The 108296-nt window shown below is 72.3% G+C and carries 104 protein-coding genes, 3 pseudogenes and 1 riboswitch (1 of these 108 cut by a window edge); of the genes and pseudogenes, 58 read left to right on the forward strand and 49 right to left on the reverse strand.

The genetic code is table 11. The features are described 5' to 3' along the window. The 5 genes from ACGFT2_RS31415 to ACGFT2_RS31435 all read right to left on the reverse strand — a co-directional run. A protein-coding gene (locus tag ACGFT2_RS31415; protein ID WP_393284885.1) for a carbohydrate ABC transporter permease crosses the window boundary here: on the reverse strand, positions 1-129 show its beginning. Its footprint begins 696 nt before the window's first position; the window shows 129 of its 825 coding nt (coding positions 1-129); the start codon lies at positions 127-129; its stop codon lies off the left edge, out of view. Next, complete coding sequence (locus tag ACGFT2_RS31420) at positions 126-1061, reverse strand: carbohydrate ABC transporter permease (RefSeq protein ID WP_393284887.1); 936 nt, start codon at positions 1059-1061, stop codon at positions 126-128. The genes ACGFT2_RS31415 and ACGFT2_RS31420 overlap by 4 nt, the downstream gene beginning before the upstream one ends. Further along, the gene (locus tag ACGFT2_RS31425) at positions 1058-2428 is read right to left on the reverse strand and encodes an ABC transporter substrate-binding protein (RefSeq protein WP_393284890.1); all 1371 of its coding nucleotides are present in this window, start codon (positions 2426-2428) and stop codon (positions 1058-1060) included. The genes ACGFT2_RS31420 and ACGFT2_RS31425 overlap by 4 nt, the downstream gene beginning before the upstream one ends. A gap of 75 nt (positions 2429-2503) precedes the next feature. Then, a complete protein-coding gene (locus ACGFT2_RS31430; RefSeq protein WP_393285155.1) occupies positions 2504-3274 on the reverse strand; it encodes a DeoR/GlpR family DNA-binding transcription regulator in 771 nt (256 codons plus the stop codon). A 347-nt stretch (positions 3275-3621) separates the two neighbouring features. Then, positions 3622-4431 (reverse strand): NAD-dependent epimerase/dehydratase family protein, encoded by an 810-nt coding sequence (locus ACGFT2_RS31435; RefSeq protein ID WP_393284892.1) that lies wholly within the window; start codon positions 4429-4431, stop codon positions 3622-3624. A 223-nt stretch (positions 4432-4654) separates the two neighbouring features. On the opposite strand from ACGFT2_RS31435, the gene ACGFT2_RS31440 reads away from it, so the two are divergent. Then, positions 4655-5596, forward strand: a complete 942-nt coding sequence (locus tag ACGFT2_RS31440) for a 5-dehydro-4-deoxyglucarate dehydratase (protein ID WP_393284895.1) — start codon at positions 4655-4657, stop codon at positions 5594-5596. Next, on the forward strand, positions 5593-6756 hold the full coding sequence (locus ACGFT2_RS31445) for a hypothetical protein (protein ID WP_393284898.1): 1164 nt from the start codon (positions 5593-5595) through the stop codon (positions 6754-6756). Before ACGFT2_RS31440 ends, ACGFT2_RS31445 begins: the two co-directional genes overlap by 4 nt. Here ACGFT2_RS31445 and ACGFT2_RS31450 read toward each other — a convergent pair. After that, on the reverse strand, positions 6693-7922 hold the full coding sequence (locus ACGFT2_RS31450; RefSeq protein WP_393284900.1) for an MFS transporter: 1230 nt from the start codon (positions 7920-7922) through the stop codon (positions 6693-6695). The two genes, ACGFT2_RS31445 and ACGFT2_RS31450, sit on opposite strands and share 64 nt — an antisense overlap. 377 nt (positions 7923-8299) lie before the next feature. Here ACGFT2_RS31450 and ACGFT2_RS31455 point away from each other — a divergent pair, with 377 nt between their 5' ends. The 7 genes from ACGFT2_RS31455 (at position 8300) to ACGFT2_RS31485 (ending at position 15856) form a co-directional block, all read left to right on the forward strand. Next, a complete protein-coding gene (locus ACGFT2_RS31455) occupies positions 8300-8893 on the forward strand; it encodes a TIGR03086 family metal-binding protein (protein WP_393284903.1) in 594 nt (197 codons plus the stop codon). A gap of 94 nt (positions 8894-8987) precedes the next feature. Beyond that, complete coding sequence (locus ACGFT2_RS31460) at positions 8988-9749, forward strand: MBL fold metallo-hydrolase (RefSeq protein ID WP_393284906.1); 762 nt, start codon at positions 8988-8990, stop codon at positions 9747-9749. Between the two features lie 152 nt (positions 9750-9901). After that, the gene (locus tag ACGFT2_RS31465) at positions 9902-10564 is read left to right on the forward strand and encodes a GntR family transcriptional regulator (protein WP_393284908.1); all 663 of its coding nucleotides are present in this window, start codon (positions 9902-9904) and stop codon (positions 10562-10564) included. Beyond that, complete coding sequence (locus ACGFT2_RS31470; RefSeq protein ID WP_393284911.1) at positions 10561-11484, forward strand: dihydrodipicolinate synthase family protein; 924 nt, start codon at positions 10561-10563, stop codon at positions 11482-11484. Before ACGFT2_RS31465 ends, ACGFT2_RS31470 begins: the two co-directional genes overlap by 4 nt. Beyond that, a complete protein-coding gene (gene araD / locus ACGFT2_RS31475) occupies positions 11481-13214 on the forward strand; it encodes an L-arabinonate dehydratase (protein ID WP_393284914.1) in 1734 nt (577 codons plus the stop codon). The genes ACGFT2_RS31470 and araD overlap by 4 nt, the downstream gene beginning before the upstream one ends. Before the next feature lie 236 nt (positions 13215-13450). Beyond that, entirely contained in the window at positions 13451-14248 is a 798-nt protein-coding gene (locus ACGFT2_RS31480; RefSeq protein WP_393284917.1) for an HAD family acid phosphatase, read from the forward strand. Between the two features lie 156 nt (positions 14249-14404). Continuing rightward, positions 14405-15856, forward strand: coding sequence for an NCS2 family permease (locus tag ACGFT2_RS31485; protein WP_393284919.1), 1452 nt, complete (start codon positions 14405-14407; stop codon positions 15854-15856). A 40-nt stretch (positions 15857-15896) separates the two neighbouring features. Here ACGFT2_RS31485 and ACGFT2_RS31490 read toward each other — a convergent pair whose 3' ends face one another. From ACGFT2_RS31490 to ACGFT2_RS31500, 3 genes are all read right to left on the reverse strand, one after another. Continuing rightward, positions 15897-17351, reverse strand: coding sequence for a peptidoglycan D,D-transpeptidase FtsI family protein (locus tag ACGFT2_RS31490; protein ID WP_393284922.1), 1455 nt, complete (start codon positions 17349-17351; stop codon positions 15897-15899). Between the two features lie 81 nt (positions 17352-17432). Further along, positions 17433-17954 carry a GNAT family N-acetyltransferase gene (locus tag ACGFT2_RS31495; RefSeq protein ID WP_393284924.1) on the reverse strand — a complete coding sequence of 174 codons (522 nt, stop codon included), beginning with the start codon at positions 17952-17954 and terminating at the stop codon, positions 17433-17435. 240 nt (positions 17955-18194) lie between these two features. Then, positions 18195-18968 (reverse strand): IclR family transcriptional regulator, encoded by a 774-nt coding sequence (locus ACGFT2_RS31500; protein ID WP_393284926.1) that lies wholly within the window; start codon positions 18966-18968, stop codon positions 18195-18197. Positions 18969-19124: 156 nt separating this feature from the next. On the opposite strand from ACGFT2_RS31500, the gene ACGFT2_RS31505 reads away from it, so the two are divergent. Both ACGFT2_RS31505 and ACGFT2_RS31510 read left to right on the forward strand, forming a co-directional pair. Then, a complete protein-coding gene (locus ACGFT2_RS31505) occupies positions 19125-20654 on the forward strand; it encodes an aldehyde dehydrogenase (NADP(+)) (protein WP_393284928.1) in 1530 nt (509 codons plus the stop codon). A gap of 80 nt (positions 20655-20734) precedes the next feature. Beyond that, the gene (locus ACGFT2_RS31510) at positions 20735-21343 is read left to right on the forward strand and encodes a DUF1349 domain-containing protein (RefSeq protein ID WP_393284930.1); all 609 of its coding nucleotides are present in this window, start codon (positions 20735-20737) and stop codon (positions 21341-21343) included. On the opposite strand, the gene ACGFT2_RS31515 is transcribed toward ACGFT2_RS31510, so the two are convergent. Continuing rightward, on the reverse strand, positions 21303-22691 hold the full coding sequence (locus ACGFT2_RS31515) for an MFS transporter (protein WP_393284933.1): 1389 nt from the start codon (positions 22689-22691) through the stop codon (positions 21303-21305). The genes ACGFT2_RS31510 and ACGFT2_RS31515 overlap by 41 nt on opposite strands. Positions 22692-22741: 50 nt before the next feature. Here ACGFT2_RS31515 and ACGFT2_RS31520 point away from each other — a divergent pair, with 50 nt between their 5' ends. The 3 genes from ACGFT2_RS31520 to ACGFT2_RS31530 all read left to right on the forward strand — a co-directional run bounded on the left by ACGFT2_RS31520 (position 22742) and on the right by ACGFT2_RS31530 (position 25720). After that, a complete protein-coding gene (locus ACGFT2_RS31520; RefSeq protein ID WP_393284935.1) occupies positions 22742-23746 on the forward strand; it encodes a GlxA family transcriptional regulator in 1005 nt (334 codons plus the stop codon). Positions 23747-23842: 96 nt separating this feature from the next. Next, positions 23843-24562, forward strand: coding sequence for a DsbA family oxidoreductase (locus ACGFT2_RS31525; RefSeq protein WP_393284938.1), 720 nt, complete (start codon positions 23843-23845; stop codon positions 24560-24562). Positions 24563-24658: 96 nt separating this feature from the next. After that, the gene (locus tag ACGFT2_RS31530; protein WP_393284941.1) at positions 24659-25720 is read left to right on the forward strand and encodes an aminotransferase class V-fold PLP-dependent enzyme; all 1062 of its coding nucleotides are present in this window, start codon (positions 24659-24661) and stop codon (positions 25718-25720) included. Positions 25721-25799: 79 nt separating this feature from the next. On the opposite strand, the gene thpD is transcribed toward ACGFT2_RS31530, so the two are convergent. The 5 genes from thpD to ACGFT2_RS31555 all read right to left on the reverse strand — a co-directional run bounded on the left by thpD (position 25800) and on the right by ACGFT2_RS31555 (position 30454). After that, positions 25800-26687, reverse strand: a complete 888-nt coding sequence (gene thpD / locus ACGFT2_RS31535) for an ectoine hydroxylase (protein WP_393284943.1) — start codon at positions 26685-26687, stop codon at positions 25800-25802. 15 nt (positions 26688-26702) lie between these two features. Continuing rightward, positions 26703-27107, reverse strand: a complete 405-nt coding sequence (locus tag ACGFT2_RS31540; protein WP_393284945.1) for an ectoine synthase — start codon at positions 27105-27107, stop codon at positions 26703-26705. A 32-nt stretch (positions 27108-27139) separates the two neighbouring features. After that, positions 27140-28411 (reverse strand): diaminobutyrate--2-oxoglutarate transaminase, encoded by a 1272-nt coding sequence (ectB, locus tag ACGFT2_RS31545; protein WP_393284948.1) that lies wholly within the window; start codon positions 28409-28411, stop codon positions 27140-27142. Between the two features lie 13 nt (positions 28412-28424). Further along, the gene (gene ectA / locus ACGFT2_RS31550) at positions 28425-28943 is read right to left on the reverse strand and encodes a diaminobutyrate acetyltransferase (RefSeq protein WP_393284951.1); all 519 of its coding nucleotides are present in this window, start codon (positions 28941-28943) and stop codon (positions 28425-28427) included. Between the two features lie 410 nt (positions 28944-29353). Continuing rightward, positions 29354-30454: a pyridoxal-phosphate-dependent aminotransferase family protein gene (locus tag ACGFT2_RS31555; RefSeq protein WP_393285157.1), complete on the reverse strand. Its 1101-nt coding sequence runs from the start codon at positions 30452-30454 to the stop codon at positions 29354-29356. A gap of 198 nt (positions 30455-30652) precedes the next feature. On the opposite strand from ACGFT2_RS31555, the gene ACGFT2_RS31560 reads away from it, so the two are divergent. The 5 genes from ACGFT2_RS31560 to ACGFT2_RS31580 all read left to right on the forward strand — a co-directional run bounded on the left by ACGFT2_RS31560 (position 30653) and on the right by ACGFT2_RS31580 (position 35351). Next, positions 30653-31501, forward strand: a complete 849-nt coding sequence (locus ACGFT2_RS31560; protein WP_393284953.1) for a transporter substrate-binding domain-containing protein — start codon at positions 30653-30655, stop codon at positions 31499-31501. A gap of 4 nt (positions 31502-31505) precedes the next feature. Beyond that, positions 31506-32339, forward strand: a complete 834-nt coding sequence (locus ACGFT2_RS31565) for an amino acid ABC transporter permease (protein WP_393284955.1) — start codon at positions 31506-31508, stop codon at positions 32337-32339. Beyond that, on the forward strand, positions 32336-33130 hold the full coding sequence (locus ACGFT2_RS31570) for an amino acid ABC transporter ATP-binding protein (protein WP_393284957.1): 795 nt from the start codon (positions 32336-32338) through the stop codon (positions 33128-33130). The genes ACGFT2_RS31565 and ACGFT2_RS31570 overlap by 4 nt, the downstream gene beginning before the upstream one ends. Before the next feature lie 18 nt (positions 33131-33148). Next, positions 33149-34240 carry an amidohydrolase family protein gene (locus ACGFT2_RS31575; protein ID WP_393284960.1) on the forward strand — a complete coding sequence of 364 codons (1092 nt, stop codon included), beginning with the start codon at positions 33149-33151 and terminating at the stop codon, positions 34238-34240. A 202-nt stretch (positions 34241-34442) separates the two neighbouring features. After that, positions 34443-35351 carry an SCO1860 family LAETG-anchored protein gene (locus ACGFT2_RS31580; RefSeq protein ID WP_393284963.1) on the forward strand — a complete coding sequence of 303 codons (909 nt, stop codon included), beginning with the start codon at positions 34443-34445 and terminating at the stop codon, positions 35349-35351. Between the two features lie 371 nt (positions 35352-35722). Here ACGFT2_RS31580 and cobC read toward each other — a convergent pair whose 3' ends face one another. Both cobC and ACGFT2_RS31590 read right to left on the reverse strand, forming a co-directional pair. After that, positions 35723-37054 (reverse strand): Rv2231c family pyridoxal phosphate-dependent protein CobC, encoded by a 1332-nt coding sequence (cobC, locus tag ACGFT2_RS31585; protein WP_393284964.1) that lies wholly within the window; start codon positions 37052-37054, stop codon positions 35723-35725. Positions 37055-37076: 22 nt separating this feature from the next. After that, a pseudogene (locus tag ACGFT2_RS31590) lies at positions 37077-37760 on the reverse strand (cobalamin biosynthesis protein); the annotation flags it as partial. A gap of 189 nt (positions 37761-37949) precedes the next feature. On the opposite strand from ACGFT2_RS31590, the gene ACGFT2_RS31595 reads away from it, so the two are divergent. Next, entirely contained in the window at positions 37950-38681 is a 732-nt protein-coding gene (locus tag ACGFT2_RS31595; protein ID WP_393284967.1) for a ZIP family metal transporter, read from the forward strand. 140 nt (positions 38682-38821) lie between these two features. Here the strand turns inward: ACGFT2_RS31595 and ACGFT2_RS31600 are convergent, their stop codons facing one another. From ACGFT2_RS31600 to ACGFT2_RS31630, 7 genes are all read right to left on the reverse strand, one after another. After that, on the reverse strand, positions 38822-40177 hold the full coding sequence (locus ACGFT2_RS31600; protein WP_393284970.1) for a cobyrinate a,c-diamide synthase: 1356 nt from the start codon (positions 40175-40177) through the stop codon (positions 38822-38824). Beyond that, positions 40177-40776, reverse strand: coding sequence for a cob(I)yrinic acid a,c-diamide adenosyltransferase (cobO, locus tag ACGFT2_RS31605; RefSeq protein ID WP_393284973.1), 600 nt, complete (start codon positions 40774-40776; stop codon positions 40177-40179). The genes ACGFT2_RS31600 and cobO overlap by 1 nt, the downstream gene beginning before the upstream one ends. Further along, on the reverse strand, positions 40776-42788 hold the full coding sequence (locus ACGFT2_RS31610) for a putative cobaltochelatase (protein ID WP_393284976.1): 2013 nt from the start codon (positions 42786-42788) through the stop codon (positions 40776-40778). Before ACGFT2_RS31610 ends, cobO begins: the two co-directional genes overlap by 1 nt. A 43-nt stretch (positions 42789-42831) precedes the next feature. Further along, positions 42832-44340, reverse strand: coding sequence for a cobyric acid synthase (locus ACGFT2_RS31615; RefSeq protein ID WP_393284979.1), 1509 nt, complete (start codon positions 44338-44340; stop codon positions 42832-42834). Further along, the gene (locus ACGFT2_RS31620) at positions 44337-45281 is read right to left on the reverse strand and encodes a cobalamin biosynthesis protein (protein ID WP_393284980.1); all 945 of its coding nucleotides are present in this window, start codon (positions 45279-45281) and stop codon (positions 44337-44339) included. The genes ACGFT2_RS31615 and ACGFT2_RS31620 overlap by 4 nt, the downstream gene beginning before the upstream one ends. Before the next feature lie 97 nt (positions 45282-45378). Beyond that, positions 45379-45520, reverse strand: a riboswitch (cobalamin riboswitch). A gap of 194 nt (positions 45521-45714) precedes the next feature. Next, positions 45715-45942 carry a hypothetical protein gene (locus tag ACGFT2_RS31625; RefSeq protein ID WP_393284983.1) on the reverse strand — a complete coding sequence of 76 codons (228 nt, stop codon included), beginning with the start codon at positions 45940-45942 and terminating at the stop codon, positions 45715-45717. Between the two features lie 30 nt (positions 45943-45972). Next, entirely contained in the window at positions 45973-47244 is a 1272-nt protein-coding gene (locus tag ACGFT2_RS31630) for an inorganic phosphate transporter (RefSeq protein WP_393284985.1), read from the reverse strand. 297 nt (positions 47245-47541) lie between these two features. Between ACGFT2_RS31630 and ACGFT2_RS31635 the strand changes: the two genes are divergently transcribed. The 3 genes from ACGFT2_RS31635 to ACGFT2_RS31645 all read left to right on the forward strand — a co-directional run bounded on the left by ACGFT2_RS31635 (position 47542) and on the right by ACGFT2_RS31645 (position 51608). Then, on the forward strand, positions 47542-48300 hold the full coding sequence (locus ACGFT2_RS31635; RefSeq protein ID WP_393284987.1) for a class II aldolase/adducin family protein: 759 nt from the start codon (positions 47542-47544) through the stop codon (positions 48298-48300). Between the two features lie 265 nt (positions 48301-48565). Continuing rightward, positions 48566-49693 (forward strand): alpha/beta hydrolase, encoded by a 1128-nt coding sequence (locus ACGFT2_RS31640; RefSeq protein WP_393284990.1) that lies wholly within the window; start codon positions 48566-48568, stop codon positions 49691-49693. A 496-nt stretch (positions 49694-50189) separates the two neighbouring features. Then, a complete protein-coding gene (locus ACGFT2_RS31645; protein ID WP_393284993.1) occupies positions 50190-51608 on the forward strand; it encodes a hypothetical protein in 1419 nt (472 codons plus the stop codon). Between the two features lie 39 nt (positions 51609-51647). Here the strand turns inward: ACGFT2_RS31645 and ACGFT2_RS31650 are convergent, their stop codons facing one another. After that, positions 51648-52061, reverse strand: coding sequence for a VOC family protein (locus tag ACGFT2_RS31650; RefSeq protein WP_393284996.1), 414 nt, complete (start codon positions 52059-52061; stop codon positions 51648-51650). Between the two features lie 69 nt (positions 52062-52130). Further along, positions 52131-53021, reverse strand: coding sequence for a neutral zinc metallopeptidase (locus tag ACGFT2_RS31655; protein ID WP_393284999.1), 891 nt, complete (start codon positions 53019-53021; stop codon positions 52131-52133). A gap of 491 nt (positions 53022-53512) precedes the next feature. On the opposite strand from ACGFT2_RS31655, the gene ACGFT2_RS31660 reads away from it, so the two are divergent. The 4 genes from ACGFT2_RS31660 (at position 53513) to ACGFT2_RS31675 (ending at position 57346) form a co-directional block, all read left to right on the forward strand. Next, positions 53513-54121 (forward strand): hypothetical protein, encoded by a 609-nt coding sequence (locus ACGFT2_RS31660; protein WP_393285001.1) that lies wholly within the window; start codon positions 53513-53515, stop codon positions 54119-54121. A gap of 119 nt (positions 54122-54240) precedes the next feature. Then, entirely contained in the window at positions 54241-55839 is a 1599-nt protein-coding gene (abc-f, locus tag ACGFT2_RS31665; protein WP_393285004.1) for a ribosomal protection-like ABC-F family protein, read from the forward strand. A 335-nt stretch (positions 55840-56174) separates the two neighbouring features. After that, positions 56175-56396, forward strand: coding sequence for a helix-turn-helix domain-containing protein (locus ACGFT2_RS31670; RefSeq protein WP_010355597.1), 222 nt, complete (start codon positions 56175-56177; stop codon positions 56394-56396). A 146-nt stretch (positions 56397-56542) separates the two neighbouring features. Next, a complete protein-coding gene (locus ACGFT2_RS31675) occupies positions 56543-57346 on the forward strand; it encodes an enoyl-CoA hydratase/isomerase family protein (RefSeq protein ID WP_393285007.1) in 804 nt (267 codons plus the stop codon). A 13-nt stretch (positions 57347-57359) separates the two neighbouring features. On the opposite strand, the gene ACGFT2_RS31680 is transcribed toward ACGFT2_RS31675, so the two are convergent. Beyond that, positions 57360-58157: a nucleopolyhedrovirus P10 family protein gene (locus tag ACGFT2_RS31680; protein WP_393285010.1), complete on the reverse strand. Its 798-nt coding sequence runs from the start codon at positions 58155-58157 to the stop codon at positions 57360-57362. A gap of 87 nt (positions 58158-58244) precedes the next feature. Here ACGFT2_RS31680 and ACGFT2_RS31685 point away from each other — a divergent pair, with 87 nt between their 5' ends. The 5 genes from ACGFT2_RS31685 to amaP are packed head-to-tail and all read left to right on the forward strand — an operon-like array spanning position 58245 to position 60666. Continuing rightward, positions 58245-58712: an Asp23/Gls24 family envelope stress response protein gene (locus ACGFT2_RS31685; protein WP_393285013.1), complete on the forward strand. Its 468-nt coding sequence runs from the start codon at positions 58245-58247 to the stop codon at positions 58710-58712. Positions 58713-58758: 46 nt separating this feature from the next. Continuing rightward, complete coding sequence (locus ACGFT2_RS31690; protein WP_393285016.1) at positions 58759-58953, forward strand: hypothetical protein; 195 nt, start codon at positions 58759-58761, stop codon at positions 58951-58953. Further along, complete coding sequence (locus ACGFT2_RS31695; RefSeq protein WP_393285018.1) at positions 58950-59366, forward strand: hypothetical protein; 417 nt, start codon at positions 58950-58952, stop codon at positions 59364-59366. Before ACGFT2_RS31690 ends, ACGFT2_RS31695 begins: the two co-directional genes overlap by 4 nt. Further along, positions 59363-60079, forward strand: coding sequence for a DUF6286 domain-containing protein (locus ACGFT2_RS31700; protein ID WP_393285021.1), 717 nt, complete (start codon positions 59363-59365; stop codon positions 60077-60079). The genes ACGFT2_RS31695 and ACGFT2_RS31700 overlap by 4 nt, the downstream gene beginning before the upstream one ends. A gap of 5 nt (positions 60080-60084) precedes the next feature. Further along, a complete protein-coding gene (amaP, locus tag ACGFT2_RS31705) occupies positions 60085-60666 on the forward strand; it encodes an alkaline shock response membrane anchor protein AmaP (RefSeq protein ID WP_393285023.1) in 582 nt (193 codons plus the stop codon). 21 nt (positions 60667-60687) lie between these two features. On the opposite strand, the gene ACGFT2_RS31710 is transcribed toward amaP, so the two are convergent. The 6 genes and pseudogenes from ACGFT2_RS31710 to ACGFT2_RS31735 form a co-directional block, all read right to left on the reverse strand. Continuing rightward, the gene (locus ACGFT2_RS31710) at positions 60688-61443 is read right to left on the reverse strand and encodes an SDR family oxidoreductase (protein ID WP_393285026.1); all 756 of its coding nucleotides are present in this window, start codon (positions 61441-61443) and stop codon (positions 60688-60690) included. A gap of 4 nt (positions 61444-61447) precedes the next feature. After that, positions 61448-63232, reverse strand: coding sequence for a glycoside hydrolase family 15 protein (locus ACGFT2_RS31715; RefSeq protein WP_393285029.1), 1785 nt, complete (start codon positions 63230-63232; stop codon positions 61448-61450). Positions 63233-63428: 196 nt separating this feature from the next. Beyond that, on the reverse strand, positions 63429-64226 hold the full coding sequence (locus tag ACGFT2_RS31720) for an SURF1 family protein (protein ID WP_393285032.1): 798 nt from the start codon (positions 64224-64226) through the stop codon (positions 63429-63431). Positions 64227-64275: 49 nt separating this feature from the next. After that, positions 64276-64509: a hypothetical protein gene (locus tag ACGFT2_RS31725; RefSeq protein ID WP_393285035.1), complete on the reverse strand. Its 234-nt coding sequence runs from the start codon at positions 64507-64509 to the stop codon at positions 64276-64278. A 113-nt stretch (positions 64510-64622) separates the two neighbouring features. Further along, on the reverse strand, positions 64623-65606 hold the full coding sequence (locus tag ACGFT2_RS31730) for a DEDDh family exonuclease (RefSeq protein WP_393285037.1): 984 nt from the start codon (positions 65604-65606) through the stop codon (positions 64623-64625). 273 nt (positions 65607-65879) lie between these two features. After that, positions 65880-66005: pseudogene (locus ACGFT2_RS31735) on the reverse strand (TetR/AcrR family transcriptional regulator); the annotation flags it as partial. 98 nt (positions 66006-66103) lie between these two features. On the opposite strand from ACGFT2_RS31735, the pseudogene ACGFT2_RS31740 reads away from it, so the two are divergent. The 7 genes and pseudogenes from ACGFT2_RS31740 to ACGFT2_RS31770 all read left to right on the forward strand — a co-directional run. Further along, positions 66104-66508: pseudogene (locus tag ACGFT2_RS31740) on the forward strand (hypothetical protein); the annotation flags it as partial. 80 nt (positions 66509-66588) lie between these two features. Then, positions 66589-67299, forward strand: a complete 711-nt coding sequence (locus tag ACGFT2_RS31745) for a VIT family protein (RefSeq protein ID WP_393285040.1) — start codon at positions 66589-66591, stop codon at positions 67297-67299. 625 nt (positions 67300-67924) lie between these two features. Continuing rightward, on the forward strand, positions 67925-68320 hold the full coding sequence (locus ACGFT2_RS31750; RefSeq protein ID WP_393285043.1) for a YybH family protein: 396 nt from the start codon (positions 67925-67927) through the stop codon (positions 68318-68320). 292 nt (positions 68321-68612) lie between these two features. Next, positions 68613-69146 (forward strand): hypothetical protein, encoded by a 534-nt coding sequence (locus ACGFT2_RS31755; protein WP_393285046.1) that lies wholly within the window; start codon positions 68613-68615, stop codon positions 69144-69146. 10 nt (positions 69147-69156) lie between these two features. Then, on the forward strand, positions 69157-70170 hold the full coding sequence (locus ACGFT2_RS31760) for a hypothetical protein (RefSeq protein WP_393285049.1): 1014 nt from the start codon (positions 69157-69159) through the stop codon (positions 70168-70170). 20 nt (positions 70171-70190) lie between these two features. Next, complete coding sequence (locus ACGFT2_RS31765; protein WP_393285052.1) at positions 70191-71525, forward strand: Dyp-type peroxidase; 1335 nt, start codon at positions 70191-70193, stop codon at positions 71523-71525. Between the two features lie 60 nt (positions 71526-71585). Next, positions 71586-72515: a bile acid:sodium symporter family protein gene (locus ACGFT2_RS31770; RefSeq protein ID WP_393285055.1), complete on the forward strand. Its 930-nt coding sequence runs from the start codon at positions 71586-71588 to the stop codon at positions 72513-72515. Positions 72516-72559: 44 nt separating this feature from the next. Here the strand turns inward: ACGFT2_RS31770 and ACGFT2_RS31775 are convergent, their stop codons facing one another. The 3 genes from ACGFT2_RS31775 to ACGFT2_RS31785 all read right to left on the reverse strand — a co-directional run bounded on the left by ACGFT2_RS31775 (position 72560) and on the right by ACGFT2_RS31785 (position 77175). Continuing rightward, a complete protein-coding gene (locus tag ACGFT2_RS31775; protein ID WP_393285058.1) occupies positions 72560-73960 on the reverse strand; it encodes a CoA transferase in 1401 nt (466 codons plus the stop codon). A gap of 86 nt (positions 73961-74046) precedes the next feature. Next, positions 74047-75564 carry a S8 family serine peptidase gene (locus ACGFT2_RS31780; protein WP_393285061.1) on the reverse strand — a complete coding sequence of 506 codons (1518 nt, stop codon included), beginning with the start codon at positions 75562-75564 and terminating at the stop codon, positions 74047-74049. Between the two features lie 78 nt (positions 75565-75642). Beyond that, positions 75643-77175, reverse strand: coding sequence for a S8 family serine peptidase (locus ACGFT2_RS31785; RefSeq protein ID WP_393285063.1), 1533 nt, complete (start codon positions 77173-77175; stop codon positions 75643-75645). A gap of 286 nt (positions 77176-77461) precedes the next feature. Between ACGFT2_RS31785 and ACGFT2_RS31790 the strand changes: the two genes are divergently transcribed. The 3 genes from ACGFT2_RS31790 (at position 77462) to moaA (ending at position 80603) form a co-directional block, all read left to right on the forward strand. Continuing rightward, positions 77462-77818 (forward strand): DUF485 domain-containing protein, encoded by a 357-nt coding sequence (locus tag ACGFT2_RS31790; protein ID WP_393285066.1) that lies wholly within the window; start codon positions 77462-77464, stop codon positions 77816-77818. Continuing rightward, positions 77815-79440, forward strand: coding sequence for a cation acetate symporter (locus tag ACGFT2_RS31795; RefSeq protein WP_393285069.1), 1626 nt, complete (start codon positions 77815-77817; stop codon positions 79438-79440). Before ACGFT2_RS31790 ends, ACGFT2_RS31795 begins: the two co-directional genes overlap by 4 nt. A gap of 173 nt (positions 79441-79613) precedes the next feature. Beyond that, entirely contained in the window at positions 79614-80603 is a 990-nt protein-coding gene (gene moaA / locus ACGFT2_RS31800; RefSeq protein ID WP_393285160.1) for a GTP 3',8-cyclase MoaA, read from the forward strand. Here the strand turns inward: moaA and ACGFT2_RS31805 are convergent. Both ACGFT2_RS31805 and ACGFT2_RS31810 read right to left on the reverse strand, forming a co-directional pair. Next, entirely contained in the window at positions 80600-80818 is a 219-nt protein-coding gene (locus ACGFT2_RS31805) for a hypothetical protein (protein ID WP_393285071.1), read from the reverse strand. The genes moaA and ACGFT2_RS31805 overlap by 4 nt on opposite strands. Positions 80819-81102: 284 nt before the next feature. Then, on the reverse strand, positions 81103-81501 hold the full coding sequence (locus ACGFT2_RS31810) for a DUF3099 domain-containing protein (RefSeq protein ID WP_393285074.1): 399 nt from the start codon (positions 81499-81501) through the stop codon (positions 81103-81105). Positions 81502-81744: 243 nt separating this feature from the next. Between ACGFT2_RS31810 and ACGFT2_RS31815 the strand changes: the two genes are divergently transcribed. Beyond that, positions 81745-82026, forward strand: coding sequence for a GlsB/YeaQ/YmgE family stress response membrane protein (locus tag ACGFT2_RS31815; RefSeq protein ID WP_393285076.1), 282 nt, complete (start codon positions 81745-81747; stop codon positions 82024-82026). Positions 82027-82160: 134 nt separating this feature from the next. Here ACGFT2_RS31815 and tyrS read toward each other — a convergent pair whose 3' ends face one another. From tyrS to ACGFT2_RS31830, 3 genes are read right to left on the reverse strand one after another with little or no spacing between them, the layout of a single operon-like run. Beyond that, a complete protein-coding gene (tyrS, locus tag ACGFT2_RS31820; RefSeq protein ID WP_393285079.1) occupies positions 82161-83429 on the reverse strand; it encodes a tyrosine--tRNA ligase in 1269 nt (422 codons plus the stop codon). A 57-nt stretch (positions 83430-83486) separates the two neighbouring features. Next, positions 83487-84881, reverse strand: a complete 1395-nt coding sequence (locus tag ACGFT2_RS31825) for a metallopeptidase TldD-related protein (RefSeq protein ID WP_393285082.1) — start codon at positions 84879-84881, stop codon at positions 83487-83489. Continuing rightward, complete coding sequence (locus tag ACGFT2_RS31830) at positions 84878-86401, reverse strand: TldD/PmbA family protein (RefSeq protein WP_393285085.1); 1524 nt, start codon at positions 86399-86401, stop codon at positions 84878-84880. Before ACGFT2_RS31830 ends, ACGFT2_RS31825 begins: the two co-directional genes overlap by 4 nt. 250 nt (positions 86402-86651) lie before the next feature. Here ACGFT2_RS31830 and fabG point away from each other — a divergent pair, with 250 nt between their 5' ends. The 3 genes from fabG to ACGFT2_RS31845 all read left to right on the forward strand — a co-directional run bounded on the left by fabG (position 86652) and on the right by ACGFT2_RS31845 (position 88745). Then, positions 86652-87356 carry a 3-oxoacyl-[acyl-carrier-protein] reductase gene (gene fabG / locus ACGFT2_RS31835; RefSeq protein WP_393285087.1) on the forward strand — a complete coding sequence of 235 codons (705 nt, stop codon included), beginning with the start codon at positions 86652-86654 and terminating at the stop codon, positions 87354-87356. 5 nt (positions 87357-87361) lie between these two features. Further along, positions 87362-88129 carry an enoyl-ACP reductase FabI gene (gene fabI, locus ACGFT2_RS31840; RefSeq protein ID WP_393285090.1) on the forward strand — a complete coding sequence of 256 codons (768 nt, stop codon included), beginning with the start codon at positions 87362-87364 and terminating at the stop codon, positions 88127-88129. A gap of 265 nt (positions 88130-88394) precedes the next feature. Then, positions 88395-88745 (forward strand): hypothetical protein, encoded by a 351-nt coding sequence (locus ACGFT2_RS31845; RefSeq protein WP_393285092.1) that lies wholly within the window; start codon positions 88395-88397, stop codon positions 88743-88745. Here the strand turns inward: ACGFT2_RS31845 and ACGFT2_RS31850 are convergent. Further along, positions 88723-89415 (reverse strand): FadR/GntR family transcriptional regulator, encoded by a 693-nt coding sequence (locus ACGFT2_RS31850; protein ID WP_393285094.1) that lies wholly within the window; start codon positions 89413-89415, stop codon positions 88723-88725. The two genes, ACGFT2_RS31845 and ACGFT2_RS31850, sit on opposite strands and share 23 nt — an antisense overlap. An 82-nt stretch (positions 89416-89497) precedes the next feature. Here ACGFT2_RS31850 and ACGFT2_RS31855 point away from each other — a divergent pair, with 82 nt between their 5' ends. The 4 genes from ACGFT2_RS31855 (at position 89498) to ACGFT2_RS31870 (ending at position 92183) form a co-directional block, all read left to right on the forward strand. Further along, the gene (locus ACGFT2_RS31855) at positions 89498-90883 is read left to right on the forward strand and encodes a CynX/NimT family MFS transporter (RefSeq protein ID WP_393285097.1); all 1386 of its coding nucleotides are present in this window, start codon (positions 89498-89500) and stop codon (positions 90881-90883) included. Positions 90884-91089: 206 nt separating this feature from the next. Beyond that, the gene (locus ACGFT2_RS31860; RefSeq protein WP_276209447.1) at positions 91090-91209 is read left to right on the forward strand and encodes an SGM_5486 family transporter-associated protein; all 120 of its coding nucleotides are present in this window, start codon (positions 91090-91092) and stop codon (positions 91207-91209) included. A 171-nt stretch (positions 91210-91380) separates the two neighbouring features. Beyond that, entirely contained in the window at positions 91381-91587 is a 207-nt protein-coding gene (locus ACGFT2_RS31865; RefSeq protein ID WP_393285100.1) for a hypothetical protein, read from the forward strand. A 77-nt stretch (positions 91588-91664) separates the two neighbouring features. After that, positions 91665-92183 carry a SixA phosphatase family protein gene (locus ACGFT2_RS31870; RefSeq protein WP_393285103.1) on the forward strand — a complete coding sequence of 173 codons (519 nt, stop codon included), beginning with the start codon at positions 91665-91667 and terminating at the stop codon, positions 92181-92183. A 284-nt stretch (positions 92184-92467) separates the two neighbouring features. Here ACGFT2_RS31870 and serB read toward each other — a convergent pair whose 3' ends face one another. Together serB and ACGFT2_RS31880 are read right to left on the reverse strand one after the other, a co-directional pair. Next, positions 92468-93676 carry a phosphoserine phosphatase SerB gene (serB, locus tag ACGFT2_RS31875; RefSeq protein WP_393285106.1) on the reverse strand — a complete coding sequence of 403 codons (1209 nt, stop codon included), beginning with the start codon at positions 93674-93676 and terminating at the stop codon, positions 92468-92470. Positions 93677-94495: 819 nt separating this feature from the next. Next, the gene (locus ACGFT2_RS31880) at positions 94496-95116 is read right to left on the reverse strand and encodes a streptophobe family protein (RefSeq protein WP_393285109.1); all 621 of its coding nucleotides are present in this window, start codon (positions 95114-95116) and stop codon (positions 94496-94498) included. Positions 95117-95357: 241 nt separating this feature from the next. Here ACGFT2_RS31880 and ACGFT2_RS31885 point away from each other — a divergent pair, with 241 nt between their 5' ends. Beyond that, the gene (locus ACGFT2_RS31885) at positions 95358-97925 is read left to right on the forward strand and encodes an FHA domain-containing protein (RefSeq protein WP_393285112.1); all 2568 of its coding nucleotides are present in this window, start codon (positions 95358-95360) and stop codon (positions 97923-97925) included. 75 nt (positions 97926-98000) lie between these two features. Here ACGFT2_RS31885 and ACGFT2_RS31890 read toward each other — a convergent pair whose 3' ends face one another. Continuing rightward, positions 98001-98720 carry a transglycosylase SLT domain-containing protein gene (locus ACGFT2_RS31890; protein WP_393285115.1) on the reverse strand — a complete coding sequence of 240 codons (720 nt, stop codon included), beginning with the start codon at positions 98718-98720 and terminating at the stop codon, positions 98001-98003. Between the two features lie 580 nt (positions 98721-99300). Between ACGFT2_RS31890 and ACGFT2_RS31895 the strand changes: the two genes are divergently transcribed. The 3 genes from ACGFT2_RS31895 (at position 99301) to ACGFT2_RS31905 (ending at position 101518) form a co-directional block, all read left to right on the forward strand. Beyond that, entirely contained in the window at positions 99301-100470 is a 1170-nt protein-coding gene (locus ACGFT2_RS31895; protein ID WP_393285117.1) for a GAF domain-containing sensor histidine kinase, read from the forward strand. Beyond that, positions 100463-101104, forward strand: a complete 642-nt coding sequence (locus ACGFT2_RS31900) for a response regulator (protein WP_393285120.1) — start codon at positions 100463-100465, stop codon at positions 101102-101104. The genes ACGFT2_RS31895 and ACGFT2_RS31900 overlap by 8 nt, the downstream gene beginning before the upstream one ends. Positions 101105-101272: 168 nt before the next feature. Further along, positions 101273-101518, forward strand: coding sequence for a chaplin (locus ACGFT2_RS31905; RefSeq protein ID WP_353605341.1), 246 nt, complete (start codon positions 101273-101275; stop codon positions 101516-101518). A 149-nt stretch (positions 101519-101667) separates the two neighbouring features. Here the strand turns inward: ACGFT2_RS31905 and ACGFT2_RS31910 are convergent, their stop codons facing one another. Beyond that, complete coding sequence (locus ACGFT2_RS31910) at positions 101668-102456, reverse strand: hypothetical protein (RefSeq protein ID WP_393285123.1); 789 nt, start codon at positions 102454-102456, stop codon at positions 101668-101670. A 150-nt stretch (positions 102457-102606) separates the two neighbouring features. Here ACGFT2_RS31910 and ACGFT2_RS31915 point away from each other — a divergent pair, with 150 nt between their 5' ends. The 3 genes from ACGFT2_RS31915 (at position 102607) to ACGFT2_RS31925 (ending at position 104993) form a co-directional block, all read left to right on the forward strand. Next, the gene (locus tag ACGFT2_RS31915; RefSeq protein ID WP_393285126.1) at positions 102607-103404 is read left to right on the forward strand and encodes an ABC transporter ATP-binding protein; all 798 of its coding nucleotides are present in this window, start codon (positions 102607-102609) and stop codon (positions 103402-103404) included. Between the two features lie 71 nt (positions 103405-103475). Further along, on the forward strand, positions 103476-103907 hold the full coding sequence (locus ACGFT2_RS31920; protein ID WP_393285128.1) for an NfeD family protein: 432 nt from the start codon (positions 103476-103478) through the stop codon (positions 103905-103907). Between the two features lie 111 nt (positions 103908-104018). Beyond that, the gene (locus tag ACGFT2_RS31925) at positions 104019-104993 is read left to right on the forward strand and encodes an SPFH domain-containing protein (RefSeq protein ID WP_393285131.1); all 975 of its coding nucleotides are present in this window, start codon (positions 104019-104021) and stop codon (positions 104991-104993) included. Between the two features lie 163 nt (positions 104994-105156). Here the strand turns inward: ACGFT2_RS31925 and ACGFT2_RS31930 are convergent, their stop codons facing one another. The 3 genes from ACGFT2_RS31930 to ACGFT2_RS31940 form a co-directional block, all read right to left on the reverse strand. Beyond that, positions 105157-105663, reverse strand: coding sequence for an HNH endonuclease (locus ACGFT2_RS31930; protein WP_393285134.1), 507 nt, complete (start codon positions 105661-105663; stop codon positions 105157-105159). A gap of 165 nt (positions 105664-105828) precedes the next feature. After that, positions 105829-106368, reverse strand: a complete 540-nt coding sequence (locus tag ACGFT2_RS31935; RefSeq protein ID WP_393285137.1) for a YbhB/YbcL family Raf kinase inhibitor-like protein — start codon at positions 106366-106368, stop codon at positions 105829-105831. A gap of 45 nt (positions 106369-106413) precedes the next feature. Beyond that, on the reverse strand, positions 106414-107196 hold the full coding sequence (locus tag ACGFT2_RS31940; protein ID WP_393285139.1) for a sporulation protein: 783 nt from the start codon (positions 107194-107196) through the stop codon (positions 106414-106416). Positions 107197-107297: 101 nt separating this feature from the next. Here ACGFT2_RS31940 and ACGFT2_RS31945 point away from each other — a divergent pair, with 101 nt between their 5' ends. Next, a complete protein-coding gene (locus ACGFT2_RS31945; protein ID WP_393285141.1) occupies positions 107298-107948 on the forward strand; it encodes a DNA-3-methyladenine glycosylase in 651 nt (216 codons plus the stop codon). The last annotated feature ends 348 nt before the right edge of the window (positions 107949-108296 follow it).

The raw sequence follows: 108296 nt of genomic DNA on the forward strand, positions 1-108296 counted from the left end.
CGGTGGGTTGGTCGCGGCGTCCGCCTCGGAGTGGAGGGACGTCAGCGCCATCCACGCGATCGGCAGGAAGAACACGATTCCGGTCAGCCAGGCCAGCAGACCGAGACCACCCCGGCGTACGGCGTTCATGCGCGGGACACCTCCTCGCGGAACAGGGACGACACCACGCGCAGGGCGAAGGTCGCGATGACGATCGAGCCGATGACCACCAGGACGCCCGCGGCGGAGGCGAGCCCGTTCTCGTGGGCCTGGTAGAAGCTCTGGTAGACGGTGTAGGGCAGGTTGGCGGTGCCCAGGCCGCCGGAGGTGATCGTGAAGACCGCGTCGAAGTTCTGCACGATGTGGATCGACCCGAGCAGGGCGCCCAGCTCCAGGTAGCGACGCAGATGGGGCAGGGTCAGATGGCGGAAGATCTGCCAGCCGCTCGCGCCGTCGACCCGGGCCGCCTCGATCTGCTGCTGGTCCCGGCTCTGCAGTCCGGCCAGCAGGATCAGCATCATGAACGGCGTCCACTGCCACACCAGGGAGATCTCCACAGCGAGCAGCGGGGTGCGGGAGATCCAGTCCGGCTGTGGGCCCCCCACATAGTGCAACAGCCCATTGAGCAGACCGTATTCAGGGTTGTAGAGCACATGTTTCCAGAGCAGCGCCGCGGCCACGGGCACCACCAGGAAGGGGGCGATGAGCAGGGTACGGACGATGCCCCGGCCGCGGAACCGCCGGTCCAGCAGCAGGGCCAGTACCAGTCCCAGCACCAGGCTGGCCAGCACCACGGTCGCCGTGAGCAGCACGGTCGTCCACACCGAGTGGCGCAGATCGGCGTCGGTCAGCACCTGGTGGTAGTTGTCCAGCCCGGTGAAGTGGCGGGCCTTGGGATAGAGGGCGTTCCAGTCGAAGAAGGAGATCACCAGCGTGGCCACGAAGGGCAGCTGGGTCACCACGATCATGAAGACCAGGGCCGGCAGCAGCGGGGCGCGGGTGGCCCAGGCGCGCAGCCGGGCCGGGGGCTGCCGCGCCGTCCGTGCGGGGGTGGCCGTGAGCGGTGCCGTCGTCGCTGTCATCGTCCCTCGTACTCCTTGGCGATCTTCTCGGCGAGTTGCTGGGACTTCCTCAGGGCCGAGTCGACGGACGTGCGTCCGGCGATGGCCGCGCTGATCTCCTGGGAGACCTTGGTGCCGAGGTCGGTGAACTCGGGGATGCCGACGAACTGGATGCCGGGCGCGGGGCGCGGCTGCACGCCGGGGTCGTTCGGGCGGGCGCTCTCGATGGCCTGCCTGGTCATGTCCTGGAAGGCGGCGGCCTCCTTGCGGTAGGCGGCGTTCGTGTAGGTCGAAGCCCGCTTGCCGGCCGGGACGTTCGACCAGCCGCTGGTGTCGCCGACCAGCCGTTCGTAGCCCTTGCCGGACGCCCAGGAGATGAACTTCCAGGCCTTGTCGGAGTTGTGGGAGGCCTTCTGGATGCCCCAGGCCCAGGTGTAGAGCCAGCCCGAGGAGCCGGTCCTCTCCACCGGGGCGGGGGCGTACCCGAGCTTGCCCTTGACCGGCGACCCCGCCGCCTCCAGCAGTCCCGCCGCGGAGGTGGCGTCGTACCACATGGCGACCTTGCCCTGGGTCATGTTGTTCAGGCACTCGGCGAAGCCGGACTGGGCGGCGCCGGACTCGCCGTGCTCGCGGACCAGGTCGACATAGAACTTCGTCGCCTTTTCGAAGGCCGGGGAGTCGAGCCGCGCCTTCCAGTTCTTGTCGAACCAGGTGCCACCGAACGTGTTCACGACCGTCGTCAGCGGCGCCATCAGCTCGCCCCAGCCGGGCAGTCCGCGCAGGCAGACGCCCTTCATGCCGGGCCGTGCGCCGTCCACCTCGGCGGCGAGGCCGGCGACCTGCCGCCAGGTCGGGTGGGCGGGCATCGTCAGGCCCTTCGCCGCGAACACGTCCTTGCGGTACATGAGGAACGACGACTCGCCGTAGAAGGGCTGCCCGTAGAGCCTGCCGTCGTCACCGGTGAGGGACTGGCGCATCGGCTTCAGCACGTCCGGTTCGTCGTACGACGGGTCCTTCGCGACGTAGCCGTTCATCTCGTGCAGCCAGCCGTTGCGGGCGTACATCGGTATCTCGTAGTTGGACAGGGTGGCCACGTCGTACTGGCCGGACTGGTTGGCGAAGTCCTGGCTGATCTTGTCGCGGACGTCGTTCTCGGGCAGGACCGTGAAGTTGACCTTGATGCCGGTGTCCGGGGTGAAGTGCGCTGCGGTCAGCTTCTGCAACTCGGTCATCTGGGGGTTGTTGACCATCAGGACGTTGATGGAGTCGCCGCCGGAACCGCTCCCGCCCGCGCCGACCCAGCAGCCGGAGAGCAGCGGGGCGAGCAGCGTCCCTGCGGCGGCCAGGGCGAGCGTGGCTCGCGGCCTCCGTCGGCTCGGGGTACGCATGGATCGCTCCTGGAGATATGGGGACGTAAGGGGCACCTGGAGGTGTGGTGCGCCCCAGGGAGGTGAGTGGGGGATTCAGACCCTGATGACCTGCGGGCCCAGCAGGGAGTAGCGGTGGGCCTCGGCGGCCGGGAACTGGGTGCTCGTCACGATCGCCTCCAGCGTGCCGACCTCGGCGAACCGGCAGAAGCTGACCGCCCCGAACTTGGTGTGCACGCCCGCGAACACCGTGCGCCGCGCGGCCCGGACCGCCTGCGCCTTGACCTCGCCGACCGCCGGGTCGGGCGTGGTCAGGCCGTGCTCGCGGGAGATGCCGTTGGCCCCGATGTAGGCGAGGTCGACGACGAAGCCGGCCAGCATCTTCGTCGTCCAGTGGTCGACGGTGGCCAGCGTGCCCGGGCGGACCCGGCCGCCGAGCAGCAGAACCGAGATGTGCTCGGCCTCCGCGAGGGCGCCCGCGACCGGCAGGGACGCGGTGACCACGGTCAGCGGCCGGTTCCCCGGCAGTGCCTCGGCGATGAGCTGCGGGGTGAACCCCTCGTCGACGAACACCGTCTCGGCGTCGCCGAGCAGCTCGGCCGCGGCCGCCGCGATCCGGCGCTTCTCGGGCACATGGCTGGTGGCGCGGAAGGCGAGCGTCGTCTCGAAACCGGCGCTCTCCACCGGACAGGCGCCCCCGTGGGTGCGGCGGACCAGGCCGTGACCCTCCAGTGCGCGCAGATCGCGCCGGATGGTCTCCCTGGCCACACCCAGCTCGCCGGCGAGCGCGGTGACGTCCACGGAGCCGGTGGTGCGCGCGGCCCGCACGATCTCGCGCCGGCGTTCTTCCGCCGTCCTCGTGCCCATGTGGTCACCCACTTCCCCGTCGAGCTGCCCGTTCGGGCCCATGGGGGAAGTTCTACAGCCGGAGCGGGGCACTGACCAGGCCTGTTGCGGGCCCGATGCTGCCCGGGTGTGCCCGTCTGCCGCGCGGTGTGCCCGCCGCGGACCTGCGGGGCCGGGGGAGGCCGGACGGTATCGGGCGCCACGGATGCCCGAACGCGGCGGCGGGCGGGCCCGTTCGGTGCCCGCCCGCGCGCGGGCGATCGTCTCCCGCCGCCCGGGCCCCTCGAGAAGCCGGGACGGCCGGCTCGACGAGGCCCGCCGACGGCCCGGTACGGCCGCAGGCCGGTTCGGCGACGTCGCCGGGCGGCTCAGTACGGCCAGATGGGCGGGTCATTGACGAAGTGCCCGCCCAGGTGGCTCTGAGCCGGGTTCCGCGGGTCCAGCTCGCCCTGCTCGGCGATCAGCTTCCCGGCGTACGGCTCGGAATCGTCCCGCGGCTCGTAGCCGAGCGCCCGCGCGGTCTCGAGGTCCCACCACAGGCGCGTGTTGGCGGAGGAGCCGTACACCACCGTGTGGCCGACGTTCTCGGCGGTGAGCGCCGCGTGGAAGAGGCGGGCGCCGTCGGCCGGGCTCATCCACACCGAGAGCATGCGCACGCTGGTCGGCTCGGGGAAGCAGGAGCCGATGCGGACCGAGACGGTCTCCAGGCCGTGCTTGTCCCAGTAGAGCTGGGCCAGGTCCTCGCCGAAGGACTTCGACAGACCGTAGAAGGTGTCCGGGCGGTGCGGGGTGCCGACCGGGATGAGCGGATCGCCCGCGCCCGGGGCCGGGGTGAAGCCGACGGCGTGGTTGGAGGAGGCGAAGACGATCCGGGGCACGCCTTCGAGGCGGGCGGCCTCGTACAGGTTGTACGTGCCCTCGATGTTCGACCGCAGGATCGCCTCGAAGGGTGCCTCCAGCGAGATCCCGGCGAGATGGACGACCGCGTCCACGCCCCGGACCGCCTCGCGCAGGGCCTCCCTGTCGGAGAGGTCCGCGGTGATCGCGGCGGGCTCGCCCTCGACGGGGCGCATGTCGAACAGGCGCAGTGCGTAGCCGTACTCCGGCAGCAGGGACCGCATCAGGGTGCCGAGCCCGCCGGCGGCGCCGGTGAGCAGAACGGTGCGGGGAGCGGGCATCCTCGGTCTCCTTGACGTCAGCGGCCGTATGTGTAGACAAGATTCACATTCATGGACACGCTAGGGAGCGGCGACCTGCCGCGTCAAGTGTGCCGTGACATCGGGGAAATCCGCCGTTACCTCGGGCGCGCGTGCGCTTGACCCGCTCCGACGGGGGCCCGTAGCGTGAGATCGTTCAGAGATATAGACGACGATCAGAAGCATGCATTGACAGGGAGCGCTCGTGACGCCTGCCCCGCTCGCCGCCCGGCTCCGCGATCCGAGCGGGCCGCTCTTCTTCCCCGTCACCGCCTACGGTCCCGGCGGCTCACCCGACCTCGACGTCTACCGCACCCACGTGCGCCGGGGCGTCGCGGCCGGCGCCGCCGCGGTGTTCACCTGCTGCGGCACCGGGGAGTTCCACGCGCTGCTGCCGGAGGAGTTCGAGGCCTGTGTCCGCGCGGCCGTGGAGGCGGCGGAGGGGCGCGTGCCGGTGGTGGCGGGCGTCGGCTACGGCACCGCGCTCGCCGTGCGCTACGCGCGCCTCGCCGAGGGCGCGGGCGCCGACGGCCTTCTCGCCATGCCGCCGTATCTGGTGCTCGCCGGCCAGGAGGGCCTGCTGCGGCACTACCGGGAGGTCGCCGCGGCCACCGCCCTGCCCGTCGTCGTCTACCAGCGCGACAACGCGGTCTTCACCCCGCGGACCGTCGTCGAACTCGCCCGGACCGACCGGGTCATCGGCCTCAAGGACGGCGTCGGCGACCTCGACCTCATGCAGCGCATCGTCAGCGCCGTCCGCACCGAGGTCCACGGCGACTTCCTGTACTTCAACGGCCTGCCCACCGCCGAGCAGACCCAGCTCGCCTACCGGGCCCTCGGCATCACCCTGTACTCCTCGGCCGTCTTCTGCTTCGCCCCGGAGATCGCGCTCGCCTTCCACCGGGCCCTTCGGACGGACGACACGGCCACCGCGCACCGCCTGCTGGACGGTTTCTACCGCCCGTTCGTCGAACTGCGCGCCCAGGGCCGCGGCTACGCCGTCTCCCTGGTCAAGGCCGGCGTGCGACTGCGCGGCCTGGACGTCGGCGAGGTCCGTCCCCCGCTCGACGAGCCGGCCGAGGACCACGTCAAGCAACTCGCGCAGCTGATCGAGCGCGGATACGCGCTGCTGGGGGAGGACGCGTGAAGGCGTCGGCGTTCGTCTACCCCTGGGACGTGGCCGGGGATCCCGGGGCCGCCGCACGCACGGCCCGGCTGGGCGTCGAGCAGGTGACCCTCGCCGCCGCCTACCACTCCACGCGGGCCCTCACCCCCCGCCACCCGGACCACCGCATCGTCACCGCCGAGTACGCGGCCGTCCTCTATCCGCCCGGCGACCGCTGGGCGGGCCGCGGCCTGCGCCCGTACCCCGCCGGCCGCTGGGCCCCCGGCGACGCGTACGGCGAGGCGGCCCGGGCCCTCGCCGCGGCCGGCCTGGAGGTGCACACCTGGGTCGTCCTCGCACACAACTCCCGCCTCGGTTCCGAGCATCCGGACACCTCCGTCGTCAACGCCTACGGCGACCGCTACCCGTGGGCGCCCTGCATCGCCCAGCCCGCCACGCGCGCGTACCTGGTCGACCTGGCCGCCGAGGCGGCCGTACGCCCCGGCGCGCAGGGCACCGAGCTGGAGTCCCTCGGCTGGTACGGGCTCCAGCACCTGCACGCCCACGACAAGATCTCCGGGGTGGGCCTCGGGGACGCCGGGCAGTATCTGATGTCCCTGTGCTTCTGTCCCTCCTGCCACGTGGGTCACGGCGAGCACGGTCTCGACGCCGACGAACTGCCGGTGGCCGTGCGCACCGCCCTGGAGCCGCTGTGGCGGGGTACGGCGGCCGACGGAGGCTGGCCCACGGTCGAGAAGCTGCTCGGCGAGGAGACGGCGGCCGCCACGCGCGCGTGGCGCGAGAGGACCGCCCGCACGCTGCAGGAGGAGGCCGTCGCCGCCGTGCGAGCGGCCGCACCCGCCGGTTTCCAGGTGCTGCTGCACGCCGACCCGGTCTCCTACCACTGCGGCGCCAACGCGGGCGTGGACCCCGCCCACATCCTGTCCGTGGCCGACGGCGTGGTGGTCCCCTGCACGGGCGGTACGGACCTGCTGGCGCCCTTCGCCGAACGGGCAGGGCGGGAGACGGTGCTGGCCGCCAATCTCACCGTCGTCGCAGGGATGGGCGGCAGCCCCGGCACGCTCGCGGCGGACGCGGCACGCGCGCGTGCGCAGGGCGCGACGGAACTGCGTCTCTATCACGCCGGCTTGGCGTCGGACGACGATCTGTCGGCGGTGCGTGAGGCGCTGTCGGCACGCTGAGCGAGCCCGGCCGCCGTCAGCAGCAGTGCCAGGCCGTACAGCGGCAGCAGCAGCCCGGGACCGGCCAGTTCGACCAGGCCGGCCCCCAGGGCGAGTCCGCACACGGTCGGCGTGAAGATCAGCGTATGGGCGGTGGCCGACACCCGGCCGAGCAGCGCACCCGGCGTCTCGCGCTGGACGGCGGTGAACGCGGCGATCAGCACGCACGGCAGGCCCAGACCGGCTGCCACGCCGGTCACCAGGGCCACGGCGTCCGACGGCACGGCCCGCGCGGCCATGGCGACCCCCGTCAACGCGATGCCCGCCGCCGCGAACCGGCGGCCGCCGAAGCGGCGCAGCGCGGGCCCCGACACGAGCCCCACCGTCACCGAACCGGCGCCCTGGCAGGCGTAGAGCAGGCCGATGTAGGCGGGGGAGTGGCCGAGCCGGTCGGCCACGGCGTACACCGTGGGGCCGGTGAGCCCGGACAGCAGCATGGTCGTGCCGCCCGCCCGGACCAGCGGGCGCAGCCCCGGGTGGCCCCACAGGTACCGGACACCCGCGGTGGTCCGCCGGCGGCCGTCAGCCGGCCGGGTGGGCCGCTCCTCGCGCACCCGCAGCAGGGCGCACAGTCCGGCGGCGAGGACGAAGGTGAGGGCGTCCAGACAGGCCACGGCCGGACCGCCGTAGACCGCGTACAGCCCCGCACCGGTCAGCGGGGCGACGAGTTTCATGCCCTCGGTGACCGACATCCGCAGTCCGTTGAAGTCGCCGAGGAGGTCCGGGACGACGGCGGTGGCGACCAGGGCCGACTCGGCGGCGTCGTGGATCACGCCGGCGGTGCCGTACAGGAAAAGGACGGTGTACAGCAGCCACAGCCGGCCGGCGGAGCCGACGGTGAACAGGGTGAGGAGCAGCGCCGCGAGGCCCAGATCGAGGCCGATGAGCAGGGGCAGCCGCGGCAAGCGGTCGGCGAGCCCGCCCAGCGCCGGGCCCGCCAGGGTGGGCACCCACATGGCGAGCATGCACAGCGCGGCCAGCCCGTCGGACCCGGTGAGGTCCTTGACCCATACGCCCGACGCCAGCCACAGGGAGGAAGTGCCGAAGGCGGACACCACCAGGCCGACGAGATACAGCCCGGCGTTACGGTCCCGCAGCACACGGATCACGGTCCAGGAAGTCGTCATGCCCAGCCATCGTGGGGCTAAGGCCACGGCCCCGGGATCGGCAGGATGCCCTAGTCCGGGGGGGTGCTACGGGGTGCGGCCAGGAAGTCAGGCTGCGCTTCGCCCTGACCGGGGACGCGGTACCGGCCCAGGTGCGCCGCTGCGGTGTGCCCGGTGATCGTGGGCCGCGTGAGCGCCGTGTGGCGCCGCTGCGGCGGCTGTGCGAGCCGTCGTTCCCCAGGACCCCACGCGGAGGGCTGCGGCTGCGTGCTGTGCGCCATGTGGTGCGCCCTGTCGTGGCCCGTGCGCCGTGGGATCGGCCGCGTCCGCACCGATGAGTTCCGGGGAGCCGGGCGGTCAGCCCTTCGTACGGTGGTGCGACCCCCCAAGGAGTGGACATGACCATGTTGGATCTCGGCCCGCAGACCCGGATCGTGGCACGGCTCGCCGAGTCCGTGACCGACGATCAGCTGACGGCCGACACCCCGTGCCCGGATCTCGCGGTGCGCAACCTGCTGGGCCACATCCTGTCGCTGTCCGTGGCCTTCCGTGACGCCGCCCGCAAGGAACTCGGCGCTACGACCGACAGCGATCCGAACTCCGCCGTCCCGGACCTCGGCCCCGGCTGGCGCGCGGAGCTGCCCAAGCGGCTGGACGAGCTGGCCGACGCCTGGCGCGAACCGGCCGCCTGGACCGGTGACACACGGGCCGGCGGGGTCGACCTGCCGGGCGCCGTGGCGGGCGCCGTCGTCGCCGACGAGCTGGTGATCCACGGCTGGGACCTGGCCCGGGCCACGGGTCAGGACTACGCACCCGATCCGGCGGCCCTCGACTCGGCCTTCGGGTTCCTCCACGCCGCCGCCGGAGACCCGGACCGCGGCAACGGCCTGTTCGGACCGGTCGTCCCGGTCCCGGAGAACGCGCCGCCACTGGACCGCGCGCTCGGCCTGAGCGGCCGCGACCCGGGATGGCGACCGCAGCCCCGCGGCTGAGCGGCCGACGGAGCCCACGGGCGTGCACACCAGCGACCGTGGGTCTTGGCGAAGTGCCGTGGGAGGGGCCGCTCATCGTCGTACGCTCCCTTCCATGCCGCTCACCCTCACCGTCCTCGGCACCGCCTCCCCGCACCCGGGCCCCGACCGGCCCTGCTCCGGCTATCTGCTGTCGGGCGGGGGAGCCGAGGTCTGGGTGGACGCGGGGCCCGGCACGTTCGCCGCGTTGCAGCGGCACACGGATCCCGCCCGGCTCACCGCGGTGTGGATCTCGCATCTGCACGCCGACCACAGCGCCGACCTGCTGTCCGCCGCCTACGCGTTCGCCTTCGGCGGCATGACCCCGCCCGCGCCGGTCCCGGTGTACGCGCCGGGTGACTGCGCCCGGCGGCTGGCCGGCTTCTTCGGACGCGCGGACGTCGACTTCCTCAAGGGCGTGTTCGACTTCCGGGACCTGTACGACGGCCACGACGTGCGGCACTGGAACCTCCGTCTCACCGCCCGCGCCGTCGCCCACGACACCGAGGCCTACGGGCTGCGCGCCGAGTGCCAGGGCAGTGTGCTGGCGTACTCCGGCGACACCGGACCGTGCCCCGCCCTCACCGAACTCGCCACCCGTGCCGATCTGTTCCTGTGCGAGGCGGACGTCGACCGGCACCGCGAAGGCGAAGGACCGCGACCGGTGCACCTGACGCCGGAGGACGCCGGCCGCATCGCCCGCGAAGCCCGCGTACGGGAGTTGCTCGTCACCCACGTCGGGCCGACGCTGACCCGCGAGGCGGCCGCCGCCCGCGCCGCCGCCGTCTTCGGCCGGCCCACGCACATGGCGGTCGAGGGGGGCACGCGCACCGTCTGAGCCGCCTGCCTCGCGCCCGTCCCCTCTTTTGTCAGAGGCATTGACGAAACAGGGCCCCTCTCCCTAGCTTCGACGCGTCGCGCCTCGTACGTCATATATGAGACGCGATACGCGATACGCGATACATGACAGGTGAGATCCGAGAGGGCCGCATGACCTCTGTCCCCACCCCCGTCCCCATCCCGTCCCGCACGCAGTTCGTGCTGGACGCGATCAGACACCGCATCCTCGCCGGGCGGCTGACGCCCGGGCAGGCGCTCGTCGAAACGGAGCTGGCCACGCTGTTCGGGGTGTCCAAGACCCCGGTGCGGGAGGCGCTGAAGACCCTCGCCGGGACCGGCCTCGTCGTGCTGAGCCAGTACAAGGGCGTCACCGTGCGCACGGTGGACGCGGACATGGCGCGCGAGGTCTACGACGTACGGCTGCTGCTGGAGCCGGAGGCCCTGCGCCGGTCGGTCGGGCGCGGTGCCCCCCTGGATGCCGCGCGGTCCGCCCTGCAGCGCGCCGACGAGGCCACCGACCCCGCCGAACGCTCCCTCGCCAACCGGGAGTTCCACCGCGCCCTCTATCTCCCCTGCGGCAACCCGCTGCTCGGCCGGATGCTGGACGAGGTCCGCGACCAGGCCGCCCTCGTCTCCGCCGTCGCATGGGCGGCCGACCCGTCCTGGGAGCTGGAGGCCGCCGAACACCGCGAGATCCTGCGGCTCGCGCTCGACGGTGACGCGGACGGCGCCGCGAGCGCCCTGCACGCCCACATCGCGTCCTTCGTGCGGCGTGCCTTCCCCGAGACCCGCTCAGCGGAAGGCCGGGAATGAGCGGCGTGACGTTCGAGACCGAGCGGGCGGCCCTGGCCGGCGTGGTGGCCATCCCGGTGACCCCGTTCGCCGTGGACGGCTCCGTCGACCTGGACACCTACCGGGCCCTGCTGCGCCGGCTGCTCGACAGCGGGCTCGGCACCCTCACCCCCAACGGGAACACCGGCGAGTTCTACGCCCTCACGCCCGAGGAGCGCCGGCTGGTCACCGAGTCGGCCGTCGAGGAGGCGGGCGACCGTGCGCTGATCCTCGCCGGCGTCGGACACGACCTGCCCTCAGCGATCGCCGCCGCCCGGCACGCCCGCGAGGCCGGCGCCCGGATGGTGATGGTCCACCAGCCCGTCCACCCGTACGTCTCGGCCGCCGGCTGGGTGGACTACCACCGCGCCGTGGCCGATGCCGTGCCCGAACTGGGCGTGGTCCTCTACCTCCGCGACGCCGGGCTGCCCGGCAGCCGCCTCGCCGAACTCGCCGGACACTGCCCGAACGTCATCGGCGTGAAGTACGCCGTACCGGACGCCGTCCGGTTCGCCGCCGTCGCCCGGGACGCGGGCCTCGACCGCTTCGTCTGGGTCGCGGGACTCGCCGAACCCTATGCGCCCGCCTACTTCTCCGCGGGTGCCACCGGGTTCACCTCCGGGCTCGTCAACGTCGCCCCGGCCGTCTCGCTGGCCATGCTCGAAGCCCTCCGGTCCGGCGACCACCCGGCCGCCATGAGGGTCTGGGAGCGGATCCGCCGCTTCGAGGAACTGCGCGCCGCCCACGGCTCCGCCGACAACGTCAGCGTCGTCAAGGAGGCCCTCGCCGCGCTCGGGCTGTGCCGCCGGGACGTCCGGCCGCCGAGCCGGACGCTGCCCGAGGCAGAGCGCGGCGAGATCGCCGCCATCGCCGCCGGCTGGCCGACCGGACGGTCGAGGTGAACGCACCGCGCAGGCAGCCGGAAGAACTCCGCAGCCACCAGTGGTACGGCACCGACGGGCTGCGCTCCTTCAGCCACCGTGCCCGCACCCGCCAGCTCGGCTACCTGCCCGAGGAGCACCTCGGCAAGCCGGTCGTCGCGATCCTCAACACCTGGTCCGACATCAACCCCTGCCATGTCCATCTGCGCGAGCGCGCCCAGGCCGTCAAGCGCGGGGTGTGGCAGGCGGGCGGCTTCCCGCTGGAGTTCCCGGTGGCCACCCTCAGCGAGACCTTCCAGAAGCCGACCCCCATGCTCTACCGCAACCTGCTCGCGATGGAGACGGAGGAACTGCTGCGGTCGTACCCGGTCGACGGCGCGGTCCTCATGGGCGGGTGCGACAAATCGACGCCCGCCCTCCTCATGGGCGCGGCCTCCGTGGACCTGCCCGCCGTCTTCGTCCCGGCCGGGCCCATGCTCCCGGGGCACTGGCGGGACCAGGTCCTCGGCTCCGGCACCGACATGTGGAAGTACTGGGACGACAAGCGGGCCGGACTCATCGGCGACTGCGAGATGGCCGAACTGGAGAGCGGTCTGGCCCGGTCACCCGGACACTGCATGACCATGGGCACGGCGTCCACGCTCACGGCGGCCGCCGAGGCACTGGGCGTGACCGTGCCGGGTGCGTCGAGCATCCCGGCGGTGGACTCCGCCCACGACCGGATGGCCGCCGCAGCGGGCCTGGCGATCGTGGACCTGGTCCACCGGGACCGGAGGCTGAGCGAGATCCTCACCCGCGAGGCCTTCGAGGACGCGGTGACGGCCGTCCTGGGCCTCGGCGGCTCCACCAACGCCGTGATCCACCTGATCGCCATGGCGGGCCGGGCGGGGGTGCGGCTCACCCTGGACGACTTCGACCGCATCTCCCGCACGGTCCCCGTGCTCGCCGACGTCCGCCCCGGCGGGCAGCGCCACCTCATGGAGGACTTCCACTTCGCGGGGGGCCTGCCCGGCTTCCTCTCCCGGATCCCCGACCTGCTCCACCTGGACCGGCCGACCGTCTCGCACGACACCCTGCGCGAGCAACTGCGGGGCGCCCGCGTGCACGACGACGACGTCATCCGGCCCCGCGGCAACCCGGTCGCCCACGAGGGCGGCGTCGCCGTCCTGCGGGGCAACCTGTGCCCGGACGGCGCGGTCGTCAAGCACATCACCGCCGAGCCCCGCCTGCTGCGGCACACCGGCCCGGCCGTCGTCTTCGACGACTACCGCACGATGCAGCGCACCATCGACGACCCCTCGCTCGGCATCACCGCCGACAGCGTGCTGGTGCTGCGCAACGCCGGCCCCAAGGGAGGACCCGGCATGCCCGAGTACGGCATGCTCCCGATCCCCGGCCATCTGCTGAAGCAGGGGGTGCGGGACATGGTCCGGATCTCCGACGCCCGGATGAGCGGCACCAGTTACGGCACCTGTGTGCTGCACGTGGCCCCCGAGTCGTACGTCGGAGGGCCGCTGGCGCTGGTCCGCACCGGGGACCTCATCACCCTGGACGTCGATGCCCGCACCCTCCGTCTGGAGGTGGACGACGCGGATCTGAGGCGCCGTCGGGCCGGGTGGACGCCGCCGCCCGCCCGGTACGAACGTGGCTACGGCGCCCTCTTCCAGGACCAGATCACCCAGGCCGACACCGGCTGTGACTTCGCGTTCCTGGCCCGGCCCGGCCAGGTGCCGGACCCCTACGCCGGCTGACCCCACGCTTCGGTCGCCCTCCGGCGCGCGGATCTCCTGCCTCGTCCCGCAGGAGAGCGGGTCAAGTATGCGTCACGTCCGAGTCAGTGGCCGGTAATCCCCCGAGGTTGCGGACGAGTTGCTCGTGAACAGGGTGTGCGTATCGATCGGATAACGGGACTCGCGGTGTGCTTGTGATGCGCGTAGACAATCTCTGAGCTGGTACATCACCGTTCATCATCAGATCCGGAGAACCCATGCGGAAGTCCCTGAGAGTGGCCGCCGTCGGCGCCGCCTGCGCCGTCGCCGGTGCCGCGCTGTACGGCGCGGGCGCTGCCACCGCCGGTCAGTCCACGGCGAACTCCACCCACGAGCCCTACAACATCGGGCAGTTGGTGAAGGACATCGACACCTACTACGGCACCACGGCCGACGGCAACGGCACATATCAGGCGTCCCCGGACAGTCCGTACGCCGAGGACCTGGCGCGCATCGACCGCGACGCCAAGCGCTACATCGACAAGGCGGCCCGCACGGCGCACCGCCACCACGAGCAGCCGGCCGTCGTCTTCGACATCGACGACACGCTGCTGCTCAGCCTCGACTACGAGAAGCGCTACAACTACACGTACAACTCCACCACGTGGAACGACTACGTGAGCCGCGCCGACCGTCCCGCCGTCTTCGGCAGCCCCGCGCTGGTCCGGTACGCCGAGTCCAAGGGCGTCGAGGTCTTCTACAACTCCGGTCTGACGGAGGCGCAGCGGTCCGCCGCGGTCGCGAACCTGAAGAAGACCGGCGCCGACGTGAACCTCGACGCCGCCCACATGTTCCTCAAGGACGCGGCCAACCCACCGGCCTACCTGAAGGACTGCGCGGCGCCGGGCGCCTGGAAGTGCACGACCGTGCAGTACAAGTCGGGCACCCGCCGGCACATCGAGGACGACCTCGGGTACGAGATCATCGCCAACTTCGGCGACCAGTACTCGGACCTGGACGGCGGCTACGCGAACCGCACCTACAAGCTGCCGAACCCGACGTACTTCGTCTCCTGACGCCCAGCTGCGGGCGGCCCCGCCGGGCCGCCCGCACCCGGGACCGCGGCCGGCCGAAGCCGATTCCGTAACACGGGGAAAACCTGAAACAGGCGCTACGCGGGCACAATCCAGCCAGCATCCGCACACCGCCGTCAGACCCCGGGGAGTTGGACCATGTCCGAGACGCAGAAGGCGGACCAGCGTCCGAGCACCGCGCCACCCGCCCGCAACCGCGTCGACCGGTACTTCCGGATATCCGAGCGGGAATCCACGTTCGGCCGGGAGATACGCGGCGGTTTCGCCACGTTCTTCACCATGGCCTACATCCTCGTCCTGAACCCGATCATCCTGGGCAGCGCCAGGGACAAGTACGGCCACTCCCTCGACACCGGCCAGCTCGTCACCGCCACCGCGCTGGTGGCCTGCGTGATGACGATCGTCATGGGTGTCGGCGGCAACCTCCCGCTCGCCATCGCCGCCGGCCTCGGCCTCAACGCCGTCGTCGCCTTCCAACTCGCCCCGCTGATGAGCTGGTCCGACGCGATGGGCCTGGTCGTGCTGGAGGGCGCGATCATCTGCCTGCTGGTCCTCACCGGACTCCGGGAGGCGATCATGAACGCGATCCCGCAGCAGCTGAAGCAGGCGATCGGCGTCGGCATCGGCCTGTTCATCGCCTTCATCGGTTTCGTCGACGCCGGGTTCGTCAGCCGCATCCCGGACGCCGCCCACACCACCGTGCCCGTGCAGCTCGGCGCCGTCGGGCGCCTCACCGGCTGGCCCGTCCTCGTCTTCTGCCTCGGCGTGCTGCTCACCGTCGCGCTGCTCGCCCGCAGGGTGAAGGGCGCGATCCTCATCAGCATCGTGACGATGACCGTCGTGGCCGTCGTCATCGACACCGTCGCCGACATCAAGAGCTGGGGCCTGACCACGCCCAAGGTGCCGGACGATATCGTCGCCGCGCCGGACTTCGCCCTGGTCGGCCACTTCAGCCTGTTCGGCGGCTTCGCCGAGGCCGGCGTCCTCACCGCCGTCCTGCTCGTCTTCACCCTCATCCTGTCGGACTTCTTCGACGCGATGGGCACCATCGTCGGCATCAGCGCCGAGGCCGGTCTGCTGGACGAGAACGGGCAGGTGCCCGGCATCGGCCGCGTCCTGTTCATCGACGGCGCGGCCGCCGTCGCCGGCGGTGTCGGCTCCGCCTCCTCCAGCACCGCCTACATCGAGTCCGCGGCCGGCGTCGGCGAGGGAGCGCGCACCGGCTTCGCCAACCTGGTCACCGGCGGCCTCTTCGGCCTCGCCCTCTTCCTCACCCCGCTGCTCACCATCGTCCCGCTCCAGGCGGCCGCGCCCGCGCTGATCGCGGTCGGCTTCCTGATGATGACCCACGTCAAGCACATCGACTGGGACGACTACGAGATCGCCGTCCCGGCGTTCCTCACCATCGCCGCGATGCCGTTCACCTACTCCATCACCGACGGCATCGGCGCGGGCTTCCTCGCCTACGTCCTCGTCAAGGCTGTCCTGGGCAAGGCGAAAGAGGTCAACTGGCTGCTGTGGGGGGTCTCCCTGCTGTTCCTCGTGTACTTCGCGATCGATCCGGTGGAGCAGGTGCTGGGTGTGAAGTAGGCCGCGAGGGGGGCGCGCACGCCCCCCTCGCGGGCCCGCCTCAGCTCTTCAGCGCCGCCTCCATCATCGCCTTGGCCACGGGCGCGGCCAGACCGTTTCCGCTGACCTCCGAGCGCGCGGCGTCCGACTGCTCGACCATCACCGCGACGGCGACCTCCTTGCCGCCGCCGGACTTGCCGTACGAGGTGAACCAGGCGTACGGCGTCTTGCTGTTGTTCTCGCCGTGCTGGGCCGTACCGGTCTTGCCGCCGACGGTCACCCCGTCGATCAGCGCGTTCGTGCCCGTGCCCTCCCTGACCACCGTCTCCATGGCCGACTGGAGCTGCTCGGCGGTCGAGGAGCTGACGATCTCCCGGGTGTCCGCGTCGTCGTCGTAGTCCTGCAGCACCTCACCGCCGCCGTCGGTGATCTGCGACACCATGTGGGGCGAGACGAGCTTGCCGCCGTTGGCTATGGCCGCGGACACCATGGCCATCTGCAGCGGGGTCGCGGTGACGTCGAACTGGCCGATGCCGGACAGCGCGGTCTGCGCCTTGTCCATGTCGGAGGGGTAGACGCTCGGGTAGGCCCGCACCGGCACGTCCTGCTTCTGGTCGTTGAAGCCGAACTTCTCGGCCATCTCCCGCACCTTGTCCTGCCCGAGCTGGACGGCCATGTGCCCGAAGACGTTGTTGCAGGAGTAGCGCAGGGCGTCCCGGATCGGGGCGTTCCTGCACGGCGCCGACTTGTTCTCGTTCGGCAGCTCGTGCACCGTGCCCGGCATGATGTAGGGGTCGGGGCTGTCGGTCCGCTCGTCCACGTTCTCGTACAGCCCGTTCTCCAGCGCGGCGGCCGCCACGACCAGCTTGAACGTCGAGCCCGGCGGCAGCGGCTGGCGCAGCGCGCGGTTGGTGAGCGGCTTGTCCTCGTCCGCGTTGAGCGACTTCCAGGCCGAACCGGCCGTGTTCGCGTCGGTCAGCGTGGAGGGGTCGTACGACGGGGTCGACACCGACGCGAGGATCTTGCCGGTCCTGGGGTCGATCGCGACGGCCGCGCCCTTGTTGCCGCCCAGCGCGCGGTACGCCGCCTTCTGCACGGCCGGATCGATCGTGGTGAGGACGTCGCCGGGATCGGCACGCCGGCCCGTGACGGTGTCCATCACCGTCTTGAGCTTCGCGTCCGTGCCGTTGAGCAGGTCCGTGTAGATGCCCTCCAGCTGGGTGGGCGCGTACGCCTGCGAGGCGTACCCGGTCACCGCGGCGTAGAGCTTGCCGTCCTTGTACGTCCGCTTGTACGCGAGGTCGCCCCCCTTCGTCCGTGCGGAGCCGGTGATCGTGTCACCGGCCACGATGATGTTCCCCAGCGGCCGCGAGTACGTGTCGATCGCGTTGCGCCGGTTGTGGTTGTCGTCCGCGAGGGCCTTGCCGTCGTAGAACTGCACCCATGTCGCCCTGACCAGCAGAGCGAGCACGAGCAGCAGTGTGAAGACGGACGCCCGCCTGATCGTCTTGTTCATCCCGCTCGGAAGACGAGCGGGACGGGGGGGAACGTTCCCGTCCGCCGGCATTCTCATCGAGCGTTCAGGAAACCGGGGCGTTCAGGAGACCGGATCGCCGCCTGTACCCCGGGCGCCGCCGCCCAGGGGGCTTCGGACGTCCAGGACGAGGACGACCTCCTCGATCTCCCGGCCGCGTCCGTTCGCGTACCCGCGGGCCCGGACCGACTCGCGGAACCCGCACTTGCCCAGCACCCGCAGCGAGGCCGCGTTGTCGGCCGCCGCACGCGCGTACAGAGGCCGTTCGGGCACCTCGGCGAGCAGCGCCCGCAGGGCCGCCGTGGCCACACCCCGGCCCCAGTACGCGCGGTCGATCCAGTACGTCACCTCGCGCTCGCCGGGCTCGCCGTAGACCGCCGCGCTGCCCGCCACCCGCCCGTCCGTCACGACCGTGCGCACCACGTCGGAGGAGTTCCGCAGCCGTTCCCACTGGGCGTCGAAGGCGGCCCGGTCGCCCGGGTCCGGCGGGCCGAACGCGGCCATCCGGACCGCCTCGGGGTCGGTCATCTGCCGGAAGAACACCGGCAGATCGTCGTCCGCCACGGTCCGCAACGCGATCTCCATGGAACCGACCCTACGACCACCACAAACCCGCGCCCACGACCGCCATGGACCCCCGCCCACGTCCGCCACAAACCCGCGCCCACGACCGCCACGGACCCCCGCCCACGTCCGCCACAAACCCGCGCCCACGACCTCCACGGACCCGCGCCCACGACCGCCACGAACCCCCGCCCACGACCGTCGCGCGGCTCCGGGCCTCTCCCGTGCCTCCCGTGCGTCCCGGGTCGGCGGGCCTCGGGGTCAGAGCCTCCGGGTCGCTAGCGTCAGGCGGTCCCGGGCGTCGAACAGCGCGTCCTTGATCAGCTGCTCGTGGGCGGGGGTCAGCCGGGCCACCGGGACCGAGCAGCTGACGGCGTCCCGGGCGGGCGTGCGGTACGGGATCGCCACGCCGAAGCAGCGCAGGCCCAGCGTGTTCTCCTCGCGGTCGACCGCGAACCCCTGCTCCCGGACCTGGTGCAGCTCCTCGATGAGCTTCTCCCGGTCGGTGACGGTGTGCTCGGTGAGCGCGGGCAGCGTCTCGGGCAGCAGTTTGCGCACCTGCTCGTCGGTGTACGTGGCGAGGATCGCCTTGCCGAGCGAGGTGGAGTGGGCCGGCAGCCGGCGCCCGACCCGGGTGAACGGGCGCAGGTAGTGCTGGGACTGGCGGGTGGCCAGATAGACGACGTTGACGCCGTCCAGGCGGGCCAGGTGGATGGTCTCCGTGGTGTCGTCGGAGAGCCGGTCCAGCGTCGGGCGGGCGGCGGCCACCACCTCGTCGCCGTCGATGTACGAAGTGCCGACGAGCAGCGCCCGCACCCCGATGCCGTACCGGGTGCCCGTCGAGTCCGTCTCCACCCAGCCCAGTTCCACGAGCGTGCGCAGCAGCATGTACAGGCTGGACTTGGGGTACCCCACGGCCTCCTGGACGGCCGCGAGGGAGTGCATGCCGGGCCGGCCGGCGAAGTACTCCAGCAGCTCAACGGTCCGTACCGCGGACTTGACCTGCGCCCCGCCGCCTGTGTCGCCTGCCGTCATCGCCTCTGACCCCTTCGTTCGACGAGGACCTGGATATTTGAGGACCCAGATATGTAGTCTCCGAGCAGCGTATTCATCATCAGAGACAGTGTTCAGTATATCGAACGCGCCTGATGGGTGACCGAGACAGTGCGGCCTTATTGGGAGGGACCCGCGGTGGCAGCAGCACCAGTCTGGAGTGTCGACCCGCGCACCGGGAAGCAGCGGGAACAGGTTGCGGTGGAGGCCACAGCCCGGGAGGTGGACGCTGCGGTGCGGGCGGCCCAGGCCGCCCGCGACGGCCTCGCCGACCGCGCGGTCCGCTCCGCGTTCCTGCGCTCGGCCGCCGCGGGTCTGGAGGCGGCCGCGGACGGCCTGATCGAGACCGCCGACGCCGAGACCGCGCTCGGCCCGGTCCGGCTGACCGGCGAACTCGCCCGCACCGCCTACCAGTTGCGGGCCTTCGCCGACATCGTCGACGAGGGTGCCTTCCTCGACGTGATCATCGATCACCCCGACGCCACCGCGACCCCGCCGGTCCCGGACCTGCGCCGCCACAAGGTCCCGCTCGGCGTCGTCGCGGTCTACTCCGCCTCCAACTTCCCCTTCGCCTTCTCCGTCGCCGGCGGCGACACCGCGAGCGCGCTGGCCGCGGGCTGCCCGGTCGTCGTCAAGGCCCACCCCGACCACCCGGCACTCTCCGAGCTGGTCGCCGGGGTGCTGCGCCGGGCCGCCGCCGAGCACGGCATCGCCGAGGGCGCCGTCGGCCTCGTGCACGGCTTCGGGGCGGGCGTCGAGCTGATCGAGCACCCACTGATCGCCGCCGCCGGCTTCACCGGATCCGTGCGCGGCGGCCGTGCCCTCTTCGACGCGGCCGCCGCCCGGCCGGTGCCGATCCCGTTCCACGGCGAGCTGGGTTCGCTGAACCCGGTGCTGGTCACCGAGGACGCCGCGGCCGAGCGTGCGGAGGAGATCGGGGCCGGGCTCGCCGGGTCGATGACCCTCGGAGTCGGCCAGTTCTGCGTCAAGCCGGGTCTGGTGCTGGTGCCGTCCGGTGCGGGCGGCGACCGGCTGGTGAAGTCCCTGACCGGCGCGGTCGGGGACACCGGCGCCGGGGTGCTCCTCGACCACCGCATGCGGGACGACTTCATCGCCGGTGTGCGCGAGCGTGCCGGCCTGGCGGGCGTGGAGTCCCCGGTGCCGCCGGGCGCGGGCGGCGAGCACACGGTCAGCGCCGGGGTCCTGACGGTCGCGGCGAGCCGGCTGGCCGAGGCGGGGCCCGCCGACCTGCTGCTGGAGGAGTGCTTCGGGCCGGTCACCGTGGTGGTCCGCTACGACGACGACACCGAGGCGAGGGCGGTGCTGTCGCGGCTGCCGGGGAACCTCACGGCGACGGTCCAGCTGTCCTCGCGGGAGGCGGCCGGTGAGGGCCGTGGCAGGGAGATCCTCGCCGAGCTGACTCCGCTGGCCGGGCGCGTGCTGGTGAACGGCTGGCCGACGGGAGTGGCCGTGGCGCCGGCCCAGCACCACGGGGGGCCCTACCCGGCGACGACCTCCACCTCCACCTCCGTCGGCGGTACCGCCATCGAGCGGTGGCTGCGGCCGGTCGTCTACCAGAACGCCCCGGAGGCCCTGCTGCCGAGGGAACTCCGCGACGACAATCCGCTCGGGCTTCCCCGGCGGCTCAACGGGGTGCTGGAGCGGTAGCGCCGGGCGCGTGAGACGGGACCGGCGAGGTCTCCCCGGAACATCCGCGGCGAGGAAACATCTACTGCGACAATCGGACGATGGACGTGGAACTTCCCGAACTCCCTTTCCCGCTGCGGACGTACGGACCCGACGGTCACTGGGTCCACGAGGACGGTGTGCTGAGCGGATGGGCCGGCCCCCGGCAGGACCGGTTCGTGCCGCCCACCGGGGAGGCCGTCGACCCCGCCGCCGACGCGCCCCGGCTGCTCGGGGCGCCCGAGGGGGACTTCCAGCTGATCGCGCGCGTCACCGTGGGGTTCCGGGCCGCGTTCGACGCCGGTGTGCTGTACGTCCACGTCGGCGAGCGGGCCTGGGCCAAGCTCTGCCTGGAGTACTCCCCGGACGTCCCCACCGTCTGCACGGTGGTCACCCGGGGGCACTCCGACGACGCCAACTCCTTCACTGTGGAGGGGAGTTCGGTGTGGCTGCGGGTCAGCCGGACCGGACGGGCCTTCGCCTTCCACGCCTCCCGGGACGGGGTGCGCTGGACCTTCGTCCGGCTCTTCACCCTGGGTGAGGAGAAGGAGACGGGTGCCGCGCTGGTCGGGTTCATGACCCAGTCCCCGCTGGGGGAGGGGTGCGTGGTCACGTACGACCACATCGAGTTCAGGACCGCCTGGCCGAGCGACCTGCGAGACGGATGCTGAGGGCGGACGTCAGCGTCAGCAGGGCCGCACTGATCCCCAGGCTGAGCCGCATGCCCGTCTCGAAACCGTCGGCGACGAGCGCCCCGAACACCGCGATGCCCAGGCCGCCGGAGACCTGCCGGGCCGCGTTGAGCACGCCGGCCGCCAGGCCCGCGCGGTCGGCCGGTACGGCGTCCATCATGGCGGCGGTGAGCGGCGGCACCGTCAGCGCGCACCCCAGTGCCAGCGGGATCAGCAGCGCGGCCACCAGCGGCGGCGGCGTGTCGGCGTCGACGTAGAGCAGCGCGAGCAGGCCGAGGACGGCGACGGGCTGGCCCACGAGCATCGGCAGCCGGGGGCCGTAGCGGCTCGCGAGCTTGCCCGCGACCACGTTCGTCACCGCGATCAGGCCCGTCATCGGCAGGAACATCAGCCCCGCGTACAGCGCGGAGTGCCGCTGCACCTGCTGGAAGAAGAGGGAGAAGACGAACACCATGCTGTAGAAGGCCACGCTGACCGCCGCTCCCGCCGCGACCGCCGTCGCCACGGTCCGGTTCCGGAACAGGCCGAGGGGCACCACCGGATGGGGCCGGCGCGCCTCGACGCGCAGGAACGCGGCGCCCGCGACGAGGGCCACCACCAGCGCCGCCCAGCCCGCCGCACCGCCCTCGATCGCCGCGAACGTCAGGGCCGTCAGCGCCACCACCGCCGTCAGCTGGCCGGGCACGTCCACCGGTGCGGGGCGGGGCCGCGAGCGCGGGGCCCGGACCAGCAGCACCAGGATCACCGCGCCCACCGGCAGGTTCACGAAGAAGATGCCGCGCCAGTCCCAGACCGTGGTCAGCGCGCCGCCCGCCACCGGACCGAGCGCCACCGCCAGCGAACCGCCCGCCGCCCAGGCGGCCACCGCGCGGGCACGCCGCGCCGGGTCGGGGTAGGCCTGGCGCACCAGCGCCAGTGAGGCCGGGAGCACGACCGCCGCCGCCACGCCCTGCACGACCCGGGCGCCGATCAGCGAGGCCAGGTCCGGGGCCAGTCCGCAGGCCGCCGAGGCGAGCGTGAACACCGCGGTGCCGAGCGTGAACGCCCGGCTCGCCCCGATCCGGTCGGAGAAGGCCCCGGTGGACAGCATCAGCGCGGCGAAGGACAGGGTGTAGGCGTCCACCACCCACTGCAGGCCGGACATGCCGGCGCCGAAGCCGGAACCGATGGCGGGCAGGGCCACGTTCACCACCGACGCGTCGAGGCAGATCAGCGCGAAGCCGAGCAGGGAGGCGGTGAGGGTGAGGGCGGGCGAGGCGCTCCCGGGCGCCAACCCGCCCGTGGTCAGGCCGGCTTCCTCGGCCTTCGGCATCTGTTTCGTTGACATGCCCTTCATGCTGCGGACCGGCGACGTCGTACAGTAGTGACCTGAATGCCATGCATCCGGAGGTTCTGGCCATGCCCGAGCGGCTCGCCCCGCACCGCGTCACCGTCATCGCCCCGTCCCCCGTCTCCATGTTCAACCTCGCCATGCCGGAGATGCTGTTCGGCAAGGTCGAGACGGACGGGCGGCCGGGCTACGAGGTGGTCGTCTGCACGGCCGAGCCCGGACCCGTGCCCACCACCGGCGGCCTCGACCTGTACGTCCCGCACGGTCTGGACGCAGTGCGGCAGGCGGACACGGTGGTCGTCGCCGGTACCGGGGCGCCCTTCGAACCGGACCCCCGGATCGTGGCCGCCGTCCGCGAGGCGGCCGCCGACGGCAAGCGCATCGCCTCCATCTGCACCGGCGCCTTCCAGCTCGCCGAGGCGGGCCTGCTCCACGGCCGCCGGGCCACCACCTACTGGGCGCACGCCGACGAGATGCGCAAGCGGTACCCGCACGTCGACCTGCGCGCGGACGTGCTCTACGTACAGGACGGCCCGATCCTGACCTCCTCCGGCTACGCGGCCGGCATCGACCTGTGCCTGCACCTCATCCGCACCGACTACGGCGCCGCCGTGGCCAACGAGGTCGCCCGCCGCGCCCTGGTCGCCCCGGTCCGCCCCGGCGGCCAGACCCAGTTCACCCAGACACCGCTGCCGCCCGAGCGCGGCACCGTCTGCGCCGACACCCGCGGCTGGGCCATGCGCAACCTGGACAGACCGCTCACCCTCACCGATCTGGCCCGGCACGCCGGAGTCTCCGTCCGCACCCTCACCCGGCGCTTCCACGCCGAGAGCGGGGTCAGCCCGCTGCAGTGGCTGCTGCACCAGCGCATCGAGCGGGCCAGGGAACTGCTGGAGACCACCACCCTGTCCATGGACCAGGTGGCCACCGCCTGCGGCCTGGGCACCGCCGACTCGCTGCGCGCCCACGTGGTCCGCCGCACCGGCCTCACCCCGAGCGCCTACCGCGCCCAGTTCAGCCGGCGCGGCACCGGGCCGCGGACGGCCGCGTGAGCCGGCCGGCCGGGGAATGGAACGCGCTCATTGAACGTTCACGTACCGGCGCCGGGGAGAGTCCCCGTGCCCGTACGACCTGGAGAGAGCCGGAGAATGCGCGTCGAGATCTGGAGCGACATCGCCTGCCCGTGGTGCTACGTGGGCAAGGCCCGCTTCGAGAAGGCGCTGGCCGCCTTCCCGCACCGCGACGAGGTCGAGGTGGTGCACCGCTCCTTCGAGCTCGACCCCGGCCGCGCCAAGGGCGAGGTGCAGCCGGTGATCACCATGCTGACCCGGAAGTACGGCATGAGCGAGGCGCAGGCCCAGGCCGGCGAGGACAACCTGGGCGCCCAGGCCGCCGCCGAGGGCCTGGACTACCGCACCCGGGACCGTGACCACGGCAACACCTTCGACATGCACCGCCTGCTGCACCTCGCCAAGGAGCACGGCAGGCAGGACGAGCTGATCCAGATCCTCTACCGGGCGAACTTCGCCGAGGAGCGGTCCGTCTTCGCCGAGGGCGACGACCGCCTGGTCGAGCTGGCCGTCGAGGCCGGACTGGACGCCGCCACGGTCCGCAAGGTGCTCGCCGACCCGCTCGCGTACGCCGAGGCGGTCCGCGCCGACGAGCGCGAGGCCGCCCAGCTGGGTGCGAACGGCGTCCCCTTCTTCGTCCTCGACCGCACGTACGGCGTATCCGGCGCCCAGCCCGCAGAGGTCTTCACCCAGGCGCTGGCCCAGGCCTGGGGCGAGCGCTCACCGCTGAAGCCGGTCGCGCAGGGGGACGCGGAAGCCTGCGGTCCGGACGGGTGCGCGGTCCCGCGGCACGACTGAAAACCGCAGGTCGGCGCGGATGTATAAGGCGTGCTAAGCGGAACCACGTAAAAATCCGCAATGGACGGCGACTTCGTGGGGCCGCAAAGTTGTGCCATGGACACCACGGAGACGTTCGAGAGCCGCGTCCGCGCCGAGTTCACCCCCAAGAGCATCCACCTCAACACCGCGAGCAGCGGCCTGCTGCCCGCCCGTACCGTCGCAGCCCTGCACGAGGCGGCGTTGCTGCGGGCCGAGGGCCGGCCACTGAACCCACTGTTCGAGGACGTGGAGGCCTGCCGGGCCGCGTACGCCCGGCTCGCCGGTGTTCCCGCCACCCGGGTGGCGGCCGGCGCCTCCGTGGCCGCGCACACCGGCGTGATCGCGGCCTCGCTGCCCGCGGGTGCCGAAATCCTCACCGCCCAGGACGACTTCACCTCCGTGCTCAACCCGTTCCACGTCCGCGGCGACCTCAAGGTCCGCACGGTCCCGCTGGAGCGGATCGCGGAGTCCGTCCGCCCGGGCACCGCGCTCGTCGCGGTCAGCGCGGCCCAGTCCGCCGACGGACGCGTCGCCGACCTGCCCGCCGTCCGCGCGGCCGCCCGGGCGCACGGCGCGCGCACCTACGTCGACTTCTCCCAGGCCGCGGGCTGGCTGCCGATGGACGCGGGGGCCTACGACTTCACCGCCTCGGTCTCCTTCAAGTGGCTGCTGGGGCCGCACGGGGCCGCCTTCCTCACCGTTCCCGAGGACTTCGGCGGCCTGACACCGGTACTCGCCGGCTGGGTCGCGGGCGAGGCGCCGTGGGACAGCTGCTACGGCCCGGTCGGCGAACTCGCCCATTCTGCAAGGCGGTTCGACCTCACCTATGCGCTGTTCACCTTCGCGGGCCTGCGCCGCTCCCTCGCCCTGCTCGAGGAACTCGGCGTGGCGGCGATCCACGCGCATGACGTGGCCCTCGCCGACCGGTTCCGGGCGGGACTCGCGCGGCTCGGTCACGAGCCGGTGCCCGCACCCGGCTCGGCGATCGTCTCGGTGCCCGGTCTCGGCTTCCGGCAGGCGGGCCTGAGCCGCGCGGGCATCGAGGTCTCCGACCGCGCGGGCAATCTGCGCGCGGCCTTCCACCTCTACAACACGGCCGCCGACGTGGACCGCCTGCTGGCGGCACTGTCCGGCTGACACCACCGGGCCGGGGCCTCCCGTCCCACACGAGGAGGCCCCGGCCCGGTGCTCGGGGGGGTCACTGCACGGTCACACGTCACGTCACCGGAGTGAAGTCCGTCGCTCCGATGAACTCCGGCCGGCGCACCGGCGCCGCGAACGGCTCCACCGCCGTGTTCTCCACGCTGTTGAACACGATGAAGACGTTGCTGCGCGGATACGGCGTGATGTTGTCGCCGGAGCCGTGCATGCAGTTGCAGTCGAACCAGGTCGCCGAGCCGGCCTTGCCGGTGAACAGCCGGATGCCGTGCTCGCTCGCCAGTGCGGTCAGCGCCTCGTCGGACGGCGTGCCCGCGTCCTGCATCTGGAGCGACTTCTTGTAGTTGTCCTTGGGCGTCTCCCCGGAACAGCCGAGGAACGTCCGGTGCGAGCCCGGCATGATCATGAGCCCGCCGTTGGTGTCGAAGTTCTCGGTCAGCGCGATCGAGACGGACACCGTGCGCATGTTCGGCAGGCCGTCCTCGGCGTGCCAGGTCTCGAAGTCCGAGTGCCAGTAGAAGCCGCTCGCGCCGAAGCCCGGCTTGACATTGATCCGGGACTGGTGGACGTACACGTCCGAGCCGAGGATCTGCCGGGCCCGGCCGACCACCCGGGGATCGCGCACCAGCTTCGCGAACACCTCGCTGATCTTGTGCACCTCGAAGACCGAGCGGATCTCCTTGGACTTCGGCTCGACGATGGAGCGCTCGTCGGCACGGATCGCCGGATCGGTGACCAGCCGCTCCAGCTCACCGCGGTACACCTCGACCTCGTCCGGCGTGATCAGCTGGTCGACGGCGAGGAAGCCGTCGCGCTCGTACGCCTGCAGATCGGCGTTCGCAATCGGGCCCGGCGTGTCCGGGGAGCCCCAGAGGACCGGGTCCTTGCGGGGGACGGACACCTCGGTGATGCCGCGGGTGGGGTACAGGTCGGTGACAGTGGTCATGGTGGTCACTGGATGTCACACCTCCTCGGGCTCGGTGAGCAGCGGGTAGACGCCGTTCTCGTCGTGGTCCTCCCGTCCGGTGACGGGCGGGTTGAACACGCAGATGCAGTGGAAGTCCTCCTTGACGCGCAGCGTGTGCCGCTCGTGCCCGTCCAGGAGGTACATGGTGCCGGGGGTGATGGTGTACGTCTTCCCGGCCTCGTGGTCGGTGAGTTCGGCCTCGCCCTTGGTGCAGACGACGGCCTCGACGTGGTTGGCGTACCACATCGACGTCTCGGTCCCGGCGTAGAGGATGGTCTCGTGCAGCGAGAAGCCGACCCGTTCCTTGGCGAGGACGATCCGCTTGCTCTCCCAGGTACCGGACTCGGCCTTGACGTGGCGGTCGGTGCCTTCGACTTCCTTGAACGATCGGACGATCACGGTGGTGCTCTTCCTCCTGGTAGTCGGACGGGTCAGACGGTTTCCCGGACGGCGCGGGCGAGGATGCTCAGCCCCTCGTCCAGTTCGTCGGGTGTGATGGTGAGGGCGGGCAGCAGCTTGACCACCTCGCTCTCCGGGCCGGACGTCTCGATGAGCAGCCCGAGCTCGAAGGCGCGCTTGGCGACACGCGAGGCCCGGTCCTTGGCGTGGAACTCCAGGCCCCACACGAGCCCGCGACCGCGGTACTCCTTCACATCGGCGAGGTTCTCCTCGGTGATGGAGATCAGCGCCTGCTCGACCTGCTCGCCGCGGGTGCGGGTCTGCTTCTCCATGGCCGAGCCGTCGGTCCAGTACGTCTCCAGGGCCGCGGTGGCCGTGACGAACGCCGGGTTGTTGCCGCGGAAGGTGCCGTTGTGCTCACCCGGCTCCCAGACGTCCAGCTCGGGCTTGAACAGGCACAGCGACATGGGCAGTCCGTAGCCGCTGATCGACTTGGAGACCGTGACGATGTCGGGCGTGATCCCCGCCTCCTCGAAGGAGAAGAAGGCGCCCGTGCGGCCGCAGCCCATCTGGATGTCGTCGACGATCAGCAGCATGTCCTGCCGCTCGCACAGCTCCTTGAGCGCGCGCAGCCATTCGGGCCGGGCGGCGTTGATGCCGCCCTCGCCCTGCACGGTCTCCACGATCACGGCGGCGGGCTTGTTGAGGCCGGAACCCTGGTCCTCCAGCAGCCGCTCGAACCACAGGAAGTCCGGGACCTTGCCCTCGAAGTAGTTGTCGAACGGCATGGGCGTGCCGTGCACCAGCGGTATGCCGGCGCCGGCGCGCTTGAAGGCGTTGCCGGTGACGGCGAGCGAGCCCAGGGACATCCCGTGGAAGGCGTTCGTGAACGAGACGATCGCCTCGCGGCCCTTCACCTTCCGGGCCAGCTTCAGCGCCGACTCGACGGCGTTGGTGCCCGTCGGGCCCGGGAACATGACCTTGTACGGCAGATCGCGCGGGCGCAGCACGAGATCCTGGAACGTCTGCAAGAAGGATCGTTTCGCCGTGGTCGACATGTCCAGGCCGTGGGTGACCCCGTCCCGGGACAGATAGTCGATCAGCGCCCGTTTCAGGACCGGGTTGTTGTGGCCGTAGTTGAGTGAGCCGGCACCGGCGAAGAAGTCGAGGTACGCGTGCCCGTCCTCGTCGTACATGCGGCTGCCCACTGCACGGTCGAAGACGGTGGGCCAGCCGCGGCAGTAGCTGCGCACCTCGGACTCGACGGTCTCGAAGACACTCAGGTCGGGCTGGGTGATGGTCACGGTGAATCGCTCCTCAGTGGGCGGTGAAGTCGGTCAACGGGCCGATGCGGTACAGCACTTCGGGATCGTGCGGGCCGTCCGGGAAGAGGTCGGCGGGGAACAGCACCTCGCGGGAGACCTCTGCTTCGTGCCGGGCGGCGAACGACGTGAACAGGCGCTCGGACGCGGTGTTGCCGGGGCTGATGGTCGTCTCGACCTCGGTGATGCCGCGCTCGGCGGTGAGCCGGGCGGCCAGCCCCTCCAGCAGCGCGGCGGCGATGCCGAGGCCCCGGTGGGCGGAGTCCACGGCCACCTGCCAGACGAGCAGGGTCCCGGGGCGGTCCGGCCGGACATAGCCGGTGAGGAATCCGACCGGCTCCCCGTCCGCACCGCGCGCCACCGCCGAGGTGCCGGCGAAGTCCCGGCACCACAGCAGATAGCTGTACGAGGAGTTCACGTCGAGGGTTTTCGAGTCCTTGGCGATACGCCAGAGCGCGGCCCCGTCGGCTATCGCCGGTCGGTCGATGAGTAGGTCTGCTGGTGCGGCAGTCATGCGGCCCGAATTTAGCGAGGCGAATTCGGAAATGCACGGCAGCTCTCGCCGCGACGCGCGGCGACCTTGGCGATATGCCCGCTTTGTCACAGGGAAAATCGGGACAAAGGTATTCTGTTGTGGAGTGTGTCACAACACGGAAACCCCGGGAAACCTGCCGGAAAACTTCCCTGTTTAGCTCTGCAAAAAGCGGGCAGAAGAAGACGGGAAGCTATCGTCCGGAGAATTTACGGGGAATGTGAAATCCAATTGAATTCCGGCTGTGGTCGCCGCTCCGCCGTTTCGTTCGCACGGAATGCCGGCCCGGCCGTCGCGCCGGGCGTACTCCTCGACGAGGTGAATGGCCCCACCGCGCACCGGCACCGGCCGGCGCTCGTGTCGGCCGTCCGCCCGGTGCCGCCGGGGCCGGCTCAGTGCCAGGCCTCGTCCACGGCTCGCAGCGCCGCGACCGGATCGACGGACCTGCCCTGTTCGGCCAGCGCGGCGCCCAGTGCCGTCAAGGACGCCCGGACCGCGCCCGGTGTCGCATCGGCCCCGTAGTGATTGACCCGGATCATCTCCCCGGCCAGCGTGCCCCCGCCCGCGGCCAGCGGCAGCGCCGGATCGCTCGCCAGCGCCCGGGCCACCAGCTGCGACGCCACCACCCCCGACGGCACCCGCAGCGTCGTGGCCACCGGCGCGGCGTCCGCGGCCTTGTACACGTACGGCTCCAGCCCCCCGCCCAGCGCCACCGCACCGGCCCGGGTGGCCCGGGCGGCCCGCCGGTGCCGCGCCATCACCGCGTCCAGGCCCGCCGACTCGATGCGCTCGAGGCACGCCTGCAGCGCCAGCATCTCCAGCTGCGCGGGAGCGTGCGGCAGCGTCCTGCGGCCCGCGTCGGTCCAGCGCTCCTTCCAGTCGAGCAGGGAGAGGTAGGAGCGGCGCGGCGCGTTCGGATTCGCCGCCATCCGGGCCCACGCCCGCTCGCTCACCGAGATCGCCGACACGCCCGCCGGGCCGCCCATCGCCTTCTGCGCCCCGATCACGCACAGGTCCACGCCCCACGCGTCCGGCAGCACCGGCTCGGCGCCCACGGAGGCGACCGCGTCCAGATAGAACAGCGCACCCTGCTCCCGCACCGCCGCGCCGATCTCCGCGACCGGATTGGTGTTGCCGGTCGCCGCCTCCGCGTGCACCAGCGACACGAAGTCGATCTCCGGGTGCGCGGCGAACGCCTCCCGGACCTGTCCGGCGGTCACCGCCGTGTGGAAGGGGACCGTGAGGTCGTGCACGGTCGCGCCCGAGTCACGCAGCCAGTTGCCGAAGGTCTGCCCGTACGGGCCCGTGATCACGTTCAGGGCCACCGTGCCCGGACCGGCCGCCGCGCGGATCGCGCCCTCCAGCGGCAGCAGCGCCTCACCCTGGGTGACCAGTACGTCCTGCCGGGTGTCCAGCAACCGGGCCACCCCGTCCTCGACGGCGGCGAAGCGCTCGGCGCTCAGCGGGGGCAGATCGAGGAAGGGGTGGGTCACGGCGGTGCTCTCTTCGCTCACGAGGGTCCACGAGGCCGGCCGGAGGCCGACGGAGACGAGAGTAACCCTCGCCACTCGGCCCTCTTCCGACCGGCGACTTCTCAGGCCGGACGGCTCCAGGGCCATCGGTTTGGTTTGAGAGGCCCAAACATCTCCTTATAATCGGAACCCACAGTTCCCCCATAGGAGATTCCCCCCATGAAAACGCTCCTCGGGCGCCGGACCCGCCTTCTGGCCGCCACCACCGCGACCGCCGCACTCGTGCTCGTCGTGGCCGGCTGCTCCTCCAGCGACTCGGGGAGCGGCAAGACCACCGTCAAGGGCGTGCACCTCGCCAAGGCCGGCCGGCTGACCACCTGCACCCACCTGCCGTACCCGCCGTTCCAGTCGGTGGTCGACGGCAAGGTGCAGGGCTTCGACGTCTCCCTGATCGACCTCGTCGCCAAGAACCTGGGCGTCAAGCAGCAGGTGCTCGACACCCCGTTCGAGAACTTCAAGACGGGTGCCTTCCTCAACTCCGGCCAGTGCGACCTGGCCGCCGCGGGTATGACGATCACCGCCGAGCGCAAGAAGAACGTCGACTTCTCCGACCCGTACTTCGAGGCCACCCAGGCCGTCCTGGTCGACAGCGGGAGCGGCGTGAACTCGCTCGCGGACGTCAAGGCCAAGGGCAAGAAGCTCGGCGCCCAGGCGCAGACCACCGGCGAGGACTACGCCAAGGGCAAGGGCTACGACCCGGTCTCCTTCCACTCCTCCGACGCGGTCCTCAACGGCCTGCGCACCGGCCAGGTCCAGGCCGTCATCATCGACTACCCGGTCGTCCAGGGCTGGCTGAAGGACAAGGCCACCGCGGGCAAGTTCAAGGTCGTCGACAACCTCAAGACCGGTGAGCAGTACGGCTTCACCGTGAAGAAGGGCAACAAGGCGCTGCTCGACGCCATCAACAAGGCGCTCGGGAACGCCAAGGCCGACGGCACCTACAAGAAGCTCTACGAGCAGTGGATCGGCCCGTACGACGCCTCCGCCGCCTCGCCGGCCGCCTCCTGACCCGATGACCGACACCGACACACAGATCCAGCCGAAGAAGCGGGGCCTCACCCGCCGCCAGCGGCGCAGGCTGTCACGTGGCGCGCAGTACGCCGTGTTCGTCGCCGCCGTGGTCGCGTTCGCGGCCTCGGCGGACTGGGGCCGGCTGAAGAACCAGTTCGCGCAGGCCCACATCGCCGAGCAGATGTTCCCGGACGTCATCACGGTGGCGCTGAAGAACACCGTGCTGTACACCCTGTCCGGCTTCGTCGTCGGCCTGGCCCTCGGCATGCTCATCGCCCTCATGCGGCTGTCCTCCGTGGGGCCCTACCGCTGGGTCGCCGGCATCTACATCGAGATCTTCCGCGGGCTGCCCGCGCTGCTGATCTTCATCTTCGTCGGCGTCGGCGTACCGCTGGCCTTCCCGGACATCCAGTACCCCGGCGGCACGTACGGCAAGGTCGCCGTCGCGCTCGGCCTGGTCTCCGCCGCCTACATGGCGGAGACGATCCGCGCCGGCATCCAGGCGGTGCCCAAGGGGCAGATGGAGGCCGCCCGGTCGCTGGGCTTCTCGCCCGCCCGGGCCATGGTCTCGATCATCGTCCCGCAGGCCTTCCGCATCATCCTGCCGCCGCTGACCAACGAACTCGTCCTGCTCTTCAAGGACTCCTCGCTGGTGCTCTTCCTCGGCGTCACCCTGGAGGAGCGGGAACTGTCCAAGTTCGGCAACGACCTGGCCAGCACGACCGCCAACTCCACCCCCATCCTGGTGGCCGGACTGTGCTACCTGCTCGTCACCGTTCCGCTCGGCTTCGTCGTCCGCCGCATGGAGTCCAAGTCCCAGGAGGCGATCCGTTGAGCCGCCCGGAGATCCACGTCCAGGGCCTGCACAAGTCCTTCGGCGACAACCACGTCCTGCGCGGCATCGACCTGGAGATCGGCCAGGGCGAGGTCGTCTGTGTCATCGGCCCCTCCGGCTCCGGCAAGTCCACGCTGCTGCGCTGCGTGAACCTGCTGGAGGAGCCCACCGAGGGCCAGGTCTTCGTCGGCGGTACCGAACTCACCGACCCCGACGTGGACATCGACGCCGTGCGCCGCCACATCGGCATGGTCTTCCAGCAGTTCAACCTCTTCCCGCACCTGAGCGTCACCGAGAACCTCACGCTGCCGCAGCGCCGGGTCCTGGGGCGGGACAAGGCCACCGCCGCGCGGACCGCCGCCGAGAACCTCGCCCGGGTCGGCCTCGCGGAGAAGGCGGACGCCTACCCGTCCTCCCTCTCCGGCGGCCAGCAGCAGCGGGTGGCCATCGCCCGGGCGCTCGCCATGGGCCCCCGGGTGATGCTCTTCGACGAGCCGACCTCCGCGCTCGACCCCGAACTCGTCGGGGACGTCCTCGCCGTGATGCGCAGGCTGGCGCAGGAGGGCATGACGATGATGGTCGTCACACACGAGATGACCTTCGCCCGCGAGGTCGCCGACCGGGTGGTCTTCATGGACGGCGGCGTGATCGTCGAGGACGGCAGCCCCGACCGGGTCATCGGCGACCCGCAGCACGAGCGCACCCGGCACTTCCTCTCCCGGCTGCTCGACCCGGCGATGGCCGAGGTCGAGGAGGAGACCCCCGACCGGGTGGGCGGGGACGAGCCGTAGGTCGTTAGGGTGCGGTGCATGAGCGAAGGCGCCGTGCTGCACGTGAAGGGCCGGGTCCTGACGGGGCCCGACGACGTCCGTGACGAGCTGTGGGTGGTCGGGGGGCGGATCTCCTACGACCGCCCCGCCGGCGCCCGCGACGTCACCACCGTCGAGGGCTGGGCGCTGCCCGGCCTGGTCGACGCGCACTGCCACGTCGGCCTCGGAGCGCACGGCCCGGTCGACGCGGACACCGCCGAGAAGCAGGCGCTCACCGACCGGGAGGCGGGCACCCTGCTGCTGCGCGACGCGGGCTCGCCCTCCGACACCCGCTGGATCGACGAGCGGGCGGACCTCCCGAAGATCATCCGGGCCGGCCGGCACATCGCGCGCACCCGCCGCTACATCCGCAACTACGCCTGGGAGATCGAACCGGCGGACCTCGTCGCGTACGTCGCCCAGGAGGCGCGGCGCGGCGACGGATGGGTCAAGCTGGTCGGCGACTGGATCGATCGGGACCTCGGCGACCTGGCCCCCTGCTGGCCCCGGCCGGCGGTCGAGTCCGCCATCGCCGAGGCCCACCGGCTCGGCGCCCGCGTCACCGCGCACTGCTTCGCCGAGAACTCCCTGCGGGATCTCGTCGAGGCGGGCATCGACTGCATCGAGCACGCCACCGGCCTGACCGAGGACCTGATCCCGCTGTTCGCCGAGCGGGGCGTCGCGATCGTCCCGACGCTCGTCAACATCGCCACCTTCCCGCAGCTCGCGGCCGGCGGCGACACCCGTTTTCCCCGCTGGTCCGCCCATATGCGACGACTGCACGAACGCCGCTACGACACCGTGCGCGGCGCCTACGACGCCGGCATCCCCGTCTACGTCGGCACGGACGCCGGCGGTTCGCTGGCCCACGGCCTGGTCGCCGCGGAGGTGGCGGAACTGGTCACCGCCGGCATCCCGCCCGTCCAGGCGCTGTCGGCGACCAGCTGGGGCGCCCGCGCCTGGCTCGGGCGGCCCGGCCTGGAGGAGGGCGCACCGGCCGACCTGGTGGTCTACGAGGCGGATCCGCGGGCGGACGTACGGGTGCTGGCGGCGCCGCGACGGGTCGTGCTGAACGGGCGGGTGGTGGAGTAGCGGGCGGGCGGTGGCACGGCGGGCGAGCGGTGGAGCGCCCGGCGAGTCGTGGGGATCCGGGGAACGTCTGTGCCCGGTGATTCGAAGGGGTGTGCTGAAACGCCTCTATCGAGTGAAGTGACCCCGGACGGCTGACCGTTCACCCACAGCGCGTACAAGGTTGACGGGTCCCAAGAACGTTTCGTCTGGGGGTCCCACCGCCTTGAACAGCAACAACTTCCGTATGCCCGCACGCCGTCTCGCCGTCGTCGCGACGGCCGCCGCCCTCACCGCGGCGCCCACGGTCCTGGGCGCGAGCGCCGCGCACGCGACCGGTGGTCACGGTCGCGCCTCCGCCGTCGTCCTGCGTACCGGGCTCGACGTGTCCCTGCTCAACAAGACCGTCGAGGTCCCGCTCGCGGTCTCCCTCGACGACGTCCGGGCACCGCGCAGCGCCGACCGGACCGCACTGTCCGCCCGGCTCGACGGCGTGGCCGGCGGCAGGCCGTTCACCGTGCTCGGTGCGGACGTAGCCCGGTCCCGGGCCACCGTGACGGCCGAGCGCGCCGAGGGCTCGGTCCGGCTCGTCCACGCCAAGCTGCACGTGCCGGGACTGCCCCTGCTGTCCCTCGTCGAGGCCGACACGGTCACCGCCAGGGCGACCTGCGAGGCCGGCAGGGCTCCGGCCGCCTCGGCGAACGTCCTCGGTGCCGTCACCGTCCTCGGCAAGCGGGTCACGCTGACCGCCGGCGGCCCCGTCGAGGTGAAGGTGCCCGGCGTCGGCGAGGTCCGGCTCGACCTGGCCGAGCGGCGGACCACGAGCCGTACGGCCGCCGCGACCGCCCTCGAACTCAAGGTCTCCATCAACCCGTTGAAACTCAACGTGGCCGACGTCGAGGGCACGGTCACACTGGCCAAGGCCACCTGTGAATCCCCGGCGGCCCCGCCCGTCGGTCATTCCACGCCGAGCCACGACCCGGCCGCCGACGTCCGCCCCCAGGGCGCCCCGGCCGAGGCCGACCTGGCGGAGACCGGCGGCGGTTCGGCGACCCAGTACATCGCGGGCGGCGCGCTCGCGCTGCTGCTGGTGGGCGGCGGAGCGGTGACAGCGGCCAGGCGCCGCAAGAACTGACCCCGGCAGGGGGCGCCCCTGGCCCACCGGCGCCCCCCCCGCCCACCGGCGCCGCAGGAGCCGCCCTCGGCCCTGCTCGGGTGCCGCAGGAACCGGCCCCAGCCCCTGCCTACCCCCGGCCCCGGCCCTGCCCCACCAGGCGCCGCAGGAACCGGCCCCGGTTCCATCGGGCGCCGCAGGAACCGGCCCCGGTTCCATCGGGCGCCGCCGGCCAGGGCCCCGGCCACGCCAGGTGTCCCCGGAGCCGGCATCGGCCCCTGTAGGGGCGGTGGCCGGTGTCCGTCGGGGAGGGAATGTCCCCGCCCTCCCCGTACGGAGTCCGGTCGGTGCGCCGGACCGTGGCTCGTCGTGGCCGGCACCGGTCCGGGCTCTCAGCCGGCCGGGACGGACGGGGGCGGTCCAGGGGGAGGAGGCAGTGCCGCCGACAGCGCCCGCAGGAATCCGTCCGCCGTGGCCCGGTCCCGCACAGCGACCCGCACCCACTCCGCGCCGAGCCCGGGAAACGTGTCCCCACGGCGCACGGCGTGACCGAGGTCGCGCAACCGTCGTCGCACCGCCGCCGCGTCCGGCATGCGCACCAGCACGAAGGGCCCCTCCGCGGGCTGCACCACCCGCACACCGCGGGACGCGAACGCCGCCAGCCCGGCCACCAGATGCGCCCGGTCCCCGGCGATCCGGTGCGCCGCATGCCCGGCCTCCGCCAGCGCCCGCGGCGCCACACACGCCTCGGCCGCGGCCAGCGCCGGCGTGGACACCGGCCACAGCGGCTGCGCCCGCTCCAGCACGGCGACGATCTCGGGGGCGGCCAGCACATAGCCGATGCGCAGCCCCGCCAGCCCCCAGGTCTTCGTCAGGCTGCGCAGCACCACGAGACCGGGCACGTCGGTCCGCCCGGCCAGCGCCTCACGCTCGCCCGGCACCGCGTCCATGAACGCCTCGTCGACCACCAGGACCCGCCCGGGCCGGGCCAGCCCGGCGAGCACGCCGGCCGGGTGCAGCACCGACGTGGGATTCGTCGGATTCCCGATCACCACCAGGTCCGCGTCCTCCGGCACGGCCGCCGGATCCAGCCGGAAGCCGTCCTCCTCCCGCAGCAGCACCCGGCCCACCGGGTGCCCGGCGTCCCGCAGCGCCGCCTCGGGCTCGGTGAACTGCGGGTGGACGATCACCGGCCGGCGGACCTCCAGGGCGCGGGCGAGCAGCACGAACGCCTCCGCCGCGCCCGCCGTCAGCAGGACCCGCTCCACCGGCAGCCCGTGCCGCGCGGCCACCGCCGCCCGCGCGTCCCGCCCGTCCGGGTAGGCCGCGAGGAACGGCAGGCTGGCGGCGATCTTCTCGCGCAGCCACGGCGGAGGCGTGTCGGCACGGACGTTGACGGCGAGGTCCACCAGAGCGGCCCCGTCGTCCCGCACCTCGGCGTCCCCGTGATGACGAAGGTCGTGCCCGTCGTGACGAAGATCGTGCCCGTCGCGACGAAGGTCGTCCTCATGAGTGCGCGGGTCGTCGCCGTGAGGTGGTACGTCGTCCCCGTGATGACGCAGGTCGTGCCCGTCGTGACGAAGGTCGTCCTCGTCGTGACGCAGGTCGTCCTCGTGAGGGCGCGGGCCGTCGCCGTGAGGTGGTACGCCGTCGCCGTGAGGTGGTACGCCGTCCCCGTGGTGACGCAGGTCGTGCCCGGCCGCCCGGGCGTTTTCAGTACGCATGGCTGTGCGAGCGCTCCCTGTGTTGCCCGCGCCCCGGGCGCCGCACGACGGCACAGGTCGCCATCGCGGGCTGCCCGTCGGCACGCTCGGACCTCCGCTTGGGCACGAGGAGTTCACCGCCCCGGACCAGCGCGGCCGCCTCCGCGACCGACGGGGTGTCGACGGCCGCGAGGAGGGCGCCGGACGGGTTGGGCACCTCGACGGCCGCCAACTCCGCGGCGGAGTAGGACACCAGGGGCACCCCGAGCCGCCCGGCGGCCGCGACGAGACCGGGCTCCGCCGACTTGGCGTCCAGGGTGGCCAGTTCGGCCACGCACCGCGGCGAGAGCCGCGCCTCGCGCAGCGCCGTCCCGATCAGCCGGAGCACCTCCTCGGCCGGCACGCCCTTGGACGCGCCGACCCCGATCACCAGGGACGGCGGTCTGAGCAGCACCTCCCGCTCGCCCGGTTCGACGGCCCGGTCGGTGAGCCGGACGGTGTACGGGCCGCGCGCCGAGGTGGGCAGCGGCGGCAGCGGCCACGGCACCTCCGCGTGCAGCACGACCGCCTCACCGTCCAGCAGGGCACGGGAGATCATGGCGACGGAGCCCTCGCAGGGCCACCCGAGCGCCTCCAGGCCTGGCAGTCCTCCGGAGTCCGTCGCGGCCGGCACCACGGGCTCGGCGCCGGGCACCTCACCGACCTCACGGACGGTCGCGCGTGCGCCACGGAACGTCGGCGGGCCGGCGGCGCCGGGGCCGGCGCCGACGACCGTCGCCTTGCCGTCGGGGGCGTCGGCCATGGGGTGCCTCTCATGCGGGATGGCAACTCGGAATCGGGTGAAATGTCGGGTTGCGCCGGATTGCGGACGGCGCCGGATGTGCGCGAAGGCGCCTCCATCGGATAGCAAGTGCCTATGGCGGTCTTCGTTGCGCTCGGCGCGTTCCTGATGACGCTGGCCGGCGGCTGGACGGCACAGCGCGTGACCGACCGTCGCCATCTCGTCCTGGGACTGGCCGGCGGCCTGATGCTGGGCGTGGTCGGCCTGGACCTGCTGCCGGAGGCGCTGCACGCGGCCGACCGGGAGGTCTTCGGGGTACCCGCGGCCCTGCTGCTGTTCGTGACCGGTTTCCTGGTGGCCCATCTGGTGGAGCGCACCCTGGCCGCACGCCAGGCGGCGCACGGCGGAGCCGAGCACGACCACCGGGCGCCCGAGGTGGGCCTGACGGCGGCCGCCGCGATGGTGGGCCACAGCGCCATGGACGGCGTGGCGATCGGCGCGGCCTTCCAGGTGGGCGGCGGCATGGGCACGTCCGTCGCGCTCGCCGTGATCGCGCACGACTTCGCCGACGGCTTCAACACCTTCACCATCACGAGCCTGTACGGCAACGCACGCCGGCGCGCGATCGGCATGCTCGTGGCCGATGCCTGCGCCCCGCTGGTGGGCGCTGTGTCGACCGTCTTCTTCCACATCCCGGAGCCGGTGCTCGGCGGCTACCTCGGCCTCTTCGGCGGCGTCCTGCTCTATCTCGCCGCGGCCGAGATCCTCCCCGAGGCCCACCACGACCACCCCGCCCGCTCCACCCTGCTGTGCACGGTCGCGGGCGCGGCCTTCATCTGGCTGGTGGTCGGCATCTCCGGCGGCTGACGGCACGGCCGGCCACCCGCCCCCGGGCCCCGCGACGCCGGCCCCGGGCCGGGCCGGCGCCTCGTCCGGCACTCCGGAGCCGGCCGCGACCGGGACCCGGGCCGGCCGCTCGACGCCCTCCGCCGGCACCAGCCCGCCGCTCATGACGCCAGGCACCTCTCCACGAACCGGCGAGCGACACCGAGCTCGGACGCCCAGTGCGTGTGCAGATAGCTCGCGTGCACGTTCTGCTGCACGAAACCCTCGACCCGCCGGGTGGGCGTCAGCACCCCCCAGGCGGGAGCGGCACCGGCCCCTGGCTCGACGACCGTGCGGTGGAACTCGTGCCCCCGCATCCGCGTCCCGGCCGGCGCCAGCACGCTGTCGCCGACGGCCACGGCGTCCCGGTAGCCGAGGGTCAGCCGCTCGCTCATCCGCGCGGTGGCGTCCAGCACCCCGCACATGGGCCGCCCGTCCAACTCCCGGCACAGGTACAGCAGTCCGGCACATTCGGCTGCCACGGGGGCGCCGGAGAGAGCCAGCCCGGCGACGTCCTTGCGCAGCCGCTCGTTGGCGGACAGCTCACCGGCGTACACCTCGGGGAATCCGCCCCCGATGACCAACCCGGCCGTACCCTCCGGGAGTTGCTCGTCCCGGAGGGGGTCGAAGGGGACGACCTCGGCGCCGGCCGCCGCGAGCAGCTCGGTGTGTTCGGCGTAGGAGAAGGTGAACGCGGCGCCACCGGCGACGGCGACCCGCGGCCGCCGGCCGCGCGCCGGCGAGACCTCGGGGGTCCAGGGGAGGGAGCCCTCCGGCAGCGGACCGGCCGCACGCGCGAGTGCCTCCAGAGCGGCGAGGTCACACCCCGAGGACACCTGCGCGGCCATCTCCGCCACCGACTCCAGGGCGTCGGCGCGGCGCTCGGCGACCGGCACCAGCCCCAGGTGCCGCGACGGTGTCTCGACCCGGGCGGCCCGCCGCAGCACACCGAGGACGGGCATCCCCGCCGAGTCCAGCGCCTCCCGCAGCAGCGCCTCGTGCCGGTCCGACCCCACCTTGTTCAGGATCACGCCCGCGACCCGCACCAGAGGGTCCCAGGAGGCGAACCCGTGCACCAGCGCCGCCACCGACCGGGACTGCGAGGACGCGTCCACGACGAGCACCACCGGTGCCCGCAGCAGCTTGGCGACCTGCGCGGTGGACGCCAGTTCACCCTCCCCGGCGGCCCCGTCGTACATACCCATCACGCCCTCGACCACGGCGAGGTCGCACCCCCGCGCCCCGTGCAGGAACAGCGGAGCGACCAGCTCCGGACCGCACAGATACGCGTCGAGGTTGCGCCCCACCCGCCCGGCCGCGAGCGCGTGGTACCCGGGGTCGATGTAGTCCGGCCCGACCTTGTGCGGGGAGACGGCGAGTCCCCGCGCGGCGAACGCGGCCATCAGCCCCGTGGCGACGGTGGTCTTGCCGCTGCCCGAGGAAGGCGCGGCGATGACCAGCCGGGGCACCGACGACATCACCACTCGATGCCCTTCTGGCCCTTCTGCCCGGCGTCCATGGGGTGCTTGACCTTGGACATGTCGGTGACGAGGTCGGCGAAGTCCACCAGCTTCTCCGGCGCGTTGCGCCCGGTGATCACTACATGCTGGGTACCGGGCCGGTCGCGCAGCACCTCCACGACCTCGTCGACGTCCACCCAGCCCCAGTGCAGCGGGTAAGCGAACTCGTCGAGCACGTACAGCCGGTACGTCTGCGCGGCCAGGTCCCGCTTGACCTGCTCCCAGCCCTCCCGGGCCTTCTCCTCGTTGTCCAGCTGGTCGTCGCGCTGGACCCAGGACCAGCCCTCGCCCATCTTGTGCCAGTCGACGGTGCCGCCCTCGCCGGAGTCGCCGAGCACCCGCAGCGCGTTCTCCTCGCCGACCTTCCACTTCGCCGACTTGACGAACTGGAACACCCCGATCGGCCATCCCTGGTTCCAGGCGCGCAGCGCGAGCCCGAACGCGGCGGTCGACTTGCCCTTGCCGACGCCCGTGTGTACGAGGACCAGCGGACGGTTGCGACGCTGCCGGGTCGTCAGTCCGTCGTCCGGCACCACACTCGGCTGTCCCTGCGGCATTACGCGGCCCTCCTCGAAGTTCCCTGCACATCCCGGACCAGCCCGGCGATCGAGTCGGCCCGCAGTTCGTCCAGCGTGACGGCCGTGCCGCCCAGTTCACCCGCGAGCCGCCCGGCGAGTCCGAGCCGCACCGGCCCCGACTCGCAGTCCACGACCACCGAGGCGACCTGCCCGGCCGCGAACAGCCGTGCCGCCCGGGTCGCGAGCGCGACCGGCTCGGGGCCGCCGGTGGCCCGCCCGTCGGTCACCACCACGACCAGCGCCCGGCGCGCCGGATCCCGCAGCCGCTCCACGCGCAGCACCTCGTGCGCCTTCAGCAGCCCGGCCGCCAGCGGCGTACGGCCGCCCGTCGGCAGCGACTCCAGCCGGACCGCGGCCGCGTCCACCGAAGAGGTGGGCGGCAGCGCCACGTCGGCCGCCGAGCCCCGGAAGGTCACCAGACCGACCTTGTCCCGCCGCTGGTAGGCGTCGAGCAGCAGCGACAGCACGGCGCCCTTGACGGCACCCATCCGCTGCCGCGCCGCCATCGACCCCGAGGCGTCCACCACGAACAGCACGAGATTGCCCTCGCGCCCCTCGCGGGCCGCCTGCCGCAGGTCGTCCCGGCGGACCACCAGCCCCGGCCCGGAACGGCCGCGCGCCCGCTGGTGCGGGGCGGCGGCCTGCACCGTCGCCGCCAGGTGCAGCTTGGTCAGGGCGCCGCGGGGCCGCCGGGCCCCGGTGGTGCGTCCGTGCTCGGTCCGGGCCCGCGACCGCCGCCCGGCAGCACCCTCGCCGAGGCCGGGCACGCTCAGCACCTTGGTCCGGAAGGGCTCGGCGGACCGCGCCGGTGCCTGCTCACCCGGACCGGCGCCGGACGGCTGCGGCTCCCCGCCCTCACCGGACTCCGGCCGGGGGGCGGTGTCCCCTCCCTGCGGACCCTCGTCCGGCTCCGGCTGCCCGCCGCCCCCGCCGGGGCCGCCCGGGCCGGGATCGTCCCCGCCGTCGCCGCCCCCGTCGGTGTCGGAGAACTGCTCCAGCGTCTCGTCCAGCTTGTCCTCGTCCAGGCCAGGCGCGTCGAACGGGTTGCGCCGGCGCCGGTGCGGCAGCGCGAGCAGCGCGGCCTGCCGCACGTCCTCGGCCAGCACATCGGTCCGCCCGGCCCACGCGGCCAGCGCAGTCGCCGTACGCGCCATCACGATGTCGGCCCGCATGCCGTCCACCTCGAAGGCCGCGCAGGTCGCCGCGATCTGCCGCAGCGCCCCGTCGCCCAGCCGCACCTGCGGCAGCAACTCCCGGGCGGCGACGATGCGCTGCCGGACGTCGGCCTCCTCTTCGGCCCAGCGCGCGGCGAAGGCCGCGGGGTCGTCGTCGTACGCCAGCCGGCGGCGCACCACCTCCACCCGCTGATCCGGCTCGCGGGAGGCCGCGACCTCCACGGTCAGCCCGAACCGGTCCAGCAACTGCGGCCGCAGCTCGCCCTCTTCGGGGTTCATGGTGCCGACGAGCAGGAACCGGGCCGCGTGCCGCACCGAGACACCCTCGCGCTCCACGTACGAGGCGCCCATCGCCGCCGCGTCCAGCAGCAGGTCGACCAGGTGGTCGTGCAGGAGGTTGACCTCGTCCACGTACAGGATGCCGCGGTGCGCGTCGGCCAGCAGGCCCGGCTCGAACGCCTTCACGCCCTCCGCGAGCGCCCGTTCGATGTCGAGCGCGCCGACCAGCCGGTCCTCCGAGGCGCCGACGGGCAGCTCGACCATGCGCGCCGGGCGCGCCGAACCGCTGCCCGGCTCGTGCGGCCCGTCCGGGCAGGACGGGTCGGGGGCCGCCGGATCACACGAGAACCGGCACCCGGGGACGACCGCCACCGCGGGCAGCAGCGCCGAAAGGGCGCGTACGGCCGTCGACTTGGCGGTGCCCTTCTCGCCGCGCACCAGCACACCGCCGACCGCCGGCGAGACCGCGTTCAGCAGCAGCGCGAGCCGCAGATCGTCCTGGCCGACAACGGCCGTGAATGGGAAGGGGGTTGTCACAGATCACCCTCCAAGTCGCCTCGTGCATCAGAGTAAACGGCGTTCATGCCGGGGCTCCCGGTGGAACGAAAGGCAGCCCCTCGGGCGCGCCGGACTCGATGAGCCGCCAGAGCGCGTCCGTGTCCGCGTGCTGCTCGATCAGGTCGCCGAGCCGGTCGAGCTGCTCCTCGCGCAGCGCGGCGAAGGATGTGTCCGGGGCCGGCACGAAGCGGCGGCCCGCGGCGGCGGCGACCTCGCGCAGGAAGGCCCGCCGGAAACCGTCCGACTCCAGGGAGCCGTGCCAGTGGGTGCCCCACGTCTGGCCGACCCTGCAGCCGTCCAGGAAGGGGGTGCCGGCGGTCACCTCGGCGACCCCGTGATGGATCTCGTAGCCCTCGACGTGCTCACCGAGGGCCTCGCCGGCGGGACGGGCGAGGGTCTTCCCGCGGGCGAACCGCACCCGCACGGGAAGCAGACCGAGACCGGCGACCTCGCCGGCCCGCGACTCGACCTCGTCCTCGATGTGCTCCCCGAGCACCTGGAACCCGCCGCAGATCCCGAGGACCGGCCGCTGCTCGGCGGCCCTCCGGACGAGGGCGTCCGCCAGCCCCCGCTCCCGCAGCCACTGAAGCGCCCGTACGGTCCCGCGCGTGCCCGGGAGCACCACGAGGTCGGCGTCCGCCAGCTCCTCGGGCCGGTCCACGAACCGCACCACGACGCCCGGTTCGGCCGCCAGCGCGTCCACGTCCGTGAAGTTGGACATCAGCGGGACCGCGCACACCGCGACCCGCAGCACGTCCTCGCCCACCGGGGGCGCGACGGTGGACTCGCGTACGGTGCCCCGCAACGACACCCGCAGCCCGTCCTCCTCGTCGATGCCGAGACCGTGCCGGAACGGCAGGACGCCGTACGTGTGCCGCCCGGTGAGCCCGTGCAGCATGTCCAGGCCGGGCTCCAGCAGGGAGACGTCCCCGCGGAACTTGTTCACCAGGAAACCGGCGACCAGTTCCTGGTCCTCCGGCGAGAGCAGGGCGACGGTCCCGAAGAAGGAGGCGAAGACGCCACCGCGGTCGATGTCGCCGACGACGAGAACGGGCAGCCGCGCGTTGCGGGCGATGCCCATGTTGACGATGTCGGTCCGCCGCAGGTTGATCTCGGCCGGGCTCCCCGCACCCTCGCAGATCACCGCGTCGTACGTGCCCCGCAACTCGGCCAGGCAGTCCAGCACCGTGCCGAGCAGTTGCTGCTGCCGCCCGCCGTGGTAGCCGCGTGCGCTCATCTCGCCCACCGGCCGGCCCATCAGCACCACTTGGCTGCTCCGCTCGCCGCCGGGCTTGAGCAGCACCGGGTTCATCAGCGCGGTCGGCTCGACCCGGCACGCCTGGGCCTGCATGGCCTGCGCCCGCCCGATCTCCGCGCCCTCCCGCGTGACGAACGAGTTGAGTGACATGTTCTGCGCCTTGAACGGCGCGACCTTCACGCCCTGGCGTACCAGCCAGCGGCAGATGCCGGCCGTCACGACGCTCTTGCCGGCGTCGGAGGTGGTGCCGGCGACGAGGAGACCCCCGCTCACTTCCCACGTCCCTTCACGAGTCGGCGCGCGGCGACCGTGGCGCCGAGCGCGAGCAGGCCGACGCGGCGGGACAGCCGTACCGCCCGGTCGATGTCGGCCACCTGCACGGTGCGTCCGGTTCGTCCGTTGAGCACCGGGCGGTGCTCGACCCGGCCGCCGTAGGACAGCGTGCCGCCCAGGCGCACGCCGAGGGCGCCCGCGAACGAGGCCTCCACGGGCCCGGCGTTGGGGCTCGGGTGCCGGCGCGCGTCGGCCTTCCAGGCGCGCAGGGCGCCGCGGGGATCGGGGCCGGCCGCCGCGGTGAGCACGGCGGTCAGCCGGGCCCCCGGCCAGCCGGCGAGGTCGTCGAGCCGGGCGGACGCCCAGCCGAACCGCCGCAGCCGGGGGGACCTGTGCCCCACCATCGCGTCCAGGGTGTTGACGGCCCGGAAGCCGAGCAGGCCCGGCACGCCGCCCACGGCACCCCACACGAGCGCGCCCACGACGGCGTCGGAGGTGTTCTCGGCGACCGACTCGACCACGGCCCGGGCGATCCCGTCGGCGTCCAGCGCCTGCGGGTCCCGGCCGCACAGATGGGGCAGCCGCACACGGGCCGCCTCGACGTCCCCGGCCCGCAGGGCGCGCCCGATCGTGCGGGCCTCCCGGGCGAGCGAGGTGCCGCCGACGACGGTCCAGGTGGCGGCGGCGGTCAGCGCGACGGACGCGGCGGGGGAGGGGCGTACGACGCGTGCGGCCACGGCCCCGAGAGCGACGGCGCCACCGGCGCACACGGCGGTGTGCAGGGCGCCCCAGCCGCGGTGGTCGTGCCACAACGCGCCTTCCACGGCCGTGGCCGCCCGCCCGAACGCGGCGACCGGGTGCCCGCGGCGCGGATCGCCGAGGAGCAGGTCGCCGAGCAGGCCGGCGGCGGCGCCGTACGCGTAGCAGCGATCGGCACCCATCGGCTCAGCCGGCCATGGGCACAGGAGCGGGCCTGGTACTGGTCCTTCGGCGGCCGGGCATGGCGATATGGGTCCTCACTCAGGGTGTCCGCGCCCTGGTTCGACGAGATTCGGCGGTGAGAGTTCCTGGCTCCCGGGGATTTTCCCCGGTGACAGTGGCGGGACCGCGCCGGATTCGCACCGGCTTCCTCTCTTGCCGCCGTACATGGCCCGGGCAGTCCACCACGTGCCCGGAAGGGCAGTCAACTTGCTGTTGACCTGCGTGGGGAGAGTGTGCCGATCCCCACACCGCGGTGCGCCGCACGCCGAAGGCTCCCCTCCAGGACAGGACAACTGGAGGGGAGCCTCGGTGTGTTCGGTCGGGCCCCGGCCACGGTGGTCCGCGGCGATCAGGCCCCGGCCACGGTGGTCCGGCCGGTCCGGGCCGCGGCGGTCAGGCCTTGGCCACGATCAAGTAGATGCCGTACGCCACCGCCGCCGCGCAGGCCGCGAAGCAGACGTAGGCGCCGGTGACGGCGAGAGTGGCGGAGCCGCCCTGGGCCGCGGCCTTCTCGCGTCGCGTCAGGCCGTTGATGCCGAGGGTGAACAGGGCCACCAGGCCCACCGTGAACACCAGGCTCGTGCCGAAGACGGAGCCGAGAGCCGCCCAGTCGATCTTCATGATGCTTCCTTCGGTACCGGGTTCTCGGGGTCAGACCCTGGCGGCCGGCGGGGTCGCCGGGGCGGTGGACGTCGGAACGGCGGCCGGGGACGGCCCGGTGGCCTGCTGCGGGAAGGCGACGGGCGGCTCCTCGGGCAGCATGCCCGCCGGGGGCGGGATCACGGCGGCGATGGCGGTGGTCACCACGCCGGCCGGCTCCTCGGTCTCGGGGACGACGTCGGTGTGGTCGACCACCGAGCGGCGGGAGATCTTCCATATGGTGGCGCTCGCGGCGACCAGGAAGACGGCGACGGCGGCGGTGCCCCAGTCGCCCAGGTCGGTGACGGACTCGGCGCCCGCACCGACCAGCGCGGCGGCCGGCAGGGTCAGGACCCAGGCGACGGCCATGCGGGTGGCGGTGGACCAGCGGACCACACCGCCCTTGCGGCCCAGACCGGCGCCCATCACCGAGCCGGAGACGACGTGCGTGGTGGAGAGGGAGAAGCCGAGGTGGGAGGAGGCCAGGATGGCGGTCGCGGCGCTGGTCTGGGCCGCGAAGCCCTGGCGCGGCTCCAGATCGGTCAGGCCCCTGCCCATGGTGCGGATGATCCGCCAGCCGCCGATGTAGGTGCCGAGCGCTATCGCCAGGCCCGCGGAGAGGATCACCCAGGTGGGAGGGTTCGAGCCGGGGGCGATGGAGCCGCCCGCGATCAGCGCGAGCGTGATGATGCCCATCGTCTTCTGGGCGTCGTTGGTGCCGTGGGCGAGGGAGACCAGGCCCGCGGAGGCGATCTGGCCGGCGCGGTAGCCCTTGCGGGTGGCCTCGCCCTCGGCCTTGCCGCCGATGCCGTAGGAGAACCGGGTGGCCAGCATGGCCGCGACGCCGGCCACGATCGGCGCGGCGACCGCCGGCAGCAGCACCTTGGTGACCAGAGCGTCACCGTGCACGGCGTCGAGGCCCGCGGAGGCGACGGTGGCGCCGATCAGGCCGCCCATCAGGGCGTGGGAGGAGCTGGAGGGAAGGCCCACCAGCCAGGTCAGCAGATTCCAGAGGATCGCGCCGACCAGGGCGGCGAAGATGACCTCGGGACGGATGCCGGTCTCGTCGACGAGACCCTTGGAGATCGTGTTGGCGACCTCCACCGAGAGGAAGGCGCCCACCAGGTTGAGGGCGGCGGACATGGTCACCGCGATCTTGGGCTTCAGGGCGCCTGTGGAGATGGTGGTGGCCATCGCGTTCGCTGTGTCGTGGAAACCGTTCGTGAAATCGAACGCAAGTGCGGTTACAACCACAATCGCGAGGATCAGCGAGAAGCTTTCCATTTACCCAGGCAATCGTTCGAGGTCATTGGCTGGTCGAACGTAGGCAACCTGGGTGAACGGAAGATGAACTGGGGCGGACCTCATGGTGTCCGTGACCATGAATTGGCATTCCGTTTGCCCGCGACGGCCCAAGCGCGCCTTGGTCACCGGCCTCGAGCGAGAGCCCGTAGCCGGTTCGTCGACCCGTTGAGGAGATTCTGGTCACCCGGCAGGCCGCCGCTGGGGCCCGGACGGACGGACCGATGGCCGGATGGACGACCCGTGCCGCCGGCGCCTCGTGGCTGGCAGGATCGGCGCATGGCTGAGCAGCGACGGGACACGTCGGGGGAAGAACCGGGCGGCGAGCGCCGGGAAGCGGTGCGCGGCGCGATGGCCGGTGCGGCGCTGGAGCCGGGACCGGGCGTGGCGGCGCACGCGGACACCGCTCGGATCTGGGAGGCACTGGTCGCGACGGCACGCCGCACCGTCGCCGACGGGCTGGTCGTCGGCACCTCCGGCAACGTCTCCGCCCGCGTCGGGGACCTCGTGCTGGTCACCCCGTCGGGCGTTCCCTACGACCGGCTGACCCCGGGCGACATCACCGGCGTCGACCTCTCCGGACGCCAGGTGCTCGGCACCCTGGTCCCGACCAGCGAGCTGCCCATGCACCTCGCCGTCTACCGCACGACCGGCGCCCGCGCGGTGGTCCACACCCACGCCGTCCACGCCACCGCGGTCTCCACGCTCGTGCCCGAACTGCCCCTGGTCCACTACATGGCCGGTGCCCTCGGCGGACCCGTCCGAGTGGCCCCCTATGCCACCTACGGCAGCGACGAACTGGCCGAGAACATGCTCGGCGCCCTCGCCGGCCGCTCCGGCTGCCTGCTGCAGAACCACGGCACGATCACCTACGGCGACGGCCTCGACCAGGCCTACGACCGCACCGCCCAGCTGGAATGGATGTGCCGCCTGTGGCTGACGGCGTCCTCCGTGCCGGGCCTGGCGCCGTCCTTGCTCACGGAGGCACAACTGGCCGAAGCCGGGGCACGCTTGAGGGGGTATGGCCAACGGAGGTGACCCCTTGCTCCCCAGCCCGCTGTTCCGACGGTTTCTCGACCGGCTCTCCCCGCGCCACGGCTCCTCGCATGCTCCGGGTCCGGCGAAACGTGTGCGGGGTCCGGCGGTGCTGCGCGACGCCGTCCGGTCGCTGCGTACCGGACGGGGATCCCCTCACGCCCTGGAGGCGGTGGGCAAGGTGCCGTATCGCCCGGTGCCGGCACGGCCGTCACACCGCTCCGCCCTTCCGCTGGCCGGGGACCGGGAGCGCCGTGACACTGGACGGGTGGGCCCAGTCAAAGCGACCGCCACCGCGATCAGCGCCGTCCTCGCCGCCGGTATGGCATCCGTGGCCGCGGGGCGGCTCGCCAGCGACGCCGCGCTGAAGGCGCCCGCCGGCAGGCCGCTGCCCACGGAGCCCCGGCTCACCGTGCACGGCACCGACACCGGCCGGATCACCCTCACCCGCGATCTGGCCTCCCTGCGCCCCGGCACCTACGGCCTCGCCGGCGACGGCTCCCACGCGGTCGTCGGGCCGGTCCAGGAGGCGCTCGCGCACACGGCCGACACCGTCGTACGCCGCCTGGACCGCGTCACGCACGGCACCTTCGCCCCCGGCGACGCGGTGTGGCTCACCCCCAACCTCTACGTCGGCAACCCGGGCTCCGCGCTCGGCCTCGACCACGCCGACGTCGACGTGCCCGGTGAGCTGGGTGCCCTGCCCGCCTGGTTCCTGCCCGGCCACCGGGACACCTGGGTGATCGCCGTGCACGGCCTCGGCACCACCCGCGAGCAGGCCATGAACGTCATGCGCTTCCTGCACTCCCGCCGCCTGCCGGTCCTCGCGCTCGCCTATCGCGGCGACCTCGGCGCGCCCCGCCCGCCGGACGGCCTGAACCACCTCGGCGAGACCGAGTGGCGGGACGTCGACGCGGCGATCCGCTACGCCGTCCGCTACGGCGCCCGCCGGGTCGTCCTGCTCGGCTGGTCCACCGGCGCCACCATGGCCCTGCGCGCCGCCGAGCACTCGGCCGTGCGCGAGCGCATCTCGGGCCTGGTCCTCGATTCCCCGGTGCTGAGCTGGGAAGCCACGCTGCGCGCCCTGGCCCGGGCCCGCCGCACCCCCCAGCCGCTGCTGCCGCTCGCCGTGCGGGCCGCTCAGGGCCGGGCCGGGCTGCTCACCGACGGGACCGCCGAGATCGCGGACCCCGTCCGGCTCGCCGTGCCCACCCTGATCATCCACGGCCCGGACGACCAGGTGGCCCCGTGGGAGTACTCCCGCCGTCTCGCCCGGCGCCGCTCCGACCTGGTGGCCCTGCACACCGTCCGGCACGCCCCGCACGCGGCGATGTGGAACGCGGACCCGGAGGAGTACGAGGAGCGCCTGCGCCGCTTCCTGACCCCCCTGATGTGACCGCCGGCCCGTCCGGCCCGGCCGGCTCTTGGCCCGGCCGGCTCTTGGCCCACCGGCACGTCCTGGCCCAACGGCATGTCCTGGCCCACCGGTGCGTCCGGGCCGGGCCGGCTCCCGGCCCGAACGCCCGTCCCTCCGCGACCTCGCACGGTCCCGCCCAGCCGTCCCGCGTCCGGGACCGTCCCGCCTCCTGGAGCGTCCTGCCCCCTTGGTCGGCCTCAGGCGTCCTGCCTCACCTCCTCGGCCGTCCTGCCTCCTCGGTCACTCCACCTCCTCGGCCGTCCTGCCTCCTCGGTCACTCCACCTCCTCGGCCCTCTTGCGCCCCTCGGCCCCCTCGGCCCGCCCAAGACCCCTCGGTCCGTTCCGGTTCAAGGGTGAACGGATGGCCTGATTGCGCCTGCCCGGCCCGCTCCCGGCCCGTTGTCCCGGCTCGGCCCGTCGGCCGCCGTGACATTCCGTTTGGGTTTTCGGACCGTCAACCGGAAGACTGCACCCGTGACGTCCCGTATCCCGCGCGACTCCAGGCTTCGACTCGTCCGACCGCGACCCCTGGCCGCCACCCCCAGAGCTGTGAACCAGCGGCGCCCGCGCCGCCCCGCACCCCGGCCGCCGGAGGGCACCCCCGCCCCCGCCGAACTGGCCAGAACGGCACGCACCCGCCTGGCCGGCCCCGTCCGTGTCGCGCGCTGGGCCGACGCCGCTCTCGGCCCCGGCAGCGACGGCGCCACCACCGACGGCAAGGCCACCCTCTCCGAAGCCACCGCCGAACGGGCCGCCACCGACCTGGGGCTGAGTGCCGCTCAGGTCCGTGCCGACTGGGACACCGCCCGTCTCGCCGGGCTGGTGGAGGTGCACGGCGACAGCGCGCGCCCCGGCTGGCGGCTGCGTGCCTGGAACCGCGACGACAGCGCCGTGCTGCGCGGCTGGGTCGCCCTCTTCGACGCCTGGTCGCTCGCGCACCCCGAACCCGAGGGACAGGAGGCGGCCGCCGTCGCCGAGGTCGTCTCGGCCATGCCCCAGGTGCTCTCCTTCCTCCAGCTGTCCGCCGGGCCGGTCCCGGTCGAGCAGCTGCTGGACCTGCTCCAGCAGCGGGTCACCGAACTGCGCACCGAGCGCTGCGAGGTCCCCTACGGGCCCGCCACCGAGCGGCTCGCCGGGTCCCCGAGCCCCGCCGAGCCCGCCCCGGTCGCCGGCGCCCCGCTCGCACCCCTGCTCGACTGGGCGCTGCGAGCCCTCGCCTCGGTCGGCGCGCTGACCTACGGCGACGGCCAGGCCACGCTCACGCCGCTGGGCAGTTGGGCGGTCTGGGTCAAGCTGGAGCAGATCTGCGTGGCCGCGCAGAGTCCCGCGGGGAACATCGAGCAGGCCGCCGAGGACATGCTCCGCGGCTGCGCCCAGCTCCGCCCCAACGCCGCCCGCGCCGAGTACCGGGCCTGGCTCGCCGCCCGCCCCGTCGGCAGTGCCGTCACCGAGCTGATCGACGCCGCCCGCGGCGAGGACGCCCTGCTGCGCGGGCTGGCCTTCGAGGCGCTGCGGGTCGTCGGTGCTCCCGCCGAGCCCGACGTGCGGGCCGTCGTGGACGAACCGGCGCTCAGACCGTACGCCCTGCTGTGGCTGGCCGAGCACGACGGCGTCGACGCGGAGGACGCCCACGAGGCCCTCACCCGCGAGGAGGCCACCTGGCTGTGGGTGGACACCGCCGCGGCCGTCGCCGATCACGGCGAGGCGCCGATGCTGGTCCGGCATCTGGAGTCCGCGGTGCAGCCCACGGTCCCCCAGCTGCTCGACGAGGTCCGCGCCGTGGGACACCCACGCACCGTGCAGGTCCTGGTGGCCCTCGCCGCCGCGCACCCCGACCCGGCCCTGGCCAAGGCCGTCCGGCGGGCCGCCTTCCAGGTGCACACCGGGGGATGAGCGACGTGCACACCGGGGGATGAGCGACCGGAGCCCGGCTCAGGCCCCGATCTCGGGGGCGTAGGTGCCGAAGCTCCATATGTTGCCCTCGGCGTCCCGTGCCATGTAGTCGCGCGAGCCGTAGTCCTGGTCCGTCGGGGGCATCAGGATCTCCGCCCCGTGCCCCACGGCCCGCTCGTGGTGGGCGTCCACGTCGTCCACCACGACGTACACCGCGCAGGGACCCGCGTCCCTCATCAGGGTGTCGAAGCGGCCGCCGCGGCCCTTGGAGCCGATCATCACCGCGCCGCTGCCCTGGACCAGTTCGGCGTGCATCACCCGGCCGTCCTCCGTCTCGTACACCGACAGCTCGGTGAAGCCGAGGGCCTCCGTCAGCAGCCTGATCGCCGCCTTGGCGTCCGCGTACAGCAGCGTGGGGTAGATGCTCGGCCGTCCAGCGCCCGTGCCCGCCATGCCGATCACTCCTTCGTGCGTCGGTCCAGTGGCCCGCCGTCCAGTCTTGCAGCCGCCACCGACAACGCCTCAGCGGAACGTGTCGCACTGCTTCATGTCACCGGTCCGGTACCCCTGCTCGAACCACTGCCGTCGCTGCTCCGCCGACCCGTGCGTCCACGTCTCCTGCGTCACCCGGCCCTGGAACCGCTCCTGGATCCGGTCGTCGCCCACGGCCGCGGCGGCGTCCAGGCCTTCGCGGATGTCGGCGGAGGTCAGACTGGTGATCAGCGGCCGCCCGGTCGACTCGTCCGGTGTGGTCGTCGCGTGCCGCGCCCACACGCCCGCGTAGCAGTCCGCCTGCAGCTCCGTGCGCACCGAGTTGCTGTTCGCGCCGGTCAGCCCGTCCTGGGAGCGGCCGAGAACACCCGTCAGGTCCTGCACGTGGTGGCCGTACTCGTGGGCGATGACGTACGCCTGCGCGAAGGGGCCGCCGGTGGAGCCGAACTTCGTCCGCAGGTCGTCGAAGAAGCCTAGGTCCAGATAGACCTTCCGGTCGCCCGGGCAGTAGAACGGCCCGGCCGCCGAGGAGGCCGCGCCGCACGCGGTGCCGACCCGGCCGCTGAACAGCACCGTCTGCGAAGGGGTGTAGGTCCCGTGCCGCCGCCGGAACTCGCCCGTCCAGTAGTCCTGCACGCTGTTGACGACCGCCACGGTCCGGCAGTCGTCCCGGGTGTTGGCGTCCCGCCCGGTACGGCAGGTCTGCTGGACCTGCTGGAGCGAGGAGGCGGTCGGCCGGGGGGTGTCCCCGCCGGAGGACAGCCCCAGCTCGTCCGGGCCCACGCCCAGGAACAGGCCCAGCAGAAGCGCGATCAGTCCGGCGATGCCGCCGCCGATGGTCGCCCGGCCGCCCGGGACCCGGCTGCCGCGCACATCCTGCACCTCGGAGGTGTCGAGGTTCGCGTCGTCGTCGAACTGCACGCGTCACCGCCCTCTGCCCGCGCCGTCGCGCTCGTCTTCGGAGCCTGGCGCATCTCTACCCGTCCCGTCGTCGCCACCGCCGGACGAACACCCGAACGGGCGACTTACCGACTCCGTCCCGCCCGGGCACCCGGACCCGTCCGCCGGTCGCGCCTAGGCTCTCCGTCGATCCATGGCCGGCGAAAGGGGAAGCGTTGCCCGCCCCGCCACCCGGCCCTCACCCACCCCGCCCCCTCCAGCATCCGGCCGCGGCGGCCACCGCGCATCCGGCTTTGGCGGCCACCGCGCATCCGGCTTCGACGGCGGCGGCGCCCGCCACCCCCCGCGCGCGTGTCCCGCGGCCGGCGTCCCGGGCCGCCGCCGCCCAGCCGGTGCGCCGCCGGACTCACCCCCTCCGCGCGGGCCGCGCGATGGCCGGTGGGTTCCCGCGGGCCCTCTCCCGGCGCGTTCGCCGAGTCTCCGGACTTCTTCTCGTGCTCTGCGTCCTGGCCGTGGCGTACGAAGTGCGTCCCGCGCCCTACGGGGATCGTCTCGTCCGATCCGCGCCCGCCGAGCGGCAGCCGTACGCCGGGAAATGGACGGCACGCACGCGTGGCGGTGCCGTGGCCGCCTACGACAGCCGCAGGGGCACGCTGCGGTGGCGCTACACGCGTGTGGGGCACCGGCCGGTCGCCGTGGTGCCCGCGCGCGTGCAGGCGATCGCGCTCTGGGACGACGGACTGGTCACGGCGACCGACGGGCGCTCGGTGCGCTGGCACCGAGCCCTGCCCGACGCCGCCGAATGGCTCCCCGACCAGGGCGGTACCGGCGTCCTGCGACCCCTCGGACGCGGCATCCTCGCGGTGGTCACCCCGCGCCGGGTCACCGCGTACCGCACGGCCGACGGCGACCTGCGCTGGGTGCTGCCCGCCCGGCAGGGCTGCGCGTTCCGGCCGGATCGTGCCCTGCGCCGCGGCCCGGCCCTGCTCGTCGCCCAGCCGTGCCCGCGCGCCGCCTGGACCGGGCAGGTCGTGGCCGTGGACGACCTGGGCCGGATCGCCCCGGACCGCAAGCCCCTCAGCAACGATCTTCCGGGGCGCGGCCCGGACACACGGACGTAGGAAAACCGCTTGCACGACCCCGTTAGACTTCTCCTCATGGCCATTCTCCTCGCGCATTAGACGGCGGGAACGTCCTCAGCCGCCCACCCGTCAATCCCTGTACGCCCTGGAGTCTGTCCGTGATCTCCGCCTCCGGTATCGAGCTGCGCGCCGGTGCGCGCGTCCTCATCGAGAACGCCACCTTCCGTGTCGCCAAGGGTGACCGCATCGGTCTCGTCGGCCGCAACGGCGCGGGCAAGACCACCCTCACCAAGTGCCTGGCCGGCGAGGGCGTCCCGGCCGGCGGCACGATCACCCGCTCCGGCGAGGTCGGCTACCTCCCGCAGGACCCCCGTACCGGCGACCTCGACGTGCTGGCCCGCGACCGCGTCCTGTCCGCGCGCGGCCTGGACGTGCTGATCCGCAAGATGCGCGAGAACGAGCAGCGCATCGCCAACGGCTCGGGCGCCACCCGCGAGAAGGCCCTCAGGCAGTACGAGCGCCAGGAGACCGAGTTCCTCACCAAGGGCGGATACTCCGCCGAGGCCGAGGCCGCCACCATCGCCGCCGCGCTCAACCTGCCCGACCGTGTGCTCGGCCAGCCCCTGCACACCCTCTCCGGTGGTCAGCGGCGCCGTATCGAGCTGGCCCGCATCCTGTTCTCCGACGCGGACACGCTGCTCCTCGACGAGCCGACCAACCACCTCGACGCGGACTCGATCGTCTGGCTGCGGGACTACCTGAAGACCTACCGCGGCGGCTTCATCGTGATCTCCCACGACGTCGACCTGGTCGAGACCGTCGTCAACAAGGTGTTCTACCTGGACGCCAACCGGTCCCAGATCGACGTGTACAACATGGGCTGGAAGCTCTACCAGCAGCAGCGCGAGGCCGACGAGAAGCGCCGCAAGCGCGAGCGGGCCAACGCCGAGAAGAAGGCCGCAGCCCTGCATTCGCAGGCGGACAAGATGCGCGCCAAGGCCACCAAGACGGTCGCCGCGCAGAACATGGCCCGCCGTGCCGACAAGCTGCTCTCCGGCCTGGAGGCGGTGCGCCAGTCCGACAAGGTCGCCAAGCTGCGCTTCCCGGAGCCCGCGCCCTGCGGCAAGACGCCGCTGACGGCCGAGGGCCTGTCGAAGTCGTACGGCTCGCTGGAGATCTTCACCGACGTCGACCTCGCCATCGACAAGGGCTCCAGGGTCGTCATCCTCGGCCTCAACGGCGCCGGCAAGACCACCCTGCTGCGCCTGCTCGGCGGGGTGGAGCAGCCCGACACCGGCCAGGTCGTGGCCGGCCACGGCCTGAAGCTCGGCTACTACGCCCAGGAGCACGAGACCCTGGACCCCGAGCGCACGGTCCTGGAGAACATGCGCTCCGCCGCCCCCGACATGGACCTCGTCGAGGTCCGCAAGGTGCTGGGCTCGTTCCTGTTCTCCGGCGACGACGTGGACAAGCCCGCGGGCGTCCTCTCCGGCGGTGAGAAGACCCGTCTCGCCCTCGCGACCCTGGTGGTGTCCTCGGCGAACGTCCTCCTGCTCGACGAGCCGACCAACAACCTCGACCCCGCGAGCCGCGAGGAGATCCTCGGCGCCCTGCGCACCTACAAGGGCGCGGTCGTCCTCGTCACCCACGACGAGGGCGCCGTCGAGGCGCTCCAGCCGGAGCGGATCATCCTGCTGCCGGACGGCGTCGAGGACCTGTGGGGTGCCGACTACGCGGATCTCGTCGCCCTGGCGTGATCGAATGCCTGATCCACTGAGTATGGATCATTCGGCCGAGCCGTGATCCATCATCTGTGTGAGATCTCTTCGTATCAGGGTGTGTCGTACACGGATTTTCCGCCCGATCCCTTGGCAGTCAAGGGATCGGCCGTCTCACGTCCCTGACCTGGCCATTCGCGGAACCACCCGTTCGGCTCCGCCGATCCGGCCGTCTGGAATCCCCTATTCCCCTTGTGGATGCGTGCTCCTGTCGTCACAACGATGTCCCACGGACCTTGCCGAATGGGTGGCCATCACGCCCCGGAGGGGTGATCATGAGGAGACCAGAGCGCACTTCCCATGAGGAGGCACGGGTGGCCGAGACTCTGAAGAAGGGCAGCCGGGTGACCGGCGCCGCGCGCGACAAGCTCGCGGCAGACCTGAAGAAGAAGTACGACTCCGGTGCGAGCATCCGGGCGCTGGCCGAGGAGACCGGCCGCTCGTATGGCTTCGTACACCGGATGCTCAGCGAGTCGGGCGTCACGCTGCGTGGGCGTGGCGGAGCGACCCGGGGCAAGAAGGCCGCCACGTCCTGACTCCGGGCGGCCCACCGGCTTCGATGGTGGCCACCCGGTCGGCGGACTGATCGACCGGGTGGTTACTGTGCAGTCACTTAAGCGTGCCCCCGCACGCGAGCGTGCCCACGGCACGTGCTGCTGACCGCACCCATCGGAGGCGCCCCATGGCTTCGCCCGACCAGGACCTCGCTGCTGTACTCGACAAGGACGGCGTACGGCTCACCGTCGACGACACGCTCGCCACGGTGACGCTGACCAACCCCGCCAAGCGCAACGCGCAGAGCCCCGCTCTGTGGCGGGCGCTCGCCGAGGCCGGGCGGCTCCTGCCGGGCTCCGTCCGGGTCGTCGTGCTGCGCGGCGAGGGCAAGTCCTTCTCCGCCGGGCTGGACCGCCAGATGTTCACCCCGGAGGGGATCCCGGGCGAGCCCACTTTCACCGATCTCGCGCGCCGGGACGACACGGGGCTCGACGCGGCGATCGCCGAGTTCCAGGAGGCGTTCACCTGGTGGCGGCGGAACGACATCGTGTCCATCGCCGCGGTCCAGGGTCATGCCATCGGCGCCGGTTTCCAGCTCGCGCTCGCCTGCGATCTTCGCGTCGTCGCCGACGACGTGCAGTTCGCCATGCGCGAGACCGGCCTCGGCATCGTCCCCGACCTGACCGGCACGCATCCGCTGGTCGGCCTCGTCGGCTATGCCCGCGCGCTCGAGATCTGCGCGACCGGGCGGTTCGTCGGGGCCGGGGAGGCGGTGGCCTGCGGGCTGGCCAACGTCGCCGTGCCCGCGCACGAACTCGACGCCGCCGCGAGCGACCTGGCGACGGCGCTGCTCGCCGCGCCGCGGGACGCGGTCGTGGAGACCAAGGCGCTGCTGCGGGGCGCCCTCGACCGTACATACGACGAGCAGCGCGCGGCCGAGCGGGCGGCCCAGGCCCGGCGGCTGCGGGACCTGGCCGGCGTGGGCGAGTGAACCCCGCGGACGACTAGCTCACCGACGTGACCAGGACCGCCACCGTCGGCCGGTCCTCCAGCGCGTCCTGCACGACGGCGCGGACCCGCCGGGCCACCTCCACGGTCCGGTGGTCCGCGCTCACGGCCAGTTCGACGCGCACGTGCCGGTGCGGCAGTGCGGCCGGCGTCGTGCGCTCCTCCAGATGCACGGCCCGGCCGAGACCGCCGAGCGCCCCCGTCAGCGCGACCACTCCCGGGACGGACAGCGCCGCCGCGGCCACCCGGGCCTCCTGGGGGTCCGTGGCCTCCCGGGCCGAGGCCGGCCGCTGCGCGCGTACCGCCGGGCCGGTCGCGTCGTCCGCCTCCAGCAGGTCCGTGACCCGCAGGTCCACCGCCGTCACCACGAGACCGAGCCGCTCGGCCGCGGCCGCGGCCAGCGTCAGCCGCACGCGTGACGCCACCACCGGCAACGGCTCGGCACCCGTCGCCGCGGAGTCCGCCGGGCGGGTGAAGTCCGCCGGTTCCGCGAAGCCCGCCGGGCTGGTGAAGTCCGCCGTCACCGCGAAGTCCGCCGTCACCCGCAGCGCACCCGGCGGCAGCGCGCCCGGTGGGGCCGGTACGGCGGACTCGGCTGCTTCGTGCGGATCGTCGAGCGCGATCCGCACCGTACCCAGTCGCACCCGCGGCGCCTTGTCCGCGACCGCCCGCACGAGCACCGCCACCGCCGCGCTCTCCGCGATCCACGCGCCGTCGCCGGGGCCGCCGAGCGGCACCAGCCTTCCCAGCGCCACCTGTCGCCGTACCGCGTCTCTCCAGCTGTCCGCCGTCATTCCTCCAGCCTGCCGTATCCGGGGCGCGCAGCGGCGGAACCATGCGTACGGTGGGCAAAGGACGACGACCGAGAGGGACGTGCGGCTATGACGGATATGACGACGACCCCTGAAGGCGGCCACGAGTCGCTGCCGTCGACCCAGCGGAGCAACCGGCGCGGCGGTGACCCGGCGTCCCGGGGCCGGACCACCATCGCCGACGGTGTCGTGGGGAAGATCGCCGGGCTCGCCGCCCGGGACGTGCTCGGCGTGCACGCCATGGGCGGCGGACTCGCCCGCACCTTCGGCGCCGTACGGGACCGGGTGCCCGGCGGCGGCAAGTCGGTGACCCGGGGTGTGCGGGCCGAGGTCGGCGAGGTCCAGACGGCGATCGACCTGGAGATCGTCGTGGACTACGGCGTCGCCATCGCCGATGTCGCCCGCGCCGTGCGGGAGAACGTGATCTCCGCCGTGGAACGCATGACCGGACTCGAAGTGGTCGAGGTCAACATCGCGGTCAGCGACGTCAGGCTGCCCGAGGAAGAGGACGAGGAGCCGGAGCCGCGGATCCATTGAGGTTCGGCACCCGACGCCGCCCGTCCGACGAGCTGAGGAGCGCTGCATGAGCATGGCTGTGGCCGGCATGATCGCCGGATTGGCGCTTGGGTTCGCCGGCTACTTCGGCGGTTTCGGCGCCTTCGTACTGGTGGCGGCCCTGGGCGCGATCGGGTTCGTCGTCGGCCGGTTCGCGGAGGGGGACCTGGACTTCCGTGACTTCTTCCGTACCCGCGACGACCGGCGCGACCGGCGCGGGTGACCGCCGTGCACACGGAGACCGGCACGGCACGACGGCCCCTCGGCCTCGTGCCACCCGGTGAACGCGGCGCCACCCGGATCGCCGACCGGGTGGTGGCCAAGATCGCCGCTCAGGCCGCCCGCGAGGCGCTCGCTCCTCTGCCCGCCGGTGCCACCGCCCCGCATGCCACGGTCGTCGTCCGCCGGGAGAGAGCCCGCGTCCGCGTCCACGTCGATCTCGGATACCCCTGCGACATCGGCGCCCGCTGTGCCGCCGTACGCCGCCGGATCGCCGAGCGGGTGGGCGCGCTGACGAGCATGGAGGTACCGGAGGTCGCCGTCCTGGTGGAACGGCTGCACCTGGCACCGGCGCCCGGCGCACCGCACGGGAGGACGTCCGGCCGAGCGAGGACAGCGCACGGGAGGACGCCATGAGCGAACCCCGGCCGGGTGAGGAGAGTGCGCGGGAGGACGCCGTGGGCGAACCCCGGCCGAGCGGGGAGAGTGCGCGGGAGGACGCCGTGGGCGAGTCCCGGCCGAGCGGGGACACCGTGGGGCGAGAGACCGTTCCCGACACCCGCGAGGCCTCGCCGCCGCTTCCCGAGCCCGGCCACCGTCTCCGGTCGGCCCGCCGCGTCCCGGCGGGCGTCGTCGCCCTGCTGGTGCTGGCCGGTGCGGGCCTGCTCCTGTACGACATCGCCGCCGTGCGGGCCGGCCGCCCCGCGATGCTCTGGCGCCGGACGCTGGCCCGGCAGCTCGCCGAGCGCCCCCTGGACGACATCTGGGTGCTGACCGGTGCGGGCGTCGTCGCGCTGCTCGGCCTGTGGCTGCTCGTGCTGGCCGCCACCCCCGGCCTGCGTGACCTGTTGCCGATGCGGAGCCCGCGCCGCGACGTCCGCGCCGGACTGAGGCGCGAGGCGGCGACGCTGGTGCTGCGGGACCGGGCGCTGGACGTCTCCGGCGTGCGGGCGGCGCGGGTGCGGATGCGCCGGCGGAGGGCGGACGTCCGGGCCGTCTCGCACTTCCGCGACCTCGACGACGTGCGCGCCGATCTGGACGCCGTGCTCACCGACGCGGTCCGGGGACTCGGGCTGGCCCACCCGCCCGCGCTGAGGGTGCGCGTCCGCCGGCCCGGACGAAAGGAGTGAGACGGATGCGCGGGGGCGGTGTGAACCGTGTACTGACCGGCCTGGCCGGGGTGTTGCTGCTTGCGCTCGGCGGATCGGTGCTTGCCGTCGGCCTGGGCGCACCGCCGCCACACTGGTGGATCCACTCCGGCGCGCACGACGTCCTGCTCAGCAGGGCCGAGCGCACTCACTGGCGGGGCGCCGGCTGGTGGTGGCCGGCGGTCATCGCCGCCTTGGCGATCCTCGTGCTGCTCGCCCTGTGGTGGCTCACCGCGATCCTGCGCCGGCGCCGCCTGACCGAGGTCCTGGTCGGCACCGGCGACGGCGCGGGCGCCCTGCTGCGCGGCCGGGCCCTGCAGTCGGCCCTGACCCAGGACGCGGCCCGGCAGCAGGGGGTGGCCCACGCCCGGATCCATCTGCGGGGCCGCCGCACCGCGCCGACGGCCAGGGCCGGGCTGCAACTGGAGGCGGGGGCGGACCCGGCGACGGCCCTGCACGATTTCACGGCCCAGGCCCTGACCCACGCACGTGAGTCCGCGGGGCTGGCGTCCCTCCCGGCGGAGGTACGGCTGGGCACCGTCAAGCACCGTGCGGAGAGGGTCACTTGACCGTCGCGTGGAGGGCCGCTCTCAGAACCCGTGCCGCATACCGCCGTCGACCGGCACCATGATCCCGCTCAGATAGGAAGCCGCCGGAGACAGCAGGAAGGCGGCCACCTTCCCGAACTCCTCGGGCCTGCCGTACCTCCGCAGCGGGATCCGGGACTCGTTGGCGGCCCTGGTCGCCTCCGGGTCCGCGGACAGCTTGTCCAGCTCGCGCACGCGATCGGTGTCGATCCGTGCCGGCAGCAGACCCAGCACCCGGATCCCGCGCGGTCCCAGTTCGTCCGCGAGGGACTTGGCGAACCCGGCGAGTCCGGGCCGCAGCCCGTTGGAGATGGTCAGCCCCGGAATCGGCTCGTGCACCGACCCCGACAGCACGAAGCCGACGACACCGCCCTCGTCCAGCTCGGCCGCCGCCGCGCGAGCCAGCCGTACCGCGCCGAGGAACACCGACTCGAACGCGTCCCGCCACTGCTCGTCGGTGTTGTCGGCGACGAACCCGGGTGCCGGGCCGCCCACGCTCACCAGCACGCCGTGGAAGCCGCCGAAGTGCTCGCGGGCGGCTGCGATCAGGTGCTCGGGCGCCTGCGCGTCGGCGTTGTCCATGGCCATGCCGATCGCGTTCGGGCCCAGTTCGGCGGCGGCGTCGGCGGCCCGCTTCTCGTCCCGCCCGGTGACGATCACCTTCGCCCCGTCCTCGACGAGCGCCCGCGCTGCCGCGTTGCCCAGCCCGCGCGTCGCTCCGGTGACGACGTACACCCGGTCCTTCAGTCCAAGATCCATGGCCCTATCCTGCCCCGTCGTCCCCGAAGAGTGTGAGAGCGGTGTTCACCAGGCCGATGTGGCTGAAAGCCTGCGGGAAGTTGCCGAGCTGACAGCCGTCGACCGGGTCGTACTGCTCGGCCAGCAGGCCCACGTCGTTGCACAGGCCCACCAGCCGCTCGAACAGCCGCCGGGCCTCCTCGGTCCGGCCGGTCAGGTGCAGTGCGTCGGCGAGCCAGAACGAGCAGGCCAGGAAGGCGCCCTCGCCGCCGGGCAGCCCGTCGATCACCGAGTCCTCGGTGTCGTAGCGGCGCAGGAATCCGCCGTGCCCGAGGTCCTCGAGGACCGCGTCGACGGTGCCGACGACCCGCGGGTCGTCCGGTGGCAGGAACCCGACGCGCGGGATGAGCAGCAGCGCGGCGTCGAGTTCGCGGGAGCCGTAGGACTGGGTGAAGGTGTTGCGCTCCGGGTCGAAGCCCTTCTCGCACACCTCCCGGTGCACCTCGTCGCGCAGTCCGCGCCAGCCTTCGAGGTCCCCGTCCAGTTCCGGGTGCTGCTCCAGGGTCCGCACGGCCCGGTCCGCGGCCACCCACACCATCACCTTGGAGTGCACGAACTCGCTCCGGCCGCCGCGCATCTCCCACAGGCCCTCGTCCGGCTGCCGCCACGCCGACCGCACGAACTCCATCAGCGAGCGCTGGATCGCCCACATGTGCGGCTTCGTGGACAGGCCCGAGGCGCGGGCCAGCGACAGCGAGTCCATCACCTCGCCGTACACGTCGAGCTGGAGCTGGCCGACGGCGCCGTTGCCGATCCGTACGGGGGTCGAGCCGGCGAGGCCGGGCAGCCACGGCAGTTCGGTCTCCGGCAGCCGTCGCTCACCAGCGACCCCGTACATGATCTGCAGGTCGGCCGGGTCGCCCGCGATCGCGCGCAGCAGCCAGTCGCGCCAGGCCTCCGCCTCCAACCGGTAGCCCGCGGCCAGCAGCGCGCCCAGGGTGAGGGTGGAGTCGCGCAGCCAGCAGTACCGGTAGTCCCAGTTGCGCACGCCGCCCGGCCGCTCGGGCAGCGAGGTGGTCGCCGCGGCGACGATCCCGCCGGTCGGCGCGTAGGTGAGGGCCTTGAGCGTGATGAGGGAGCGGACGACGGCGTCCCGGTGGGGGCCGTCGTACCGGCAGCGCCGCGCCCACCGCCGCCAGTCGGTGACGCTGCTCTGCAGCGCCTCGTACGGATCGATCAGCGGGGGGCGCCGCTCGTGCGAGGGGTGCCAGGTGAGCACGAACGCGACCCGCTCGCCCTCGGCGACGGTGAACAGTGAGTGCGTCGCGTAGTCCTCGCCCCAGGTGCGCACGGCCGGCTCGGTGCGCAGCCACACCGAGTCCGGGCCCGCGACGGCGACGCGGTGGCCGTCGCAACGGCGCATCCAGGGCACGATCGAGCCGTAGTCGAAACGCAGGCGCAGCGTGCTGCGGACGGTGACGCGGCCGGCGACCCCCTCGACGATACGGACGACGTCGGGGGCGCGGTCGCGCTGCGGCATCAGGTCGGTGACGCGTACCGTGCCGTCGGCGGTCTCCCACTCGGTGTCCAGGACCAGGGTGTCGGGCCGGTAGGCGCGGCGGGTGCAGGTGTCCGCTCCCTCGGGGGCGATCCGCCAGTGGCCGTGGTCCTCGTCGCCCAGCAGTCCGGCGAAGCAGGCCGCGGAGTCGAAGCGGGGCAGGCACAGCCAGTCGATCGAGCCGTCCTTGCCGATCAGGGCGGCGGTCTGCTCGTCGCCGATGAGGGCGTGGTCCTCGATGCGCGGGTTCACGGGATCCGGTTTCCCGGTGGGCCTGGGGGCCAATCAGGTGGTGCGCCGGGGGAGTGACGTGCTCCGCGGGGCACCCGTCACCCGCGGACCGGTCACCCGGCGGCCGGCCCGGCCCTTCGCGGTGCGCCCGGCGGCCGCCGGGCGGTCCCTCTGCCGGCCGGCCACACGGCGGCCGGCCGGTCCCTCCGGGGGCCGGTCACACGGCGGCCGGTTCGGCCCTTTCCGGCTGCTCCTGTGCCGTGGCCTCCTCGCGCTCGCGGACCTCGCGCCGGACCAGGAACCACCAGCCGACCGGAACCGCCGCGGCGAACAACCACCACTGGATCATGTACGCGTAGTTCAGCGGCGCGTCCTCGCTGCCGGGGTCGGAGATCTGCTCCGGGGAGCCGCCCCTGGGCGCGGGCGCCGTCTGCTCGACGTAGCCGCCGAGCACCTTCGCGCCGAGCCGCGGGGCCTCCGCCGCACTGTTGATCAACATGATCTGCCGGTCCGGGAGACCCTTGACCTGCTTGATGCCGCTCGCGGCCGTCGTCTCGTCGGCCTTCAGCCGCCCGGTGATGGTGGTCCGGCCGGCCGGCGGGGCGGGGATCCTGGGGAAGGCGGTCTGCACGCCGTTCGCGGGGATCCAGCCGCGGTTGACCAGGACGACGTGGCCGTCCGTCAGGACGAAGGGCGTGAGGACGTGGAAGCCGACCTCGCCGTCGGAGCTGGTCCGGCGCCGGACCACGACCTCCCTGGCGGTGTCGAAGGTGCCGGTCGCCGTGACCGTGCGGTACTTCTCGGTCCTGGTCACCGAGTGCCCGGGAGAAGTCAGCTCCTCGACCGGGACCGGCTTGGCGTGCAGGGCGGTGGAGACCAGGTCGTTGCGGGCCGTGCGCTCCTGGTACCGGTGGTGCTGCCAGAAACCCAGCCTGATCATCGTCGGGATCAGCGCGATCGCGACGAGCGTGAGGATCACCCACTGGCGGGACGACAGGAAGCGGTAGCGGTGCACCCCACGACGTTACCTCCGGGCCGTGGGGTGCGATGAAGCGGGTACCGGGTCACACCCGGTCCACCACTCCCGTCCGCCCCTCCGCCCTGGCGCAGTGGGCGCCGCAGTACCAGTGGCCGTCCACCTCGACGCCCTGCCCGATGATCTGCACCCGGCAGTGCTCGCAGATGGGGGCCATGCGATGGATCGCACAGGAAAAGCAGTCGAACACGTGTACCGCACCCTGTGCGTGGATCTCGAAGGTCATTCCGTAGTCATTGCCGCAAACTTCGCATGTCGCCATGCGCCACAGAGTGGGTCGTCGCCGGCGCGCGGGGCGAGTGGCCCCCGGGTGAGTCGCGCGCCAATCACCCGTTCGTACGATTACCTGCCGACCGGGGGTCCGGTTTCCTCCGGTCACTCGCCGGCGGACTCCACGTCCCGGAGCAACTGCCCGAAGGCCGCCTCGTCCACGATCGGCGTGCCGAACTGCCGCGCCTTGACCGTCTTGGACGTGCCAGAGTCCGGGTCGTTGGTCACCAGCAGGCTGGTCAGCCGGGAGATGCCGGAGGCCACGTGCAGTCCGGCCTCGGTCGCCCGGTCCTCGAGCAGGTCCCGTTCCGTGGACGTGTCGCCGGAGAACGCCACCCGCATGCCCTGTTTGAGCCGTTTGCCGTCTTCGTATCGTCCAGGGTTGGGGTAGGGGCAGGCGGGGCGCTTCCGGGACGGACGCCAAGTGCCGGGCCGGTAGGCGCCGTAGCCGCCGGACGACTGCCGGGGCACCGGCCGGTCCGACCACTCCGTCAGCGGCCGGCACTCCAGCAGGGGCAGCCGTACGCCGCCCGCCGCCGCCGCGCGCAGGCTGGGCCGGAACGCCTCCGCCAGCACGCGCGCGTCGTCCAGCGCGTGGTGCGCCCGCTGCTGCACGACCCCGAAGTGCGCCGCCAGCGACTCCAGTTTGAAGTTGGGCAGCGGCAGCCCCAGCTCCTTCGACAGCGCGATGGTGCACAACCGCTGCCGCACCGGCGCCTCGCCGCGCACGCGCGCGTACTCGCGCGCGATCATCTGCCAGTCGAAGACGGCGTTGTGCGCGACGAGCACCCGGCCGTCCAGGCGGGCGGCGAACTCCGCGGCGACGTCCGCGAACAGCGGTGCCCCTTCGAGTACGTCGCTCGTCAGGCCGTGTATCCACACGGGGCCCGGATCGCGCTCCGGGTTGACCAGCGTGTACCAGTGGTCCACGACCTCGCCGCGCGCGTCCAGGCGGTACACGGCGGCCGAGATGATCCGGTCGTCCCGGGCAAGGCCGGTGGTCTCCACGTCAACGACCGCGTATCCCTGGGGATACGCGGCCGGCCACTGGGTGGGGGAGGACACTGCGGTCGCACGGTCTTCGAGCATGGTCAATGAGGATACGGGCCACGACCGACGGCGCGTTCCCTCAGGGGTCGGCCGGGGCCCCTGGGACCGTCCTGCCGCTCGGCGGCCGTACAGGTGTGCCGGCGTCCCACCGAGTGCACGCGGACGTCCGCCCTGTGTATGCGGACGTCCGCCGCACATGGGGATGTTCCACTCATCTGCGCGCACGAACGCACCCGCCTGCGCGCACGGGCGCACGCACGCGTGCCGCTCACGTTTCCCGCTCCGGTGTCAGCAGGGCCCGTACCAGCGCCCGGTGCCCAGTTCGGCGGCGAGCCCGCGCATGGTGAGGGCGTCCGGTCCGTGCCGCCGCACCAGCCGACCGGCGGCGTCCAGCACGGCCTCCCGCGTCAACGCACTTCGCGCCCCGCCGCCCGTGATCCATCAACTCCCGTTCGTCCGGGCGTCTTTATCCCGTACGAGGACTGCTGTGACCGTGTTACAGGTGACGGGCCGTCAGAAGGAGGGCGATACGGCGTATGGCACGCGTACGGTACGGCGCACGCACCGGGGAGGGGGTGGCGATGCGCGCGGCCGGCCGGGAGGTCCGCTTCCCGCCGGTCGAGGAGGTCGCCGAGCACGTCGTGACCGGTGTACGCCAGGACCGTTTCTACCGGTGGTTCCGCGAGAACGAGGAGGGCCTGCGCGCCGGCTGGGACAGCGCGCGGCGCCTGAAGGAGCTGGACGGCGACGGCATCGCCGCCGAGGTCGTCTTTCCGGACGCCGACGCCGTGGCCAGCCGCACCGCCGCCCCCTTCGGCGTCGGCCTCGGCCTCTCCGGCGACCAGGACCCCGAGCCGGGCATGGCCGGCGCGCAGGCGCACAACCGCTGGCTCGCCGACTTCGTCTCCGCACACCCCGAACGGCACTGCGGGGTCGCGCTAGGCCGACGCGACCAGCCCCGTGTTCGCGCGGGGGGCGTCGCTGCGGGTGTGGTGACCCCGGGGGTGCGATCCTCCCTGCTGTGACGGAACCCACCCACGACGAGGCCCACGGGGGCGCGCTCGGTTCGCGGCTGAACTGGCTGCGTGCCGCGGTGCTCGGCGCGAACGACGGCATCGTCTCGACCGCGGGACTCGTCGTCGGCGTGGCCGGCGCGACCGGGAGCCGGGCCGCTCTGCTCACCGCCGGGCTGGCCGGCCTGCTGGCCGGGTCGATGTCCATGGCGGCCGGCGAGTACGTCTCCGTCTCCACCCAGCGCGACTCCGAGATGGCCGCGCTGGCGATGGAGAAGCGGGAGCTGCGGGAACAACCGGACCTGGAGCTGGAGGAGCTGACCGAGCTGCTCCGGCAGCGGGGCCTGTCCCGCGAGGTGGCCCGGGCGGCCGCCGAGCAGCTCACCGCGCGGGACGCGCTGCGCGCCCACGCGCGCGTGGAGCTGGGCATCGACCCGGACGAGCTGACCAACCCCTGGCACGCGGCCTGGGCGAGCTTCCTGGCGTTCACCGTGGGCGCGCTGCTGCCCCTGCTGGCCATCGTCCTGCCACCGGCCGCCTGGCGGTTGCCCGTCACCGTCCTCTCCGTCCTGGCCGCCCTCGTCCTGACCGGCTGGAGCAGCGCCCGGCTCGGCGGGGCGAACCCGGGACGGGCGGTCCTGCGCAACGTGGTCGGCGGGGCGCTGGCGATGGGGATCACCTACACGGCGGGCAGCCTGCTGGGGGCGGCGGGCGTGTGAAGCGCCCTGCGCCGTAGGGCGGCGTGTCGGGGCGGCGGGCGTGTGAAGCGCGCCTGCGCCGTCGTGCAGCGTGTCGGGGCGGCGGGCGTGTGAAGCGCCCTGCGCGGTCGGCGAGGCCGGGCCGGGGGCGGTGGCCGTGTGACCGGCGCCGGTCACCCCCGGAGCGTCGTCCGCCCTGGTCACGGCGTCCCGTGAAGTGCGCCTCGACCACCCCTTCGAGCGCACCACGAACCTGGCGTCGCTCGCCCAGATCTCCCCGCAGCGCAGCCGCCGACGTGCTCGACCGCGCCGGGCGGCGGCTCCAGCCGCATCTCGGGGAGCCGGCCGCGCCGGAGCAGGACTTCAGCCGTCTGGCCCAACGAGCCGTCCGGTGCCAGGGCGACGGCGGGACTTGACGTATCGAGGGGCAGGGACGACGCCCTGGAGCCGAAGCCGACCGCGCCCTCATCCTCGGCTCCGGCCACCGCCGGCACGTGGCACCCCCGGGCATGAACTCCACCCGCTTCGGCCCACCGCCCCGGACACGACACGGCTCGTACCGCGTGGCGGGCGGAGGTCCCGACTTCCGGCGACGATGGAGAAGGGCCTCCATGAAGGGGCCGGGTACGCGAGAAGAGGAGACCTGGTGCCGAACGATCCCATGGCGGCGGTGGCCCGGTACGTCGATGCCTTCAACCGCGGTGACGCGAAGGCGATGGGAGCGGCATGCGCCGACCCGATGCAGATACTCGACGGGATGGCACCGCATGTGTGGCAGGGGCCGACAGCCGGCGAGGACTGGTGGAGGGACGTGCTTACCGAGGGTGAGCACGCAGGCGCTTCGGGGTACCGCATCGCCCTCGGTGAGCCCCGGCATGTCGATGTCACCGGCGATCACGCCTATGTGGTCGTTCCTGCGACCATGACGTTCGACCTGCGGGGCGAGCAGGTCACGCAGACCGGCTCGGTGTTCACGGTGGCGCTTCGCAGAGCGGACACGGAGTGGCGGCTCACGGCCTGGGCGTGGGCAAAGGGCGCGTGACCCCGGTGACGGGCTTCCGTGACAAGACCGCGGAGCGGCACGGGAACTTCCGGGGTGCCCTCCGCTGTCGGTCGCCGGCGCGGTGCGCCGGTGCCTCAGGACCGACCTTCGTCGCCGCGATCCGGAGCATCGATCAGCCACCTCCGCAGGCGGGCCCATCGAACAAGCCGCCCGGCCCCCGCCTCGGTGGCCGGCAGCGTATCCCGCGTCCCCCGCCGCTCAGCGGGCGCGTCCAGCCGTCCGGTGCCACGCTGAGTGTGGGTTCCGACCTGTGGGATGCGGAGGAGCGGGCATGGAGATCACACCGCGGGCGGTCGCCATTCCAAAGGAGACCGACCATCTGGAACAGGGGAAGTACGGTCCCATCTTTCCCAGGACCCCGGCCTGTTACGGGTTCACGATCATCGCGGACGTCAAGCCGGGCCGAGCCGAGGCGATACGGGAGCACGGCCACACTCTGGCCAGGGCGCTGGAGCAGGATCCCCACCTTCTCGCACCGTTGAAGCTGCACTACCTTCGCTGGGTTCTCTTCGACGACGACACGCGCTTCATGTATCAGGGGATCTTCGACACCGACTTCGACAAGTACACCGAGGACGCCGTCGCGCTGTTCGGCAGGTCGGGTGTGAGCACCACCTTCGAGAACCTCGAAGGGTTCCCCGAGGACTGGCGGACGAACCCGGAGGCGTTCGCGCGCTTCGTACGGCAACACCACTGTCCGAGCTTCATCGAGTACGGCGAATACCCGTACGTGACGGCGGACGAGATCAAGAAGGCTCTGCGGATCAAGGGCGCCCTGTCGGAGATGCTCGACCAGATGCAGTGAGGCGATCGAAATGAGCGAGGTCGGGACCGCGCGCACGTACAACCAGCGGCACATCCCGCGGGCGTACACCCCCGGCGGGCGGCGGGTGAGCATCTACGTCTCGTGGAGCTATCCGGCGGAGGCCGGTCGCAACGCGGCCGAGCTGGACAACCGCTTCTCCACGATGACCGAGGTCAGGCGGGTGGCCTGGCCGGCCTACGAGGATCCGAAGTGGTCGGACCCGTACCGGTTCCAGCAGGGCATCGCCGGCTCCCTGGAGCTGTTCTTCTGGGCGTGGGGGCCGTTCCAGGACTTCGTCGAGGAGGTCACGGGGCATCCCGTCCCGGTGTATCAGCGCATCGACCAGGCGGGATTCTTCACCCCGCTCGACGAGCGGGTGCTCGCCGACACGGACGTGATGTTCGTGTTCGGGCTGGACCACGCGGTCACCGAGCAGGAGGCCCAGCCCGGGGAGATCGAGGCCCTGCGGGCGTTCCTCGGCCGGGAGGGCGCCTGCCTCGTCCTGGGCCCGCACCACGATGTCGGCGCATCGGACGACCTGAAGGTCCGGGAGATGGAGTACCGCCATCACGGCGACCCCCTGGTGCCCCGCCAGCAGCGGTTCGCCACCTACGTCCGGGACCTGATGCAGGGCCTCGGGGTGCCGGTCGTGAACCGGCACGGGCTGCGTCCGGCGACGCGCGAGGGCGACCAGATCGCCCCGCTGTCCACGGTCCGGGACCTGGATCCGAGGGGCTGGCTGGACGGGGTGACGAACTTCAACTTCCACATGCACCTGCCGCACTACGACGTGACGACCGACGAGCCGGATGCCATCCGCGTGCTGGCCAGGCAGCCGATCGACATGTCCCGGCCGCACCCGTTCACCGAGGCCGGCAACACCGAGTTCAACATGTTCCTGTGGATGCCGCCCAGCGGTGACCGCGCGGCCGACCTGCTGCTGGCGGACTCGACGATCTTCAGCTCCTTGTTCGGCGGGGACGAAAGCCTGCGGAACTTCTGGCGCAACCTCGTTTCCAGGTAGGACCGGCGGAGAGGTCGACCGTGAGCGTGCACACCGACGTCGAGCTGGAACTCGGCGACATCCAGCGTGGGGTTCTCAGTCCTCGGCCGACGCCTTACGCGGCGACCTATCTCGCCTTCCGCATCGATGACCGGGTTGACGGGCGGGAGTTGATGCGGCGTGCGAGTACGGCGGTGACCTCCGCGGCGGACCCGGTCAGCCCTTTGGGGGAGACCTTCGTGAGTGTGGCCGTCACCTGCCGCGGCCTGGAGGCGCTCGGAGTGCGGCGCGCCTCGCTGGACACCTTCGCCTGGGAGTTCCGGCAGGGCATGGCGGCCCGTGCGAAAGCGCTGGGCGATGTGGGCGAGAGCAGCCCGGAGCACTGGGAAGCGCCGCTGGGCAGCCCCGACGTCCATGTGGTGATCACAGCCGTCGCGCCCGACCCCGTGCACCTGGAGGCGGCCGTCGACCGGGCCCGCCCCGCCTACGACCGGCTCACCGGCGTGACGGCGATATGGCGGCAGGACTGCTGCGCGCTGCCCACCGAGACCGAGCATTTCGGCTATCGCGACGGGGTCAGCCATCCGGCCGTCGACGGCAGCGGCATACCGGGATCCAACCGATTGGAAGTGCCGCTGAAGGCCGGTGAGTTCGTTCTCGGCTACCGGGACGAGATCGGCGGCATCCAGACCCCGCAGCCGACCGTGCTGGGGCGCAACGGCAGCTACGCGGTCTTCCGCAAGCTCCATCAGAAGGTCACCGAGTTCCGGCGCTATCTGAGGGACAACTCCACCGGGCCCCAGGACGAAGAACTGATCGCTGCGAAGATCATGGGGCGCTGGCGCAGCGGTGCTCCCCTGGCGCTGGCTCCGCAGCACGACGACCCCGCGCTGGGTGCCGACCCGTACCGCCGTAACACCTTCCTGTACGAGAGCGACGATCCGGCGGGATTCAGGACGCCCGGCGGCTGCCACATCCGCCGGGCCAACCCCCGCGACGCCGCGGTGGCAGGAGAGGTGCGGCTGCACCGAATGATCCGCCGCGGCGCCGTCTACGGTCCGCCGCTGCCCGAGGTGGTGCTGGAGGACGACGGCGCCGACCGCGGCCTCATGTTCGCGTTCATCGGCGCGAATCTCGGGCGGCAGTTCGAGTTCGTCCAGTCGCAGTGGATGAACGACGGCGTCTTCTTCGGCGCGAACGACGCCAAGGACCCCGTCACCGGATCCCACGACGGCTCCACCGACTTCACCGTTCCCCGCAGGCCGCTGCGCCGGCGCCTTGCCCCGCTGCCGCGGTTCGTCGTCACCCGAGGAGGCGAGTACTGCTTCCTGCCGAGCCTGACCGCCCTGCGCTGGCTCGGCGACCTGCACGACTGACAGCGTGGCGACGGGCGCCTCAGCACCGCCCCGACGTGCCGCCGCCCGAGGGGAAGCCTGATGGAGACCCTGCACCTGGTGCTCAACGCCGTCACCGTCATCTTCATCGCGGCCACCATGTTCGCCGCCGGCCTGGGCGCCACGGTCTCGGCACTGCGCGGTGTCCTCACGAACGTCCCGCTCCTGCTGCTGGCGCTGATCGCCAACATGGTGGTCGTCCCGCTGCTCGGCTGGGGCATCGGTGCCCTGTTCAGCCTCCCCTCCGCCTCCTGCATCGCGCTCATCCTGGTCGCCTCGTCCCCGGGCGGCCCCTTCGGGGCCAAACTCGCCATGGTGCAAAGAGGTGATGTCGTGGGCGGCGCGGCGATGCAGGTGCTGCTCGCCTCCGTCGGCAGCATCACCTTCGCCCCCACCGTCAACGGCCTCCTCACCGCCGCCGACGTAGGCACGAACGTCTCCCTCGACGTCGGAGCCCTGGTCCGGACCGTGGCCCTGCTGCAACTCGTACCGTTCGCCATCGGCCTGCTGCTACGCCGCTACTCCGAGCCCACCGCGAAGTCGTGGCACCCGACGGCGGCGACCGTCTCCAACCTCACGTTCCTGATCGTGCTGGCGGGCATGCTCCTCGGCAACTGGCAGGGCGTCGTCGCGCTCCTCGGCTCCCTCTCCCTCCTCGCCGGGTTCCTGCTCTCGGCCATTGCGTTCGGCGCAGGAACGCTGCTGGCCACGGGATCGCCCGTGCGACGCACCACCATGGGCGGCGTCGCTTCGGTGCGCAATGCCGGTCCCGCACTGGCCGCGATCGGCATCGCCTTCGACGACCAGCCCGCCATCCTCGGCGCACTCGCCGCCATCCTGCTCAGCGGTCTGGCGGCAGCCCTGCCGATCGCCACGCTGCTCAGCAGCCGGCGTAGCGTGCCTACGGCAGCGGTGACACAGGTGCGTGCCGAGGGCCGGCCACATGAACCGGGAACCGGCGTTGACCCGTGAGCCCGTCCATGCGCACGCCCGTCGGGCTCGTCACCGGCGACCGCTCACCGACCGGCAGGGCCCCCGCCGCCGTGCCACCGGGCCGGGTCCGAGCCCCAGGGCACCGGCGGCGCCGGCCATCCGGCGGGACCGCCCGCGAAGGACAGGGGCGGCAGGGCGTGCCGCAGCCGGCCGAGAGGGCCGTCCGTCTCGGCCAGCCAGGCGTCCGGACCCTCGTACGGCGCCCCCTTGGCCGGCACCGGCCGGATCCCGTCCGTCAGCCAGTGGGCGGTCCGGGCGAGCGCCAGCCGTACCCACCGGCCGTGTCCGTCGTACGACCGCTCGGTCAGCGCCCGCAGCACGGCCGCCGCGAGCAGATAGCCGGTGCCGTGGTCCAGGGCCTGCGCGGGCAGCGCACCCGGCTCCGCGGCCGAACCCTCGGTCACCGAGATGCCGGTGGCGACCTGCACCAGGCTGTCGAACCCGCGCCGCCCCGCCCAGGGCCCGTACGCGCCCCAGGCCGAGACCTGAGCCACGACCAGGCCGGGCCGTCGTGCGATCAGCGCCTGCGGGGCGAGCCCGAACCGGTCGAGGGCGCCCGGCCGGTAGCCGGTGACCACGACGTCCGCGGCGCCGAGCAACTCCTCGAACCCGTCCTGGTCGGTGCCGAGGTCGAGGGTGGCGGACCGCTTGCCGAAGCCCGTGTCCGCGTGCAGGTCCGGCAGTTCGGGCAGCCAGGGGGCGTCCACGCGCAGGACGTCCGCGCCGAGCAGGGCGAGCGTCCGCGTGGCGACCGGGCCCGCGAGCACCCGGGTCAGGTCGAGGACGCGCAGACCGGCGGCGGGCAGCAGGGGAGCGACGGCGGGGTCCAGCGTCGGGAGCCCGCGCGGCCGGCCCGAGTCCGGCCGCTCCCGCTCGACCAGCGGCCGGGCGGCCACCTCGGCGCCCTGCTCGTGCGCCCGCCACTCCTGCGCGGTGCGCAGGGCCACGGCCAGGCCGCCGGCGCGCTGGACCGCCTCCTCCGCCGCCAGGGCGGGGAGTTCGGCGAACCGGGCCGCAACGTCCTGCACCGAGGAGTCCGCCGGCAGGCCCAGCGCGGTGAGCAGCCGGGCCCGGTGATGGGGGTAGTTGGCGTGCGTACGCACCTGCCCGTCGGCCGTCCGCCAGAACCGTGACAGCGGTGCGAAGGCCACCGGCGCCCTGCCGTCGATCCGGAGGAGACGCTCGCTGTGGAAGGCGGTAGCGACCGCTCCGTCGTCGATCCGGACTCCGGGCACCGCGGCGTGCCCCGCCCGGCGGGCCGCCAGCTCCGCGGCCGCCAGCGCACACGTGCCGACGCACGCCCGGGCCAGCTGCCGGACGGGAAGGCGCGCCTCGAGCGCGCCCTCCCGCGGCACGGTGGTCAGCCCCGCGAGACGGGCGGGGTCACCGCCCAGCGCGGTCCACGCGAACTTGATATCAGTCATGACTGCACTATGCAGTATTGACTGGATCAACATGATGCCCGTACGGCGCGCCCGGGCGGGGAGACCCGGCCCGGGCGGGCGGGGTCCTACCTGGTCACCGCCGCCAGCGCGTCCGCCGTGCCCCAGCCGTAGAAGCCGTTGCGGTTCCGCGTCCCCTCGCAGACGGCGTCCACCTTGCCGTCACTGTCGATGTCGTAGGGGTCCGTGCACGGCGTGGCGTCGGCCTCCGCGTACAGCAGGGCCTTCACCAGGGCCGCGGAGGCGTGCGGATGGGTTGACTTGATCAATGCGGCAACGCCGACGACGTGCGGGGTCGCCATCGAGGTGCCGGCCATGTAGCCCCACTTGCCGCCCGGCAGCGGGCCCAGGATGAGACCGCTGGTCGCGGGGGACTGCGGTGCCTGGTAGGCCGTCGAGTCACCCCCGGGCGCGGCGATGTCGATCACGCCGAGGCCGTAGTTGGAGAAGGACGACTTCAGGCCCTTGGCGCCGGTCGCGGCGACCGTCACGACACCCGGCAGCTGGGTCGGTATGTCGTAGCACTCGTGCGGGTCGATCACCCGGTCGGACGGGGTGCCGTCGTTCGGGGAGACCGGATCGGTGATCGAGTCGGAGGCGAGGTCGTAGCTCTCGTTGCCCGCCGCCGCGACGTTGACCGTGCCCTTGCGCTCCGCGTACCGCGAGGCCCGGGTGATGGCGTCCACGAGCGCCTTCTGGTCGGGGTCGGTGGCGCAGTTGAAGTACCACGGGTCGGTGTAGTAGCTGTTGTTGGTCACGTCGACGTGGTGCTCGGCGGCCCACATGAAGCCGCAGACCACGGCCTCTGTGTAGAAGAACCCGTTCGGGTTGGCGACCTTGATGCCGGCCACCCTGACGCCCGGGGCCACGCCCGTGACGCCCACGCCGTTCTTCGCCGCGGCGATCTCCCCTGCCACGTGGGTACCGTGCGGGCTCTCCGACGCGCTCGGCCGCCAGGCGCCGTCCGTCGTGTCCGGCCTGCCCGACACGCAGCTGGCGGAGGCCCCGCGGTCGAAGTTGGGCGCGATGTCCGGGTGGGTGTCGTCGACGCCGGTGTCGATCACGGCGACCGTGACCCGACGGCTGCCCAGGGTCTTCTCGTGCGCCTTGTCCGCCTTGATGGCCGGCAGGTCCCACTGGAGCGGCTCCAGGGGGTCCTGGCCGTCGGCGGCCCGGGCACCGGCGACCTCCTCGGCGCCGAGCACCTTCGGGCTGCCGACGTCGGTGGTGGACTGGGCGGGCAGAGGCGCGTTGCGGGTGGCCCCGGCGGAGTCCACGCCACGCACGGCGCGGATCCGCTCGGCGAAACCGGGGTCGGCCGAATGGGCGACGATCACGCCGATCCGGTCGTACGCGATCACCACCGACCCCCCGGCCCTGGTGATCGCCTTCCGCACGTGCGCCGGGACGCCGTGTCCCGGGCGGACGTTGACGACGTAGCTGAGGACGGGTCCGTCGGCGGTGGCCGCCCGAGCGCCGTCCGCGGCGGAGGCGGTGACGTTCGGCAGGACCGCGAGTGCCGTCGCCAGGGCCATCCCGGCCGGGACGGCGAGGGCGCGACGGTAACGCGGCTTGGGCGCTGTCATGGGTCGATTCTCTCCAGTCATCTCTCGGCACGGACGTGCCGTGCGGGAAGTCCTCGTGGAACACCGTCCGCGCGACGGCTACCTGACGGCGCGCAACGCGTCGACGACGCCGGAGCCGTAGAAGCCGTTGACGCGCCTGTCGCCGGCGCAGGTCGCGTCCACGACCCCGTCGCCGTCCCCGTCGTACGGGGTTGCCGGGCAGCCCGGGTTGTCCGCCTGGTCCTTCAGCAGGGCCCGCAGCCGGGCCGGAGTGGCGTGTGGGTGGGACGACTTCAGCAGCGCGGCCACCGCGGCCACGTGCGGTGAGGCCATCGAGGTGCCCTGGAGGAAGCCGTACCGGTCGTTCGGCAGCGTGGACAGGATGCGGCCGTTCTTCGACGGCGTGTCCGGGATCTGGTACTTGTCACCGCCCGGCCCCGCCACGTCGACGACCCCCTTGCCGTAACTGGAGTAGTAGGCCTTGGCGCCGCTGACGCCCACCGCGCTCACGGTCACCACACCGGGCAGCTGGGTCGGGATGTCGTAGCACCCGTGCGGGTCGACCGTCCGGGTGCCCGGCGTGGAGTCGTCGGGGCTAAAGGTGTCCACCAGCGCGTCCGAGTCCAGGTCGTCGTTGGAGTTGCCCGCGGAGGCCACATTGAGCGTGCCCTTGCGCTGGGCGTACAGCTGGGCCCTGTTGACCGCGTCCACGATGGCGCGTTGATCGGGGTCGTCCATGCAGTTGTACAGCCAGGGATCAACGTAGTAGCTGTTGTTGGTGATCTCGATACCGTGGTCGGCGGCGAACACGAAGGCGCAGACCACGCTCTCGGGATAGAACAGCGAGGTCGCGTCCGGTTGGGCCACCGTGATGCTCGCGACCTTCACCCCGGGAGCCACGCCCGCCACGCCGACACCGTTGCGTGCCGCGGCTATCTCACCGGCCACATGGGTGCCGTGGTAGTGATCGGCGTCCACCGGCCGCCACGCACCGTACGTGGTGTCCGCCTTGCCGCTCACGCAGTTCGCCGACTGGGAGGCGGAGAAGTTCGGCGCGATGTCGGGGTGGGTGTCGTCGACGCCCGTGTCGATCACGCCGACGGTCACACTCCTGCTGCCCGGATCGATCCGCGCGGCCCGATCGGCGCCGATCGCCCGCAGGTCCCACTGGTCCGCCTCCAGCGGCTCCGCGCCCGCCGCCGCACCCCGGGCGAGCCGCGCGGCCTCCGCCTCGGACAGGACCTGGACCGCGCCCTCGTCCGTCGTGCCGGCCGCGCTCAGCGGCGCCGTGCGCGTGGCACCGGCCGACACGACCCCGCGCACGGCCCGCATCCGCGCCCCGAACTCCGGGTTCGCGGAGTGGACCACGGTCACCCCGATCCGGGCGTAAGCGGCCACGACGGTACCGCCGTTGCGGGTGATCTCCCGCCGCACGGACTCGATCGTGCGATGGTCCGTGCGGGTGTTGACCACGTACGCGAGATTCGGGCCGTCGGCCGCCCGCGCCGCCGTGGTCCCGGTGGGCGCGGCTGCGGCGGAGGCCGCCGTCGGGAGGAAGCCGAGCGAGGCGGTCAGCGACAGCGCGACCGGCACGGCGAGCGCGAGCCGGCGTCTGGAGCGCAGATGAGCCATGGGATCTCCACATCATCCGGATACGAAACCGCCCGAGACACAGGTGGCGCTCGGGCAGGTACATGACGAGTGGTGCAGGGCGAAGCTATCTGCCGTGCCCTGTCTCCCGAAAGAGCCCCTCGGGCTTGAACCGCTCCGCGCGTGGCGCCGTGACCGGGAACAGGGGGCCCAGCAGGATCGTGGCCCCTCCGGGATCACGTGCCGGAGTCATCTCATGACTCGCAGTAACGTGACTTCCGTCCAGTGAGGTCAGAGAACGCGTATGTCCGTCACCCGAGGAGACTCCGTGGCCACCGAGACACCGCCCCCCGCCACACCAGGGCCCCCACTGCCCTCCACCGAGGAGTTCATCGAAGTGCAGCAGAGCGCGGAGTTCGGTGAACTGCGCCGCTCCTACCGCTCCTTCGCCTTCCCGCTGACCGTCGCCTTCATCGCCTGGTACCTGCTGTACGTCCTGCTGTCCAACTACGCGGGCGGCTTCATGGGCACCAAGGTGGCGGGCAACGTCAACGTGGCCCTCGTCCTGGGCCTCGCCCAGTTCCTCACCACCTTCCTCATCGCCTGGTGGTACGCGCACCACGCGGCCGCCGAGTTCGACCCCAGGGCCGAGGCCATCAAGTCCCGGATGGAGGGCGGAGCATGAGCCCCGTACCGCACACGCTGCTGGCCGCCGGCGAGGCGAGCGAGCACCGGACGCTGATCATCACGCTGTTCGCGGTGTTCGTCGCGGCGACCCTCGTCATCACCGTCTGGGCGGGCCGCCAGACCAAGGACGCCGCCGACTTCTACGCCGGCGGACGGCAGTTCACCGGGTTCCAGAACGGTCTCGCCGTCTCCGGCGACTACATGTCCGCCGCGTCCTTCCTCGGCATCGCCGGCGCCATCGCCCTCTTCGGCTACGACGGGTTCCTCTACTCCATCGGCTTCCTCGTCGCCTGGCTCGTCGCCCTGCTCCTGGTCGCCGAACCCCTGCGCAACTCCGGCCGCTACACGATGGGCGACGTGCTGGCCTACCGGATGCGCCAGCGGCCCGTCCGCACGGCCGCCGGCACCTCCACCATCGTCGTCTCGATCTTCTACCTGCTGGCCCAGATGGCGGGCGCCGGTGTCCTCGTCTCACTCCTGCTGGGCATCACCAGCGACGGCGGCAAGATCGGCATCGTCGCCCTGGTCGGCGTCCTGATGATCGTGTACGTCACCATCGGCGGCATGAAGGGCACCACCTGGGTCCAGATGGTCAAGGCGGTGCTGCTGATCATCGGCGCCCTGCTGCTGACCTTCCTGGTGCTGATCAAGTTCGACTTCAACGTCTCCGACCTGCTCGGCAGGGCCGCCGCCAACAGCGGCAAGGGCAGCGCGTTCCTGGAGCCCGGCCTGAAGTACGGCGCCACGGGCACCACCAAGCTCGACTTCATCTCGCTCGGCATCGCCCTGGTCCTCGGCACCGCGGGCCTGCCCCACATCCTGATCCGCTTCTACACGGTGCCCACCGCCAAGGCCGCCCGCAAGTCCGTGATCTGGGCGATCGGCCTGATCGGCGCCTTCTACCTGATGACCCTCGCCCTCGGCTTCGGCGCCGCCGCGCTGATCAAACCGGGCGAGATCATCGCCTCCAACAAGGCGGGCAACACCGCGGCCCCGCTCCTCGCCCTCCATCTCGGGGGAGTGGACTCCAACTGGGGCGCCGTCCTGCTCGCCACCATCTCGGCCGTGGCCTTCGCCACGATCCTCGCCGTCGTCGCCGGCCTCACCCTGGCCTCGTCCTCCTCCTTCGCGCACGACATCTACGCCAACGTCATCAAGAGGGGCAGAGCCACCGAGAAGCAGGAACTCGGCGCGGCCCGCTGGGCCACCGTCGGCATCGGCGCGGTCTCCATCGTCCTCGGCGCCCTCGCCCGCGACCTGAACGTGGCCGGCCTCGTGGCCCTCGCCTTCGCGGTCGCCGCCTCCGCCAACCTGCCGACCATCCTCTACAGCCTGTTCTGGAAGCGCTTCACCACCTCGGGCGCCCTGTGGTCGATCTACGGCGGCCTGGTCACCGCCGTCGGCCTGGTCCTGTTCTCGCCGGTGGTCTCCGGCAAACCGACCTCGATGTTCCCCGACGTCGACTTCCACTGGTTCCCGCTGGAGAACCCCGGGATCATCTCCATCCCGGTCGGCTTCCTGCTCGGCGTGCTGGGCACCCTGCTGTCGAAGGAGGTCCCGGACGCCGGCAAGTACGCCGAGCTCGAGGTGCGGTCCCTGACCGGCACCGGAGCACACTGAGTGTTCGTACGGGCGGCCGCGTCGTGCAGGACTGTACGGTCCTACGACGCGGCCTCGCCGTACCTCGTGGGATCGGGCCGCTGTCGTTGTCGGTGGGGTCACGTAGGCTCACAAGTGACGGACGACTCATGAGCGACCGAGAACCGAGTGACCGGGAGAGGGAGGGGGCCCACGTGCTCATCGACACCTACGGCCGAGTGGCCACCGACCTGAGGGTCTCGCTGACCGACAGGTGCAATCTGCGCTGTACGTACTGCATGCCCGAGGAGGGCCTGCAGTGGCTGGCCAAGCCCGATCTGCTCACCGACGACGAGATCGTGCGCCTGATCGACATCGCCGTCCGGACGCTCGGCATCGAGGAGGTCCGCTTCACCGGTGGTGAGCCCCTGCTGCGCCCCGGCCTGGTCGGCATCGTCGAGCGCGTGGCGGCCCTCGCCCCACGCCCCCAGATGTCCCTCACGACGAACGGCATCGGCCTGAAGCGCACCGCGACCGCGCTGAAGGCGGCCGGCCTGGACCGGGTGAACGTCTCCCTGGACACGCTCCGCCCCGACGTCTTCAAGACCCTCACCCGCCGCGACCGGCACAAGGACGTCCTCGAAGGCCTGCGGGCCGCCCGCGACGCGGACCTCACCCCGGTCAAGGTCAACTCGGTCCTGATGCCCGGCCTGAACGAGGACGAGGCCCCCGACCTGCTGGCCTGGGCCGTCGAGCACGACTACGAACTGCGGTTCATCGAGCAGATGCCGCTGGACGCCCAGCACGGCTGGAAGCGCGAGGGCATGGTCACCGCCGGAGACATCCTCGCCTCCCTGCGCACCCGCTTCGACCTCACCGACGAGGGCGCGGACGAGCGCGGCTCGGCACCGGCGGAGCGCTGGCTGGTCGACGGCGGCCCGCACCGGGTCGGCGTGATCGCCTCGGTCACCCGCCCGTTCTGCGCGGCCTGCGACCGCACCCGCCTCACCGCCGACGGCCAGATACGCAACTGCCTGTTCGCCACCGAGGAGACCGACCTCCGCGCCGCCCTGCGCTCCGGCGCCCCCGACGAGGAGATCGCCCGGATCTGGCGCCTGGCGATGTGGGGCAAGAAGGCGGGCGCGGGCCTGGACGACCCGACGTTCGTGCAGCCCGACCGGCCCATGTCGGCGATCGGCGGCTAGGACCCTTCCGGCGCCTGCCAGTCGGTGAACTTCACGACGTCCTTCAAAAAGCCGCGCACCCCGAGGAACTGCGACAGATGCTCGCGGTGCTCCTCGCACGCGAGCCAGGTCTTGCGCCGCTCCGGCGTGTGGATCTTCGGGTTGTTCCACGCCAGCACCCAGACGGCGGGGGCGTGGCAGCCCTTGGCTGAGCAGATCGGCGTCTCGTCACTCACAGGTACTCGTCACTCGCAGCTTCGTCTCGTGTCCGGCGCGCGAGAACGGGCCCCGAACAAGGCGACGCCGAGCAGCCACGGGGGGAGCTGCCCGGCGTCGGTCCGTCGCTCCGACGGGGGATGCGGAGCGCGTACGCAGTATGTCACGGGTCACCCGTCGCCCGGCACCGGAACTACAGGATTGATCTGAGCTTTTCTTGAGCTTGACGCCGTGACCGCGTTCCGCTTCCGGCAGGCCCGCCGGCGTCGCGTGCGCCCGGCACGCTCACGCTCGTGCGCCGTGGTCAGGCCGGCGCGGACGGCTCACCCGGCACCCCGGCCGCGGGGTTCCCCGGCACGTCCTCCGGTGCGGGATCCGCCGGTTCGTCCTGGGTTCGCGGCGGCGCGATCACCGGCCGCATCGGCGTGGGGACGAACGTCGAGGGCAGGGACGGCGGCCGCTCCCGGCCCGCGTTCGCGATCACCACGGCGATGTAGGGCAGAAGCACGCCCGCCACCAGGGCCACGATCGCGACGTACCGTTCGACGTTCCACAGAGTGACCGCGAGGATGACGGACAGGGTGCGGATCGACATCGAGATCACGTACCGCCGCTGCCGGCCCCGCACGTCCTCGGCGAGCCCCGTACGGGCACCGGTGATCCGGAACACCTGGACGTTGCCGTCGTGCTGTTTCCGCGTCACGTTCCACCATCCGCCCGCATCGAGCTCTCCCCGCCCCGCACCGTCGTCCACGCCCGGCGGGGAGACCGGGCCAGAACACCCTCAACGTTACGCCGGGCCGTCGCCGCCCACGAGACCGGGTCGCCCGGCGCCCCGGCCGCCACCGCCCGGACCCGCACGTACGGGCGTACCCGACATGCGCCGGCCGGCGGGCCGACCCACACTGACGGTAATGCTCACGTAGAGCCGTACGAGGAGGCAGCCATGGGCTGGTTGTGGGCGATCATCGTGGGATTCGTGCTGGGCCTGATCGCCAAGGCGATCATCCCGGGCAAGCAGCACAGTCCCCTGTGGCTGACCACCATCTGCGGCATCCTCGGCGCGATCGTGGGCAACGCCATCGCCCGCGCCGTCGGGGTCGAGGCGACCCGCGGCATCGACTGGAGCCGGCACATCTTCCAGCTCGTGGCCGCGATCATCATCGTCGCCGCCGTGGACGCCCTCTACATGGCGACCCTGGGCAAGAGGAAGCACCAGCGGGTGTGAGCCGAGGGCCACGCCCGGCCCGCGCCGGGGTGTGAGCCGAGGGCCACAGGGGGGCGCTACCGAGAAGGGGCGCGGCGATCGCGCGACCGGCGGCGAAGCGCCGCCGTCCGCGCGAGAGCGCGCCCCGCACGGCGTCAGCCGGCGACGACCTCCACCGCGGCGAGGTTCTTCTTCCCACGGCGCAGCACCAGCCAGCGCCCGTCCAGCAGGTCCTCCTCGGCCGGGACGGCGTCCTCGGAGGCGACCTTCGCGTTGTTCACGTAGGCCCCGCCCTCCTTCACCGTCCGCCGCGCGGCGGACTTGCTGGCGACGAGCCCGACCTCGGCGAACAGGTCCACCACCGGACGCAGCTCGGTGATCTGGACGTGCGGCACCTCGGACAGCGCCGCCGCCAGCGTGGCGCCGTCCAGCTCCGCCAGCTCTCCCTGACCGAACAGCGCCTTGGACGCGTTCATCACCGCGGCCGTCTGATCGGCGCCGTGCACCAGCGTCGTCAGCTCCTCGGCGAGCGCACGCTGCGCGGCGCGGGCCTGCGGCCGCTCCTCGGTCTGCCGCTCCAGCTCCTCCAGCTCCTCGCGGGACCGGAAGGAGAGGATGCGCATGTACTTGGAGATGTCCCGGTCGTCCACGTTCAGCCAGAACTGGTAGAACGCGTACGGCGTCGTCATCTCCGGGTCGAGCCAGACCGCGCCGCCCTCGGTCTTGCCGAACTTGGTGCCGTCCGCCTTGGTCATGAGCGGGGTGGCGAGGGCGTGCGCGTCGGCGCCCGGCTCCAGCCGGTGGATCAGGTCGAGACCGGCGGTCAGGTTGCCCCACTGGTCGCTGCCGCCCTGCTGGAGCGTGCAGCCGTAGCGCCGGTACAGCTGCAGGAAGTCCATGCCCTGCAGCAGCTGGTAGCTGAACTCGGTGTAACTGATGCCCTGGTCGGACTCCAGGCGGCGGGCCACGGAGTCCTTCGTCAGCATCTTGTTGACGCGGAAGTGCTTGCCGATGTCCCGCAGGAACTCGATCGCGGTCAGATTCGCCGTCCAGTCGAGGTTGTTGACCATGACGGCCGCGTTCTCGCCCTCGAAGGACAGGAACGGCTCGATCTGGCCGCGCAGCCTGCTGACCCAGCCGGCCACCGTCTCCGGGTCGTTCAGCGTGCGCTCCGCGGTCGGGCGCGGGTCGCCGATCTGGCCCGTGGCGCCGCCCACCAGGGCCAGCGGCCGGTGCCCGGCCTGCTGGAGCCGGCGCACGGTCAGCACCTGAACCAGGTGCCCCACGTGCAGGGACGGCGCCGTCGGGTCGAAACCGCAATAGAACGTGACCGGACCGTCCGCGAGAGCCTTGCGCAAAGCGTCCTCGTCGGTGGACAGGGCGAACAGCCCACGCCACTTCAGCTCGTCGACGATGTCCGTCACGGTTCTCGTGTCTCCTCGGTGATCCTGGGGGCAGTCGGGTGACAGCCGACTACGAGGTTATACGCCCTGACTGACAGAGCTCATATTGAAATCCGGGATCCGCAGCGCGGGCATCGCGGCCCGGGTGAACCAGTCGCTCCACTCCCGCGGCAGCGTCTTCTCGGTGCGCCCGGCCTCCGTGGCTCGGCCCAGCAGGTCCACCGGAGACTCGTTGAACCGGAAGTTGTTCACCTGGCCGGTCACCTCGCCGTCCTCCACGAGGTACACGCCGTCCCGCGTCAGACCCGTCAGCAGCAGCGTCGCCGGGTCGACCTCGCGGATGTACCAGAGGCAGGTCAGAAGCAACCCGCGCCGGGTGCCCGCGACCATCTCCTCCAGGGTGCGGTCGTTCCCGCCGTCCAGGATCAGGTTGCCGAGCGCCGGGGCGACCGGCAGCCCGGTCAGGGCCGCGCTGTGCCGGGTGGTCGTCAGATGCTCGAGCACGCCCCCGCCGATCCACTCGGTGGCCTCGGCCGGCAGCCCGTTGTCGAACACCGACTGGTCGCCGCCGGAGGAGTGGGCGACCACGAAGGGCGGGCACTCCAGGCCGGGCTCGTTCGGGTCGCTGCGCAGGGTGAGCGGCAGCTCGGAGAGCCTCTCGCCGACCCGCGTGCCGCCACCCGGCCTGGAGAACACCGTCCGGCCCTCGGCCGCGTCCCGGCCCGAGGCCGACCACAGCTGGTAGATCAGCAGGTCCGCGACCGCGGTCGGCGGCAGCAGCGTCTCGTACCGCCCCGCGGGCAGCTCCACGCGCCGCTCGGCCCAGCCGAGCCGTACGGCCAGTTCGGCGTCGAGCGCCGCGGGGTCGACGTCCTTGAAGTCCCGGGTGGACCGGCCGGCCCACGCCGAGCGCACGCGGTCCGGCGACTTCGCGTTCAGCTCCAGCGTGCCGGTGGGCTGGTCGTGGCGCAGGCGCAGCCCGGTCGACGTGCCCAGGTACGTCGACACCAGCTCGTGGTTGGCGAAGCCGTACAGCTCCCGGCCGCCCGCACGCGCGCGTGCGAAGGCCTCGCCGAGCGCCGGGGCGAAGTCCGCGAACACCGCGGAGGACGTCTCGGCGGGCGCGTCCGTGAAGTCCGGCGACTCGGGACCGCCGGTGACCAGCGGCTGGGCGTCCTCGGCCGGCCCGGCCCCGCGCGCCGCGGCCTCGGCGGCGCGGACGAGGGGTTCCAGGTCGTCCGGTGTGACGGCCGACCTGGACACGACACCGGAGGCGGTGCCCTCCTTGCCGTCCACGGTCGCGATCACGGTGAGCGTACGGCCGCGCGTCACACCGTTCGTGGTGAGCGCGTTGCCGGCCCAGCGCAGGTTGGCGGTGGAGTGCTCGTCCGCGATGACGACACAGCCGTCGGCCCGGGACAGCGCGAGCGCCTGCTCGACGACCTCGTGCGGCTTGTTGCTGCGGGCGCTCATCGGCCGGCCTCCTGCGTGGTGTTCAGAATGTTGACGCTCTTGAAGAGGGCCGACGGGCAGCCGTGCGAAACGGCGGCGACCTGTCCCGGCTGGGCCTTGCCGCAGTTGAAGGCGCCACCGAGCACGTAGGTCTGCGGGCCGCCGACGGCCGACATGGACCCCCAGAAGTCGGTGGTCGTGGCCTGGTAGGCGACGTCCTTCAGCTGACCGGTGATCCGCCCGTTCTCGATCTTGAAGAAGCGCTGTCCGGTGAACTGGAAGTTGTAGCGCTGCATGTCGATCGACCAGGAGCGGTCGCCGACGACGTAGATGCCCCGGTCGACACCCCCGATCAGGCCCTCGGTGGACAGGCCGGCGGGGTCCGGCCGCAGCGACACGTTGGCCATGCGCTGCACCGGCACATGGGCGGGGGAGTCGGCGAACGCGCACCCGTTGGACCGCTCGGACCCGGTCAGCCGGGCGATCCGCCGGTCCAGCTGGTAGCCCACCAGCGTGCCGTCCTTCACCAGGTCCCAGGACTGCGCCTCGACGCCCTCGTCGTCGTAGCCGACGGTCGCGAGGCCGTGCTCGGCGGTGCGGTCACCGGTGACGTTCATCAGCTCGGAGCCGTACCGGAGCGTGCCCAGCTGGTCGAAGGTGGCGAAGGAGGTGCCGGCGTAAGCAGCCTCGTAGCCGAGGGCGCGGTCCAGCTCGGTGGCGTGCCCGATGGACTCGTGGATGGTCAGCCAGAGATTGGACGGATCGACCACCAGGTCGTACAAGCCCGGCTCCACGCTCGGGGCCCGCATCTTCTCGGCGAGCAGCTCCGGCATCCGCTCCAGCTCCGCGTCCCAGTCCCAGCCGGTTCCGGTCAGGTACTCCCAGCCGCGTCCGGCCGGCGGCGCGATGGTCCGCATCGAGTCGAACTCTCCGCTGGACTCGTCCACGGACACCGCCGTCAGCTGCGGATGCAGCCGCACCCGCTGCTGGGTCGTCACGGTCCCGGCGGTGTCCGCGTAGAACTTGTTCTCGTGGACGGTGAGCAACGAGGCGTCCACGTGGTTCACGCCGTTCGCGGCCAGCAGCCGCGCGCTCCACTCCGCCAGCAGCGCGGCCTTCTCCTCGTCGGGCACCGAGAACGGGTCGATGTCGTACGCCGAGACCCAGGTCTTCTCGGCGTGCACCGGCTCGTCGGCCAGCTCCACCCGCTCCTGGGACCCCGCCGCCCTGATCACCTGAGCGGACAGCTTGGCCATGGCCACCGCCTGCGCGGCGACCCGGGCGGCGGCGTCCATGGTCAGGTCCACCCCCGACGCGAAGCCCCACGTACCGCCGTGCACGACCCGGACCGCGTACCCCAGGTCGGTGGTGTCCGAGGATCCGGCGGGCCTCGCGTCCCTGAGCCGCCAGGACGCGCTGCGCACCCGCTCGAACCGGAAGTCCGCGTGCTCGGCCCCCAGCGCACGCGCGCGGGCGAGCGCGGCGTCGGCGAGGGCCCGTAGGGGAAGCGCCGTGAAGGCTTCGTCGATGGAATGAGGCACCGAGGTCTCCCTGCTGTCGTGGCCTGTCGTGTCCGATCATGTCGCGCGAGCGGCCCGGCGGACCACACCCTTTCGGTGCCGGAGCGGACCCGTTCTGTAGAGACCCGACAGCGACGCCCCCGAGCCACTGTCGGTGCCCGATTGCCCACGGCAGGGGCGCTACCGATAGGTTTTCGACGAAGCCGCCTGTCATCCAGGTGCCCGGGCGGATTGTCCGACCGCATCACACCGCTATCGAAAGGGTGATCCGTTGAGCCGCTCGGTTCTCGTCACCGGAGGAAACCGGGGCATCGGCCTCGCCATCGCCCGCGCGTTCGCCGACGCCGGCGACAAGGTCGCGATCACGTACCGCTCGGGTGAGCCGCCGGCCGGCTTCCTCGCCGTCAAGTGCGACATCACCGACCCTGAGCAGGTGGAGCAGGCCTACAAGGAGATCGAGGCCCAGCACGGCCCGGTCGAGGTCCTGATCGCCAACGCCGGTGTCACCAGGGACCAGCTCCTGATGCGCATGTCCGAGGAGGACTTCACCTCGGTCATCGACACCAACCTCACGGGCACCTTCCGCGTCGTCAAGCGCGCCAACCGCGGCATGCTGCGGGCCAAGAAGGGCCGCGTCGTCCTCATCTCGTCGGTGGTCGGCCTGCTCGGCTCCGCGGGACAGGCGAACTACGCCGCCTCCAAGGCCGCCCTGGTCGGCTTCGCGCGTTCCCTCGCCCGTGAGCTGGGCTCGCGCAACCTCACCTTCAACGTCGTCGCGCCCGGCTTCGTCGACACCGACATGACCAAGGCGCTCACCGACGAGCAGCGCGAGAGCATCGTCTCGCAGGTGCCGCTCGGCCGTTACGCGCAGCCGGAGGAGATCGCCGCGACGGTGCGGTTCCTCGCCTCGGACGACGCCTCGTACATCACTGGAGCCGTCATTCCTGTTGACGGCGGACTGGGAATGGGTCACTGATCACCATGAGCGGAATTCTCGAGGGCAAGCGCATCCTGGTCACGGGTGTGCTGATGGAGTCCTCCATCGCCTTCCACGTCGCCAAGCTCGCCCAGGAGCAGGGTGCCGAGATCATCCTGACCGCTTTCCCGCGGCCCACGCTGACCGAGCGCATCGCCAAGAAGCTGCCGAAGCCGACCAAGGTCATCGAGCTGGACGTGACGAACGAGGAGCACCTCGCGCGGCTGGCCGACGTGGTCGGCGAGGAGCTGGGCGGCCTCGACGGCATCGTCCACTCCATCGGCTTCGCCCCGCAGGACGCGCTCGGCGGCAACTTCCTCAACACGCCGTTCGAGTCGGTGGCCACCGCCATGCACGTCTCGGCGTTCTCGCTGAAGTCGCTGACCATGGCCTGCCTGCCGCTGATGCAGAACGGCGGCTCCGTCGTCGGCCTCACCTTCGACGCCCAGTACGCCTGGCCGCAGTACGACTGGATGGGCCCGGCCAAGGCGGCCCTGGAGGCCACCAGCCGCTACATGGCGCGCGACCTGGGCAAGCAGAACATCCGCTGCAACCTGATCTCGGCGGGCCCGATCGGTTCCATGGCCGCCAAGTCCATCCCGGGCTTCGCCGACCTGGCCTCCGTCTGGGACAGCCGCTCCCCGCTGGAATGGGACCTGAAGGACCCGGAGCCGGCCGGCAAGGGTGTCGTCGCCCTGCTGAGCGACTGGTTCCCGAAGACCACGGGCGAGATCATCCACGTCGACGGCGGCCTGCACGCCATCGGCGCCTGACCGCCGCCGGCCCCGCGAGGCGTGACGCACGACGCGTCCGCCGACGGCGCGGCCCTGCGCGTGAGCGCGGACCGGCAGGCCGGCGCACCGGCTGACGGACCGAGGCCCGCACCCCTCTGGGTGCGGGCCTCGGCCGCTGTGGCGACCCCTCTGCCGATGTCACCCGTTCGGCTCACCGGCCGGGCCCCCGTCCCTCCGACGGCGGATCCTGGATTACACGCTCACCGCACGATTTCCCTCCGCAGCCCGGCCGAGGAGGTCCCTTGTGCGCCTGTCCCGCAGCCTGGCCCCGGTGACCGTGGCCGTGGCCCTCGTGCTCTCCCTCCCGTATGACGCGATGGCCCACGCGCGCGCGGACGACGGGGAACCCCCCGCGCCGGACCTGTTCGGCGCGGCATGCCGAACGAACGTGAGCGGCTCCCACGTCGTGGCCTACTGCCACAACCCCTATGTCGACACGGACCGCGTCCGGCTGCACATCGAGTGCGCCCGCTGGTGGGACATCGACACCGACAGCGCCCCGGTGGACGCCGGGCCCGCCAGCACCGTACGACTCGCCGGCCGGTGCTGGAAGGACGTCGAATCGGCCTGGGTCAGCCACCAGAAGGAGCGCTGAACCTGTCCGGCCGGCACAGGAACGGATAGCTCGCGGCCTCCCCGGCGGCTGCCTGCGGGTCCCCGGCGCGGATCGCGTCCACCAGCCGCGTGTGGTCCATGTGCGTCTCCGGCGTCAGCTCCGCGCCCACGTCCGCGCGCAGCCAGTCCCGCAGCACCTCACCCAGGTCGGCGTACATCGCCGTCATGACGTCGTTGTGGGAGGCGGCCACCACGGCCAGGTGGAAGGTGGCGTCGGCCGTGACGAAGGCCTCCGCGTCGCCTGTCCCCCAGGCCTCCTCGCGACGGGCCAGCAGCGCGTCCAGCTGCTTGAGGTCCTTCTCCGTGCGTCGCTCGGCGGCCAGCTGCGCGGCCGCCGACTCCAGGGTGGAGCGCAGCTCCGCGATATGCCGCGGGTCCGCGTCGGCGAAGCGGCGCTGCATCACGCCGGCCAGCTCGCTCGTCGCGACGACGTAGGTGCCGGAGCCCTGGCGGATGTCCAGCAGGCCGTTGTGCGCCAGAGCGCGGACCGCCTCGCGGACGGTGTTGCGGGCGACTCCCAGCTGCTCGACCAGTTCCGGCTCGGTGGGAATGCGCGAGCCGACCGGCCATTCGCCGGTGGTGATCTGATGACGCAGTTCGGCGATGACCTGCTCGGACAGCGCCGAACGGCGCGGGTGGCTCAGCGGCATGGCCCACCTTCGCACGGGCGGCCCGGGCAGCGCAGGCCCGGGAATGGACAACCAATCATCCCATGATTCTATGATGGGTTTCATGGCTAGTGAGGAAACCCGGACAGTGGATACCCGTACGGCGATGTCACCGACCGACCGCGACACGGCCGCCACCGCGACGCACGCACCCGAGACCACCTCCGGCGCGGGCCGCACGCGGGCGTGGGCGACGCGACTGGTCGTCGTCGGCATCGTGCTGTCCGCGGTGAACCTCCGCCCGGCCATCACCAGCCTCGGGGCGCTCCTGGAGGAGGTCCGCGACGGGCTCGGCATGAGCGGCAGCGTCGCCGGCCTGCTCACCTCCGTGCCACCGCTGTGCTTCGCGGTCTTCGGCGTCACCGCGCCCCGCCTGGCCCGCCGGTTCGGACCGGCCGCCGTGGTGTGCGCCGGCATGGCCGCCATCGCCGCCGGCCTGCTGATACGCCCGTACGTCGGCGGTACCGCCGGGTTCCTGGCCGCCAGCGCCCTCGCCCTGATGGGCATCGCCGTGAGCAACGTGCTGATGCCGGTCATCGTCAAGCGCTGGTTCCCCGACCGGGTCGGCTCCATGACCGGCCTGTACTCCATGGCCCTCGCCCTCGGCACCTCCCTCGCCGCCGCGGTCACCGTCCCCCTGACCGGCGCCATGGGCGGCAACTGGCGGTCCGGCCTCGCCGTCTGGGCGATCATTGCCGCGGCCGCCGTCCTGCCGTGGCTGCCCCTGGTCCGCGACCGCGGCGCCGGACCCGCGCAGCGACGGGAACCGGCGCCCGCGCCCGCGCAGCGACGGGAAGGCGCCGCGCCCGCGCAGCGACGGGAACCGGCGTGCGACGCGGCGGAACAGCACGCTCCGCTGCGCATCACCCGGAGCCGCACCGCCTGGGCGCTCGCCGTCTTCTTCGGCCTCCAGGCCACAGCCGCCTACATCACCATGGGCTGGATGCCGCAGATCTTCCGGGACGCCGGAGTCCCGGCGGGCACCGCAGGCCTGCTGCTCGCCGTCACGATGGTGATGGGCGTGCCGCTGGCCTTCGTCATCCCCCGGGTCGCCACCCGGCTCAGCCACCAGGGCCCGATCGTGCTGGTGCTGGGCGTCTGCGGACTCGCCGGATACGCCGGCCTGTACTTCGCGCCGGCCGGCGGCGCCTGGGCCTGGGCCCTGCTGCTGGGCGTCTCCAACTGCTCCTTCCCGCTGGCCCTGACGCTGGTCGGCATGCGGGCCCGCAGCGGTCCGGGCGTGGCCCAGCTGTCCGCGTTCGCCCAGAGCACCGGCTACCTGCTCTCCATCCCCGGCCCGCTGCTGGTGGGCGTGCTGTACCAGCAGAGCGGCGGCTGGGGACTGCCGATCGCCCTGATGGCGTGCCTGATGCTGCCGCAGATGGCCGTGGGCGTCCTGGCGGGCCGCGACCGGACGGTGGAGGACGAGGCAGCGGGCCTGTCCGGCTGACCGGGCCGACGTGGCTCATCCGGGCGGCCTCGGCCGTGCGGGGGCGGCCGGGCGGAGTGGGCTGTCCGGGGCGGCCGGGACTGCCGGATCTGCCGGGCGTGGCGGGCGTGACGGGTCTGCCGGGCGTGGCGGACCTGCCGGACCTGCCGGGCGTGTCGGGCCGACCCCGGCGGAGCCCTTGGGCCGCGGGGTGCGAGACTGGGCGCATGCAGCCTGTGCTCGACCCGAACCCGCAGAACGGCCAGAAGAAGATGCTGCTCGTCTTCGGCTCGTTCTTCGCCATCTTCGTGATCATCGCGATCATCGCGATCATCGCGTCCCCGTGACGGACGCCCCCGAGGGCGGATGGTGGGGCTGACACCACCATCCCCTAGGGGGCCAGGGTCAGGGTCAACTGGGTGGACTTCCGGATGGGTTGGCGGCCCGCCGGTCCGTAGCTTCGAGATGTGACCGCGCGTGGCGGTCACGAACCCGCTCGAAGACCCACGGAGGCGATCATGCCGGCCCGGACCCCCTCCCGGCCCCACCCGGCGACCACGGGCGGCGTCGACATCCGGCTCCCCTGGTGGGCCCTCGCCCTGCCCGCGCTCGCGTTCGTCGCGCTGCTCGCGCTGATACTGAATCCCTCGGACGCCCACGCGGCGAGCGGCGACCCGGCGATCTCTCACGTGTTCGAACGTGCCCACCAGCTCCTCGCTCGCTGACACGGAGCCCTCTCAGGGGGTGACCCGCATGCCAACTCCCTGCACCACCTGGCCTGTTTCATGCGAAGCTGGATTGCATGAGCGCCGCAGAACCCCGCCTGATCGTTCCCTTCCGGCATGCCAAAGCCGACTGGCCCCAGGTGTCCGACCATGAGCGCCCGCTCGCCGAGCGGGGCCGCAAGGACGCCCCGATCGCCGGCCGCAAGCTGGCCGACACCGGTATCAGTTTCGACCTGGCCCTGTGCTCCACCGCGGTCCGGACCCGCGAGACCTGGAAGCTCGCCGTCCACGAACTGGTGCACCGGCCGAAGACCGTCTACGAGGAGCGGGTCTACGAGGCCTCGCCCGGCGAGCTGATCGCCGTGCTCAACGAGATCCCGGACGACGTGCGGAAGGTGATCCTGATCGGCCACAACCCCGGCGTGCACGGACTGGCCGAGATCCTCGCCGGCTCCGCCGAGGGCGACGCCCGCGACCGGATGAACCGGCGTGGCTTCCCCGCCGCGGCCTTCGCCCTGCTGTCCTTCGAGGGCCCCTGGAAGGCCCTGGAGCCGGGCACGGCCACCCTCACGGACTACTGGGCCCCCTCCGAGTGACCCCTCGGTGACACGCGGTGGCCGCCCTGCGCGGCGGCGCCGCGGCACGCCGAGGACCCGGCACCGCACCGGGTGCGGGGTGGGTCGCACCGCACCGGGTGCGGGGTACTCGCACACTCCGCCCCGCGCCGGGTGCCCGGTCCTCGTACCGCGGTCATCGCACGGGGTGCCGAGCTGCCGCACACCGCCTCCCCGGCGGCCGGGGCCGGACACGTGCGCACCCGGCGGCGGGCCCTTGCGCGTGCGGCGCCGGCCGGTGCGAGCACCGACGTGCGGGCGGTCGCTCAGCCCTCGTCGTGCGTGTCTGCCGCCTCGACCTCTTCGCGGGTGACACCGAGCAGATAGAGGACCGTGTCGAGGAACGGGAAGTTCACCGCCGTGTGCGCCGCCTCGCGGACCACCGGCTTGGCATTGAAGGCCACGCCCAGCCCAGCCGCGTTCAGCATGTCCAGGTCGTTGGCGCCGTCACCGATCGCCACCGTCTGCGACAGCGGCACCCCGGCCTCCGCGGCGAACCGGCGCAGCAGCCGCGCCTTGCCCGCCCGGTCCACGATCTCCCCGGTGACCCGGCCGGTCAGCCGGCCGTCGACGATCTCCAGCGTGTTGGCCTGGGCGAAGTCGAGCCCCAGCCGTTCCTTGAGATCGTCGGTGACCTGGGTGAAGCCGCCGGAGACGACGCCCACCTGGTAGCCGAGCCGCTTCAGGGTGCGGATCAGGGTGCGGGCGCCCGGGGTCAGCCGGACCTCCTCGCGCACCTTCTCCACCACCGAGGCGTCCAGCCCCTTCAGCAGCGCCACGCGCGCGTGCAGCGACTGCTCGAAGTCCAGCTCCCCGCGCATCGCGGCGGCCGTCACCTCGGCGACCTTGTCCTCGCAGCCGGCGTGCGCGGCGAACAGCTCGATGACCTCGTCCTGGATGAGCGTGGAGTCCACGTCCATGACCACCAGCCGCTGGGCGCGCCGGTGCAGGCCCGCCGAGACGACCGCGATGTCGACACCCAGTGCCGCGGCGTCCGAGGCCAGCGCCGTGCGCAGCGGCTCGGTCTCCACACCGGATACGGCGAACTCCACCGCGGTCACCGGGTACTTGGCGAGCCGGAAGATACGGTCGATGTTGCCGCCGGCCTTCGCGATGCGGGCGGCGATGGCGGCCGTCGACTCGGCGGTGAGCGGGTGCCCGAGAACGGTCACCAGGGACCGCCCGTGGCCGCGCGGCCGGTTGTCGCCGTGCCCGGAGATGATCTCCGCCTGCATCTTCATCGACTCGGCCCAGCTGTGCACGGTCGCCCGCAGATCGCCCTCGAGGCCGGCCGGCGGAGGGGTGACCAGCACGCACAGCACGAGGCGGCCCCGGGTGACGACCTGCTCGATGTCGACCACGTCGACGGAGAAGGCGGCCAGGGTGTCGAAGAGGCCGGCCGTGATGCCCGGCCTGTCCTTGCCGAAAATCTTGACGAGGAGAGTGGGGCCCTCAGAGGTCTGCGAAGCGCTCATGGTGTCACCACCGTATCCGGCACCCAGTGCCTCACGCCGCCGAGGTCCGCCTGACGGACACCGAACAGTGGATGTCGGTGCGGTGTCGGGGATCTTGCAGCCATGAAGACACCCCGCCCACCTGCCTGCACGCGGGATGTCTCAGCTGGCCGCCCTCACCCGCCGCCCTTCGGGTGCCGGGGCGGGGGTGGGGGCGGGGGAGGCCATGTGGAGGCTTCCGGTCCCGGCGAGGGGTCGCCCGACCGCGAAGAGCGACGGCGTCGTGGCGGTGGGGGAGCGGGATCGAGCGGCCGGGCGATGGTCGGGGCGCCGTACAGATCGTCGTCGGCAGCGGGGGTCGGCGCGTCCCGCAGTTCCCCGGGCGCCGGGAGGCGTACCCCCTCGGACACCTGGAGGTAGGGATTCGTCCCGGGGCCGGGCGGCTGATACGGCGGCCTGGGCGAGTACGGCCCACCCAGGCCGCCGGCCCCCACGTCCCCGGCCACCGCGCTCCCGCCCTCCACGTTTCTCTCCGCCCCCGCAGGTCCGCGCAGGGGCCCCGCCCCCGCGCTCCCGCAGGTCCGCGCAGGGGCCCCGTCCCCGTGCTCCCGCAGGTCCGCGCAGGGGCCCCGTCCCCGCGCTCCCGCAGGTCCGCTCAGGGCCCCGCCCCCGCGCTCCCGCAGGTCCGCTCAGGGCCCCCGGCCCCCGGCCCCCGCTCCCGCAGGTCAGCGCGCACCAGCCGAGCCCGCCCAGGAGCGTCGCCGACGTGTCCACGGTGATGCCGACCGCCGCTTGGCGTCGGTCAGATCGCCGACCCGGTCCGGCAGCAGCCCGCCCAGGTCACCCAGACCGGTAATGCCGGGCCGCCGCCCCCCCCAGACCGGGAATGCCGGGCCCGCCGCCCCCCAGGCCGGGCATGCTCGGCCCGCCGCCCCCCTCGCCGCCCCTGCCCGGCAGATGGTTCCGGGCGGAGCGCGCCGCCGTCGATGGTGACGACGTCGTGGCCCGCCCAGGCCAGTCCGCCCAGGCCAGTCCGCCCAGCATCGCCACGAAGAGCACGACCACCGTGCCCGCACGCGCGAGGAGTTCGGCGGGCGCGATCACAACTCCGGCGGTGCGCAGGGACCGTAGGAAGAACCACGACAGCGGCAGCGCCCCGACCAGGCTCACCCCGAGTGGCGTGATCTCGACGGCGCTGTGTGCCTCGGCCCCTTTCATCCCGAAAGCGGACACATCGCCGGACGGCACGACCGAACCCCTCGCCCCCAGGACCACAACGGCCGCCGTCAGGGGGCCCGGTGAGGCCGGTGCGTCGGCCCGCAGCAGGTGCAGTCCGAGCGCCGCCGTGCCCGCCATCCCCATCAACGCCCAGCTCACCGCGGCGATCGCGGACAGCGCGATGTCCGTCCAGGGCAACCTCGTACCGTGCCGCGCGGTTTCGGCGCCCGTGGCAGCGCTCATGGCAGACCCCCGGATCCATGACCCGGCGACACAGCCGCACTTGTCCCCCTCGCGTGGGAATACCACTCTCCGGCCCGATTTCAACCCCGTCAACGGGGCGAGCCGGAGCGCACCCGGGCCCGCACGGCAAGGCCCGGGTTTCGGTCAGAGGGCCGAGCCTGAAATAGTTCCCCACGATGTTCGACATCCCTAGACTCCCTGTGTTGGGGGTAATTCGGGGGACAACTCAGTGGGGCATGGAGTGCCGGAACTCGTACTGGAATCAAATGGACGTACCTGGACGCTCGATCCGTCCAGGCCTTACACCCTCGGCCGGGATCCGCAGGGTGACGTCGTCTTCGACGACGCCAGGGTCTCCTGGCGTCACGCCACGGTCAGCTTCGACGGCCGCAGTTGGGTCGTCGAGGACCACGGCAGCACCAATGGCACGTTCGTGCAGGGGCAGCGGATCCACCGGGTGGAGATCGCGCCCGGCTCGGCGCTGCACCTCGGCAACGCGACGGACGGGCCGCGGCTGGATCTGGCCGCGGCCACGGCCGCCGTCGGCGAGGCCGGCCGGCAGCCGCAGGCGGCGGCGCCGTACGCGGCCCAGGGCGCCGGGGCTCCCGGCTGGGCCCATCAGCAGGCGCCGGCGCACCAGGCGCCCGCCCACCAGCAGGCGCCGCAGCCCGGCTGGCAGCAGCCGCAGCAGGCGCCCGCATTCCCGCAGCAGACCGGGCCCGCGGAGCAGTACGCACAGAAGATCCCCGGTGGTGCCGCGGGGGCGCCGCCGGTCCACGGCGACCGCAGCCCGACCACGTTCCACCAGTTCTCACTCGGTCGCGTGATGCGCATCGGCCGTGCCCTGGAGAACGAGCTGGTCGTCTCCGACCTGCAGGTATCCCGGAACCACGCCGAGTTCCACGCCACCCCCGACGGCCGCTTGGAGATCCGCGACCTCGGCTCGCACAACGGCACGTACGTCAACGGCCAGCCGATCGCCAAGGGCGGTTCGGCGCTGCTCGGCCCGAGCGACATCGTCGGCGTCGGCCACTCCACCTTCCGGATCGTCGGCGACCGCCTCGAGGAGTTCGTCGACACCGGTGAGGTCTCCTTCTCCGCACGCCACCTGACCGTCACGGTCGACGGCGGCAAGCAGATCCTGAAGGACGTCTCCTTCGGCGTCCCGGAGAAGTCGCTGATCGCGGTCATCGGCCCGTCCGGCTCCGGCAAGTCGACGCTGCTCAAGGCGCTCACCGGCTACCGCCCCGCCAACGAGGGCGAGGTGCTCTACGACAACCGGAACCTGTACAAGCAGTTCGCCGAGCTGCGGCAGCGCATCGGTCTGGTCCCGCAGGACGACATCCTGCACAAGGAGCTGACCGTCAAGAAAGCCCTGAAGTACGCGGCCAAGCTGCGCTTCCCGGCCGACACCACGGGGCAGGAGCGCGACGCGCGCATCGAGGAGGTGCTGCGCGAGCTGAAGCTGGACATCCACAAGGACAAGAAGGTCACGTCCCTGTCCGGTGGCCAGCGCAAGCGGGTCTCGGTGGCCCTGGAGCTGCTCACCAAGCCGTCGCTGATCTTCCTGGACGAGCCGACCTCCGGTCTCGACCCGGGTATGGACCGCGACGTCATGCAGTTGCTGCGCGGCCTCGCCGACGACGGCCGCACGGTCCTGGTCGTCACCCACTCGGTGGCCGAGCTGGCGCTGTGCGACAAGCTGCTGGTGATGGCGCCGGGCGGTGCGGTCGCCTACTTCGGCCCGCCGGAGGAGGCGCTGAACTTCTTCGGCTACGACAGCTGGGCCGACGTCTTCTCCGCCTTCGAGAACTACCGCGACTACGACTGGGCGGGTCGCTGGAAGGGCTCGCAGCACTACCAGATGTACGCCGCGGACATCGACGCGGTCGCCCCGCAGTCCGTGCACATGCCGCCGCCGCAGGCCATCAGGCCGCCCAAGCCGCAGGGCTGGGGATCGCAGCTGATGACGCTGATCCGGCGCTATGTCTCGGTCATCGCCTCGGACAAGGGCTTCCTGGCGCTGACGGTGATCCTGCCCGCGGTCCTCGGCGCGGTCAGCCTGCTGATCGACAGCGACAAGGGTCTGCTGGTGAACGCGGCGGTCAACCCGAAGACGGGCCTCCACGTCCCGAACGGCACGGCCACCACCGTCCTGCTGATCCTCGCCGTCGGCGCCTGCTTCGCGGGTGCCGCGAACTCGGTCCGCGAGCTGATCAAGGAACGGGTCATCTACGAGCGGGAGCGCGCGACGGGCCTGTCCCGCTCGGCGTACCTGATGTCCAAGGTGGTCGTGCTCGGCGCCGTCACGGTGCTGCAGGGCCTGATGGTCGGCCTGATCGGCTTCGCCGGCCGTGAGATCCCCGCCGAGGGGCTCGTCCTGGGCGGCTCGACCCTGTTCGAGCTGTGCCTGCCGATCATGGCGCTGGGCTTCACCTCGATGATGTTCGGCCTGGTGATCTCCTCGCTGGTCAAGACCGCCGAGAAGACCATGCCGCTGCTGGTGATGTTCGCGATCATCCAGGTCGTCTTCACCGGATGCCTCTTCACCCTGCACGGCACGCTGGGCGTGAACGAGTTCTCGTACCTGATGCCGTCCCGCTGGGCGGTGGCCGCGGCCGGCAGCACGCTGGACTTCAACAACATCGCGCCGAACACCGACGACCCGACGAGCACCGATCCGCTGTGGGACCACGCGGTCTCGGCCTGGGGTCTGGACATGGTCGCGCTGATCGCGCTCGGTGTGGCCTGCGGCTTCCTCGTGGCCCGCTTCCTGCGCCGCCACGAGCCGGAGGTCATGCGGAAGTAACGCGGTACGACGCGAAGGGCGGCACCCCCCGAGGGGTGCCGCCCTTCCGCGTTACTCAGAGGTCCGCGCCGACCCTCAGTACGCGCTGTTGACGTTGTCGATCGAGCCGTAGCGGTCGGCAGCGTAGTTGGCGGCGGCGGTGATGTTGGCGACCGGGTCGTAGATGTTCCACGAGGTGCCGGGGACGTGGTACGTCTTGAAGGTCGGCGGGATGACCTGCAGCAGACCCTTGGACGGGATGCCGTTGATGGCGTTGATGTCCCAGTTGTTGATGGCCATCGGGTTGCCGGACGACTCACGCATGATGTTCTTGTGCAGGCCGTGGTAGCTGCCCGGGATGCCCTTGGACTTCATGATGTCCAGGGCCTGGCGGATCCAGCCGTCGAGGTTGTTCGAGTAGCTCTTCGCGGCGACCGGCTGCATCGCGACGCGCTTGGCGGAACGGCTCGCGGTGGCCTGGGCGGCGCGCTCCTGCGCGGCCTTCTTGACCGCGGCGGCGACGGCGGCCTTCTTCGCGGCGGCCTCGTCCACGGCCTTCTTCTGTGCCGCGAGGGTGTCGAGCTTGACCGTCTGGGTGGCGAGCTGGTCGGTGACCGTGCCCTTGACGTGCTGCAGGGCCGTGCCGGTGGCGACCTGGGCGGTCGTGGCCGGGGCACCGGTGGTCACCGTCTGGGCGTTGCTGGGAACGGCCGAGAAGGCGATCGCGGCGGTGCCGAGGGCGGCGACGCCGGCGACGGCGATCTTGTGCTGCTTGGTCACGTTACGACTAGCTCGGCTGAGGATGTTCTTAGGCATGGCTGAAGACCTCTTCTGTAGCGCGGAGGTCGCTCCTGCGTCCGCCGGGGGACTCGGTTCCTCCCACACGAACGCCGCGGGGAAGAACCCACGGCGCTGAGCGACGAGAGCAATTCTTAGCGGGCGCAAAATCCTGTGGCAAAGGTGTGACGTACGATCCCCGGTAGTGGATCAGGGAAGGGCAAATCGGGACAGAGTGGGCTGTCTGTCCCGTTCATATGGGGCGGTTTATCTCCTATGCACTTTCGTACGTGATGTGCGCCCTATGCGCGGGCTCACACCGGACCGGAGCTGGTCTCACCCCGAGTTGCCGTTGCAATGCTCTGCGTGAGGGTTCTCCTCCGGAAGGACGAGACCCACGGCGGCGCCCTCCTGCCACAGGCAGACGGCGCCCGGCACCTCCTCATGAACAAGGCCGACCCCGCCATGCACACGGCCGACCCCGCCATGAACAAGGCCGGCCCCACCGCCCTCGCGCGAGCGGCGGCGGACTACGGCGACGGACCTAGGTCCAGCGGCCGAGTGCCGGCCGTCACCGGGCCGATCCGCGCTGTCACACCCCGCCGGTACCGTGAGGAACATGAGTCAAGGCCCCCGGTCCGGCCTCGCCGCGGTCAGCTCCGCGCTGCTGGCCATGAGCAGGCACCTGGAGGTGCGCGACGTCCTCAAGACGATCGTCGCCTCCGCCCGCGAGCTGCTCGACGCCGAGTACGCCGCCCTGGGCGTCCCGGACGACCACGGCGGCTTCGCCCAGTTCGTCGTGGACGGCGTCAGCGACGCCCAGTGGAAGGCGATCGGCCCGCTGCCCCGCCAGCACGGCATCCTCGCCGCGATGCTGCACGACGCCCGGCCCGAGCGCCTCGCCGACGTGCGCAAGGACCCCCGCTTCGAGGGCTGGCCCGCCGCCCACCCCGACCTGGCCGACTTCCTGGGCGTGCCCATCCGCGACGGGGACGAGGTGCTCGGCACGCTCTTCCTCGCCAACAAACTGCGCCCCGCAGGGGGCCACGCTCCGTGTCCGAAGCCGGACGGAGGCTGCGGCTTCACACAGGAGGACGAGGACCTGCTCGACCTCCTCGCCCAGCACGCCGCCATCGCCCTCACCAACGCGCGCCTGTACGAGCGCAGCCGCGAACTGACCATCGCGGAGGAACGCTCCCGCCTCGCCCACGAGCTGCACGACGCGGTCAGCCAGAAGCTCTTCTCCCTGCGCCTGACCGCCCAGGCTGCGGCCGCCCTCGTCGACCGGGACCCCGCCCGCGCCAAGGGCGAACTGCACCAGGTCGCCGCGCTCGCCGCCGAGGCCGTCGACGAGCTGCGGGCCGCCGTCGTGGAGCTGCGGCCGGCCGCCCTGGACGAAGACGGCCTGATCGCCACCCTGCGCGCCCAGACCCAGGTCCTCGACCGCGCCCACAGCGCGCGCGTGACCTTCACCGGCACCGGGTTCCGTGCCGTGCCCGCCGCCCAGGAGGAGGCCCTGCTCCGGGTCGCCCAGGAGGCCCTGCACAACGCCCTGCGCCACTCCGGCGCCGGACACGTCGACGTGAGCGTGCGACGGCGCGGCTGCGGGGCCGTCCTGCGCGTCACCGACGACGGCAGCGGCTTCGACCCGAAGACGGTCCGCCGGGCCGGACGGCACCTGGGCCTGGTCTCCATGCGGGACCGGGCGAGCGGGGTCGGCGGCTCGCTGACCGTTGAATCGGCGCTCGGCAAGGGCACCACGATCGAGATGGAGGTCCCCGGTGGATGAAGCGATCAGGGTGCTCCTGGTCGACGACCATCAGGTCGTCCGCCGGGGTCTGCGCACCTTCCTGGAGGTACAGGACGACATCGAGGTCGTCGGTGAGGCCGCCGACGGCGCCGAGGGGGTCGCCCGCGCCGAGGAGCTGCGGCCCGACGTCGTCCTGATGGACGTCAAGATGCCGGGCATGGACGGCATCGAGGCCCTGCGCAGGCTCCGCGAACTCGACAACCCCGCGCGCGTGCTGATCGTCACCAGCTTCACCGAGCAGCGCACGGTCGTCCCGGCGCTGCGCGCGGGCGCCGCCGGATACGTCTACAAGGACGTGGACCCCGACGCCCTGGCCGGTGCCATCCGCTCCGTGCACGCGGGTCACGTCCTGCTCCAGCCCGAGGTCGCCGGCGCCCTGCTCTCCCAGGAGGAGGGCAACTCCGGCCAGGGCAGAGGGGGTTCGCTCACCGAGCGGGAGCGGGAGGTGCTCGGCCTGATCGCGGACGGCCGCTCCAACCGGGAGATAGCCCGTGCGCTCGTCCTGTCCGAGAAGACCGTCAAGACGCACGTCTCCAACATCCTCATGAAGCTCGACCTCGCCGACCGCACCCAGGCCGCACTGTGGGCCGTCCGCCACGGTGCGACCAGCTGAGACGTCCTGCGCGGGGCCACCCACGGCGGTCCGGGGAGTTCCGGTCCGGACTGAGATTCATACCGTCGTGGGAATGTCACCCGGATGGCGCATCCTCCGGCGATCTCCACCGTTCTCCAGTGCGTGCCACGGCGAACCGCCGTGGTGAGCGTCCAGGAGGGGTTGAAAGTGAAGAACCTGAAGAAGGCGGCGGCCGTGACGATGGTGGCCGGTGGACTGGTGGCCGCCGGCGCGGGCCTGGCCTCCGCCGCGGACGGTGCCAAGGCGGCCGGCGAGGCCCACGGCTCCCCGGGGGTCGTCTCGGGCAACGTCATCCAGGCCCCGGTGCACGTCCCGGTGAACGCGGTCGGCAACAGCGTCAGCGTCATCGGCGTGCTGAACCCGGTCTTCGGCAACCTCGGCGTCAACCACTGAGGCTCAGCCGGCATCGACCTCAGGCCTTCCGGGTACGCCGGAGGGCCTGAGGTCTCCCCGTGACCCGGCGTCGAGCCGGCGTACGGCGACGGCGCCCGGCGGGGGCGGCCGGCCGGTCAGCGCACCCCCCGGCGGGGGCGGCCGGCCGGTCAGCGCACCCCCCGCTCCCGTTCCTCCACGATCGAGTTGAAGGCCGCCACCTGCGCCCGCCGGGCCGTCCGCTCCACCGGCCGCAGCGCAGCCCCCCGCGCCGCCATCTCCGAAGCGCTCACCGCACCGCCGTGCCCGTGGTCGTACGCCATGGACACCAGCAGGCCCACGCGCTGCGCCAGCTCCAACACCCGGACCGCACGCGGCGGGTACCCCGGCGCCAGCACCTCCCGCCCCCGCTCGGCCCGCGCCCGGTACGCCTCGATCGCCGCCTGGGCCACCGGACCCGACCCGGCGACATCCAGCTTCGCCAGCATCTCGGTCGCCTCCCGCAGCGCCTCCGCCAGCTCCCGTTCCGCCTCGCCCAGCGAGGGCACATCGGCCGGCGGCGCCTCCCGCACCGGCAGCACGTGCCAGATCACCTCGGCGTGCACATCGCCCTCCGGCCCGGCCTCGTGCACCGCCGGCACCAGCCCGAGGGGGGCACCGAAACAGACCACCGCCTCCTCGGCCGCCAGCGCGCGCGCATTGAACTCCGGCGGCCCGCTCAGCCCCAGCGGATGACCGGGCGCCGGAAGCGCGACGCGCAGACCGGTCACCCCCAGCGCCCGCAGCCGGCCCAGCGCGAGCGTGAGCCCGACCGGCGCGGACTCGTCGGGCAGCCCCTCCACCCGGTGCACCGCGTCCTCGCCCACGACGGCGAGAGCGGCGTCATCCGGCGAGACAAGTCCGGCGAAAAGGGCATTTCCCCAAGCTGCAAGGCGTCCTGAACGCGGTTCCGAGAGCATGCCCCCACCCTAAGGACCGGACCGATGGAATGGAGCGGGAGACTCGTGGCGTAGATTTCATATGGGCTGCGCCCACAGGCGCGGCGGACCGAGCCACAGGCGTACGCGACAGCCGCGACCGGCCACACTGCAAGGGGAGACAACGCGCTCATGAGCGATGTTCTGGAGCTTCAGGACGTATCCGTGGTCCGCGAGGGCCGGGCTCTGGTGGACCAGGTCTCCTGGTCGGTGAAGGAGGGCGAGCGCTGGGTCATCCTCGGCCCCAACGGCGCCGGCAAGACCACCCTGCTGAACGTCGCCTCCAGCTACCTCTACCCCAGCAAGGGCACCGCCACCGTCCTCGGCGAGACCCTCGGCAAGCCCGGCACCGACGTCTTCGAGCTGCGCCCCCGGATCGGCATGGCCGGCATCGCCCTGGCCGACAAGCTCCCCAAGCGCCAGACCGTCCTGCAGACGGTGCTCACCGCCGCCTACGGCATGACCGCCGGCTGGCAGGAGGAGTACGAGGACGTCGACGAGCAGCGCGCCCGCGCCTTCCTCGACCGGCTCGGCATGAGCGACTACCTCGACCGCAGGTTCGGCACCCTCTCCGAGGGCGAGCGCAAGCGCACCCTCATCGCCCGCGCCCTGATGACCGACCCCGAGCTGCTCCTGCTCGACGAGCCCGCCGCCGGCCTCGACCTCGGTGGCCGCGAGGACCTCGTCCGCCGCCTCGGCCGACTCGCCCGCGATCCCATCGCCCCCTCGATGATCATGGTCACGCACCATGTCGAGGAGATCGCCCCCGGCTTCACCCACGTCCTCATGATCCGCCAGGGCAAGGTCCTCGCCGCGGGCCCGATCGAACTCGAGCTGTCCTCCCGCAACCTCTCCCTCTGCTTCGGACTTCCGCTCGTCGTCGAGCAGGTCGGCGACCGCTGGACCGCCCAGGGCCTGCCCCTGTCCTGACCCCGGCCCGAGCCCGCCCCGCTCCCCTTCGCGCCCTGTCCGCCGCCGGACCGGGGTCCTACCATGACCGTGTGAACGACATCGACGCATGGGTGTGGTGGCTCGTCGGCGCGGCGGCCCTCGGAATCCCCCTGGTGGTCACCGCCATGCCCGAGTTCGGCATGCTCGCGGTGGGAGCGGTCGCGGCCGCGATCGCCTCCGGCCTCGGCCTCGGCGTCGTCCTCCAGGTCCTCGTCTTCGTCCTCGTCTCCGTCGCCCTCATCGCCGTCGTCCGGCCCATCGCGGCCCGCCACGACAGGCAGCGCCCCCAACTCGCCACCGGCATCGATGCCCTGAAGGGCAGACAGGCCGTCGTGCTCGAACGGGTCGACGGCTCCGGCGGCCGCATCAAACTCGCCGGAGAAGTCTGGTCGGCCCGCGCCCTCGACAACGGCAGCGCCTACGAAGTGGGCCAGGAGGTGGACGTCGTGGACATCGAAGGAGCCACCGCGATCGTCATCTGAGGTATCCGGCCCACGAGTTGGGCGACGGTCTGTCAGACTCGACCAGCAAGATCTTCAGCAGCCACGAGTCCTGCCGAAGACGCCGAGGCGGAGAGAGGTACGGGGAACACGATGGAACCGGTCATCATCGTCCTGATCATTCTGGTGGTGTTGGTCTTCATCGCCCTGATCAAGACCATCCAGGTCATCCCGCAGGCCAGCGCCGCCATCGTCGAGCGCTTCGGCCGCTACACGCGGACGCTGAACGCGGGCCTGAACATCGTGGTTCCGTTCATCGACACCATCCGCAACCGCATCGACCTGCGCGAACAGGTCGTACCGTTCCCGCCCCAGCCGGTGATCACCCAGGACAACCTGGTCGTGAACATCGACACCGTCATCTACTACCAGGTGACCGACGCACGGGCCGCCACCTACGAGGTCGCCAGCTACATCCAGGCCATCGAGCAGCTCACCGTCACCACCCTGCGCAACATCATCGGCGGCATGGACCTCGAGCGGACCCTGACCTCCCGCGAGGAGATCAACGCGGCGCTGCGCGGCGTCCTCGACGAGGCCACCGGCAAGTGGGGCATCCGCGTCAACCGCGTCGAGCTCAAGGCCATCGAACCGCCCACCTCCATCCAGGACTCGATGGAGAAGCAGATGCGCGCCGACCGCGACAAGCGCGCCGCGATCCTCACCGCCGAAGGCACGCGCCAGGCGGCCATCCTCACCGCCGAGGGCGAGAAGCAGTCCCAGATCCTGCGTGCCGAAGGTGAGGCCAAGGCGGCCGCCCTGCGCGCCGAGGGCGAGGCCCAGGCCGTCCGCACGGTCTTCGAGGCCATCCACGCGGGCGACCCGGACCAGAAGCTGCTGTCCTACCAGTACCTGCAGATGCTCCCGAAGATCGCCGAAGGCGACGCCAACAAACTCTGGATCGTCCCCAGCGAGATCGGAGACGCCCTCAAGGGCCTCTCCGGCGCGATGGGCAACTTCGGTCCGCTGGGCGGCGGCGGTGGCGGTCAGGGCAACGGAGGCACCGTCCCGCCGCAGCACAACGGCACCCCCGGCAGCGAGCGCCGCGAGAGGCCGAGCATCGACTGAGGGTTCCTCCGCCCTGAGGGGGCCCGGGGGACCACCAGCGGTCCGGAAACCACCAACGGGCGGGACACGACCAGCGGTCCGGAAACCACCCGCGGGCGGGACACGACCCGCGGGCCGGACACAATCCGCGCCGGCCACCCGAACAGGGCGCCACGGCCCACGGTCAGGCGGCTTCCCCCACCAGCCAGCCCGGCAGAGCCGCGAAGTCCTCATGCCCCAGCGCGAGCAGCATCGCGTCGGCCGGCGTCGGCTCGAACGGAGCGCGCAGCAGCGCCATCCCGGCCTCGTCCGGAGTCCGGTTCGCTTTCCGGTGATTGTCCTCCGCACACGCGGCCACCGTGTTCAGCCACGTGTCCTGCCCACCCTTCGACCGCGGCAGCACGTGGTCCACGGTGGTGGCCCTGCGCCCGCAGTAAGCGCACCGGTGCCGGTCCCGGACCAGCACGCCCCGCCTCGACCACGGCGCTTGTCTTCGGAACGGCACCCGTACATAGCGGCACAGCCTGATCACCCGCGGCGCGGGTATGTCCACCTCGGCACCGCGCATCCGCAGTTCGGGATGGGCCTGCTCGACGACGGCCTTGTCCTGCAACACCAGAACGACGGCTCGGTTCAGCGTCACCGTCGACAGCGGCTCGAAGCTCGCGTTCAGCACCAGCGTGTCCCGCATCCAGCCCACCTCCCGTGTGCGTCCGCCCACCCCCCGGCGGGCTTGGATCAACTCTGGACGGGCGCGCCGAGATGGACAACGCAATAAAAAATGCCCGCCCCCGATCACTTCCAAGACCGGAGGCGGGCAAACGTTCAATGAACGCTCGGCTGAAACAGAGTGCTCTCAGCTCTGGGCGGGGACCTCGTACTCACCGATGAGCCGGCCGCGCGCGATCGTGTGGAACCGCAGATTGAAGCCGACGACGGCCGGAGAGGCGTCCGAGTCCGGACCGAGCTTCTCCTGGTCCACCGCGTACACCGTGAAGACATACCGGTGCGAGCCGTCGCCGGGCGGCGGGGCGGCACCGCCGAAGTCCTTCGACCCGTAGTCGTTCCGCGCGTGCACGGCGCCCTCGGGCAGCCCCTGGAACTTGCCGCCGCCGGCGCCGGCCGGCAGCTCCGTCACCGAGGCCGGGATGTCGAACAGGACCCAGTGCCAGAACCCGCTGCCGGTCGGCGCGTCGGGGTCGAAGCAGGTCACGGCGAAACTCTTGGTCTCCGCGGGGAAACCCTCCCACCGCAACTGCGGCGAGGTGTTGCCCTCCGCCTGGACCTGGTCGCCCTTGAGCGTCGCACCCTCCTCGATGTCCTCGCTCGTCACCGTGAACGACGGCACGGGCGGATGGAAGTCGTGGGGGAGCGGCCGCCGGTTGAGCTCGGTCACCTCGGTACCTCCTGGATCGATGACTGGAATCAGTGGTTCCCGAGCCTAGAACCAGTTGCGCTTGCTGCCGACCTCGGACAGCCACTGGTTCAGGTAGGCCGCCCAGTCGGTCCCCTGCCAGTCGTTCAGACCCACCTGGAAGGAGCGGAAGGTGTCCGAGCCCTCGCTGAAGAGCCCCGGCTTCTTGTCCATCTCCAGGATGACGTCCATCGCCTGCTCGTCGGCGACGAAGCTCAGCTCGACCTGGTTCAGCCCCCGGTACTGCGACGGCGGGAAGAACTCGATCTCCTGGTAGAAGGGCAGCCGCTGCCGCGTCCCGCGGATGTGACCGCGCTCCATGTCCGCGCTCTTGAAGCGGAAGCCCAGCTGGATGAAGGCGTCCAGGATGGCCTTCTGCGCCGGCAGCGGGTGGACGTTGATCGGGTCCAGGTCGCCCGAGTCGACGGCCCGCGCGATCTCGAGTTCGGTGGTCACACCGATGTTCATCCCGCGCAGCGTCTGACCGTCGATCATCGTGACCGGCGTCTCCCACGGGATCTCGAGCCCGAACGGCACCGCGTGGACGGCACCCGCACGCAGCTGGAAGGCGCCGCCGAGCCGCACCTTGGTGAACTCGATGTCCTGCTTGTACTCCTGGTCACCGCTCTCGACCTCGACCTTTGCCTGCAGGCCCACGGACAGACCCTCGATGTCCTGGTCGACGGACCCGCCCTGGATCCGCACCTCACCCTGCACGACCCCACCGGGTACGACGTTGACCTCGGTGAGCACCGTCTCGACCGAGGCCCCACCGGCACCGAGGCTCGCGAGCAGCTTCTTGAACGCCATTGACTCTCCCTTTACGAATGGACCCTCGCCCCGTACAAACGCGATCCGCCCCCGGCCGGTTCCGCCGGGACGGTGACCCGTCTGGACTACCCTCGGACGGCATGATCGCGCCCCCGGACCGTACGCCACTGTCCCGTGACTTCTTCGACCGCCCGGTCCTGGAGGTCGCCCCCGATCTCCTCGGGCACATCCTGGTCCGGACGACACCCGACGGTCCCATCGCGCTCCGCCTCACGGAGGTCGAGGCGTACGACGGCCCGAACGACCCCGGCTCGCACGCCTACCGCGGACCCACGGCCCGCAACGCGGTGATGTTCGGCCCGCCCGGACACGTGTACGTCTACTTCACCTACGGCATGTGGCACTGCATGAACCTCGTCTGCGGGCCCGAGGGCCGGGCGAGCGCCGTTCTGCTCCGCGCGGGGGAGGTCGTGGAGGGCGCCGAACTGGCCCGCAAACGACGACTTTCGGCCCGCAACGACAGGGAACTGGCCAAGGGTCCGGCCCGACTCGCCACGGCGCTGGAGGTCGACCGGTCCCTGGACGGCACGGACGCGTGCGCCTCCGGCGAGACCCCCCTGAGGATGCTGAGCGGTGCGCCCACCCCGCCCGACCAGGTACGCAGCGGCCCGCGGACCGGCGTCGCCGGCGAGGGCGGAAGCGGCGACCTCCATCCCTGGCGCTTCTGGGTGGCCGACGATCCGACCGTCAGCCCCTATCGCGCGCACGTGCCGCGGCGCCGACGAAGTTGACGAGCCCCGGGGAGGTGCGTAATGTATCCCGAGCCGCTGAACCGGGTACGGCGATCGCCTGCAGCCGGAGCGGCCAACCCACTACCTAGCTACACCCCTTCAGCGGGGTCGATTCCGGCGCGCCCGCGTGCCCGAATTCGAACCCGCGGGACTCGATTATGAGTCGCCGGGAGAATCGGCTAACGTAGTGAATGTCGAAAGGCCGACAGGCGAAAGCCGAAAGCCCCAGACAAATCCCGCCGACCGGGAATCGGACGCCGAAAGGATCTGATAGAGTCGGAACCGCCGGAAAGGGAAACGCGAAAGCGAGAACCTGGAAAGCACCGAGGAAATCGGATCGGAAAGATC

This window comes from Streptomyces sp. NPDC048514 (assembly GCF_043199955.1).
Classification (GTDB): domain Bacteria; phylum Actinomycetota; class Actinomycetes; order Streptomycetales; family Streptomycetaceae; genus Streptomyces.

What these genes read in the sequence shown, in the direction of transcription:
- ACGFT2_RS31420 (WP_393284887.1), bottom strand. Translation starts at nt 1,061, where the DNA reads ATGACAGCGACGACGGCACCGCTCACGGCCACCCCCGCACGGACGGCG.
- ACGFT2_RS31425 (WP_393284890.1), bottom strand. Translation starts at nt 2,428, where the DNA reads ATGCGTACCCCGAGCCGACGGAGGCCGCGAGCCACGCTCGCCCTGGCC.
- ACGFT2_RS31430 (WP_393285155.1), bottom strand. Translation starts at nt 3,274, where the DNA reads ATGGGCACGAGGACGGCGGAAGAACGCCGGCGCGAGATCGTGCGGGCC.
- ACGFT2_RS31435 (WP_393284892.1), bottom strand. Translation starts at nt 4,431, where the DNA reads ATGCCCGCTCCCCGCACCGTTCTGCTCACCGGCGCCGCCGGCGGGCTC.
- ACGFT2_RS31450 (WP_393284900.1), bottom strand. Translation starts at nt 7,922, where the DNA reads ATGACGACTTCCTGGACCGTGATCCGTGTGCTGCGGGACCGTAACGCC.
- ACGFT2_RS31455 (WP_393284903.1), top strand. Translation starts at nt 8,300, where the DNA reads ATGACCATGTTGGATCTCGGCCCGCAGACCCGGATCGTGGCACGGCTC.
- ACGFT2_RS31460 (WP_393284906.1), top strand. Translation starts at nt 8,988, where the DNA reads ATGCCGCTCACCCTCACCGTCCTCGGCACCGCCTCCCCGCACCCGGGC.
- ACGFT2_RS31465 (WP_393284908.1), top strand. Translation starts at nt 9,902, where the DNA reads ATGACCTCTGTCCCCACCCCCGTCCCCATCCCGTCCCGCACGCAGTTC.
- ACGFT2_RS31470 (WP_393284911.1), top strand. Translation starts at nt 10,561, where the DNA reads ATGAGCGGCGTGACGTTCGAGACCGAGCGGGCGGCCCTGGCCGGCGTG.
- ACGFT2_RS31480 (WP_393284917.1), top strand. Translation starts at nt 13,451, where the DNA reads ATGCGGAAGTCCCTGAGAGTGGCCGCCGTCGGCGCCGCCTGCGCCGTC.
- ACGFT2_RS31485 (WP_393284919.1), top strand. Translation starts at nt 14,405, where the DNA reads ATGTCCGAGACGCAGAAGGCGGACCAGCGTCCGAGCACCGCGCCACCC.
- ACGFT2_RS31490 (WP_393284922.1), bottom strand. Translation starts at nt 17,351, where the DNA reads ATGAACAAGACGATCAGGCGGGCGTCCGTCTTCACACTGCTGCTCGTG.
- ACGFT2_RS31495 (WP_393284924.1), bottom strand. Translation starts at nt 17,954, where the DNA reads ATGGAGATCGCGTTGCGGACCGTGGCGGACGACGATCTGCCGGTGTTC.
- ACGFT2_RS31500 (WP_393284926.1), bottom strand. Translation starts at nt 18,968, where the DNA reads ATGACGGCAGGCGACACAGGCGGCGGGGCGCAGGTCAAGTCCGCGGTA.
- ACGFT2_RS31510 (WP_393284930.1), top strand. Translation starts at nt 20,735, where the DNA reads ATGGACGTGGAACTTCCCGAACTCCCTTTCCCGCTGCGGACGTACGGA.
- ACGFT2_RS31515 (WP_393284933.1), bottom strand. Translation starts at nt 22,691, where the DNA reads ATGTCAACGAAACAGATGCCGAAGGCCGAGGAAGCCGGCCTGACCACG.
- ACGFT2_RS31520 (WP_393284935.1), top strand. Translation starts at nt 22,742, where the DNA reads ATGCATCCGGAGGTTCTGGCCATGCCCGAGCGGCTCGCCCCGCACCGC.
- ACGFT2_RS31525 (WP_393284938.1), top strand. Translation starts at nt 23,843, where the DNA reads ATGCGCGTCGAGATCTGGAGCGACATCGCCTGCCCGTGGTGCTACGTG.
- ACGFT2_RS31530 (WP_393284941.1), top strand. Translation starts at nt 24,659, where the DNA reads ATGGACACCACGGAGACGTTCGAGAGCCGCGTCCGCGCCGAGTTCACC.
- thpD (WP_393284943.1), bottom strand. Translation starts at nt 26,687, where the DNA reads ATGACCACTGTCACCGACCTGTACCCCACCCGCGGCATCACCGAGGTG.
- ectA (WP_393284951.1), bottom strand. Translation starts at nt 28,943, where the DNA reads ATGACTGCCGCACCAGCAGACCTACTCATCGACCGACCGGCGATAGCC.
- ACGFT2_RS31560 (WP_393284953.1), top strand. Translation starts at nt 30,653, where the DNA reads ATGAAAACGCTCCTCGGGCGCCGGACCCGCCTTCTGGCCGCCACCACC.
- ACGFT2_RS31565 (WP_393284955.1), top strand. Translation starts at nt 31,506, where the DNA reads ATGACCGACACCGACACACAGATCCAGCCGAAGAAGCGGGGCCTCACC.
- ACGFT2_RS31575 (WP_393284960.1), top strand. Translation starts at nt 33,149, where the DNA reads ATGAGCGAAGGCGCCGTGCTGCACGTGAAGGGCCGGGTCCTGACGGGG.
- cobC (WP_393284964.1), bottom strand. Translation starts at nt 37,054, where the DNA reads ATGCGTACTGAAAACGCCCGGGCGGCCGGGCACGACCTGCGTCACCAC.
- ACGFT2_RS31595 (WP_393284967.1), top strand. Translation starts at nt 37,950, where the DNA reads ATGGCGGTCTTCGTTGCGCTCGGCGCGTTCCTGATGACGCTGGCCGGC.
- ACGFT2_RS31600 (WP_393284970.1), bottom strand. Translation starts at nt 40,177, where the DNA reads ATGTCGTCGGTGCCCCGGCTGGTCATCGCCGCGCCTTCCTCGGGCAGC.
- cobO (WP_393284973.1), bottom strand. Translation starts at nt 40,776, where the DNA reads ATGCCGCAGGGACAGCCGAGTGTGGTGCCGGACGACGGACTGACGACC.
- ACGFT2_RS31620 (WP_393284980.1), bottom strand. Translation starts at nt 45,281, where the DNA reads ATGGGTGCCGATCGCTGCTACGCGTACGGCGCCGCCGCCGGCCTGCTC.
- ACGFT2_RS31625 (WP_393284983.1), bottom strand. Translation starts at nt 45,942, where the DNA reads ATGAAGATCGACTGGGCGGCTCTCGGCTCCGTCTTCGGCACGAGCCTG.
- ACGFT2_RS31630 (WP_393284985.1), bottom strand. Translation starts at nt 47,244, where the DNA reads ATGGAAAGCTTCTCGCTGATCCTCGCGATTGTGGTTGTAACCGCACTT.
- ACGFT2_RS31635 (WP_393284987.1), top strand. Translation starts at nt 47,542, where the DNA reads ATGGCTGAGCAGCGACGGGACACGTCGGGGGAAGAACCGGGCGGCGAG.
- ACGFT2_RS31650 (WP_393284996.1), bottom strand. Translation starts at nt 52,061, where the DNA reads ATGGCGGGCACGGGCGCTGGACGGCCGAGCATCTACCCCACGCTGCTG.
- ACGFT2_RS31675 (WP_393285007.1), top strand. Translation starts at nt 56,543, where the DNA reads ATGGCTTCGCCCGACCAGGACCTCGCTGCTGTACTCGACAAGGACGGC.
- ACGFT2_RS31680 (WP_393285010.1), bottom strand. Translation starts at nt 58,157, where the DNA reads ATGACGGCGGACAGCTGGAGAGACGCGGTACGGCGACAGGTGGCGCTG.
- ACGFT2_RS31685 (WP_393285013.1), top strand. Translation starts at nt 58,245, where the DNA reads ATGACGGATATGACGACGACCCCTGAAGGCGGCCACGAGTCGCTGCCG.
- ACGFT2_RS31690 (WP_393285016.1), top strand. Translation starts at nt 58,759, where the DNA reads ATGAGCATGGCTGTGGCCGGCATGATCGCCGGATTGGCGCTTGGGTTC.
- ACGFT2_RS31700 (WP_393285021.1), top strand. Translation starts at nt 59,363, where the DNA reads ATGAGCGAACCCCGGCCGGGTGAGGAGAGTGCGCGGGAGGACGCCGTG.
- amaP (WP_393285023.1), top strand. Translation starts at nt 60,085, where the DNA reads ATGCGCGGGGGCGGTGTGAACCGTGTACTGACCGGCCTGGCCGGGGTG.
- ACGFT2_RS31710 (WP_393285026.1), bottom strand. Translation starts at nt 61,443, where the DNA reads ATGGATCTTGGACTGAAGGACCGGGTGTACGTCGTCACCGGAGCGACG.
- ACGFT2_RS31725 (WP_393285035.1), bottom strand. Translation starts at nt 64,509, where the DNA reads ATGGCGACATGCGAAGTTTGCGGCAATGACTACGGAATGACCTTCGAG.
- ACGFT2_RS31730 (WP_393285037.1), bottom strand. Translation starts at nt 65,606, where the DNA reads ATGCTCGAAGACCGTGCGACCGCAGTGTCCTCCCCCACCCAGTGGCCG.
- ACGFT2_RS31755 (WP_393285046.1), top strand. Translation starts at nt 68,613, where the DNA reads ATGGAGATCACACCGCGGGCGGTCGCCATTCCAAAGGAGACCGACCAT.
- ACGFT2_RS31760 (WP_393285049.1), top strand. Translation starts at nt 69,157, where the DNA reads ATGAGCGAGGTCGGGACCGCGCGCACGTACAACCAGCGGCACATCCCG.
- ACGFT2_RS31770 (WP_393285055.1), top strand. Translation starts at nt 71,586, where the DNA reads ATGGAGACCCTGCACCTGGTGCTCAACGCCGTCACCGTCATCTTCATC.
- ACGFT2_RS31775 (WP_393285058.1), bottom strand. Translation starts at nt 73,960, where the DNA reads ATGACTGATATCAAGTTCGCGTGGACCGCGCTGGGCGGTGACCCCGCC.
- ACGFT2_RS31780 (WP_393285061.1), bottom strand. Translation starts at nt 75,564, where the DNA reads ATGACAGCGCCCAAGCCGCGTTACCGTCGCGCCCTCGCCGTCCCGGCC.
- ACGFT2_RS31785 (WP_393285063.1), bottom strand. Translation starts at nt 77,175, where the DNA reads ATGGCTCATCTGCGCTCCAGACGCCGGCTCGCGCTCGCCGTGCCGGTC.
- ACGFT2_RS31795 (WP_393285069.1), top strand. Translation starts at nt 77,815, where the DNA reads ATGAGCCCCGTACCGCACACGCTGCTGGCCGCCGGCGAGGCGAGCGAG.
- ACGFT2_RS31815 (WP_393285076.1), top strand. Translation starts at nt 81,745, where the DNA reads ATGGGCTGGTTGTGGGCGATCATCGTGGGATTCGTGCTGGGCCTGATC.
- ACGFT2_RS31825 (WP_393285082.1), bottom strand. Translation starts at nt 84,881, where the DNA reads ATGAGCGCCCGCAGCAACAAGCCGCACGAGGTCGTCGAGCAGGCGCTC.
- fabI (WP_393285090.1), top strand. Translation starts at nt 87,362, where the DNA reads ATGAGCGGAATTCTCGAGGGCAAGCGCATCCTGGTCACGGGTGTGCTG.
- ACGFT2_RS31850 (WP_393285094.1), bottom strand. Translation starts at nt 89,415, where the DNA reads ATGCCGCTGAGCCACCCGCGCCGTTCGGCGCTGTCCGAGCAGGTCATC.
- ACGFT2_RS31855 (WP_393285097.1), top strand. Translation starts at nt 89,498, where the DNA reads ATGGCTAGTGAGGAAACCCGGACAGTGGATACCCGTACGGCGATGTCA.
- ACGFT2_RS31860 (WP_276209447.1), top strand. Translation starts at nt 91,090, where the DNA reads ATGCAGCCTGTGCTCGACCCGAACCCGCAGAACGGCCAGAAGAAGATG.
- ACGFT2_RS31865 (WP_393285100.1), top strand. Translation starts at nt 91,381, where the DNA reads ATGCCGGCCCGGACCCCCTCCCGGCCCCACCCGGCGACCACGGGCGGC.
- ACGFT2_RS31870 (WP_393285103.1), top strand. Translation starts at nt 91,665, where the DNA reads ATGAGCGCCGCAGAACCCCGCCTGATCGTTCCCTTCCGGCATGCCAAA.
- serB (WP_393285106.1), bottom strand. Translation starts at nt 93,676, where the DNA reads ATGAGCGCTTCGCAGACCTCTGAGGGCCCCACTCTCCTCGTCAAGATT.
- ACGFT2_RS31880 (WP_393285109.1), bottom strand. Translation starts at nt 95,116, where the DNA reads ATGAGCGCTGCCACGGGCGCCGAAACCGCGCGGCACGGTACGAGGTTG.
- ACGFT2_RS31890 (WP_393285115.1), bottom strand. Translation starts at nt 98,720, where the DNA reads ATGCCTAAGAACATCCTCAGCCGAGCTAGTCGTAACGTGACCAAGCAG.
- ACGFT2_RS31895 (WP_393285117.1), top strand. Translation starts at nt 99,301, where the DNA reads ATGAGTCAAGGCCCCCGGTCCGGCCTCGCCGCGGTCAGCTCCGCGCTG.
- ACGFT2_RS31910 (WP_393285123.1), bottom strand. Translation starts at nt 102,456, where the DNA reads ATGCTCTCGGAACCGCGTTCAGGACGCCTTGCAGCTTGGGGAAATGCC.
- ACGFT2_RS31915 (WP_393285126.1), top strand. Translation starts at nt 102,607, where the DNA reads ATGAGCGATGTTCTGGAGCTTCAGGACGTATCCGTGGTCCGCGAGGGC.
- ACGFT2_RS31925 (WP_393285131.1), top strand. Translation starts at nt 104,019, where the DNA reads ATGGAACCGGTCATCATCGTCCTGATCATTCTGGTGGTGTTGGTCTTC.
- ACGFT2_RS31930 (WP_393285134.1), bottom strand. Translation starts at nt 105,663, where the DNA reads ATGCGGGACACGCTGGTGCTGAACGCGAGCTTCGAGCCGCTGTCGACG.
- ACGFT2_RS31940 (WP_393285139.1), bottom strand. Translation starts at nt 107,196, where the DNA reads ATGGCGTTCAAGAAGCTGCTCGCGAGCCTCGGTGCCGGTGGGGCCTCG.
- ACGFT2_RS31945 (WP_393285141.1), top strand. Translation starts at nt 107,298, where the DNA reads ATGATCGCGCCCCCGGACCGTACGCCACTGTCCCGTGACTTCTTCGAC.